Source organism: Nocardia sp. NPDC058705 (assembly GCF_042749305.1).
Taxonomy (GTDB): domain Bacteria; phylum Actinomycetota; class Actinomycetes; order Mycobacteriales; family Mycobacteriaceae; genus Nocardia.
The window spans coordinates 57,672-173,014 of record NZ_JBHYRN010000008.1 but is presented as its reverse complement, the minus strand read 5'-3'; the positions used below and the strand labels follow the sequence as shown (position 1 = coordinate 173,014).

Annotated in this window: 95 protein-coding genes and 4 tRNA genes (2 of these 99 cut by a window edge); 62 read left to right on the top strand and 37 right to left on the bottom strand. The window is 66.7% G+C overall.

The genetic code is table 11. The features are described from left to right. The 3 genes from ACFW6D_RS13060 to ACFW6D_RS13050 all read right to left on the bottom strand — a co-directional run. Window positions 1-588, bottom strand: partial view of a demethylmenaquinone methyltransferase gene (locus ACFW6D_RS13060; protein ID WP_378901924.1) — the 5' portion only. The gene continues 126 nt to the left of window position 1, outside the view; only the first 588 of its 714 coding nucleotides appear in the window; the start codon lies at window positions 586-588; the stop codon falls past the left edge of the window. Window positions 589-708: 120 nt separating this feature from the next. Continuing rightward, window positions 709-1,851, bottom strand: coding sequence for a glycosyltransferase family 4 protein (locus tag ACFW6D_RS13055; RefSeq protein WP_379327755.1), 1,143 nt, complete (start codon window positions 1,849-1,851; stop codon window positions 709-711). Between the two features lie 72 nt (window positions 1,852-1,923). Then, window positions 1,924-2,364 (bottom strand): DUF3592 domain-containing protein, encoded by a 441-nt coding sequence (locus ACFW6D_RS13050; RefSeq protein ID WP_379327753.1) that lies wholly within the window; start codon window positions 2,362-2,364, stop codon window positions 1,924-1,926. An 83-nt stretch (window positions 2,365-2,447) separates the two neighbouring features. Here ACFW6D_RS13050 and ACFW6D_RS13045 point away from each other — a divergent pair, with 83 nt between their 5' ends. Then, on the top strand, window positions 2,448-2,945 hold the full coding sequence (locus ACFW6D_RS13045; RefSeq protein ID WP_379327751.1) for a DUF2505 domain-containing protein: 498 nt from the start codon (window positions 2,448-2,450) through the stop codon (window positions 2,943-2,945). A 127-nt stretch (window positions 2,946-3,072) separates the two neighbouring features. Here the strand turns inward: ACFW6D_RS13045 and ACFW6D_RS13040 are convergent, their stop codons facing one another. Then, a complete protein-coding gene (locus tag ACFW6D_RS13040; RefSeq protein ID WP_379327749.1) occupies window positions 3,073-4,362 on the bottom strand; it encodes a geranylgeranyl reductase family protein in 1,290 nt (429 codons plus the stop codon). 145 nt (window positions 4,363-4,507) lie between these two features. Between ACFW6D_RS13040 and ACFW6D_RS13035 the strand changes: the two genes are divergently transcribed. Both ACFW6D_RS13035 and htpX read left to right on the top strand, forming a co-directional pair. After that, window positions 4,508-5,530, top strand: coding sequence for a polyprenyl synthetase family protein (locus ACFW6D_RS13035; RefSeq protein WP_379327747.1), 1,023 nt, complete (start codon window positions 4,508-4,510; stop codon window positions 5,528-5,530). A gap of 36 nt (window positions 5,531-5,566) precedes the next feature. Next, the gene (gene htpX / locus ACFW6D_RS13030; protein ID WP_379327745.1) at window positions 5,567-6,430 is read left to right on the top strand and encodes a zinc metalloprotease HtpX; all 864 of its coding nucleotides are present in this window, start codon (window positions 5,567-5,569) and stop codon (window positions 6,428-6,430) included. 109 nt (window positions 6,431-6,539) lie between these two features. Here the strand turns inward: htpX and ACFW6D_RS13025 are convergent, their stop codons facing one another. Beyond that, window positions 6,540-7,031 (bottom strand): YajQ family cyclic di-GMP-binding protein, encoded by a 492-nt coding sequence (locus ACFW6D_RS13025; protein ID WP_266293669.1) that lies wholly within the window; start codon window positions 7,029-7,031, stop codon window positions 6,540-6,542. Window positions 7,032-7,207: 176 nt separating this feature from the next. Here ACFW6D_RS13025 and ACFW6D_RS13020 point away from each other — a divergent pair. The 10 genes from ACFW6D_RS13020 (at window position 7,208) to rplA (ending at window position 12,234) form a co-directional block, all read left to right on the top strand. After that, window positions 7,208-7,290 (top strand) — tRNA-Tyr (locus ACFW6D_RS13020). A gap of 245 nt (window positions 7,291-7,535) precedes the next feature. Beyond that, window positions 7,536-7,608 (top strand) — tRNA-Thr (locus ACFW6D_RS13015). Between the two features lie 59 nt (window positions 7,609-7,667). Continuing rightward, a tRNA-Met gene (locus ACFW6D_RS13010) sits at window positions 7,668-7,743 on the top strand. Between the two features lie 36 nt (window positions 7,744-7,779). Next, window positions 7,780-7,950, top strand: coding sequence for a 50S ribosomal protein L33 (rpmG, locus tag ACFW6D_RS13005; RefSeq protein ID WP_056814348.1), 171 nt, complete (start codon window positions 7,780-7,782; stop codon window positions 7,948-7,950). A gap of 162 nt (window positions 7,951-8,112) precedes the next feature. After that, window positions 8,113-9,186 carry a fused (3R)-hydroxyacyl-ACP dehydratase subunits HadA/HadB gene (locus tag ACFW6D_RS13000; protein ID WP_379327828.1) on the top strand — a complete coding sequence of 358 codons (1,074 nt, stop codon included), beginning with the start codon at window positions 8,113-8,115 and terminating at the stop codon, window positions 9,184-9,186. A gap of 193 nt (window positions 9,187-9,379) precedes the next feature. Further along, window positions 9,380-9,452, top strand: a tRNA-Trp gene (locus tag ACFW6D_RS12995). Window positions 9,453-9,483: 31 nt separating this feature from the next. Continuing rightward, window positions 9,484-9,861, top strand: coding sequence for a preprotein translocase subunit SecE (secE, locus tag ACFW6D_RS12990; RefSeq protein ID WP_379327743.1), 378 nt, complete (start codon window positions 9,484-9,486; stop codon window positions 9,859-9,861). Between the two features lie 112 nt (window positions 9,862-9,973). Then, the gene (gene nusG, locus ACFW6D_RS12985; RefSeq protein ID WP_379327741.1) at window positions 9,974-10,792 is read left to right on the top strand and encodes a transcription termination/antitermination protein NusG; all 819 of its coding nucleotides are present in this window, start codon (window positions 9,974-9,976) and stop codon (window positions 10,790-10,792) included. Between the two features lie 216 nt (window positions 10,793-11,008). After that, the gene (gene rplK, locus ACFW6D_RS12980) at window positions 11,009-11,443 is read left to right on the top strand and encodes a 50S ribosomal protein L11 (protein ID WP_063004011.1); all 435 of its coding nucleotides are present in this window, start codon (window positions 11,009-11,011) and stop codon (window positions 11,441-11,443) included. Window positions 11,444-11,520: 77 nt separating this feature from the next. Continuing rightward, a complete protein-coding gene (gene rplA, locus ACFW6D_RS12975) occupies window positions 11,521-12,234 on the top strand; it encodes a 50S ribosomal protein L1 (RefSeq protein WP_379327739.1) in 714 nt (237 codons plus the stop codon). Between the two features lie 74 nt (window positions 12,235-12,308). Here the strand turns inward: rplA and ACFW6D_RS12970 are convergent, their stop codons facing one another. After that, window positions 12,309-12,629, bottom strand: coding sequence for a hypothetical protein (locus ACFW6D_RS12970; RefSeq protein WP_379327737.1), 321 nt, complete (start codon window positions 12,627-12,629; stop codon window positions 12,309-12,311). Between the two features lie 344 nt (window positions 12,630-12,973). On the opposite strand from ACFW6D_RS12970, the gene rplJ reads away from it, so the two are divergent. From rplJ to ACFW6D_RS12940, 6 genes are all read left to right on the top strand, one after another. Continuing rightward, the gene (gene rplJ, locus ACFW6D_RS12965; RefSeq protein WP_378901898.1) at window positions 12,974-13,507 is read left to right on the top strand and encodes a 50S ribosomal protein L10; all 534 of its coding nucleotides are present in this window, start codon (window positions 12,974-12,976) and stop codon (window positions 13,505-13,507) included. Between the two features lie 60 nt (window positions 13,508-13,567). Then, complete coding sequence (gene rplL, locus ACFW6D_RS12960; protein WP_379327735.1) at window positions 13,568-13,951, top strand: 50S ribosomal protein L7/L12; 384 nt, start codon at window positions 13,568-13,570, stop codon at window positions 13,949-13,951. A gap of 231 nt (window positions 13,952-14,182) precedes the next feature. Further along, window positions 14,183-15,265, top strand: a complete 1,083-nt coding sequence (locus ACFW6D_RS12955) for an ABC transporter ATP-binding protein (protein ID WP_379327733.1) — start codon at window positions 14,183-14,185, stop codon at window positions 15,263-15,265. A gap of 730 nt (window positions 15,266-15,995) precedes the next feature. After that, window positions 15,996-19,496: a DNA-directed RNA polymerase subunit beta gene (locus ACFW6D_RS12950; RefSeq protein ID WP_379233093.1), complete on the top strand. Its 3,501-nt coding sequence runs from the start codon at window positions 15,996-15,998 to the stop codon at window positions 19,494-19,496. Window positions 19,497-19,609: 113 nt separating this feature from the next. Continuing rightward, window positions 19,610-23,563: a DNA-directed RNA polymerase subunit beta' gene (locus ACFW6D_RS12945; protein WP_379233095.1), complete on the top strand. Its 3,954-nt coding sequence runs from the start codon at window positions 19,610-19,612 to the stop codon at window positions 23,561-23,563. A gap of 73 nt (window positions 23,564-23,636) precedes the next feature. Then, entirely contained in the window at window positions 23,637-23,996 is a 360-nt protein-coding gene (locus ACFW6D_RS12940; RefSeq protein WP_379327731.1) for a hypothetical protein, read from the top strand. A 46-nt stretch (window positions 23,997-24,042) separates the two neighbouring features. On the opposite strand, the gene ACFW6D_RS12935 is transcribed toward ACFW6D_RS12940, so the two are convergent. After that, entirely contained in the window at window positions 24,043-24,372 is a 330-nt protein-coding gene (locus ACFW6D_RS12935) for a helix-turn-helix transcriptional regulator (RefSeq protein ID WP_379233099.1), read from the bottom strand. Between the two features lie 59 nt (window positions 24,373-24,431). Further along, the gene (locus tag ACFW6D_RS12930; protein WP_379327729.1) at window positions 24,432-25,454 is read right to left on the bottom strand and encodes a DMT family transporter; all 1,023 of its coding nucleotides are present in this window, start codon (window positions 25,452-25,454) and stop codon (window positions 24,432-24,434) included. A 38-nt stretch (window positions 25,455-25,492) separates the two neighbouring features. On the opposite strand from ACFW6D_RS12930, the gene ACFW6D_RS12925 reads away from it, so the two are divergent. Beyond that, window positions 25,493-26,023, top strand: coding sequence for a CGNR zinc finger domain-containing protein (locus ACFW6D_RS12925; RefSeq protein WP_379327727.1), 531 nt, complete (start codon window positions 25,493-25,495; stop codon window positions 26,021-26,023). A 7-nt stretch (window positions 26,024-26,030) separates the two neighbouring features. Here ACFW6D_RS12925 and ACFW6D_RS12920 read toward each other — a convergent pair whose 3' ends face one another. The 3 genes from ACFW6D_RS12920 to ACFW6D_RS12910 form a co-directional block, all read right to left on the bottom strand. Then, a complete protein-coding gene (locus tag ACFW6D_RS12920; RefSeq protein ID WP_379327725.1) occupies window positions 26,031-26,720 on the bottom strand; it encodes a hypothetical protein in 690 nt (229 codons plus the stop codon). A gap of 85 nt (window positions 26,721-26,805) precedes the next feature. Continuing rightward, window positions 26,806-27,447 carry a hypothetical protein gene (locus ACFW6D_RS12915; protein ID WP_379327723.1) on the bottom strand — a complete coding sequence of 214 codons (642 nt, stop codon included), beginning with the start codon at window positions 27,445-27,447 and terminating at the stop codon, window positions 26,806-26,808. Between the two features lie 157 nt (window positions 27,448-27,604). Then, window positions 27,605-28,861: an FAD-dependent oxidoreductase gene (locus ACFW6D_RS12910; RefSeq protein WP_379327721.1), complete on the bottom strand. Its 1,257-nt coding sequence runs from the start codon at window positions 28,859-28,861 to the stop codon at window positions 27,605-27,607. Between the two features lie 128 nt (window positions 28,862-28,989). On the opposite strand from ACFW6D_RS12910, the gene ACFW6D_RS12905 reads away from it, so the two are divergent. Beyond that, complete coding sequence (locus tag ACFW6D_RS12905; protein WP_379327719.1) at window positions 28,990-29,322, top strand: ArsR/SmtB family transcription factor; 333 nt, start codon at window positions 28,990-28,992, stop codon at window positions 29,320-29,322. Beyond that, on the top strand, window positions 29,319-29,795 hold the full coding sequence (locus tag ACFW6D_RS12900; protein WP_379327717.1) for an SRPBCC family protein: 477 nt from the start codon (window positions 29,319-29,321) through the stop codon (window positions 29,793-29,795). The genes ACFW6D_RS12905 and ACFW6D_RS12900 overlap by 4 nt, the downstream gene beginning before the upstream one ends. Window positions 29,796-29,842: 47 nt before the next feature. Here ACFW6D_RS12900 and ACFW6D_RS12895 read toward each other — a convergent pair whose 3' ends face one another. The 5 genes from ACFW6D_RS12895 to ACFW6D_RS12875 all read right to left on the bottom strand — a co-directional run bounded on the left by ACFW6D_RS12895 (window position 29,843) and on the right by ACFW6D_RS12875 (window position 33,293). Beyond that, window positions 29,843-30,832, bottom strand: a complete 990-nt coding sequence (locus ACFW6D_RS12895; RefSeq protein ID WP_379327715.1) for a pirin family protein — start codon at window positions 30,830-30,832, stop codon at window positions 29,843-29,845. After that, the gene (locus tag ACFW6D_RS12890) at window positions 30,829-31,143 is read right to left on the bottom strand and encodes a GNAT family N-acetyltransferase (RefSeq protein WP_379327713.1); all 315 of its coding nucleotides are present in this window, start codon (window positions 31,141-31,143) and stop codon (window positions 30,829-30,831) included. The genes ACFW6D_RS12895 and ACFW6D_RS12890 overlap by 4 nt, the downstream gene beginning before the upstream one ends. A 219-nt stretch (window positions 31,144-31,362) precedes the next feature. Next, window positions 31,363-32,379 (bottom strand): aldo/keto reductase, encoded by a 1,017-nt coding sequence (locus tag ACFW6D_RS12885; RefSeq protein ID WP_379327711.1) that lies wholly within the window; start codon window positions 32,377-32,379, stop codon window positions 31,363-31,365. Then, window positions 32,376-32,837, bottom strand: coding sequence for a MerR family transcriptional regulator (locus ACFW6D_RS12880; RefSeq protein ID WP_379327709.1), 462 nt, complete (start codon window positions 32,835-32,837; stop codon window positions 32,376-32,378). The genes ACFW6D_RS12885 and ACFW6D_RS12880 overlap by 4 nt, the downstream gene beginning before the upstream one ends. Window positions 32,838-32,924: 87 nt before the next feature. Beyond that, complete coding sequence (locus tag ACFW6D_RS12875; protein WP_379233124.1) at window positions 32,925-33,293, bottom strand: VOC family protein; 369 nt, start codon at window positions 33,291-33,293, stop codon at window positions 32,925-32,927. Between the two features lie 48 nt (window positions 33,294-33,341). On the opposite strand from ACFW6D_RS12875, the gene ACFW6D_RS12870 reads away from it, so the two are divergent. Continuing rightward, window positions 33,342-33,545 carry a hypothetical protein gene (locus ACFW6D_RS12870; protein WP_379233126.1) on the top strand — a complete coding sequence of 68 codons (204 nt, stop codon included), beginning with the start codon at window positions 33,342-33,344 and terminating at the stop codon, window positions 33,543-33,545. A gap of 13 nt (window positions 33,546-33,558) precedes the next feature. Here ACFW6D_RS12870 and ACFW6D_RS12865 read toward each other — a convergent pair whose 3' ends face one another. Next, window positions 33,559-34,050: a SixA phosphatase family protein gene (locus ACFW6D_RS12865; protein ID WP_379327707.1), complete on the bottom strand. Its 492-nt coding sequence runs from the start codon at window positions 34,048-34,050 to the stop codon at window positions 33,559-33,561. Window positions 34,051-34,204: 154 nt separating this feature from the next. Between ACFW6D_RS12865 and ACFW6D_RS12860 the strand changes: the two genes are divergently transcribed. Continuing rightward, window positions 34,205-35,872, top strand: coding sequence for an FAD-dependent oxidoreductase (locus ACFW6D_RS12860; protein WP_379327705.1), 1,668 nt, complete (start codon window positions 34,205-34,207; stop codon window positions 35,870-35,872). Window positions 35,873-35,904: 32 nt separating this feature from the next. Here ACFW6D_RS12860 and ACFW6D_RS12855 read toward each other — a convergent pair whose 3' ends face one another. Next, the gene (locus ACFW6D_RS12855; RefSeq protein ID WP_379327703.1) at window positions 35,905-36,678 is read right to left on the bottom strand and encodes an acyl-[acyl-carrier-protein] thioesterase; all 774 of its coding nucleotides are present in this window, start codon (window positions 36,676-36,678) and stop codon (window positions 35,905-35,907) included. A 189-nt stretch (window positions 36,679-36,867) separates the two neighbouring features. Between ACFW6D_RS12855 and ACFW6D_RS12850 the strand changes: the two genes are divergently transcribed. From ACFW6D_RS12850 to ACFW6D_RS12810, 9 genes are all read left to right on the top strand, one after another. After that, the gene (locus tag ACFW6D_RS12850; protein WP_379327701.1) at window positions 36,868-39,222 is read left to right on the top strand and encodes a protein kinase; all 2,355 of its coding nucleotides are present in this window, start codon (window positions 36,868-36,870) and stop codon (window positions 39,220-39,222) included. A gap of 53 nt (window positions 39,223-39,275) precedes the next feature. Next, the gene (locus tag ACFW6D_RS12845) at window positions 39,276-40,250 is read left to right on the top strand and encodes an NADPH:quinone oxidoreductase family protein (RefSeq protein WP_379327699.1); all 975 of its coding nucleotides are present in this window, start codon (window positions 39,276-39,278) and stop codon (window positions 40,248-40,250) included. Window positions 40,251-40,404: 154 nt separating this feature from the next. After that, a complete protein-coding gene (locus tag ACFW6D_RS12840) occupies window positions 40,405-41,517 on the top strand; it encodes a winged helix DNA-binding domain-containing protein (RefSeq protein WP_379327697.1) in 1,113 nt (370 codons plus the stop codon). A gap of 127 nt (window positions 41,518-41,644) precedes the next feature. Further along, entirely contained in the window at window positions 41,645-42,958 is a 1,314-nt protein-coding gene (locus ACFW6D_RS12835) for an amidohydrolase family protein (protein WP_379327695.1), read from the top strand. Between the two features lie 113 nt (window positions 42,959-43,071). Then, the gene (locus ACFW6D_RS12830; RefSeq protein ID WP_379327693.1) at window positions 43,072-43,869 is read left to right on the top strand and encodes an ABC transporter ATP-binding protein; all 798 of its coding nucleotides are present in this window, start codon (window positions 43,072-43,074) and stop codon (window positions 43,867-43,869) included. After that, a complete protein-coding gene (locus ACFW6D_RS12825) occupies window positions 43,869-44,711 on the top strand; it encodes an ABC transporter permease (RefSeq protein ID WP_379327691.1) in 843 nt (280 codons plus the stop codon). Before ACFW6D_RS12830 ends, ACFW6D_RS12825 begins: the two co-directional genes overlap by 1 nt. Before the next feature lie 8 nt (window positions 44,712-44,719). Beyond that, window positions 44,720-45,889 carry a nitrate ABC transporter substrate-binding protein gene (locus ACFW6D_RS12820; protein WP_379327689.1) on the top strand — a complete coding sequence of 390 codons (1,170 nt, stop codon included), beginning with the start codon at window positions 44,720-44,722 and terminating at the stop codon, window positions 45,887-45,889. A 12-nt stretch (window positions 45,890-45,901) separates the two neighbouring features. After that, window positions 45,902-46,894 (top strand): isopenicillin N synthase family dioxygenase, encoded by a 993-nt coding sequence (locus tag ACFW6D_RS12815; protein ID WP_379327687.1) that lies wholly within the window; start codon window positions 45,902-45,904, stop codon window positions 46,892-46,894. Between the two features lie 29 nt (window positions 46,895-46,923). Then, window positions 46,924-47,562 (top strand): GntR family transcriptional regulator, encoded by a 639-nt coding sequence (locus ACFW6D_RS12810; protein ID WP_379327685.1) that lies wholly within the window; start codon window positions 46,924-46,926, stop codon window positions 47,560-47,562. A gap of 4 nt (window positions 47,563-47,566) precedes the next feature. Here ACFW6D_RS12810 and ACFW6D_RS12805 read toward each other — a convergent pair whose 3' ends face one another. Then, entirely contained in the window at window positions 47,567-48,082 is a 516-nt protein-coding gene (locus ACFW6D_RS12805; RefSeq protein ID WP_379327683.1) for an Lrp/AsnC family transcriptional regulator, read from the bottom strand. Between the two features lie 132 nt (window positions 48,083-48,214). Here ACFW6D_RS12805 and hppD point away from each other — a divergent pair, with 132 nt between their 5' ends. From hppD to ACFW6D_RS12765, 8 genes are all read left to right on the top strand, one after another. Beyond that, entirely contained in the window at window positions 48,215-49,357 is a 1,143-nt protein-coding gene (hppD, locus tag ACFW6D_RS12800) for a 4-hydroxyphenylpyruvate dioxygenase (protein WP_379327681.1), read from the top strand. Window positions 49,358-49,433: 76 nt separating this feature from the next. Further along, window positions 49,434-49,961: a DUF3558 domain-containing protein gene (locus tag ACFW6D_RS12795; protein ID WP_379233155.1), complete on the top strand. Its 528-nt coding sequence runs from the start codon at window positions 49,434-49,436 to the stop codon at window positions 49,959-49,961. Next, a complete protein-coding gene (locus ACFW6D_RS12790; protein ID WP_379233157.1) occupies window positions 49,958-50,545 on the top strand; it encodes a DUF3558 domain-containing protein in 588 nt (195 codons plus the stop codon). Before ACFW6D_RS12795 ends, ACFW6D_RS12790 begins: the two co-directional genes overlap by 4 nt. A gap of 271 nt (window positions 50,546-50,816) precedes the next feature. Next, window positions 50,817-51,191: a 30S ribosomal protein S12 gene (gene rpsL, locus ACFW6D_RS12785; protein WP_056814220.1), complete on the top strand. Its 375-nt coding sequence runs from the start codon at window positions 50,817-50,819 to the stop codon at window positions 51,189-51,191. 1 nt (window position 51,192) lies between these two features. Next, on the top strand, window positions 51,193-51,663 hold the full coding sequence (gene rpsG / locus ACFW6D_RS12780; RefSeq protein ID WP_056814216.1) for a 30S ribosomal protein S7: 471 nt from the start codon (window positions 51,193-51,195) through the stop codon (window positions 51,661-51,663). A 33-nt stretch (window positions 51,664-51,696) separates the two neighbouring features. Beyond that, a complete protein-coding gene (gene fusA / locus ACFW6D_RS12775; RefSeq protein WP_379327679.1) occupies window positions 51,697-53,799 on the top strand; it encodes an elongation factor G in 2,103 nt (700 codons plus the stop codon). A gap of 134 nt (window positions 53,800-53,933) precedes the next feature. Continuing rightward, the gene (tuf, locus tag ACFW6D_RS12770; RefSeq protein ID WP_379327677.1) at window positions 53,934-55,124 is read left to right on the top strand and encodes an elongation factor Tu; all 1,191 of its coding nucleotides are present in this window, start codon (window positions 53,934-53,936) and stop codon (window positions 55,122-55,124) included. 151 nt (window positions 55,125-55,275) lie between these two features. Continuing rightward, window positions 55,276-55,725: a VOC family protein gene (locus ACFW6D_RS12765; RefSeq protein WP_379327675.1), complete on the top strand. Its 450-nt coding sequence runs from the start codon at window positions 55,276-55,278 to the stop codon at window positions 55,723-55,725. Between the two features lie 112 nt (window positions 55,726-55,837). Here ACFW6D_RS12765 and ACFW6D_RS12760 read toward each other — a convergent pair whose 3' ends face one another. After that, the gene (locus ACFW6D_RS12760) at window positions 55,838-56,269 is read right to left on the bottom strand and encodes a PPOX class F420-dependent oxidoreductase (RefSeq protein WP_379327673.1); all 432 of its coding nucleotides are present in this window, start codon (window positions 56,267-56,269) and stop codon (window positions 55,838-55,840) included. Window positions 56,270-56,541: 272 nt separating this feature from the next. Between ACFW6D_RS12760 and fusA (ACFW6D_RS12755) the strand changes: the two genes are divergently transcribed. Beyond that, window positions 56,542-58,620 carry an elongation factor G gene (fusA, locus tag ACFW6D_RS12755; RefSeq protein ID WP_379327671.1) on the top strand — a complete coding sequence of 693 codons (2,079 nt, stop codon included), beginning with the start codon at window positions 56,542-56,544 and terminating at the stop codon, window positions 58,618-58,620. Window positions 58,621-58,665: 45 nt separating this feature from the next. Here the strand turns inward: fusA (ACFW6D_RS12755) and ACFW6D_RS12750 are convergent, their stop codons facing one another. Further along, window positions 58,666-59,568 (bottom strand): helix-turn-helix transcriptional regulator, encoded by a 903-nt coding sequence (locus ACFW6D_RS12750; protein WP_379327669.1) that lies wholly within the window; start codon window positions 59,566-59,568, stop codon window positions 58,666-58,668. A gap of 103 nt (window positions 59,569-59,671) precedes the next feature. On the opposite strand from ACFW6D_RS12750, the gene ACFW6D_RS12745 reads away from it, so the two are divergent. Both ACFW6D_RS12745 and ACFW6D_RS12740 read left to right on the top strand, forming a co-directional pair. Further along, window positions 59,672-61,246 carry an MFS transporter gene (locus ACFW6D_RS12745; RefSeq protein ID WP_379327667.1) on the top strand — a complete coding sequence of 525 codons (1,575 nt, stop codon included), beginning with the start codon at window positions 59,672-59,674 and terminating at the stop codon, window positions 61,244-61,246. Between the two features lie 128 nt (window positions 61,247-61,374). Continuing rightward, on the top strand, window positions 61,375-62,574 hold the full coding sequence (locus ACFW6D_RS12740) for an NAD(P)/FAD-dependent oxidoreductase (RefSeq protein WP_379327665.1): 1,200 nt from the start codon (window positions 61,375-61,377) through the stop codon (window positions 62,572-62,574). Between the two features lie 128 nt (window positions 62,575-62,702). Here ACFW6D_RS12740 and ACFW6D_RS12735 read toward each other — a convergent pair whose 3' ends face one another. Both ACFW6D_RS12735 and ACFW6D_RS12730 read right to left on the bottom strand, forming a co-directional pair. After that, window positions 62,703-63,221, bottom strand: a complete 519-nt coding sequence (locus tag ACFW6D_RS12735; RefSeq protein ID WP_379327663.1) for an SRPBCC family protein — start codon at window positions 63,219-63,221, stop codon at window positions 62,703-62,705. Window positions 63,222-63,445: 224 nt separating this feature from the next. Beyond that, window positions 63,446-63,718, bottom strand: a complete 273-nt coding sequence (locus tag ACFW6D_RS12730) for a hypothetical protein (protein WP_379327661.1) — start codon at window positions 63,716-63,718, stop codon at window positions 63,446-63,448. On the opposite strand from ACFW6D_RS12730, the gene ACFW6D_RS12725 reads away from it, so the two are divergent. Then, on the top strand, window positions 63,702-64,466 hold the full coding sequence (locus ACFW6D_RS12725; RefSeq protein ID WP_379327659.1) for a glutamate racemase: 765 nt from the start codon (window positions 63,702-63,704) through the stop codon (window positions 64,464-64,466). The two genes, ACFW6D_RS12730 and ACFW6D_RS12725, sit on opposite strands and share 17 nt — an antisense overlap. Before the next feature lie 102 nt (window positions 64,467-64,568). Further along, window positions 64,569-65,336, top strand: coding sequence for a DNA alkylation repair protein (locus ACFW6D_RS12720; RefSeq protein WP_379327657.1), 768 nt, complete (start codon window positions 64,569-64,571; stop codon window positions 65,334-65,336). Here ACFW6D_RS12720 and ACFW6D_RS12715 read toward each other — a convergent pair. Beyond that, a complete protein-coding gene (locus ACFW6D_RS12715; RefSeq protein ID WP_379327655.1) occupies window positions 65,333-66,388 on the bottom strand; it encodes a 2Fe-2S iron-sulfur cluster-binding protein in 1,056 nt (351 codons plus the stop codon). The two genes, ACFW6D_RS12720 and ACFW6D_RS12715, sit on opposite strands and share 4 nt — an antisense overlap. A 40-nt stretch (window positions 66,389-66,428) precedes the next feature. Then, window positions 66,429-67,061 carry a mycofactocin system transcriptional regulator MftR2 gene (gene mftR2, locus ACFW6D_RS12710; RefSeq protein ID WP_379327653.1) on the bottom strand — a complete coding sequence of 211 codons (633 nt, stop codon included), beginning with the start codon at window positions 67,059-67,061 and terminating at the stop codon, window positions 66,429-66,431. A gap of 184 nt (window positions 67,062-67,245) precedes the next feature. Between mftR2 and mftA the strand changes: the two genes are divergently transcribed. The 13 genes from mftA (at window position 67,246) to ACFW6D_RS12645 (ending at window position 99,922) form a co-directional block, all read left to right on the top strand. Beyond that, window positions 67,246-67,350, top strand: coding sequence for a mycofactocin precursor MftA (mftA, locus tag ACFW6D_RS12705; RefSeq protein ID WP_379327651.1), 105 nt, complete (start codon window positions 67,246-67,248; stop codon window positions 67,348-67,350). A 2-nt stretch (window positions 67,351-67,352) separates the two neighbouring features. Then, window positions 67,353-68,825, top strand: coding sequence for a mycofactocin radical SAM maturase (mftC, locus tag ACFW6D_RS12700; RefSeq protein ID WP_379327826.1), 1,473 nt, complete (start codon window positions 67,353-67,355; stop codon window positions 68,823-68,825). 130 nt (window positions 68,826-68,955) lie between these two features. After that, complete coding sequence (gene mftF, locus ACFW6D_RS12695) at window positions 68,956-70,353, top strand: mycofactocin biosynthesis glycosyltransferase MftF (protein WP_379327649.1); 1,398 nt, start codon at window positions 68,956-68,958, stop codon at window positions 70,351-70,353. A 10-nt stretch (window positions 70,354-70,363) separates the two neighbouring features. Next, on the top strand, window positions 70,364-71,737 hold the full coding sequence (gene mftG / locus ACFW6D_RS12690) for a mycofactocin system GMC family oxidoreductase MftG (protein ID WP_379327647.1): 1,374 nt from the start codon (window positions 70,364-70,366) through the stop codon (window positions 71,735-71,737). A 105-nt stretch (window positions 71,738-71,842) separates the two neighbouring features. After that, entirely contained in the window at window positions 71,843-73,201 is a 1,359-nt protein-coding gene (locus tag ACFW6D_RS12685; protein WP_379327645.1) for a GAF domain-containing protein, read from the top strand. Window positions 73,202-73,622: 421 nt separating this feature from the next. Then, the gene (locus ACFW6D_RS12680; RefSeq protein WP_379327643.1) at window positions 73,623-92,693 is read left to right on the top strand and encodes a non-ribosomal peptide synthase/polyketide synthase; all 19,071 of its coding nucleotides are present in this window, start codon (window positions 73,623-73,625) and stop codon (window positions 92,691-92,693) included. Beyond that, window positions 92,693-94,792: an AMP-binding protein gene (locus ACFW6D_RS12675; RefSeq protein ID WP_379327641.1), complete on the top strand. Its 2,100-nt coding sequence runs from the start codon at window positions 92,693-92,695 to the stop codon at window positions 94,790-94,792. Before ACFW6D_RS12680 ends, ACFW6D_RS12675 begins: the two co-directional genes overlap by 1 nt. Then, window positions 94,789-95,004, top strand: a complete 216-nt coding sequence (locus tag ACFW6D_RS12670) for an MbtH family protein (protein ID WP_266293539.1) — start codon at window positions 94,789-94,791, stop codon at window positions 95,002-95,004. The genes ACFW6D_RS12675 and ACFW6D_RS12670 overlap by 4 nt, the downstream gene beginning before the upstream one ends. Before the next feature lie 378 nt (window positions 95,005-95,382). Then, a complete protein-coding gene (locus ACFW6D_RS12665) occupies window positions 95,383-96,360 on the top strand; it encodes an AAA family ATPase (protein ID WP_379327639.1) in 978 nt (325 codons plus the stop codon). A gap of 220 nt (window positions 96,361-96,580) precedes the next feature. After that, on the top strand, window positions 96,581-98,944 hold the full coding sequence (locus ACFW6D_RS12660) for a S8 family peptidase (protein ID WP_379327637.1): 2,364 nt from the start codon (window positions 96,581-96,583) through the stop codon (window positions 98,942-98,944). A 43-nt stretch (window positions 98,945-98,987) separates the two neighbouring features. Continuing rightward, window positions 98,988-99,245, top strand: coding sequence for a type II toxin-antitoxin system prevent-host-death family antitoxin (locus tag ACFW6D_RS12655; protein ID WP_379327635.1), 258 nt, complete (start codon window positions 98,988-98,990; stop codon window positions 99,243-99,245). A gap of 60 nt (window positions 99,246-99,305) precedes the next feature. After that, window positions 99,306-99,524 (top strand): hypothetical protein, encoded by a 219-nt coding sequence (locus ACFW6D_RS12650; RefSeq protein WP_379327633.1) that lies wholly within the window; start codon window positions 99,306-99,308, stop codon window positions 99,522-99,524. A gap of 23 nt (window positions 99,525-99,547) precedes the next feature. After that, on the top strand, window positions 99,548-99,922 hold the full coding sequence (locus ACFW6D_RS12645; RefSeq protein WP_379327631.1) for a Uma2 family endonuclease: 375 nt from the start codon (window positions 99,548-99,550) through the stop codon (window positions 99,920-99,922). A 29-nt stretch (window positions 99,923-99,951) separates the two neighbouring features. Here the strand turns inward: ACFW6D_RS12645 and ACFW6D_RS12640 are convergent, their stop codons facing one another. From ACFW6D_RS12640 to ACFW6D_RS12600, 9 genes are all read right to left on the bottom strand, one after another. Next, entirely contained in the window at window positions 99,952-100,476 is a 525-nt protein-coding gene (locus ACFW6D_RS12640; RefSeq protein WP_379327629.1) for a hypothetical protein, read from the bottom strand. A 160-nt stretch (window positions 100,477-100,636) separates the two neighbouring features. Further along, the gene (locus tag ACFW6D_RS12635) at window positions 100,637-102,046 is read right to left on the bottom strand and encodes a DUF1254 domain-containing protein (RefSeq protein ID WP_379327627.1); all 1,410 of its coding nucleotides are present in this window, start codon (window positions 102,044-102,046) and stop codon (window positions 100,637-100,639) included. Between the two features lie 102 nt (window positions 102,047-102,148). Continuing rightward, window positions 102,149-103,363, bottom strand: coding sequence for a TetR/AcrR family transcriptional regulator (locus ACFW6D_RS12630; RefSeq protein ID WP_379327625.1), 1,215 nt, complete (start codon window positions 103,361-103,363; stop codon window positions 102,149-102,151). 12 nt (window positions 103,364-103,375) lie between these two features. After that, a complete protein-coding gene (locus ACFW6D_RS12625; protein WP_379327623.1) occupies window positions 103,376-105,316 on the bottom strand; it encodes an acetoacetate--CoA ligase in 1,941 nt (646 codons plus the stop codon). Between the two features lie 57 nt (window positions 105,317-105,373). Continuing rightward, window positions 105,374-106,189 (bottom strand): HpcH/HpaI aldolase/citrate lyase family protein, encoded by an 816-nt coding sequence (locus tag ACFW6D_RS12620; protein ID WP_379327621.1) that lies wholly within the window; start codon window positions 106,187-106,189, stop codon window positions 105,374-105,376. Between the two features lie 79 nt (window positions 106,190-106,268). Next, window positions 106,269-106,784 (bottom strand): MaoC family dehydratase, encoded by a 516-nt coding sequence (locus ACFW6D_RS12615; RefSeq protein ID WP_379327619.1) that lies wholly within the window; start codon window positions 106,782-106,784, stop codon window positions 106,269-106,271. Continuing rightward, entirely contained in the window at window positions 106,781-107,941 is a 1,161-nt protein-coding gene (locus ACFW6D_RS12610) for an acyl-CoA dehydrogenase family protein (RefSeq protein ID WP_379327617.1), read from the bottom strand. The genes ACFW6D_RS12615 and ACFW6D_RS12610 overlap by 4 nt, the downstream gene beginning before the upstream one ends. After that, complete coding sequence (locus tag ACFW6D_RS12605) at window positions 107,938-110,166, bottom strand: biotin carboxylase N-terminal domain-containing protein (protein ID WP_379327615.1); 2,229 nt, start codon at window positions 110,164-110,166, stop codon at window positions 107,938-107,940. Before ACFW6D_RS12605 ends, ACFW6D_RS12610 begins: the two co-directional genes overlap by 4 nt. A 5-nt stretch (window positions 110,167-110,171) precedes the next feature. Next, window positions 110,172-111,770 carry a carboxyl transferase domain-containing protein gene (locus ACFW6D_RS12600; RefSeq protein WP_379327613.1) on the bottom strand — a complete coding sequence of 533 codons (1,599 nt, stop codon included), beginning with the start codon at window positions 111,768-111,770 and terminating at the stop codon, window positions 110,172-110,174. 86 nt (window positions 111,771-111,856) lie between these two features. On the opposite strand from ACFW6D_RS12600, the gene ACFW6D_RS12595 reads away from it, so the two are divergent. The 3 genes from ACFW6D_RS12595 to ACFW6D_RS12585 all read left to right on the top strand — a co-directional run bounded on the left by ACFW6D_RS12595 (window position 111,857) and on the right by ACFW6D_RS12585 (window position 113,172). Next, on the top strand, window positions 111,857-112,456 hold the full coding sequence (locus ACFW6D_RS12595; protein ID WP_379327611.1) for a TetR/AcrR family transcriptional regulator: 600 nt from the start codon (window positions 111,857-111,859) through the stop codon (window positions 112,454-112,456). A gap of 90 nt (window positions 112,457-112,546) precedes the next feature. Further along, a complete protein-coding gene (locus ACFW6D_RS12590) occupies window positions 112,547-112,894 on the top strand; it encodes a type II toxin-antitoxin system RelE/ParE family toxin (RefSeq protein WP_379327609.1) in 348 nt (115 codons plus the stop codon). Next, on the top strand, window positions 112,894-113,172 hold the full coding sequence (locus tag ACFW6D_RS12585) for a helix-turn-helix domain-containing protein (RefSeq protein WP_379327607.1): 279 nt from the start codon (window positions 112,894-112,896) through the stop codon (window positions 113,170-113,172). The genes ACFW6D_RS12590 and ACFW6D_RS12585 overlap by 1 nt, the downstream gene beginning before the upstream one ends. A gap of 29 nt (window positions 113,173-113,201) precedes the next feature. On the opposite strand, the gene ACFW6D_RS12580 is transcribed toward ACFW6D_RS12585, so the two are convergent. From ACFW6D_RS12580 to ACFW6D_RS12570, 3 genes are all read right to left on the bottom strand, one after another. Next, window positions 113,202-113,594, bottom strand: coding sequence for an NYN domain-containing protein (locus ACFW6D_RS12580; RefSeq protein ID WP_379327605.1), 393 nt, complete (start codon window positions 113,592-113,594; stop codon window positions 113,202-113,204). Between the two features lie 76 nt (window positions 113,595-113,670). Beyond that, on the bottom strand, window positions 113,671-114,381 hold the full coding sequence (locus ACFW6D_RS12575; RefSeq protein ID WP_379327603.1) for an ABC transporter ATP-binding protein: 711 nt from the start codon (window positions 114,379-114,381) through the stop codon (window positions 113,671-113,673). Window positions 114,382-114,405: 24 nt separating this feature from the next. Then, a protein-coding gene (locus ACFW6D_RS12570; RefSeq protein ID WP_379327601.1) for an ABC transporter permease crosses the window boundary here: on the bottom strand, window positions 114,406-115,343 show its 3' portion. It continues 103 nt past the right edge of the window; only the last 938 of its 1,041 coding nucleotides appear in the window; its start codon lies beyond the right edge, outside the window; it ends in the stop codon at window positions 114,406-114,408.

Here is a 115,343-nt window from a genome sequence, read left to right as displayed (position 1 = left end):
CGACTCGGCCAGGTACACGTACGCATCCGGGTTGGAACTCACCGCGCGCGCCACCCGGGGCAGCGCCTTCATCAGGTACTCCATGTACACGGTGCGGAACGGCCCGAACACCGGTGTGGAGAACTCACACACCACCACCCGGCCACCCGGTTTGGTCACCCGCAGCATCTCGCGCAGCGCCAGATCGATATCGGCGACATTGCGCAGCCCGAACGAAATGGTCACCGCGTCGAACGAATCGTCGGCGAACGGCAGTGCCATCGCATCGCCCGCCACCATCGGCACCTGCCGGAACCGGCCCGCCCCCAACATCCCCTGCGAGAAGTCGGCCGCCACGCACCAGGCGCCGGACTTGCCGAGCTCGACGGTCGAGACGCCGGTACCCGCGGCCAGATCGAGGACCCGCTCGCCGGGGCGCAGCCCGAGAGCACGTCGTGTCGCCCACCGCCAGTACCGATCCTGGCCACCGGAGATGACCGTATTGGTGAGGTCGTAGCGCTTCGCCACACCGTCGAACATCGACGCGACCTCGTGGGGTTGCTTGTCCAGCGAAGCCCGAATCGGTTCTCGCTGCTCTGTTGTCGCCACGAACCGAGCTTAGAGTTTTTTCGCCGCGATAGCGCGAGTGGGTTTCACCACCCTGGTGAACACAGGCGCGCAGCGCTCGTCAGTCTTTCGCGCACGGCCGGAGCGAAGGCGGAGGTACGCTCAGGCTGTGCGGGGCAATCGCTGGTGCATCCCGGTGACGTCGGCGTAGTGGCCCATCAGTTCGGTGCAGACCGCGGGCCAGGTGCGGTGCAGCACCGACTTGCGCGCCGCCGCCGCGAACAACCCGCGCTGTCCCGCGTCACGCAGGGCCGACACCGCGCTCGGCAGCAGTTCCGCGAACCGGTCGACCGGCAGCAGATACCCGTTGCGGCAGTGCGAGATCAGATCCCGCGGCCCGCCCGCATCGGGCCCGATCACCGGCACCCCGGAGGACAGCGCTTCCTGCACGCCCTGGCAGAACGTCTCGTGCTCGCCGGGATGCACCATCACGTCCAGGCTGGCGTAGTGCGTGGCCAGTTCGCTGCCACCCAGCTCACCGGTGAACACCGCGTCCGGCATCAACCTGCGCAGCCGGGCCCGCTCCGGTCCGTCGCCCACCACGACGAGCTGGATCGACGGGTCACCGGCCAGCGCGGCCAGCCGCTCCACGTGCTTTTCCGGCGCGAGCCTGCCCACGAACCCCACGACCAGCCGATCACTCGACCCCAACCAGCTCGCCCGCAACTCGGCACTGCGCGCGGCCGGGTTGAACCGGGCGATATCCACCCCACGGCCCCAGCGGTGCACTCGCGGGATCCCGTGCTCGGCGAGGTCGTGCGCGGCCGCCGACGAGGGCGCCAGCGTGCGGGTGGCGCCCTCGTGGATCCGGCGCGTCCACGCCCACGCGGCCCGTGCGGCCAGCCCGAGCCCGTAGCTCTTGGCGAACCCGGCCACATCGGTCTGATACACCGCGACCGTCGGCAGATCCAACCGCGTCGCCGCCGCGAGCCCGCCCGCGCCGAGCAGAAACGGCGAGGCCAGGTGCACCACATCGGGATCGAAAGCGGCGATGGCGGCGGTGATTCCCGGCTGCGGCAGACCCACCGGCAGCGAACTCACCTTCGGCACCATCATCGCCGGCACCCGGTGCACCGGGAAGCGGCCGTGAAAACGAGGTGCAGGTGGGGCGCCGCGCAGGGAATCGGGCGCCACGATCATCGCGTCGTGACCGTGCTGCTCGAGGTGGTCCAACACCCGCAGCACGGAGTTGACGACGCCGTTCATGTTCGGCAGGAAAGACTCCGAGACGATGGCTACGCGCACACTCTCAGGGTGACCGCCACACCGCGCGCCACACCCACACCGACGTGAAGCCGGGACGAACAGCAAACGAAGTTACGACTCGTGCTGCTTGCGGCGCACGATCCACAGCACCGGCAGGGCAAGCGCCCAGGCCACGAAGATCACCGATGCCGCCGGAATGATCGCCACCCGCGCATCGCGGCCGGCCACCCGGACCAGGTCGGGATCGCGCGTGGAGTACTCCACATTGATCCGCTGACCAGCGGTCAGATTCGTCGGATACAGGATGCCGACCTTCGGATTGTGGGTCACGCTGTCGGGCGTCACGTAGATCACCGCCGAGCGCAACCGGCCTGCGGACAGCACCTCACCGGAGGTCACGCCGCGATTGTGCTCGATCTCGAAGTCGTTGCGCCAGGCCGCGAGCACCAGCAACACCATCAGCACGCTGACCACGGCCGCCGCCCCGATCACCCACGCCCGAACCCGCCGCAGGCGCTTGTTCCGCCGCTCCGACAGGCTGGTTTCCAACACCCCGAACACAGTACCGGTCACCCTCCGCACCGGAACTCCCCGCGCGGCCACGCCCCATCCGTCGCTCCCCTAACATTCCCGCTATGTCCCGCAAATTCAGCTTCACCGTGCCCTACACCGTCCCGGTCGAAGAGCTTCACCGGGCACTCGTCGACGATGCGGTCTGGCAGGCGCGTTTCGCCGCCGCCGAGACCGCGACCATCGAACTCACCCATCCCGACGGCCCCGACTCGATCACCATCAAGATGACCGAAACGCCAGGTAAAGACAAAGTTCCGGCTCTCGTGCGCAAGGTGCTCAAGAGCGACCTGGTCCTGGTGCGCACCGACAACTGGCAGCCGCTGCAGGGCGAGCTCGCCAAGGGCAGTTTCACCGGCAACACCAGCGGCATCACCACCGAGATGTCGGGCACCTACGAACTGCGCCCCACCGCCGAGGGCAGCGAAATCGAGGTCGTCGGCACCGTGAAGGTGAAGGTCCCGCTGGTCGGCGGCGCCATCGAACCCCTGGCCGAACAGCTGCACCAACGAGTCCTCAACAGCGAACGCAAATTCATCGAAAATTGGTTTGCGACGCTGTGACACGGGGGTACCGCCGCTTCGGCGGCACCATCTGATCAGGCAAGAACATGGGTAACTCCCCAGCCACAGCAGACTCCGCCCCTGCCAGCACCGGCAGCCGCCGACGCAAATCAGCCCCGGTCCTGAGTCAGGCTCGAATACGCGGGGAGGCGGAACTGAACGGTGGGAGGTCGTCTGCGCGCAGTGATGCTCGGCCCGCCGCGCGCCAGGCGCGGGCGGTGAGGTCGAGGTCCTCGTCGGTGACCAGGTTGCCCATCACACGAACTGCCGTGCGCTGCAGGTACTTCGAGCGCATCACCGGGGGGCCACCCAGCGGGACCATCTTCGGCTGGGTGGCCAGGCCCGCGAGCCTGCGGGCCACTGAGAATGTGCGGCCGTAGTGGTCGCGCAGCAGTTGCGGCCACACCTCGGTCAGGTCGGGCTCGTCGAGGAGGGCGGCGAGCATGTGCCCGCCTTCCAAGCCGTAGTCGATGCCTTCGCCGTTCAGCGGGTTCACACAGCCCGCGGCGTCACCGACCAGCACCCAGTTCCGGCCTGCCACGTTCGAGACCGCGCCGCCCATCGGCAGCAGCGCCGAGGCCACCGCGCGCAGTTCGCCTTCGAGTTCCCATTCCTCGCGGCGCAGCCGGGTGTAGTGCTCGAGCAGCGGTTTCAGCGCGACGTGCGAGGGTCGGGCCTCGGTGGCCAGCGAGCCGACGCCGATGTTCACCTCACCGTTGCCGAGCGGGAAGATCCAGCCGTAGCCGGGGACCAGTTCGTCGGCGGCATTGCGCAGTTCCAGGTGCGAGGAGATCCACTGGTCGTCGCTGCGGCCGGACTTGATGTAGGCGCGGGCGGCGGTGCCGTAGGCGTATCGGCGATGCCAGGTGCGGCCCAACTGTTTTCCGATGGGGGAGCGCACGCCGTCGGCCACCACCAGCACCCGGCAGCGCACCGTATGGGTGGTCTCGCCGATGCGCACCGTCACCCCGGTGACCCGTTCGCCCTCGCGCAGCACCTCGGTGACCTTCGCGCCGTCGACCATCCGCGCACCGGATTTGATCGCGGTTTCGCGCAGTTTGTCGTCGAGTTCGGTTCGGGGAACGGCACTTCCGTAGGTCGGGAACGACCCGCCCGGCCACGGCAGCAGCGCCTCCTTGCCGAAGCCGGCCATCCGCAGGCCATGGTTCACCGTGTGCGCGCGCAACCATTCGCCGAGACCCAGATGTTCCAGTTCGGCGGTGGCGCGCGGGGTCAGGCCGTCGCCGCAGGTCTTGTCGCGCGGGAAAACCGCCGAATCGAGCAGCAGCACATCACGTCCGGCGCGCGCGGCCCACGCCGCCGACGCGGAACCGGCAGGCCCTGCCCCGACTACCAGTACCTCGACGGTAGCGGGCAGCGGCGCGTGGTCGGCGGGGGTGAGATCCGGTGAACCCATGGCTCAATACTGGCACCCTCGGCCGCTGTGCGAGAGTGTCGGGTACACCGGGAATAGTCACTGTGTGACGGGGTTCATCGGCCATCGTGCCGGAACACGCTAGGTTGCTACCCGTCGGGGTCGGACGCATCGCTGGGAGAAGATAATGAGCACATCGGCTGTGAGCGACGAAAGCACCGTGGTTGCCGGGGTGGATCTCGTCGATCCCGAACTCGCCGTCACCGTGCGCGACGGGCTGGCAGCGGTCGAGAAACTGCTCGTCGACGAACTCTCCGACGGCGAGGATTTCCTCCAGGAGGCGGCCCTGCATCTGGCCAGGGCGGGCGGCAAGCGGTTCCGGCCGCTGTTCACCGTGCTCACCGGTCAGCTCGGCCCCAATCCGACCGACCCGGCGCTGGTCACCGCGGGCACGGTCGTGGAGCTGGTGCACCTGGCCACGCTCTATCACGACGACGTCATGGACGAGGCGACCCAGCGGCGCGGCGCGGAGAGCGTCAACTCGCGCTGGGGCAACAACATCGCGATCCTGGCGGGCGACTACCTGTTCGCGCACGCCTCGCGCCTGACCTCCACCCTCGGCCCCGACGCGGTCCGCATCATCGCCGAGACCTTCGCCGAACTGGTCACCGGCCAGATGCGGGAAACCATGGGCGCCAAGCAAACTCAGGATCCCGTCGAGCACTACCTGCGTGTGGTGTGGGAGAAGACCGGTTCGCTCATCGCCGCCGCGGGCCGCTTCGGTGGCACCTTCTCCGGCGCGAACGGGGAGCACGTCGAACGCCTGGCCCGCCTCGGCGACGCCGTCGGCACCGCCTTCCAGATCTCCGACGACATCATCGACATCTCGTCCTCGGCCGAGCAGTCGGGCAAGACGCCGGGCACCGACCTGCGCGAAGGTGTGCACACCCTGCCGGTCCTCTACGCCCTGCGCGAGACCGGCGCCGACGGCGACCGCCTGCGCACCCTGCTCGCCCGCCCGCTGGAAACCGACGCCGAGGTCGATGAGGCCCTGGAACTGCTGCGCCGCTCACCCGGCATGGCGCTGGCCAAGGAAAAGCTCGCCGAGTACGCCGACCTGGCCGACGCCGAACTCGCGGCGCTGCCCGCGGGCCCGGCCAACGACGCCCTCACTCGACTGGTCCGCTACACCATCGAACGCGTCGGCTAGCCGGAACTAAAGGTCTTCGATTCGCGTTGCTCATTCATGCCCAACGGGATGAAGACCTTCGCCCTGATGGTCGGCATGTCGGCGTTGATCGTCGCCATCGGGGCCATGTTCCGCAGCCCCACGATCCTCGTCATCTCGATCGTGCTCGCCGTCGGCATGAACGCCTACGCCTACTTCAACAGCGATAAGCTGGCCTTGAAGTCGATGCACGCGCAACCGGTGAGCGAACTCGAGGCGCCGGTGATGTACCGGATCGTGCGCGAGCTCGCGACCACGGCGCGACAGCCCATGCCGCGGCTCTACATCAGCCCCACCGCCGCCCCCAACGCGTTCGCGACCGGCCGTAATCCCCGGCATGCCGCGGTCTGCTGTACCAGCGGCATCTTGCAGTTGCTTGATGAACGCGAGCTGCGCGCCGTGCTCGGCCACGAGCTGTCGCACGTCTACAACCGCGACATCCTGATCTCGTCGGTGGCGGGCGCGATGGCCTCCGTCATCACCGGCCTGGCGAATATGGCGTTCTTCGCGAGCTCGTTCGGCAACAGAGACGGCAACGGCCCGAACATCATCGGCGTGCTGTTGGTCTCACTGCTCGGCCCGATCGCAGCGGGCCTGATCAAGATGGCGGTCTCACGATCACGGGAGTTCCAGGCCGACCAGTCCGGCGCCGAACTCACCGGCGACCCCCTCGCCCTGGCCTCGGCCCTGCGCAAGATCGAACGCGGCGTTCAGGTGGCCCCGCTCCCACCGGACCCCAAGATCACCAGCGAATCGCACCTGATGATCGCCAACCCGTTCCGCGCGGGCGACCGCGTGGCCCGCTGGTACTCCACCCACCCCCCGATGGACGAACGCATCAAGCGCTTGGAGGAAATGGCGGGCGGTACTCACCGACACTGACCGGGTTTTCGGCCGCCTCGGATCCGAGGGGCGAGACGTAACGCCGCAGGCGGAGTATCGCCCCTCGGATCCGAGGCACACGGGGCCGAAAACCCCGCGGCACCAGCCGCTATCTGTAATTGACGAACTGCAAGGCGATGCCGAAGTCCTCGCCCTTGAGCAGCGAGATCACTTCCTGCAGATCATCACGCTTCTTGCTGCTCACTCGCAGCTCCTCGCCCTGGATCTGCGCTTTCACGCCCTTGGGGCCCTCGTCGCGGATCTTCTTCGAGATCTTCTTCGCCTTCTCGGTGTCGATGCCCTGCACCAGGGTGCCGGTAATCTTGAACACCTTTCCCGACGGCTGCGCCTCGCCCGCCTCGAACGCCTTGAGCGAGATATCGCGGCGGATCAGCTTCTCCTTGAACACGTCGAGCGCCGCCTGCACCCGCTCCTCGGCGTTGGCGGTCAGCACGATGGCTTCCTCGCCCGACCAGGCGATCGAGGCGTCGGTGCCCTTGAAGTCGTAGCGCGAGTTCAGCTCCTTCTCCGCCTGGTGCAGAGCGTTGTCGACCTCCTGACGATCGACCTTGCTCACGACGTCGAATGACGAATCAGCCACACTGCGCTCCTGTCCTGTGAAGGTCCGGCGAACTCCGGGGCCGGGGTCTACCGGCCAACGAGACAGTTGTACCCGCATGGGGGCACTACCGGTGCTCGCAGGGGGTCTGTGCAGGCGTTTTGATAGTCCGGGTACCTACGTTGTAAGCTGCTCAGCGCACCGGAAACGGCGCACACGGCAGATTGCCCGAGCGGCCAATGGGAGCGGACTGTAAATCCGTCGGCTTATGCCTACGTAGGTTCGAATCCTACATCTGCCACCTCGAACCCCCGTCGATCATGAAGATCGGCGGGGGTTCTTTGGGTTTGCGGACCCGGCTCACTGCGCATCCGGGGTAGCCTCGATAAGAACTACCCGCCCAAGACCGGTTCCAGTGCCGTGAAAACGGCCCTTGAGCTGCCGATTTGGCGCTGTGGGTGCGGAGTGTGTAATCTCGTTCAGGACGCCGGAGCACGGGGTCACGCTGATCGGCTTGCCGATACAGACTCTGTGCCACGTAGTCATGCCCCCTTAGCTCAGTCGGTAGAGCGTTTCCATGGTAAGGAAAAGGTCAACGGTTCGATTCCGTTAGGGGGCTCGCCGGATTGCCGGTGGTGAGCGGCTAACCGCGGCATCATCGGGATATTAGTCCGCCGTGGCGGTGTAGCTCAGTTGGTAGAGCAAACGACTCATAATCGTTGTGTCGCCGGTTCAAGTCCGGCCATCGCTACCAATTTCAACTCAGCCCAGACCGGAAAGAAGGCAAATCGTGGCCGCGAAGTCCACCGATGTCCGGCCAAAGATCACCTTGGCCTGCGACGAGTGCAAGCACCGCAACTACATCACCAAGAAGAACCGGCGTAACGACCCGGATCGCCTCGAGCTCAAGAAGTTCTGCCCCAACTGCGGAACTCACCGGGCGCACCGCGAGTCGCGCTAGTTTCTGAATCATCTGCCGAAGGCCGGACGAGAGTCCGGCCTTTGTGCTTTTCCGGGGAAGTTCGCGCAGTGTTCGGAGCCGATACAGTACCCGGACGCGCCACGTTTTACACCGGTCGACGTCGGTGCTGTCACACAGGTGGGTAAGGTCCACGTTGTGACAGTGAACACCGGAACTCACGAAGCGGACGCCGCCGCAGCCGCCGAATCCTTCGATCCCGCCGCCCACGCGGCCTCGATGGTCGGCCACCACTACCGCGTCGACGACTACTACGAGGTCGGTCGCGAGAAGGTGCGCGAATACGCCCGTGCCGTGCAGGACTACCACCCGGTGCACTGGGAAGAGGACATCGCGCGCGAATACGGCCATCAGGGCCTGCTCGCCCCGCTCACATTCATCTCCCTGGTCGGCATTCTCGCCCAGCGCAAACTGTTCGAGCAGATCGTGACCGGGTACGACCTGAGCCAGATCATGCAGACCGATCAGATCCTGGAATTCCACCGCCCGATCCGGGTGGGCGACCAGTTGACCTGTGATGTGTATCTGCATTCGTTCCGCCAGGCCTTCGGCGGCGACATCATCGTGACGAAGAACATCGTCACCGCCCAGGACGACGAGTTGGTGCTCACCACCTACACCACCCTGATCGGCCGCAGCGGCGGTGACATCGATCCACGGATGTCGGACGCGGTGCGCAATGTGCTCATGCACGGACTCGGCGAGGAAGAGCCCGCCCACCACGCGCCGTCCGAGCTCGGAACCGAGATCACCCCCGACCCGATCACCAGGCAGCCCGCCCCGACGTTCAGCGAGCACGCCCTGTCCTTCGACAGCGTGTCGGTGGGCGACGAGCTGCCCGCGCGCCTGGTGCGGCTCACCCGCGGTGACCTGGTCAACTACGCGGGCGTGTCCGGCGACGCGAACCCGATCCATTGGAGCGACGAGGTCGTGAAGCTGGTCGGCCTGGACAACGTAGTCGCGCACGGCATGCTCACGATGGGTCTGGGTGGCGGTTTCGTCACCTCGTGGCTGGGCGATCCGGGCGCGGTGAAGGAATACAACGTCCGCTTCACCAGCCCGGTCTACGTCGGTTCCGACGTTCCGGCCGAGGTCGAATACACGGGCAAGGTGAAGTCTCTCGATCCGGAGACTCGCACCGCGGTCGTCGCCATCACGGCGAAGTCGGCGGGCAAAAAGATCTTCGGCCGCGCCACAGCAACCGTCCAGTTGTCCTGACCTGGTCGAGTGCCCCGGATTGGCGATAACCGCGCGCGGTGACGTATAGTCGGGACTCTGGGGTCACGAGATGCTGCGCGCTGATCTTCCCGAGGGTCTAATCCTCATGGAAGCGGCGCGCGTGTTGTGTGACACTGGAGACAACCGAATATCGAATGTGGTTGGGCACTACAGCTCAGGCTGGTCCAACCGAAGGGGCGTAGCTCAATTGGCAGAGCAGCGGTCTCCAAAACCGCAGGTTGCAGGTTCAAGTCCTGTCGCCCCTGCCCTGAATGCCAGCGACGAGAGAGGATCGACGTGAGCGACGAGCGGGATACTCGCGAAGACGGCGAGGAAACCGCCGCGGCCACTCGACCGAGTGGCAAGCGGTCTGCTCGTCGTGTGCGCGCGTCGGATGCTCCGGCAGACACCGGATCGGTGGCCACGCTCGATCGGCCATCGGCCTCGCGCAAGGCAGACAAGACGGCCGGTAAGGCCAAGTCGGGCAACCCGTTCAAGCGGGTGATCAGGTTCCTGCGAGAGGTCATCGCGGAACTGCGCAAGGTGATCTGGCCCAACCGGAAGCAGATGGCCACCTATACGGCCGTCGTTCTGGTGTTCGTGGTCTTCATGGTCGCGTTCATCGCCGGGATCGACGCAGCGTTCATCAAGGGCGTCGACTGGCTGTTCGGCTGATCGCCGACAACCACGCCGGTGGCCGATCACGGGTCGCCAGCGGCGGAGTGCGCCACCGCGCACCCGACCAGCCCAGAAGATGTACGTGACGACACAGGAAGCGAGTGCCTCAGTGAGCACCCCGGAGAACGACACCAACGACGAGTTCCCGGTTGACGACACTGTCGTGGCGGAAACCGCCACCGACGAGGTCGAGGCCGCCGAGCTCGCCGACGACGAAGCCGCTGCCGACGAGGTTGTCGTCGACGAAGCCGTGATCGACGAAGTCGCCACCGAGGAAGACCCCGAGGCCGACCCGATCGAGTCGATGAAGACCAAGCTGCGGCGCGTGCCCGGCGACTGGTACGTCGTGCACTCCTACGCCGGCTACGAGAACAAGGTCAAGACCAATCTCGAGACCCGCGTGCAGAACCTCGGCCTCGAGGACTACATCTTCCAGGTCGAGGTGCCGACCGAAGAGGTCACCGAGATCAAGAACGGCCAGAAGAAGAACGTCAACCGCAAGGTGCTGCCGGGCTACATCCTGGTCCGGATGGAACTGAACAACGAGTCGTGGGGCGCGGTGCGCAACACCCCCGGCGTCACCGGTTTCGTCGGCATGACCGGCGGTGGCCCCGGCGCCAAGCCGACCCCGCTGACCATCAACGAGGTCGTGAAGTTCCTGGTCCCGGCCGGTGCGCAGGCGCAGAAGAAGGCCGCATCGGCCGCTGCCGGTGGTTCGGATGCCGGTAGCTCGGCTTCGGGCAAGCCCACCATCGAGGTCGACTTCGAGGTCGGCGAGTCGGTCACCGTCATGGACGGCCCGTTCGCCACGCTGCCCGCGTCGATCTCCGAGGTCAACGCCGAGCAGCAGAAGCTCAAGGTGCTCGTCTCGATCTTCGGTCGCGAGACCCCGGTCGAGCTGAACTTCACCCAGGTCTCCAAGATCTAAAGTTTTCCCGCTTTCGCAAACGGCACCGCTCACCGGCGGTGCCGTTTCGCGTTTGTGCTGGTCACCACCCGATTGCCAGGTCACGGGTCATGTCAAGTAGAGTGTGATGGTTCGTGTTCTGACTTCCCCGCAATACCTGTCGGGGCCGAGTCGTGCGCGGATACGAGGCTTACGGCAACCGTAAGGAACCGAACCCCAGAAAGCCAAGGAAGAAAGATGCCCCCCAAGAAGAAGAAGCTCGCCGGGATCATCAAGCTGCAGATCCAGGCCGGCGCAGCCAACCCGGCACCGCCGGTCGGCCCCGCGCTCGGTCAGCACGGCGTCAACATCATGGAGTTCTGCAAGGCGTACAACGCCGCGACCGAGTCGCAGCGTGGCAACGTCATCCCGGTCGAGATCTCGGTGTACGAGGACCGGACGTTCGACTTCAAGCTGAAGACCCCGCCTGCCGCGCGTCTGCTGCTCAAGGCCGCCGGTGTGCAGAAGGGCTCCGCTGAGCCGCACAAGACCAAGGTCGCCAAGGTCACCATGGACCAGGTCCGTGAGATCGCGAAGACCAAGGCCGAGGATCTGAACGCCACTGACATCGATCAGGCCGCGAAGATCATCGCCGGTACCGCGCGTTCGATGGGTATCACCGTCGAAGGCTGAGCGAACTCGCTCCATGTGGGAGGGCCGGCCAGGCCCGACAACCACATCTGAACTCGAAACTCTAAGGACAGAAAATCATGGCAAAACGAAGCAAGGCGTACCTCGCCGCTGCTGAGAAGGTCGATCGCGACGCTCTGTACTCCCCGCTGGCCGCCACGCGCCTGGCAAAGGAGACCGCGACCACCAAGACCGACGCGACCGTCGAGGTCGCCGTCCGTCTCGGCGTGGATCCCCGCAAGGCCGACCAGATGGTCCGTGGCACCGTCAACCTGCCGCACGGCACCGGTAAGACTGCCCGCGTCATCGTGTTCGCCGCGGGCGAGAAGGCTTCCGAGGCCGAGGCCGCAGGCGCCGACGCCGTGGGCGCCGAGGACCTGATCGAGCGGATTCAGGGCGGCTGGCTCGACTTCGACGCCGCGATCGCCACCCCGGATCAGATGGCCAAGGTCGGCCGCATCGCGCGTGTCCTCGGCCCGCGTGGTCTGATGCCGAACCCGAAGACGGGCACCGTCACCAACGATGTGACCAAGGCCGTCAACGAGATCAAGGGCGGCAAGATCAACTTCCGCGTCGACAAGCAGGCCAACCTGCACTTCGTCATCGGCAAGGCGTCCTTCGACGATGCCAAGCTGGTGGAGAACTACGGCGCCGCGCTGGACGAGATCCTGCGTGTGAAGCCGTCGACCGCCAAGGGCCGCTACGTCAAGAAGATCACGGTTTCGACGAACACCGGACCGGGCATCCCGGTGGACCCGAACCGCACCCGCAACCTCCTCGACGAGGATGCGTGAGCTTCGGCTGACCGCTAGCTCCTAGAGCAACCACGAGGGTGGGAACGCACTGCGCGTTCCCACCCTCGCGGCGTTCAATGCTCGACCCGGCTCCAGAACTCTGCGGGGATTCCGTTGTCGCGCAGCCACTTTCCGGGATCCCGGATGTCGCTGTCGGCGAAGAACTCCTGCACGACGATCAGCAGGTCGCGCTGTGGATCGTGGTCGGCGAGTATAGCCCGGATATCCGCGAAGGTCTCCGGCGCGAAGGTCCATGACCACTCGTATTCGCTGAACGGGCCACCGAGGTCCTGGGCATAGAAGTGCAGGCCACCGCCGTGGCGGCTGATGCGGGCGTCGACGGACAACCCGTCGGCGGCGTGGAGCAGGACGGTGGGCTCGGGTTCGTACGTCACCCGCGTACTAGTAGCACTGATTCGGTCCCGCCGTCCGGTCGCGGGATACCTGTGCCGTTTTGGCAGATAGGGGTAGGTGGGGGTACAGTAAGCAACGGTCATGCGGGATGTGCATACATCCTCGAAGACCACACCCATTCGTTCTACCGAAGACCGTAGGTCGTTGATGCCGTTTCACGGTGTCGATCGAAGGTCCGGCGACATTGCCGGCGACCCACGCAGGGAGAGCTGAGGCCGAAATTATTTTGCGCCCCGGTACGCCTTGCGTCCGGGGCGTTCGTTTTGTCGCCGGCCCCTGATTCGGTAGTGCACCAACGAAACCGACATCAGAGAGGAGGCGAAGTATGGCGAAACCTGAAAAGGTCACCGCTGTCGCGGAGATCGCGGAGCAGTTCAAGAACTCCACGGCCACTGTTGTCACGGAATACCGTGGCCTGTCGGTCGGCAAGCTCACCGAGCTGCGTCGTGCGCTCGGCGCCGACGCCACGTACTCCGTCGCCAAGAACACCCTGGTCAAGATCGCGGCCGCGGAAGCGGGCGTCGAGGGCCTGGACGACTTGTTCGTCGGACCGACCGCCATCACCTTCATTTCGGGTGAGCCCGTCCTGGCTGCGAAGGCCCTCAAGACCTTCGCCAAGGACAACAAGGCACTCGTCATCAAGGGCGGGTACATGGACGGCGCTGCGCTGTCCGTGGCCGAGGTCGAGAAGATCGCCGACCTGGAGACCCGCGAGGTCCTGCTGGCCAAGCTGGCAGGCGCGATGAAGGGCAACCTGTCCAAGGCTGCCGGTCTGTTCAACGCTCCCGCAGGTCAGGTGGCCCGTCTGGCCGCCGCGCTGCAGGAGAAGAAGCAGGCTGCCGAAGGCGCTGCCGAGTAATACCCCCGCTCGGGTATTACGCCCGCGCGCACAGACATTCACCACCGAAAGGAACAAATCATGGCCAAGCTGTCCACTGAAGAGCTGCTCGACGTTTTCTCCGAGATGACCCTGCTGGAGCTCTCCTCCTTCGTCAAGGCGTTCGAGGACAAGTTCGAGGTCACCGCTGCTGCCCCCGTCGCCGTCGCGCAGCAGGGTGGCGCTGCCCCGGCCGAGGCCGCTGAGGAGCAGGACGAGTTCGACGTCATCCTCGAGGGTGCCGGCGACAAGAAGATCCAGGTCATCAAGGTGGTCCGTGAGATCGTCTCGGGCCTGGGCCTGAAGGAAGCCAAGGACCTGGTCGAGGGCGCCCCGAAGCCGATCCTGGAGAAGGTCGCCAAGGACGCCGCCGAGGCTGCCAAGGCCAAGCTCGAAGAGGCCGGCGCCAAGGTTTCCGTCAAGTAATTCGGAATCCTGTGCTTTGTGAACGGGCGGTCCTTCAGGGCCGCCCGTTTGCTATTTATCCCGGACATGCGAAAGTGTTCCGGGTTGTGGGAACCGCCGCAGGTTACTCTTCAGTCATGTAGGGGTGTGCCCCGTCTCACTGATGGGTTACAGTGACCGGACCCACAGAGTCGTAGCGCACCGCCGTGATGTGAGCGCGCGGGAACGCGGGTGGGGTGCTCGCAGGGATCAATGGAGGTAGCAGTGGGCGTCGAGGTCAGGACCGAGGGAGTAACAAAATCCTTCGGTTCACAGCGAATTTGGCAGGACGTGTCGATCACGCTCCCTTCGGGTGAGGTCAGTGCGTTGCTCGGCCCATCGGGTACGGGTAAGTCGGTGTTCCTGAAGTCGCTCATCGGTCTGCTGCGGCCTGAGCGCGGGTCCATCTTCATCGATGGCACCGATATCACCACTTGCTCCAACAAGGAGCTCTACGAGATCCGCAAACTGTTCGGCGTCCTTTTCCAGGACGGCGCACTGTTCGGCTCGATGAATTTGTACGACAACATCGCCTTCCCGCTTCGTGAGCACACGAAGAAGACGGAATCGCAGATCCGCCAGGTCGTCATGGAGAAGCTCGAGCTGACCGGTCTGCTCGGCGCCGAGGGCAAGCTGCCCGGCGAGATCTCCGGCGGTATGCGCAAGCGCGCCGGTCTGGCCCGCGCGCTGGTCCTCGACCCGCAGATCATCCTCGTCGACGAGCCCGACTCGGGCCTGGACCCGGTGCGTACCTCGTACCTGGCGCAGCTGCTGCTCAACATCAACGCGCAGATCGACGCCACGATCCTGATCGTGACGCACAACATCAACCTGGCCCGTACCGTGCCGGACAACATCGGCATGCTCTTCCGCCGCAACCTGGTGATGTTCGGCCCCCGTGAGGTGCTGCTCACCAGCGAGGAGCCGGTGGTCAAGCAGTTCCTCAACGGCCGCATGATCGGCCCGATCGGAATGTCGGAGGAGAAGGACGAGGCGCAGATGGCGCGCGAGCAGGCGCTCGTCGACGCCGGTCACCACCACGGTGGCGCCGAGGAGATCGACGGCATCATCCCGCAGATGAAGGCCGAGCCGGGCATGCCGGCTCGCCAGGCGGTGTTCCGTCGCCAGGCGCGCGTGCGCGAGATCATCCACACGCTGCCGCACGCGGCGCAGGTGGCGATCCGCGAGTCGCTGGATTCCACGGACAACGACACCCAGGTGATGGCGAACTACGGTGGCAGCGATCAGCCCACCGAAACGTTCAAGACCGTTCCGCACGGCCAGATCAACGGCTGAGCGACTTTTACGCCTCGGATGAGCCTCGGCCTACGGCCGGGGCTCTTCTGCGTGACAGGGCGGAAAACAGTCGGTGACCGGCCGTCGGTCCGGCTGGCGCACACGGCGTGTCGCGAGTAAAATGACCGCGGCGCCGGGTGGGGGATGCCCAGCGCGCCAGGCGATCTCGCATCGGCAACAGACCTGCCCGCGCCACTTGACGAGGGGCCCGCGAACCGTCACCCTTGTCTCAACAGCGTGAGCTGTTGAGGGGCACAGCGCCAGTGAGATCAAGGCCCAGCGTCGGCAGAAATTAGAGCCGGTGCCCGCTGAAGGTGGACTCAGCGCCAGTTGAATAGAGGGCTCAGCGCCGGCTGAGGGTGGACCCCAGCTCGAGCTGGAGGTGGACCCAGCCTGAAGGTGGACGCAGCACCGACTGAACGGTCCGCTCGGGGGAGCGGCATGCGGGGCGCGCAGCGGTGAGGAATCCCGACGCGGCCAGCGTTCAGGGTTCGGCGCGTTATCCCGTGCGAGCGGTCACACGGATGGTATGTTGACACTCCCTTGTCTAGGGGTGTAAGTTTGGACGTTGCGCTGGCTGCCTCCTGTCCACACCTTGATTCGCACACGAAAGTTCCACCCTTCCGGTGTTACTTCCGCTGCTGCTTGTTCTGGTTTCGATCGGGTGCGTAACCAGCGGAACTCGTAGCAGACAAGCGACGGTCGCGGACCACCACGCGACGCGCGTGAGGTGCTGGAAGGACGCATCTTGGCAGTCTCCACCCAGACCAAGGCTGGTATCCCCGGAGCCCCGTTGAGGGTTTCATTCGCGAAGATCCGTGAGCCCCTCGAGGTGCCCGGACTTCTCGACCTACAAACGGACTCGTTCGCCTGGCTGGTCGGTACACCCGACTGGCGTGAGAAGGCAGCCGCTCGCGGCGACGTCGGTCTCGCAGGCGGCCTCGAGGAGGTGCTCGAAGAGCTCTCGCCGATCGAGGACTTCTCCGGTTCCATGTCCCTGTCGTTCTCTGATCCGCGCTTCGAAGAGGTCAAGGCCTCCATCGATGAGTGCAAAGAGAAGGACATGACCTACGCGGCGCCGTTGTTCGTCACCGCGGAGTTCATCAACAACAACACCGGCGAGATCAAGAGCCAGACGGTGTTCATGGGCGATTTCCCCATGATGACCGACAAGGGCACCTTCATCATCAACGGCACCGAGCGTGTCGTCGTCTCGCAGCTGGTCCGTTCCCCGGGCGTCTACTTCGATCACAACATCGACAAGACCACCGAGAAGGACCTGCACAGCGTCCGGGTCATCCCGTCGCGTGGTGCGTGGCTCGAGTTCGACGTCGACAAGCGCGACACCGTGGGTGTCCGTATCGACCGCAAGCGTCGGCAGCCGGTCACCGTGCTGCTCAAGGCGCTGGGTTGGACGACCGAGGAGATCGTCGAGCGTTTCGGCTTCTCCGAGATCATGATGTCCACCCTGGAGAAGGACAGCACGCCCGGCCAGGACGAGGCGCTGCTCGACATCTACCGCAAGCTGCGTCCGGGCGAGCCGCCGACCAAAGAGTCCGCGCAGACTCTGCTGGAGAACCTGTTCTTCAAGGAGAAGCGCTACGACCTGGCCCGCGTCGGTCGTTACAAGATCAACAAGAAGCTCGGCATCCACGTGCACGAGCCGGTGACCTCCTCGGTTCTCACCAAGGAAGACATCGTCGACACCATCGAGTACCTGGTGCGTCTGCACGCCGGTGACCGCACGATGACCGCCCCCGGCGGTGAAGAGGTCCCCGTCGAGATCGACGACATCGACCACTTCGGTAACCGTCGTCTGCGCACCGTCGGTGAGCTCATCCAGAACCAGATCCGCGTGGGCCTGTCCCGCATGGAGCGTGTCGTTCGTGAGCGGATGACGACCCAGGACGTCGAGGCGATCACGCCGCAGACCCTGATCAACATCCGCCCGGTCGTCGCGGCGATCAAGGAGTTCTTCGGAACTTCGCAGCTGTCGCAGTTCATGGACCAGAACAACCCGCTGTCGGGTCTGACCCACAAGCGCCGCCTGTCGGCGCTGGGCCCGGGTGGTCTGTCCCGTGAGCGTGCCGGTCTGGAAGTTCGTGACGTCCACCCGTCGCACTACGGCCGCATGTGCCCGATCGAGACCCCGGAAGGCCCGAACATCGGCCTGATCGGTTCGCTGTCGGTGTACGCGCGGGTCAACCCGTTCGGCTTCATCGAGACGCCGTACCAGAAGGTTGTCGACGGCAAGGTCACCGACGTGGTCAAGTACCTGACCGCCGACGAGGAAGACCGCTACGTTCGCGCGCAGGCCAACTCCCCGGTCGACGCCGAAGGTCGCTTCCTCGAGGAGAAGGTGCTCGTTCGCCGGCAGGGCGAAGAGGTCGAGTTCGTGTCGCCGGCGCAGGTCGACTTCATGGACATCTCGCCGCGCCAGATGGTGTCGGTCGCGACGGCCATGATCCCGTTCCTCGAGCACGACGATGCCAACCGTGCCCTCATGGGTGCGAACATGCAGCGCCAGGCCGTGCCGCTGATCCGTTCCGAGTCCCCGATCGTGGGCACCGGCATGGAGCTGCGCGCAGCCGTCGACGCGGGCGACGTCGTGATCAACGAGAAGCCCGGTGTCGTCGAAGAGGTCTCGGCCGATTACGTCACCGTGATGGCCGACGACGGCAGCCGCAAGTCCTACCGGATGCGCAAGTTCAACCGGTCGAACCAGGGCACCTGCTCGAACCAGCGTCCGATCGTGGACGAGGGCGATCGGGTGGAGAAGGGGCAGGTCCTCGCGGACGGCCCCTGCACCGAGAACGGTGAGATGGCGCTGGGCAAGAACTTGCTCGTCGCGATCATGCCGTGGGAAGGCCACAACTACGAGGACGCGATCATCCTGTCGCAGCGCCTCGTGGAAGAGGACGTTCTCACCTCGATCCACATCGAAGAGCACGAGATCGATGCCCGCGACACCAAGCTCGGTGCCGAGGAGATCACTCGCGATATCCCGAACGTCTCCGATGAGGTCCTCGCCGACCTCGACGAGCGCGGCATCATCCGCATCGGTGCCGAGGTTCGCGACGGCGACATCCTGGTCGGCAAGGTCACGCCCAAGGGCGAGACCGAGCTCACCCCGGAAGAGCGTCTGCTGCGTGCCATCTTCGGTGAGAAGGCTCGCGAAGTGCGCGACACCTCGCTGAAGGTGCCCCACGGTGAGTCCGGCAAGGTCATCGGCATTCGCGTGTTCTCGCGTGAAGACGACGACGATCTGCCTCCTGGTGTGAACGAGCTGGTCCGCGTCTACGTGGCCCAGAAGCGCAAGATCCAGGACGGTGACAAGCTCGCTGGTCGCCACGGCAACAAGGGCGTCATCGGCAAGATCCTCCCCATCGAGGACATGCCGTTCATGCCCGACGGCACGCCGGTCGACATCATCCTGAACACCCACGGTGTGCCCCGTCGTATGAACATCGGCCAGATCCTGGAGACCCACTTGGGTTGGATCGGTAAGGCCGGCTGGAACATCGACGTGGCCGCGGACGGCACTCGCCCGGAATGGGCGGCGACGCTGCCCGAGGAGATGCTGGCGGCTCCGGCCGATTCCAACATCGCCACCCCGGTGTTCGACGGTGCCAAGGACGACGAGCTGACCGGTCTGCTCGGCTCGACCCTGCCCAACCGTGACGGTGAGCGGATGGTCAACGCCGACGGCAAGTCCACGCTGTTCGACGGTCGTTCGGGTGAGCCGTTCCCGTACCCGGTCGCGGTCGGTTACATGTACATCCTGAAGCTGCACCACCTGGTCGACGACAAGATCCACGCCCGTTCGACCGGTCCGTACTCGATGATCACCCAGCAGCCGCTGGGTGGTAAGGCGCAGTTCGGTGGTCAGCGTTTCGGTGAGATGGAGTGCTGGGCCATGCAGGCCTACGGCGCGGCGTACACGCTGCAGGAACTCCTGACCATCAAGTCCGACGACGTGGTCGGCCGCGTGAAGGTCTACGAGGCCATCGTCAAGGGCGAGAACATTCCGGAGCCGGGCATTCCGGAGTCGTTCAAGGTGCTCCTCAAGGAACTCCAGTCGCTGTGCCTCAACGTCGAGGTGCTGTCTTCGGACGGCGCCGCGATCGAGATGGGCGGCGGCGAAGACGAGGATCTGGAGCGCGCGGCCGCGAACCTGGGCATCAACCTGTCCAGGAACGAAGCCGCAACCATCGACGATCTGGCGAACTAGGTGGTAAGCGCGGTGCGGCTGTCCCTTGGAAAAGGGCAGCCGCCCCGCGCCCCGCGCTCGACTACTAGTGAACTTTTGCTCGAATTCGACCCGAATAGGGGAAAGGAAGTTACGTGCTAGACGTCAACTTCTTCGATGAACTCCGGATCGGCCTTGCCTCCGCCGACGACATCCGCCAGTGGTCCTACGGCGAGGTCAAGAAGCCGGAGACCATCAACTACCGCACGCTCAAGCCGGAGAAGGACGGGCTCTTCTGCGAGAAGATCTTCGGCCCCACCCGGGACTGGGAGTGCTACTGCGGCAAGTACAAGCGTGTCCGCTTCAAGGGCATCATCTGTGAGCGCTGTGGTGTCGAGGTAACTCGCGCCAAGGTGCGTCGTGAGCGGATGGGCCACATCGAGCTGGCCGCTCCCGTTACCCACATCTGGTACTTCAAGGGCGTTCCGTCGCGCTTGGGTTACCTGCTCGACCTGGCGCCGAAGGATCTCGAGAAGATCATCTACTTCGCCGCCTACGTCATCGTCGGTGTCGACGAGGAGCTGCGTCACAACGAGCTCTCCACGCTCGAAGCCGAGATGGAGGTCGAGAAGAAGGCTGTCGCCGATCAGCGCGACGCCGACCTCGAAGCCCGCGCGCAGAAGCTCGAGGCCGATCTGGCCGAGCTGGAAGCCGAGGGCGCCAAGTCCGACGTGCGTCGCAAGGTCAAGGACGGCGGCGAGCGCGAAATGCGTCAGCTGCGCGACCGCTCGCAGCGTGAGCTGGACCGTCTCGACGAGATCTGGACCACCTTCACCAAGCTGTCGGTTCAGCAGCTCATCGTCGACGAGGTGCTCTACCGCGAGCTCGTCGACCGTTACGGCGAGTACTTCACCGGCGCCATGGGTGCGGAGTCCATCCAGAAGCTGATGGAGAACTTCGACATCAACGCCGAGGCCGAGAAGCTGCGCGAGACCATTCGCAGCGGCAAGGGCCAGAAGAAGCTGCGCGCGCTGAAGCGTCTGAAGGTCGTCGCGGCCTTCCAGACCAACGGCAACTCGCCCATGGGCATGGTGCTCGACGCTGTTCCGGTGATCCCGCCGGAGCTGCGTCCGATGGTTCAGCTCGACGGTGGCCGTTTCGCCACCTCCGACCTGAACGACCTGTACCGCCGCGTGATCAACCGCAACAACCGCCTCAAGCGACTGATCGATCTCGGCGCCCCCGAGATCATCGTCAACAACGAGAAGCGGATGCTGCAGGAGTCGGTCGACGCCCTGTTCGACAACGGCCGTCGTGGCCGTCCGGTCACTGGACCGGGTAACCGCCCGCTGAAGTCGCTGAGCGATCTGCTCAAGGGCAAGCAGGGTCGTTTCCGTCAGAACCTGCTCGGCAAGCGCGTCGACTACTCGGGCCGTTCGGTCATCGTCGTCGGTCCGCAGCTCAAGCTGCACCAGTGTGGTCTGCCGAAGCTGATGGCGCTCGAGCTGTTCAAGCCGTTCGTCATGAAGCGTCTGGTGGATCTCAACCACGCGCAGAACATCAAGTCCGCCAAGCGGATGGTCGAGCGTCAGCGTGCCCAGGTGTGGGATGTCCTCGAAGAGGTCATCGCCGAGCACCCGGTGATGCTGAACCGCGCGCCCACCCTGCACCGCCTTGGTATCCAGGCCTTCGAGCCCCAGCTGGTCGAAGGCAAGGCCATCCAGCTGCACCCGCTCGTGTGTGAGGCGTTCAACGCCGACTTCGACGGTGACCAGATGGCCGTGCACCTTCCGCTGTCCGCGGAGGCGCAGGCCGAGGCACGCATCCTGATGCTGTCGTCGAACAACATCCTGTCCCCGGCGTCGGGTCGCCCCCTGGCGATGCCGCGTCTGGACATGGTGACGGGCCTGTTCTACCTGACTCGTCTCGACGAGAACGGTGCGGGCACGTACAAGGCAGGCGCCAAGGACGTGCCGGAGTACGGCGTGTACTCCTCGCCCGCCGAGGCGCAGATGGCCGTCGATCGTGGCGAGCTGACCGTGCGGTCCACCATCAAGGTGCGACTGACCGAGCAGCGCCCGCCGCGTGACATCGAGAACGAGCTGTTCCCGGACGGCTGGAAGCGCGGCGAGGCCTGGCTGGCCGAGACCACGCTTGGTCGCGTGATCTTCAACGAGCTGCTCCCGGCGGACTACGCGTTCATCAACGAGCCGATGCCGAAGAAGCGTCAGGCCACGATCATCAACGATCTCGCTGAGCGTTACCCGATGATCGTCGTCGCGCAGACCGTCGACAAGCTCAAGGACGCCGGCTTCTACTGGGCCACGCGTTCGGGTGTCACCGTCTCCATGTCGGACGTGCTCGTTCCGCCGGAGAAGCCCGAGATCATGGAACGCTATGAGGCCATGGCGGACCTGATCGAGAAGAAGTACCAGCGTGGTGCGCTCGATCACGCCGAGCGCAACAACGCGCTCGTCAAGATCTGGCAGGAAGCCACCGAGGAAGTGGGCGCCGCGCTGCGCACCCACTACCCGCCGGACAACCCGATCATCACGATCGTCGACTCCGGCGCCACGGGTAACTTCACCCAGACCCGTACCCTCGCGGGTATGAAGGGCCTGGTGACGAACCCGAAGGGTGAGTTCATCCCGCGCCCGATCAAGTCCTCGTTCCGTGAGGGCCTGACCGTGCTCGAGTACTTCATCAACACCCACGGTGCTCGTAAGGGTCTGGCCGACACCGCGCTTCGTACCGCTGACTCGGGTTACCTGACCCGTCGTCTGGTGGACGTGTCGCAGGACGTCATCGTCCGCGAAGAGGACTGTGGCACCGAGCGCGGCATCGTGGTGCCGATCGCGGAGAAGCTGGCCGACGGCACGATCATTCGTGACGCGCACGTCGAGACCTCGACCTTCGCCCGTACGTTGGCGCAGGACGCGGTCGACGCCAAGGGCAACGTCATCGTGGCGAAGGGCGCCGACCTCGGCGACCCCGCGCTGGAGGCGCTGCTCGAGGCCGGTATCACCGAGGTGAAGGTCCGCTCCGTGCTGACCTGCACCACCGGCACCGGCGTCTGCGCCACCTGCTACGGCCGTTCGATGGCCACCGGCAAGCTGGTCGATATCGGCGAGGCCGTCGGCATCGTCGCGGCCCAGTCCATCGGTGAGCCCGGTACCCAGCTGACCATGCGTACCTTCCACCAGGGTGGCGTCGCGGGCGACGACATCACCGGTGGTCTGCCGCGTGTTCAGGAGCTCTTCGAGGCCCGTGTCCCCAAGGGCAAGGCGCCGATCGCGGAGGTCTCGGGTCGGGTGCGGCTCGAGGACGACGACCGCTTCTACAAGATCACGATCATCCCTGATGACGGGTCCGAGGAAGTTGTCTACGACAAGCTCTCGAAGCGTCAGCGTCTGCGGGTGTTCAAGCACGACGACGGCTCCGAGCGTCTGCTGGCCGACGGTGACCACGTTGAGGTGGGTCAGCAGCTGCTCGAGGGCGCTGCCGATCCGCACGAGGTGCTGCGCGTGATGGGTCCCCGTCAGGTGCAGGTCCACCTGGTCCACGAGGTCCAGGAGGTCTACCGCTCGCAGGGTGTGTCGATCCACGACAAGCACATCGAGGTCATCGTTCGCCAGATGCTGCGTCGTGTGACGATCATCGATTCGGGTGCGACCGAGTTCCTGCCCGGCTCGCTCACCGAGCGTGCCGAGTTCGAGAACTCGAACCGTCGCGTGGTGGCCGAAGGCCGCGAGCCGGCCTCGGGCCGTCCCGTGCTGATGGGTATCACCAAGGCGTCGCTGGCCACTGATTCGTGGCTGTCGGCGGCTTCCTTCCAGGAGACCACCCGAGTGCTGACCGACGCGGCCATCAACTGCCGCTCCGACAAGCTGATCGGCCTGAAGGAAAATGTCATCATCGGTAAGCTCATCCCGGCCGGTACCGGTATCAACCGTTACCGCAACATCACGGTGCAGCCGACCGAAGAAGCCCGTGCCGCGGCGTACGCGGTGCCGTCCTACGACGACACCTACTACTCCCCGGACAGCTTCGGCTCCTCCACCGGCGCAGCAGTGCCGCTGGATGACTACGGCTTCAGCGACTACCGCTAAGCAGTAGGCAGCCAACAGATTTCGGCCCCCGCTCTTTCGAGAGCGGGGGCCGTTTTCTGTGTACGGTCGCGGTATGAAGTCTCAGATAGTCGTTGTCGCGCTCGCGGTGATCGGGGTACTGGCGATCGCGTTCACTGGCTATCAGACTGCCGCCCACGCGATTTCGGACCAGGTGGTCGTGAGTTGCCGCTCGGAACACGCTCAACCGAAACAGGGTCGGTCGTACTGCGTGTACCACCGCACCACGCCAGGGTTGTTGTCCACCGAGTACGTCCTCCACGTCGGAATCGCACCCAATCGTGGTTTGTTCTACGACATTCCCTACCCGGCAGGTGATGTCGCCGCCACCTGGGACTCCGAGACCGAACTCCTCACGATCACGATGCCCGGCACGACCCTGACCATTACCGAAGCGGAGTACTCCGACCGGTAGTTCGGATCGAATTCATGGAGCCTCTGGAATGGCACGCCGTGGTGAGTCAAGCGACCTTGACCGTGTGTGGCCCGACGCTGACGCTGATGTCTACTCGCCCGCCGAGGGCTCGGGCGTAGGCGCGGAGGGTGTCGAGTTCCATGGCCGCCAGGTCGCCGTTCTCGATTTGGGAAATACGCGCCTGGCTTACGCCGAGGGCGGCCGCGAGTTCGGCCTGGGTCTTTCCGACCGCCTGTCGGAGTTCCTTGAGGTGGTGTCCGGCGATGCGGCCCGCTAGCTGTTCTGCCGCAGCTGCCTGGACTTTGGGGTCAGCCAGCTCAGGGTGCAGCCGGTGAGCTTCTTCTTTCACTTCGCGCCAGCTTCGTGCGCCAGTCATCGGATCTCCTTCTCGCTATCAGCGCGATAGTCGGCGTACGTCCGAGTATAAGTCAGAACTTATATTGATGGGTGTGTTCCGATCCTCGGGGGTCCGGGTTGGGTAGGAGTTCTTAGCTCTTCAATGGTGTCTGCTGGCGTCTCGGGGTCGCCGAGGGCGGTTGTGGGTTCGCCGAGGCGGACGGTGATTACGCCGATGAGGATCAAGGCGCCGCCGAGCAATTGGATCGGGCGGGGGGCTTCGGCTAGGAGGATCCAGGCGAAGATAAGGGCGGCCAGGACTTCGGTAAGGGCTACGAAGGAGGCCAGGCGGGAGCCGAGGCGGCGGGTGGCGGCGATGCCGGTGACGTAGGCGATGGCGGCGGTGACGATGCCGATGAGCAGGATTGGGATCCACCACGGGGTGGTGAAATCGGCGAAGACGGCGGGGTTTGTGGTGGCGTGTAGGGGGACGATGCCGAGGGTGCCCGCGAGGAGCAAGGTCAGGCCGCCGATGAGCAGGCCGCCGGCGGCGAGGACGGTGCCCGGGAGTTCGCCGCCTTCGGCCGAGAGCAGGAAGTAGGCGGCGGCGCCGACCATTGAACCCAGTGCCCACACGATACCGATCGGGTCGAGCGACACCCCGGACAGCACGTCGAGGACCAGCATCAGGCCGGTGATGCCGAGGGCGGCCCCCGCGATGGTGGCCGCGCCGGGCCGTTGCCGGTGTCGCGCCCACAGCCAGCCGACGATGGCGATCGGTGCGGCGAACTCGATCAGCAGCGCGGTGCCGACCTCCATGCGCGCGACTGCGTTGAAGAAGGCGAGCTGGGTGCCCGCCACGGCGACCAGACCGTAGACGGCGATGAGGCGCGCGTTGGTGCGCACCAGTTGCCAATTGCCCCGCAGCTGGTGAATTGCCAAGGGCAGCAAGACGACTCCGGCGAGCAGCACGCGCGCGGCGACCACCGCGGCCGCACTCCAGCCCGCGTCCATGAGCCCGCGCGCGAGCGGCCCCGACATGCCGAACGAGGTCGCGGAGGCGAGCGCGAAGAACAGTCCGGTTCGAATCCGGGCCGCGCCGTCATGAGTCAAGGTCTCCATGACTAATGACGGTAAGGAGCCTGAGGTAATATGTCAACGTGGTTTTTGCTCATGACACCGAAGCGGCGCTCTTGGCGGCGGTCGAGCTGGTCAACTCAGCGGAAGACCCCGACACGCTCACCGAGACCGCTCAGCTCGCCGAGTTCCTGCACCGGCACGTCTACACCGGCGCCCACACCGGCGACGCGGCCGAACTGGCCGCTGTCCGGGCATTGCGCGTGCCACTACGCGCGATGCTCACCAGCGACCGCGATGCCGCCGTCGTGCTCGTGAACGAGACCCTCGCCGAGCACCGAGCCGTGCCGCAGCTGGTCCGCCACGGCGACGTCGACTACCACGTGCACGCCGTCCCGCCCCAAGCCCCGCTCCCGGTCCGCATCGCCGTCGAAACCGCCATGGCGATGATCGACCTGATCCGCGCCGACGACCTGAGTCGCCTATCGATCTGCGCCGACGCGGACTGCGCGGGACTCGTACTCGACCTGTCCCGCAACCGCTCTCGCCGCTATTGCAGCACCACCTGCGGAAACCGCAACGCCGTCGCCGCCTATCGCGCACGTCAACGCTGAGGACGTCTCACCCGAGCGAGCGCACTTTCGGACACTTCTTGCCCGCCAGATGGCACTTGTCCTCGAACCCGGCGGGTAGCCAGGTGCCGGTTTTCAACAGCGGGTGATGCGGAAAGTGCCGCAGCGCGGCAGTGACGAAAAGCAATGCGGCCCACGGGGTCTGGACCTGGATCTGCTGCAGTTTGCCGTCTCGGTCGGGGAACCGGCAGCCGACGCGATCCGGTGCGGTGAGGTCGATGGACTCGAGCGCCGACCAGTACAGCGAGAACGACCGATCCGGGTTGGTGAGGTGCAGCCGCCGGTCCGAGATCATCGCCGACCCGGCGCGTTCGGCCACCCAGCGCGGTTGCGCGGCGGCCACGGCCCGGGTGCGCCGGGTCCGGTTCACGACGGCGTTGCCCAACTGCGCTGCGGCCGCGATCGGAGTCGGCCCGGCGACGGCGGCCTGGCTCGGCGTCCAATTCCCGTTGCCGGTGGGCCGCCACGTGTACCAGTTGACCGCCCCTTCGGCCAACGCGACTTCACCCGGCTCGGTCCGCACCCGCGTGGCCGTGTGCGGGATCAGCGCCACCTCGCCGCGCGCCAGCAGATCGGCCACCCCGCACGTGTACAGCAGGTAGTCGTCGAACCACGTCCACCCGGCCTGCTCGGCCAGGGCGCGTTCGATATCGGCCAGCGGGTCGAACTCCACTCTCATCACCACCCACCCGTGCGGACTCCTGGTGTCAACGGTAGCGGAAACCGCTGACAACCAGCGGCGCGTGGCCGCGTGCGGCGAACCGTCAGGGTGCCCCGGTGACGTAGGCGAGCGCGGTGTCGATCGCGGGCTGACCGCCGGCCATCGCGTATCCGGCCATCGCGCCGATCGCCGCGCCCGCGACGGTGGCGACCGGGACGGTGATGAAATCGAGGACGAACAGCCCCAGCGGGAAGCCGAGCACGAAACCGATGGCCGCGCCGATGGCGGCGCCCTCGATGATCTGCGGCTGCAGGCGCTGGGTTTCGGCGAAGAAGCGTTCCTGGGCGCTGATATCGCGCACCGGTGCGGTGGATTCGGTGACCGGGGTCAGGGTCAGGCTGGTGCCCTTCTCGTCGATCGACGGGATGAGCGGCACCGAGTGCTCGCCGACGCGCACGACCATCGGCAGTGCCGCGAGCACCGCACCCGATTCATCGGTCATCGCAACGACTTTCGTGTCGTGGACGAATTGGAACCGGCCCGTGTCGATGGTGGTGACCACCGCGCGCCGATCATCGGTGGCGCTCACCTGGTAGTTCACGCCCTTGTCGGCCCCGCGCAGGGACGGCGCCGCGGCCTGCTGTTCGACGACCGCCGGGTTGGGCTCGGCGTGCCCGTTTCCGCCCGCCGCCACGATGACTCCCACCGCGAGCAGCGCCGCCCCGACCCCAGTGCCGATCCTCATCCCGCAAGCCTCCTGCTGCTTCACCCGGGCCCGATATGTCCCGTTCGTCGCGGCAAACATAGCCGTTGCGGCGCCATTCGGGAAGCCCGTTGACGCGCAGGGTCAACGCCCGCCACGGGACGTAACCGATGGTTCGGCGCAAGCCTGTACGTGCGGGTCAGCGGCGCGCGTTCGACGGTTGGGCGCCGGTTCCCGGGCGGCGCGCGAACTCCGGTGCGTGCTCGGGGCGCAGGCCGATACCGCCGAGATAGGCGGTGAGGCCGGCGAGTGCCGGCACGGAATCGACGATGCGTAGTGGCAGGGGCGCGGTGTGCAGGGTTCCGCGCAGCGCGGGCGCGATGAGCATGTCGTGCTCACCGCGCTGCGATCGCTGGGTGAAGCTCGCGGGCAGCCGCCGCCTGCGTTGTACCTTTTCGAGGTCGGCGGACTGCACGGTGCCGTCGAGCAGTGGCTGCGCCAGGATGCGCGCGGCGGCCACGGCGTCCTGCACCGCGAGGTTCACGCCGACGCCACCGACCGGTGACATCGTGTGCGCGGCATCGCCGATGCACAGCAGTCCGGGTGTGTGCCACTGGTCGAGCATGCCCACCGTGACCTCGAGCAGTTCGACGTCGTCCCAGGTCTGGATCGCCGCTGTCGACTCGGCGGGCCAGCCGAAGAGTTCGGTGATGCGATCGCGCAGCCATGCCACGTCATGGGCGGCGCGAAGCTTTGCGTCGCAGCCCTTTTCGATGATGTAGCCGGTTTGGTAGTAGTCGCCGCGGTCGATGGCCACCGCGGAATTGCCGTTGGTGAAGCGGGCTTGCACAGCGCCGCTGTCGATGTCGTCTACCGCTTTCGGGATACGGAAGAACCACATGTCCATCGGTACGTCCTCCATCCGCTGACGCAGACCCGCTGCTTCGCGGACCACGGAATCGCGTCCGTCGCACGCGATCACGAGGTCGGCGCGCAGTGCGTGTTCGATGCCGTCGGCGTCGAGGTAGCGCACTCCTGTCACCCGGCCCGCCTCGTCGATCACGCCGGTCGCGGTCGAGCGCATGCGCAAGGTGAAGGTCGGTTCTTCGGCCGCGGCGCTGGTCAGCAGGTCGAGAAAGTCCCACTGCGGCACCATGGCGATGTGCCGGTAGCGGCCGGGAACCCGCGTGAAATCGGCGGCGACCACCATGCGGTCGCCCGCGTACATGTGCATCCGGTTCAGCTCCGAGCACGGCAATTCGGCGAACTCGTCGCCGAGCCCCAGTTCGTCGATCAGTCGCACCGTGGACGGGTGCACTGTGTCGCCACGGAAATCTCGAAGGAAGTCGGAATGCTTTTCCAGCACAGTGACTTCGACACCGGCTCTGGCCAGGAGCAGGCCCGTCATCGTGCCCGCGGGCCCACCCCCGACGATGCAGCACGTGGTCTTGTCCATGCGAATTCCCCCTCGTTCCGTCCCGCCAGCAGGTCTACGACAAAGCGTAGTAGTCATGGTCGACGCACGTCCAGGGTTTCGCCGAATGGGTCTTGACCGGTAGGGCTCGCCGCGCAATACTGAACTAGATGGTTCAGTATGACTTCCTGGACGCCTCGTTCGGGGCGCTCGCGGACCCCACACGGCGGGGCATTCTCGAGCAACTCGGGCGTGGGCCCGCGAGTATCAGCGAGTTGGCCGAGCGGTTCGAGATGACGTTGACCGGCATCTCCAAACACATCGGGTTGCTCGAAGAGGCGGGCATGGTGGTCACCGAGAAGCGTGGGCGGGTGCGGTACTGCCGGATCTCCGATCGCGTCTTCGATCGGGAGGTGGCCTGGATGCAGGGTTATCGGCAGATGCTCGAGGCCCGGATGGACCGTCTCGGTGAATTCCTGCAACGAACGGAGCCAGAGCGATGAGTACAACCACCAAGTCCACGATCCTCACTTCGTCGGACCGCGAACTCCACATCGAACGCGATTTCGACGCACCGCTGGACCGCGTCTGGGACGCCTACAGCCGCATCGAGCAGCTCTCGCGCTGGTGGGGTCGCGGCCACGTGGTCGATGTCGAGCGCTGGGAGTTTCGCAAGGGCGGCCACTGGCGCTTCGTCGAACACGACGGCGACGACTCCAACGGTTTCGAAGGCCGCTTCCGCGAGATCACCCCGAAGCAACGCATCGTCCAATCCTTCGAATGGGACGGCATGCCCGCCCATATCAGCATCGACACCACCACCTTCGTCGACCTCGGCGACGGCCGCACCAGGGTGCTCAGCGACAGCATCTTCCACACTGCCGAGGAATGCGCGGGCATGGTCGCCTCGGGTTGCGAGGCAGGCATCAACGACAGCTACCGCGCCCTCGACGCGCTGCTGGCCGCCGAGCGCTGACACTGCGTAACCCGATGCGGTGCAAGGACTTCGCATCGGGTTACCGCTCAGAGGTGAATGCCGCCGGTCGCTCGTTTGCGTGGTTTCAAGCGCAACGGCGGTAACGGTGGGGCCGGTATTCGTTCGTCGGGGTTGTGGTCGACCACCAACCGAAAGCGGCTGGTGTCGCGGGCTTCCCACGCTTCGCGGGCCTCGACGATCTCGTCGTGACTGCGGGCGACGAAGTTCCACCACATCACCAGCTCCTCGGCGAAGGGTTCGCCACCGATCAGCGCGAAATGCGCGCCCTCGGTGCTGCTCACACGCAGCTCGGCCCGGTCGGTGCCCAGGTAGAGCAGCGGGCCCGACCCGAGTTCGGTGCCGTCGACCGTCACCCTGCCCGCGATCACCAGCACCGCGTGCTCGAACCCGCGCTCCACCGGCAGCCGAACCTCGGCGCCCGGGTCGATCACGATGTCGGCCCCGACGATCGGCGTGTAAGCCTTCGCCGGTGACCTGACATCACCCAAAGCGCCGATCAGCACCGTGGCGCGCAGCCCCGGTGCCGTGTGGATCGGCAGTTCGCGATGCTGCTCGAAATGTGGATCGACGCCGGTCGCGGTGCCGGGCAACGCGATCCACAGTTGGAGTCCGTGACCGGATTCGGCGCCGGGCACCCCGAACTCCGAGTGCGCGATGCCGCGACCGGAAGTCATCAGATTCAGCTGACCCGGTTCGATCTCGACGTCGGAGCCCACCGAATCGCGATGCCGGATGCGGCCGTCGAGCGGCCAGGTCACCGTCTGCAAGCCGATGTGCGGGTGCGGCAGGATGTCGGGGGAGGCGCCCGCCTCGGTCGCGGCGGCCGAGCCGAAGCGGTCGAGGAAACACCACGCGCCGACGGTCGGCAGATCCCGTTGCGGCAGTGTGCGTTCCACGTACACGCCACGCACACCGCCGAGTGGCACCTCCCTGGCCGGGTACAGCTCGGTGATCGGACCCGGCCGCGGCGACGGCTCACACAGCGCCGCGTCCGGGTCGACCTCCCGGTCACTCATCGCGCGATGCCCTTGCCCGTCACGTGCGCGTCGTACTCGGGATGCTTGTCCAGCCAGCCGCGGATGAACGGGCAGTGCGCGGTGATGGTGCGTTCGCGCGCGATCACGTCCTCGATGGCCTGGCGGGCGAGCACGCCGCCGAGTCCTTTGCCCGCGAACGCGTCGTCGATTTCGGTGTGGATGAAATCGGTGTCGTTGTCGCGCTCGATGTACTCGGTGAAGCCGGCGAGCTCGTCGTCGAAGAACACGTCGTAGCGGCTCTTCTCGACATTGTGGACGACGCGGCGCTGGGCCTCGGTGGTCTCGGTCATCTGCGTGTGCTCCTTCCGCACCGGTTCCGGTGCACTGCGGATCGGTCCATGAACGCAGTGACCTGGTTGATCACCGACCTGTGTTCGTCGAGAAGAACTGTTCGCAACCAGCCGCTATTCCATACGGTCCGCGACCTCTCCGACGGCTGCACAGTCGAGGTCGCCCTGACCCCGATCCTGGTCAGCGGCCCGGCGGCGGCCATCGTCGCCCGGCCGGAGTTATTCGCGCCCGGCGGAAGTGAACGACATGTCTGCGTACCGGCTGCCCGCCACCTGCCCGGCAATCGGTTCCAGCGTCGCGAGTTCGTCAGCCGACAGCTGCACCGATGCCGCGGCGACGTTGTCGGCCAGGCGGCTCCGCTTGCGGGTGCCGGGGATCGGCACGACGGACAAGTTGTGCACACCCGCCCGCGCATGGACCCAGGCGAGCGCGGCTTGGGCCTGGGTGATCTCGTGCGCTGCGGCGATCGCGGCCAAAGGAGCGAGCAACTCGGTGTTGTGCTGGGCGTTGTCGCCGGTGAAGCGCGGCTGGAACTGACGGAAGTCCTTGTCACCCAGTTCTTTCGCCGATTTGAACGCGCCGGTGAGGAACCCGCGCCCCAGCGGCGAGTACGGAACGAACGTCACACCCAGTTCAGCCGCGGCGGGCACCGCGGTGCGCTCCACGTCGCGGGAGAACAGCGACCACTCCGACTGCAGCGCCGCGATCGGATGTACCGCGTGCGCGGCGCGCAATTCGTCACCGGTCACCTCGGACAACCCGAGCGCGCGCACCTTGCCCGCCGCGACGAGTTCGGCCATCGCGGCGACGGTCTCCTCGATCGGCACGCGAGGGTCGCGCCGGTGCATGTAGTACAGATCGATCGTGTCGACGCCGAGCCTGCGCAGGCTGGCCTCGACGGAGGCGCGGATGTAGCCGGGGGAGTTGTCGAAGCCGCGGAACGCCGGGTCGTCGGCCTTGCGCACGATGCCGAATTTCGTGGCGATCTGCAGGTTGTCGCGGTTGGCGCGGACGAAATCGGCCAGAAATTCCTCGTTGTGGCCCGAGCCGTACACGTCGGCGGTGTCGAACAGGGTGACGCCGAGTTCGAGCGCGTGGTCGAGGGTGGCCCGCGATTCGCTCGCATCGGTATCGCCGTAGAACTCGCTGATGCCCATGCAGCCGAGCCCCTGGGTACCGACGATCGGTCCGTCGGTGCCGAGAGTGGTGGTCGGCAGTGTCGCGGTGGTGCTCATGTATCGCTTCCTTCGCTCGGTGGCACGGTGATCGTGGTCGGTCGCGACACGTCGGATCGCCCTTCGTAGACGGCGATCTTGTAGTCGAGAACGGCCACGGTCTGCTGGAGTTCCGCGATCTTGTCGAGCACGTCGGATCTGGTCTGCCGGAACATCTCCAGCCGATCCGGGTAGGTCTGCTCACCTGCCCGCACCAGTTCGGCGTAGCGGATCATGTCGGCCACCGGCATGCCGGTCAGGCGCAGCCGCCCGATCAGCGCCAGCCACTCGAGGTCGCGGTCGCTGAATCGGCGGTTGCCGGTGTGATCGCGGCCGATGTAGCCCATCAGCCCGATCCGCTCGTACCAGCGCAGGGTGTCGCGACTGAGGCCCGAACGCTCGGCTACCTGGCCGATCGAGTACTTCGGGCGCTCGTGTTCGTCGTCGCTGTCGGCGCGCAGGGCGGCGTCGTGATCCATCGTGCTCGTCCCTTCCCGTGGAACTGCCTCGAAGCTATCCACCTGGAGTGCACTCCAAGCAAGAATTGTTCTCACGGGCGAGCGAATTCAGCTGTAGTTCGGCAGCTCCTGGATGGCCCACTTGTTGCCGTCGGGATCGGCGAAGAAGGTGAACCGGCCCCAGCCCATGTCCTCGACGGGGGTGGCCTCCACGCCGGCGGCGATCAGCTGTTCATAGGCCTTGTCGGCGCTGGCAACGACCATCTGCATGCCCTCGACGCTGCCCGGCGCCGCCTTCGTGAGTCCGCGCCCGATGCAGATCGAACACCCCGAACCCGGCGGGGTGAGCTGTACGAACCGGATATCCGGGCTCGGGGTGTGGTCGTGGTCGGCGTTGAAGCCGATACTGACGTAGAAGTCTTTGGCCCGGTCGACATCGGTGACCGGGATGGCAACGAGTTCGATTTTCCAATCCATGTGGTCAAGCATGACACCGGGCACCGACAGAAACGTAGTGTGGATCACATGGCTGGTAAGGACATCGACCGCGTCAGGGCCCGTTCGGCTTGGGAAACGGTCAAGGAGAGTCCGGTGATCACCGCGATCGCGGTGGCGCCGGTGGTACTCGTGCTCGGCGTGGTCTGGGCGTTGACGAACGGATTCGTCGCGCTCCTGCTGCTCGTGCTGCTCGGCGTTGGCGTCGTCGTCGGCGGCAAGTTACTGAAGTGAGCCCGAGATGAACTCAGCGCGGCACGTGGAATGACGTGAGCTCGCCGGTGCCGGGGCCCAGTTGTGCCCACGGCCCATCGAATTCGAGCACCGCTAGCGCCGAGGTAGGGAATTTGCGGCTGAGTTCGGTCGCCTGATCGGATTCGCGGTTGCTCGCCAGTTCCCATGCGGTCCAGGGGATTCCGGGCACATGGCCGACGACGAGCAGGGTGGAGATCGAGTCGTCGGTGAGGCCGATCAGTTCCATCAGGGTGTGCGGGTTCGCGTCGTAGATGTCGTCGGTGAACTCGACCGGTGCGGTGATGCCGGTGGCGGCCAGGGTCTGTCGAGTGCGTTCGGCCGTCGAGCAGCGCACGGCGTCGATCGGCGGTTGGGTGGCGCGCAGCCAATCACCGGCCAGCGCCGCTTCGCGTTCGCCACGCGGTGCCAGCGGGCGGGCGTGGTCGTCCACCCCGTCGGGGTAGGCCGATTTTCCGTGCCGCATCAGGATCAGGGTCGCCACCATGAGACCACCGTAATCGCGGGCAGCGGTGAGGCGACAGTCACACTCGAGGCACACTGAAAGCTGCGTCACCATCGATGCGTTCGCGGCTCACCCGCTGCGGGCCGTCGAGGGGGCGTCTCGAGCCACCGACCACACATTTCGAGGATCTGCACCTATGGCCTACGTCATCACGCAGCGTTGTTGCAACGACGCCAGCTGCGTCACCGAATGCCCGGTCGACTGCATCCGCCCGACTCCGGATCAACCGGAGTTCGCGACAGCGGAGATGCTGTACATCGACCCCGACACCTGCATCGACTGCGGTGCCTGCGTCGACGCGTGCCCGGTGGACGCGATCTTCTCCGAGGATGACCTGCTGGCCTCGCTGTCCAGATACCGCGAGATCAACGCCGCCTATTTCCAGCGCCACCCGCTCGAGTCGAACTTCGACCCGCTGGCCACCCCGACCCGCCCGCCCAAGAGCCTCGGCACGCTGCGCGTCGCCATCGTCGGCGCGGGCCCGGCGGCCTGCTACGCCGCCGACGAACTGCTGCGGCGCAGCGATGTCGAGATCGAGATGTTCGACCGGCTGCCGACCCCGTGGGGTCTGGTGCGCGCGGGCGTGGCCCCCGATCACGCGGGCACCAAGGGCGTCGCCGAGATGTTCGAGGCGGCGTTCCGGCGCGACACGCTGCAGTACTACCTCAATGTCGAGGTCGGCGAGCACATCGAGCTCGCCGAACTCCTCGACCATCACCACGCGGTGATCTACGCCGTCGGCGCCTCGAGCGACCGCTCGCTCGACATCCCCGGCGAGGACCTGCCCGGCAGCCACTCGGCCACCGAGTTCGTGGCCTGGTACAACGGCCATCCCGACTTCGCCGAGCGCGAGTTCGACCTGTCCGGCGAGCGCGCGGTGATCGTCGGCAACGGCAATGTCGCCCTCGATGTGGCGCGGGTGCTCACCGCCGACCCGGACGAGCTCGCCAAGACCGACATCGCCGATCACGCACTGGACGCTCTGCGCCGCAGCAACATTCGCGAGGTCGTGATCCTGGGCAGGCGTGGCCCGCTGCAGGCGGCATACAGCTCACCGGAGTTCCTGGCGCTCACCCATCGCAAGGGCGTCGACGTGATCATCGATCCCGCCGAGATCGAACTCGACCCGCACAGCCGCGCGGTCCTCGACGATCCGAACATCGAGCCGTCACTGCGCCTGAAGTACGAACTCGCGCAGGAGTATTCGACGGCGCAGCCGGACCTGTCGAACAAGCGGATCGTCTTCCGTTACCTCGCCGCGCCGACCGCAGTGCACGGCACCGACAAGGTCACCTCGATCGAGTTCGCGCACAACGAATTGTCCGAGGAGAACGGGCGATTGGTGGCCACCCCCACCGACCGCACCGAAACCCTCGACACCGGACTGGTCCTGCGCTCGATCGGCTACCGTGGCGAACCCGTCGCGGGCCTGCCCTTCGACGAGCGTCGCGGCACCGTGCCGAGCGAACACGGCCGCGTCATCGACGCCACCGAGCCCGTCCCCGGTGTCTACGTCTCGGGCTGGATCAAGCGCGGCCCGCGCGGGGTGATCGGCTCCAACCGGGCCGACGCCGAGGAAACCGTCGAAGCGGTGATCGCCGACTTCATCGCGGGCAAACTCACCGCGCCGACCGCCGACCGGGCCGCTCTGCGCGCCCTGCTCGCCGAACGCCAGCCCGACTTGGTCGACCGCAAGGCCTGGAAGACCATCGACCAGGCCGAAAAGACCGCAGGCAAAGCCGCAGGCAGACCCCGAGTCAAGTTCACCACCCGCGCCGACCTGCTCAAAGCCGCCAAGAGCTAGCCGATGGCCCCGGTCCCCACGCGGGTCCGGGGCTATTGGGGCAGGGGCATTATTCGGACGACGGTGGTGGTCACGCCGCCGACTACGAACCACAGTCGCAGCACCATCTGGCCGGTGTGATCGCCCGGTTCGTGGCGGGCGCGCACGGTGATGTGCTCGCGGGCCAGCACCGGCGCCACGTACTCGATCACGGCCCGGTGCGGGCCCGCGACCAGCTTCGGGTAGTCGACCAGGAACTGTTCCACGGCCTGCCAGTAGCAGGCGTTGTTGACGTGGTTGTACTGGTCGATATCGGTCGCCCGCACCGGGAACGGCAGGTCGGAATCGGACTCGCGCGGTGCCGGGTCGGTGAGGTATGGCCGCCAGCGCAGGCGGTGCTCGTCGGTGGATCGGGCCAGGTAGGCGAGACCGTCGTCGCTGATCCGGGCGGGCAGATTGCTCGACTCGCTGAGGTTGATCCAGAAGCCTTCGGTCTCGATCAGCCCGCCGCGTTCGCTGGTGATCCGCGTGCGCATGTTCGTCCAGCGCGTCGACATCGCCGAACACCAGCGCTCTAGGTGCACATTGTCGGGCCACTGGACCGGGCGGATCACGTCGATGACGGTGCGCCGCACGATCCAGGTGGGGTCGGTGAGGTGCAGGGCGGTCTGGTTCAGCTCGTCCCAGGCGATATCGGACAGGTAGCGCGCTACCGCGTCCAGGCGCAGTCGTTGATAAGGATCCACGTCGCCGACCCGGACGGGCCACGCCGTGGCGAAACCCGTGCCCTCCTGGGGAAGCGGGGCCAGTGGCTGATCGAGTGACACGTGTGCTCCTTGCACGGCCCACCAGGTGCGCCGCGACTTCTTGCGTAGTTCTGTACACGACTTTACGGGTCGGGAGATCACCCCTTCGAGCCGAGCCGGGACTAGCGGTACCAGGTGCCGATCACGATGGCGGTGCCGGCGCGATTGTCTTACATGACAGAGGTGTCCGCACCCAGGTAGCCTGCAGTAATGGCCGGCGGAGCGATGGCGGGCTCGATGTTCGGGCGCTATGAAATTCGCAGACTTCTCGGAGTCGGCGGTATGGGGGAGGTCTACGAGGCCTACGACACCTCCAAGAATCGTGTTGTCGCCCTCAAGATGCTCAACCGGGAACTGGCCGGTGACCCCACTTTCGTGCAGCGTTTCCGCCGCGAATCGCAGGCGATGGCGAGCGTGCAGGAACCGCACGTCATCCCGGTGCACGACTGGGGCGAGGTCGACGGTGTTCTCTACATCGATATGCGCCTGGTCAAAGGTGTCGATCTCAAGGAGCGGCTGCAGCAGTACGGCAGGCTCACGCCCGTCGAGGCGGTGCAGGTGGTCGAGCAGATCGCGTTCGCGCTCGACGCCGCGCACGAGGTGGGCCTGGTCCACCGCGACGTGAAACCGGGCAACATCCTGCTCACCGGCAACCTGTTCGCCTACCTGGTCGACTTCGGCATCGCCCACACCGCCACCGACCCGCAGCTCACCAGCGCGGGCAGTGCGGTCGGTTCGATGGCGTACATGGCGCCGGAGCGTTTCGAGAGCGTGCCGATGTCGCCTGCCGTGGACACCTACGCGCTCACCTGTGTGCTCTACGAATGCCTGGTCGGTCGGGTGCCGTTCCCGGTGAACAGCCTCGCGGGCGCGATCGGCTCGCACCAGATGGCGCCAGCGCCCCGCCCCAGCGCCGCCGACTCGAGCCTGGCCACCTTCGACCCGGTGATCGAGCGCGGCATGGCCAAGCGTCCCGCCGACCGCTACGCGAGCCCCGTCGACCTGGCCCGCGCTGCCCGCAACGCGGTCCTGCTGGCCGACCGCTCCACTCCGCCAACGGTATCCGGCCCACGAATTCCGATCACCGGCCCGCAGCCGACGTCGTCGCCCGCATCCGACCCGAACTCTCCGCCGACGACTCGGGGTTCGGCGGTCGTACCTGCCGACCCGAACTCTCCGCCGACCACTAGGGGTTCGGCAGTCGTGTCGTCGGACTCGAGCTCCCCGTCGGCGGCTCGGGGTTCGGCGGTCGTGTCGTCGGACTCGAGCTCCCCGCCGGCGACTCGAGGCTCTGCGGGCGTACCGTCGGGCCCGCCGACGGTTATGCGTCCGGCGATCGTCCCATCGGACCTGAGCTCTCCGCCGACGACTCCAGGTCCCGCGGTCGTCCCCTCGGGCCCGCCGACGGTTATGCGTCCGGCGGTCGCCCCTTCCGACCTGAGCTCTCCGCCGACAACCAGAGGTCTCGCGGTCGCACCCTCGGGACCGCCGACGGTAATGGGTCCGGCGGTCGTACGTGCCGACCCGCCCGAGACTCGGGATTCGGCGGCGGTCTCCGTGGATCCGAACTCCCCACCGGAGACTCGCGGCTCCACAGCGGCCGCCGACCCGCTGTCGAAGCATCTGGCCGGGAGTGCGGCGGCCGACTCGGCATCACCGGACCACACCGGAGCCGGACCCGTCAGCCCGCAGTCGACGCGTCGAGTGACCGGCCCCCACTCCGCTGGTTCGCACGCGACCCGCCGGGTAACCGGCCCACAGCCCGCCGGTTCGCAGGCGGCTGGACGGGTGACGGGCCCCGAGTCCGCCGGTTCGCAGGCGGCTGGTCGGGTGATCGGCCCCGAGCCCGCCGGTTCGCACTCGACCCGTCGGGTAACCGGCCCCAAGTCGCAGTCGTACTCAGCGACCGGCTCGTCGCCCGACCACCGAGTGGTCGCCCCCGATCCCGCCCGCTTCCAGGTGACGCAGCAGGCGCCCACCGGCTACACCCACCCGTCGGCCCCGCTACCCCTTCCCTCACAACGCAATTCGTCGACCCCGGTCCTGGCCGGCGCCCTCGGCGCGCTGATCGTGATCGCCGCGGTCGGGGCGGCGGTGTGGATCATGTTGAGCGTCAACGACAATCAGCAGGTCGCCGATCGCCCGCCGGTCACCTCCGGAATCGCGCTTCCGCCACCGGATGTCGTGACCGTCAGCCAGACCGTCCCCACCAAAACCACCGTCCCCCCACTGCAGTCGAGCGTTTACGGTGCCGACGGCCAGGGCTTCGTCTCGTCGGGCCCCCGCTGCAACGACAACGACGCGGCGATGACCATCGCCCGCACCACCAAATCGCGAGTCGTCATCTGCCACACCGGCGATCAGCGCTACTACTACAAGGGCCTGCGGGTCAGCGACGGTGCCGACCTCGAACTCGACGACCCGGTGCCCAACGGCGGTGGATCCTTCACCGCGACGAACCCGGTCGACGGCACCCAGTACTACCTCAGCGCGTCCGGGTTCACGATCACCAAAGCCGGTGTGCTGCTGGCCAGCGAGCCGGTGACCGAATTCGCCCATCGCTGACCCACCGCCGGGTTATCTTCGCGGGTGAATGTCATTCCAGAGAGGTGTCGGAAATGCGCGCAGCCCAGGTAGGCAAGTTGGACGGACCGTCGGCGATCGAGATCGTCGACCTGCCCGAGCCGGTGGCCTACCCGGGCGGTGTCCTGATCGACGTGCACGCGGCGGGCATCGCCTTCCCCGACGTCCTCATGACGCGCGGCCTCTACCAGATGAAGCCGGGCCTGCCCTTCGTCGTCGGCGGCGAGGTGGCCGGTATCGTGCGCGAGGCGCCGGAGGGTTCGTCGCTGCGCCCCGGTGACCGCGTCGCCGCACTGACCATGCTGGGCAACGGCGTCGCCGAGGTGGCGGTGTCGCCCGAGCACGCGGTGTTCCCGCTACCCGACAACATCTCCCTCGAAGCAGGCGCGGGCGTCCTGTTCAACGACCTCACCGTGCACTTCTGCCTGACCAAGCGCGGCAGGCTGGCCGAGGGCGAGACGGTCCTTGTGCACGGCGCGGCGGGCGGCGTCGGCACCTCCACGTTGCGCATGGCCAAGGCGCTGGGCGCGGGCCGGGTGATCGCGGTGGTGAGCACCGACGCGAAAGCCCAGGTGGCCAAGGCCAATGGCGCCACCGACGTGGTGCTGACCGACGGCTGGCTCGCCGCGGTGAAGGACCTGACCGACGGTCGCGGCGTCGACATCGTGCTCGACCCCGTCGGCGGCGACCGCTTCACCGACAGCGTCCGCTCGCTGGCAGGCGGCGGCCGACTGCTCGTCGTCGGCTTCACGGCAGGGGAGATCCCCACGGTGAAGGTGAACCGTCTGCTGCTCAAGAACGTCGAGGTGGTCGGCGCGGCCTGGGGCGAATGGGTGATGAGCCACCCCACCTACCTCGCCGAGCAGTGGGCCGAGATCGAACCGCTGCTCGCCTCCGGCGCGATCACCGCCCCCGACCCGGTGCTGTACCCCCTCGACCGCACCGCGGAAGCCGTTGCGGCCCTGGACGAGCGGACCGCAGCGGGCAAGGTCGTCGTCCAGCTGCGATGAGACCGGCGTAATCACGCAATCGGGCCTTCGATAGTCAGAAAACTGACTGGAACGAGGCGAATTGCGTGATTACGCCAGTCTGTTCCGATCGTCGGCGAGCCCAGGGCGGGACCGGCCTGTCGGTATCGTTCGCGCAGGAGCCGAAGGAGTACGCATGCTGGTGTCGAATCGAGTGTTGAACCGGACGTTGCTCGCACGTCAACACCTGCTCGAGCGGTCGTCTCTGACGACACCGCAGATGTGCGACCACCTCGTCGGCCTGCAAGCCCAGGATGTGCCGCCGCCCTTCATCGGATTGTGGAGCCGGATAGCCGATTTCGATCCGGCGACGGTGTCGAACGGTCTCGACGACCGTTCGCTGGTGCGGATCACCTTGATGCGCGGCACGATTCACCTCGTCACCCCGCTGGACGCATTGCGGATCGCCCCGCACATTCAGCCCGAGCTCGAGAAAGCCCCGTTCCGGCAGGGTTTCAACTACGGCGCGATGGTCGGCCTCGACCCCGACGAGGTGCGCGCGCACGGGGAAGCCGCCCTCGGTGACGAGCCGATGTCGGCGGCGGACCTGCGCGCCGAGGCCACCCGGCGCTACCCCGACCGCGACGCCGGTGCGGTCGTGCAGACCTGGCTGTACCAACTTCCCGTCCTGCAGACACCGCCGCGCGGCCGCTGGCGCGACAACAGCCGCCCGGTCTGGTCGCGGGTCGAGCCCTGGCTCGGCGCACCGCTCGATCCGACCTACCCGGTCAGCGAACTGATCCTGCGCTACCTGTGCGCCTTCGGTCCCGCGAGCACCATGGACATGCAGGCCTGGTCACGCCTACCCGCCATGAAGAAGGCCGTCACCGACCTCGGCGACCGGCTCCGCACTTACACCGACGACCGCGGCCGCACCCTCTACGACGCCGCCGACCTCGAGCTCGCCGACCCCGACTTGCCCGCCCCGGTCCGGCTGCTCGGCTGGTACGACAACGCGCTGCTCTCGCACAAGGACCGCGCCAGGATCACCGGCGACGACAACCCGCCGACGTTGCGCGCCCACGCCGCCAATGTCTCGCCGGTCCTGATCGACGGCTTCACGGCGGGCGTCTACAAGATCTTCGTCAAGTCCGGAACCGCGCGCTTGCGGATCAGTCCGGCGCGGGCGTGGACGAAAACCGAAGCGGTGCAAGTGGAGTCGGAAGCAGCGGCCTTGCTCGCTTTCCTCGAGCCCGAATCGGTGCCGTCGGTCGAGATCCTCGAACCCGGCGCGGACGTCCGCCCGTGACACGGCTTTAACCCGGCGGCAACAACCGCTTCCTAGGGTCGGTCCCACGTCGTTCATGGCTGCAACGGACGGCGCGCTCCGCTGAAAACGGCGAGCTAACCAGCCGCATCCCGAAAGAGGTGCGCGCATGGATTCTGCCGCTTCCGTCGTCATCACCGATGTCACCGCCTACACCGAAAAAGGCTGGCTACCAGCTGAGATCGTGGTGCGCGACGGCATCGTTGTCGCCCTGCAGGCCGGTCCCGAGCACACCGATCTGCCCCGTTCCGACGGTGGCGGTGGTTACCTGCTCCCCGGTTTCGTCAATACCCACACCCACCTGCAGCAGGCCGTCCTGCGCGGGGTCGGCGAGGGCCTGCCGCTGCTGGAATGGCTGCGCTGCGTCGGCGAACACACCGTGGCCGCCACCCCCGAACAGACCTACCTGTCGGCGCTGGCCGGTGGTCTGGAACTGCTGCGCAGCGGCGTCACCACGGTCGTCGAACACCTGTGGCCCAACCCGTCCGACGAGGTTCACCAGGCCATGATCCGAGCCTTGCGGGAGTTGGGCATCCGCGTGGTCTTCGGTCGCGGCATCGCCGACCGCGCCGACATCACCCGCAAATGGGGCCTCGACCCGCGCCTGCTGCAACCCCTCGACGAGGCACTCGCCCACGTCGACGAACTCGACAAGCAGCTGCTCGGCACCCGCATCACCACCGCGCTCGCCGTCCCCAACCCGCGCTGCCTGACCCCCGACGGCATGGCGGCCGCCCGCGAGTACGCGCAGTCGACCGGCAAAACGGTGTCGATACATGTCCTCGAGACCGCCACCGACGACGACATGTGCCGATTGCATGCAGGCGCAGGCGCCGTCGACTACCTCGATGCGAGTGGCTTCCTTTGGGACCGCACTCTGGCCGTGCACTGCGTCAACCTCGACGACCACGGCCGCAAGGTCTTCGCCGAGCGCGGCGTCGCCGTCTCCTATAACCCGGTCTCGAACATGCGCCTCGGCAGCGGCGTCGCCCCGATTCCGGAGATGCTCGAAGCGGGCATCGACGTCACCCTCGGCGTCGACGGTGCCGCCAGCAACGACACCCAGGACATGCTCCTGGCCCTGCGCATCGGCGCATACCTGCAGCGTGCGGCCCACAAGAAGGCCGACCTGCTCGGCTTCGAACAGATGCTGCACATGGCAACCGGAGCGGCGGGCCGCGTACTCGGCCGCCCGTCACACACCGGCATCGCGATCGGCGACCGCGCCGACCTCACCCTCGTGCGCTTCGACCGCGACTTCGCCTGCCTGCCGGTCCTCGACCCCGGCGCCACCCTGCTCACCGCCGCCTCGCCCCGCGTGATCGACACCGTGTGGGTCGACGGCGAGGCCGTCATCCGCGACGGCGTCAGCACCCGAGTCGACCACCAGGAACTCGCACAGCGCCTGATTCGCATGCGCTGACTTGTTAATACGCCAGAAACGAACGACACATTGCATGTAATTCAGCTGGGAAATACTGAAGTCATCCAAAAGTTGCACGCAACACCGATATACCGCAGGAGAAGGTGATCACGGTGACGCTCTACGACACGGTGAACGACGCCGACGCGAGGACGCTCATGTCCGGCATGGAGGTTTCCTTCGCCGGCGTGAGCAAGCGCTTCGGCGGCTCAGGGAAAGGCGACGACGGCACGCTCGCCCTGACCGATGTCGACCTCGACATCCGCGAAGGCGAATTCGTCGCGGTGGTCGGCCCGTCCGGCTGCGGCAAGTCCACGCTGCTGCGCCTGGCCGCCGGGCTCGAACCGGTGACCTCGGGAGCCGTTGCGGTACGCACGAATTCGATCGGCTTCATCTTCCAGGAAGCCACGCTGCTGCCGTGGCGCAAGGTGCGCCGCAATGTCGAACTCTCCGCCGAACTGGCGGGCGTCGACCGCAAGTTGCGCCGCGAACGCGTCGAGCGGGCGATCGAAGCCGTCGGTCTGGCCGACTTCGCGACCAAACTGCCCAGCCAGCTCTCCGGTGGCATGCGCATGCGCGTCTCCCTGGCCAGGGCACTCTCGCTGGAACCGCGCCTGATGCTGCTCGACGAACCGTTCGGCGCGCTCGACGAGATGACCAGGCTGAACATGCAGGAAGAACTGCTTCGCCTCTACCGCGACAACGCCTTCACCGCCCTGTTCATCACCCACTCGGTTTCCGAAGCGGTGTTCCTCGCCTCGCGCGTGGTGGTGATGTCGGCCAGGCCGGGCCGCATCCACGAGGTGATCGACGTCGACCTGCCCTACCCGCGGGACCGCGAACTGCGTTTCGAACCCGCCTTCACCGAACTCGTTTCGCGCATCTCGCGCTCGTTGAAAGAGGCTGCCTGATGGTGAGTGTCGCGGCCCGTATTCCCGCCGCAGCGAAGGTGCAACTCCCGACGGCGCAGCTGCGCAAAGTCGGCAGTGCCCTGGTAGCGCCGCTCGTTTCGATCGCGTTGGCGCTGGCCGCCTGGTACGCGGTGTCGATGCTGGTCCTCAGTGAGGGCCGCCGATTCCTGCTGCCGCCACCGCATGTGGTGTTCAGTGAATCCCTCGCCGACCCGAAGAAGCTCGAGGTGATGCTCGAAGCGCTGGCGGTGACCGCCAAGGTCGCGATCTCCGGTCTGCTGATCTCGGCGGTGCTCGGGGTGGCGATCGCGGTGCTGATGAGCCAGGCCAAACCGATCGAGAACGTGGTCTATCCGTATGCGGTTGTCCTGCAGGCGATCCCGGTGCTCGCCGTGGTTCCGCTGATCGGCTTGTGGCTGGGTTACGGCTTCGCCGCCCGCACCACCGTGTGCGTGCTGATCGCGATCCACCCGATCATCGCGATGACCCTGTTCGGCATCAAATCCGTCGACGGCAATCTCCAGGAACTGTTCACCCTCGGCCGCGCGGGCCGCCTGCGCCGCCTCTGGTCCCTGCAACTGCCCGCCGCGCTGCCCTCGACCCTGACCGGATTACGCACCGCCGCCGGACTTTCCGTGACCGGCGCCATCATCGGCGACATGTTCTTCGCGCAGGGCAAACCCGGCATCGGCACTCTGCTCGACACCTACCGCGCCCGCCTGCAATCGGAGGACCTGATCGGTGCGCTGCTGCTGGCGGCCCTGTTCGGCGTGCTCGTGTTCACGGTGTTCACCGTCATCCAGAAGGTCAGCGTCGGCCGCTGGCACAACTCCGCCAACTGAGGATCACCATGAAGACACTTCCCTTGCGTCGCATCGGTATTGCCGCGCTGGCCGTGCTGCTGGCAGGCACCGCGTCCGCCTGTTCCGACGACACCACCAACGCTCCCGCCGTCGCGCTCGAACCGGCCCCGCCGGAACAGCAGCTCGCCGGCGCCTGCCCCGCCACCGTGGTCGTCCAGCTCCAATGGGCTCCCGAAACCGACTCCGGCCCGATCTTCGGCCTACTCGGCCCCGGCTACACCGTCGACGCCGACAACAACAAGATCACCGGCCCGCTCGTGGCGGACGGCAAGGACACCGGCGTGCAGCTGGAGATCCGCGCGGGCGGCCCGGCCATCGGTTTCCAGACCGTGCCGTCGCAGATGTATGTCGACCAGAGCATCACCCTCGGCCTCGCGCACTCCGAGCACGCCATCGCCGCCGCGGGTCAGCAGCCGATCGTCGCGGTCACCACCCTGCTGCGCAACAGCCCGCAGATGCTGATGTGGGACCCGAAGACCAATCCTGACTGGAAGGGCATCGCCGATATCGGCAAGTCCGGCAAGCCGGTGGTGGTGTCCAAGGGCCAGCTGTACCCGGACTGGCTGGTCGCGCGCGGGCTGGTGAAGAAGGAGCAGATCGACGCCTCCTACGACAACTCGCCTTCGCGCTTCGTCACCGATCCGTCCTTCGCGCAGCAGGGCTTCGCCAACGCCGAACCCTTCACCTACGAGCACGAAGTGCGGGCCTGGAACAAGCCGGTCGGCTACCAACTTCTCAAGGACGTCGGCTACGAAGGCTATGCCCGCACGGTCAACGTGCGCGCCGACAAACTCGCCGAACTGCGCCCGTGCCTGCAGAAGCTGGTGCCGATGATTCAGCAGGCCACCGCCTCCTTCAGAGCCGACCCGAGCCACGTCAACGACGTCGTCGTCGACGTGGTCGAGCAGAACCCCAAGCTCAACCCCTACAGCGCCGAACTGGCCTCGTTCGGCTCAAAGGCCCTGATCGACGGCGGCCTGATCGGCAATGACACCGACGGCGTCCTCGGCAGTTTCGACGAGGCTCGCGTCCAGCGCATCATCGACGAATTCGGACCGATTCTGCGGGCCGGCGGCGCGAACGTGCCGAACGGGCTGACCGCCAAGGACCTGGTCACCAAGGAATTCCTCGACCCCGCCATTTCCGTCACCGGATAAGGAGACACCATCATGACCGCTAGTTACGACCTGTCCGAGGTCTCGCGCGAGAAGCAGATGGGCGGCCTCGGTAAGGAAACCGACGACCGCGAGATCCGCGTCATCGACCTCACCGACTTCGAGGCTCGCCGCGCCGAGATCACCGAGGAACTGTGGGCCGCCGCCACCGAGATCGGTTTCTTCCAGCTCTCCGGCCACGGCATCCCGCAGGACCTGATCGACGAAATGTTCGGCACCACAGCCGATTTCTTCGCACTCCCCGAAGAGGTCAAGGGCCAGTACCCCCTGGTCAAGAAGAACAACGCGGGCTGGGAATCGCTGAGTCAGGTGCGTCCGTCGATCGGCGTGCCGGATCAGAAGGAGTCCTACCAGATCACCCGGCCGCACATGAGCGAGCTGTGGCCGACCGAAACCGAACTGGCCGGATTCCGTTCCCGCGTCCTCGATTTCGAGCATCGCGCGTGGGAGGTCGCGATGCGGGTGCTGTCCTGCTTCGCCGACCGTCTCGGCCTCGAACGTGAACACTTCACCGCCGCACACGATCCCGGCTCCGAGAACTACCAGAGCGCCCTGCGGCTGCTGCACTACTTCGCCGTCCCCGAGGAACTGCGCGGCGTCCCCGGCCGCTGGCGGGCCGGTGCGCACACCGACTTCGACTGCCTCACACTGCTTTTCCAGCGTGATGGGCAGGGCGGCCTGCAGGTGTGCCCCGGCAAGGAGATGGAAGAACAGGAATGGACCTCCATCACCCCGTCGTCGAGCCTGATCACCTGCAATATCGGTGACATGCTCACCCGCTGGAGCGACGACCTGCTGCCGTCGAACTTCCACCGCGTCCGCAGCCCCGGCGAAGGCGAATACCAGGGCGAGCGCTACAGCATCGCCTACTTCGCCCAGGCCGACCGCGACGCGATCATCCAGGGCCCCGCGGGCAAGTACCCGCCGGTCACCGCCGCCGACTTCCTGACTCAGCGGGTGCAGGCCAACTACCGGCCACAGGGATAATCACCACAACCAACGGAAAGGACACTGCGATGACCGAAGCCTCGCTGCTCGGCCAGTCTGTCCATCGGCAGATCAGGCAGATGGTCCTCTCCGGCGAACTGGCCCCGGGCCAATCGCTCAGCGTGCCGGCGCTGGCGACCAAGCTCGGGGTCAGCCGCAGCCCTGTCCGTGAAGCGGTGCAGCAGCTGATCTACGAGGGTCTGGCCGTGAGCGCACCACACGCCGGGGCGAAGGTGGCCGCCGTCGACGACGACCGCATCCGCGATGTCCTAGCGGTCCGCGCCGTCCTCGACGGCCTCGCCGCGTCCGCGGCAGCTACCCGCCTCACCGACGCCGACCTCGACAAGCTCACCGGCATTGTCACCGCCCAGGAAACCCACCTCGACGACCCGGCCGACCCCGCCCGCGACGCCCAGCTCGACCTGGAATTCCACACCTTCATCCGCGACGCCTCCGGCAACGCCTGCGTCGTCGACGAACTGGCCCGTCTCGAGGCCCAAGCCCACCTGCACCGCGGCGACCTGTGGTGCTCGGCCCGCAACCGCCGCGTCGCCCTGCGCGAACACCGCCGCATCCTCGAAGCCCTCGAATCCGGCCACCCCGACTCCGCCCGCGCGGCAGCGGAGGCTCACGTGCAGGGCCTGCTGACCCGTCTCACCCGGCAATGAACCCTCAGCGCTGGTGGCGGTAAGCGGGCGCTTTCGCCGTACCGGCCGGGGCCAACGTGTGCAGCAACGGCATCGTCCGATGCGCCACCACCGTCGACAACACGATCACGCTGTGCGACCGCACCACCGACCCCGTCCGATCGATGCTCAACAACACCGCCTGTAACCCCGCATGCGAATCGGCCCCGATCCGGCACAGCACATCACCGGACCCCGTCGTCGCATACGCCTCGATCACCCCCGGAATCGCCGCGAGCTCCGCGCTCACCTGATCCAACGCCCCCTGCGCAATTTCCAGGGTCACGAACGCCTGCACATCGAAACCCGCTGCGGTGACATCGATCTGCGGATCGTAGGAGCCGATCACCCCGGCTTCCTCCATCCGGTTGATCCGCGCCTGCACCGTCGCCCGCGCCACCTTCGTCCGCCGTGACAGCTCGAGAATCCCGGCCTTCTGGAACTCGTGCATCGCGGTGAGGATCGCCAGGTCGAGTTCGTCCAATTTCGCGGGCGTGCGCATGCGATGACCTCCATGTCCGGTTGCTATTCAAATTGTCCACCATCTCGCCGTTTCAGGTGGCTTCTTATGCCAGCCTGTTCAGGCGCGAATGAAGTAGTTGCCCAGCTGTACCGCGACGCGATTTCCTTGGTCATGACCATTGAGCAGCAGCTCGTCGGGCTGATCGAGCACGACGACAGTGTCGATCCGTTTCCCGTGATCGGATGGGACGCCCTCGTCTGGGTCGTCGGCAACGCGACCCAGAGCGCCCACTTTCTGCAATCGGCGTTCGGCATGCGGCTGGAGGCGTACTCGGGCCCCGAAACCGGCAATCGTGACCACAAGGCGTTCGTGCTGCGCAGTGGGGGAGCACGGTTCGTGATCACCGGTGCCGTCGACCCCGACAGTCCGCTCGTCGCCCACCACGACCGTCACGGCGACGGCATCGTCGACATCGCCCTCGAAGTCCCCGACGTGGACCGCTGCATCGCCTGGGCGCGCGAGCACGGCGCCACCATCCTGGTCGAACCCCACGACGAGACAGACGAATTCGGCACCGTCCGCTCCGCCGCCCTGGCCACCTACGGCGAGACCAGGCACACCCTGATCGACCGCTCCGGTTACGTCGGCCCCTATCTCCCTGGCTATATCGCCCGCACCTCCACCCGCGAGCCGAGCAAGCGCGTCTTCCAGGCCATCGACCATGTGGTCGGCAATGTCGAACTCGGCATGATGGACCGCTGGGTCGACTTCTACCGCGGCGTCATGGGATTCACGAACATGGCCGAATTCGTCGGCGACGACATCGCCACCGAGTACTCCGCCCTGATGAGCAAGGTCGTCGCCAACGGCAACCACCGCGTGAAGTTCCCCCTCAACGAACCGGCCGTGGGCCGCAAGCGTTCTCAGATCGACGAGTACCTCGAGTTCTACCGCGGCCCCGGCGTCCAGCACATCGCCCTTGCCACCGGCGACATCCTCGAAACCGTCGACGCCCTGCGCGCCGAGGGCGTCGAATTCCTGCAAACCCCCGACACCTATTACGAGGACCCGGAATTGCGCGCCCGCATCGGCGCCGTGCGGGTCCCCGTCGGCGAACTCCAGCGCCGCGGCATCCTGGTCGACCGCGACGAAGACGGCTACCTCCTGCAGATCTTCACCCGCCCCCTCACCGACCGCCCCACCGTCTTCTTCGAACTCATCGAGCGACACGGCTCACTCGGTTTCGGAAAAGGCAACTTCAAGGCCCTTTTTCAGGCCATCGAACGCGAGCAGGAGGCCCGCGGCAACCTGTGATCCCCGCCGGAGGCGATGAGGTGATGTGCGCGCTCGAATGCCGCTCGCGCTGTGTCCACTGGGTAGAGTCGGGCCCATGCGGTTCAAACCTGCGGTGGCGATAGGGCTGGCGTGTGCGGTGCTATCGGCGGCGTGCGGATCGAGCGACGATGGCGAGTCCACTGGTTCGGCGCGCACTCCACCCAAGGTGTCCGAACTCGGGCCGTTCGTCGGTGAGTGCGGACATGTCACCGACGACGAGGTCCGGTCCATCGCCGCGCTGCCCGGTCTGTCGGCGGTGTTCCGTAATGCGGTCGGCTGCAACTGGCAATCCGCCGGAGCCGATTCGGCCGTGGTCACTTTCGCTTCGTATCGAGGCAGCCCGATCGACCGCGAACGGGCGTGGGTCGAGTCGAAGGATCGCACCGTCGAGACGATAACGCTGCAGGGGCGCACGGGTTTTCAGTCGTACGGGACGAGTCTCGGCGGCACTACCTGCGACTTCGCGATCGGACTCGGTGACGACTTCTTCGAGTGGTCCACGTTCGGATACACCGTGGCAGGCCGTGAACCGTGCGGCTCGGCGCGGCAACTGGCTGAACTGACGTTGGGGCGGATGCAGTGATCGACACGCGGACAACACACTCGGAGAAGAAGCGCTTCGCTGCGGCAGCCCTCGCGGTGGTCTCGGCGGCAGTGCTCGTCGGCTGTGGCCAGACTGTCCCCGGCACGCCGGTGGAGGTCGGCGAAGGTGGAGGTGGCGGCGGTCGGGGCACGGTCAACGTCGACGAATTCGACAAGCTGCTGCGTGAGTGCGAGGTGCTCACCGAGGAGCAGATGGGCAAGGCGGTGGGGGAGGAAGCGATGTTCAACGCCTCCTTCGTCGGTGCGGTCTGCATGTGGGACGTCATGGGTGCCCCCGGGGGCGGTGCGAAGCTGACCCTGAACTGGTACGAGAACGGATCGCTCAATGTCGAGCGGCAGACCTACCAGAAGCTCGGCTACACCTCGGCGATCACTACTATCCAGGGAGCGTCGGCTGTCGAGATCCGACGTCCTGGCGATCCCGACTCCTGCGGGGTGAGCGCGAAGGCCGCCGACGCGGGTGTGGTCGGTTGGTGGATCAACTACCGCGCCGGGTCCGGGCACCCCGATCCGTGCCCGGTGGCGGCGAAGCTGGTCGAACTCACCTTGAATCGGGCCCGATAGAACCCTTGACCAGGCACCCCACTTTGCCCCCAGGATTGCGCGCGGGTATCGTGGATCCCTGTGCCCGGATTACTACGGGCAAGTTCGTGTGTGAACGTAGGCCAGCGAAAGCGGCCGATACGTTCCAGCGTGCCTTGAAAAGGGCACTGAGCGCCTGCGCGACACGCCCGACCACGGGTTAACGGAAACGTGGTCTGACGTGCGGGTGAAAGCTCGATGAACTGCAAGACACTGCACACCAAGCGCAATTACCAATAAGGAAAGCCGGTCTATGCCAACCATCAACCAGCTGGTCCGCAAGGGTCGCCGCGACAAGGTCACCAAGACCAAGACTGCGGCCCTGAAGGGGAGCCCGCAGCGTCGTGGCGTGTGCACTCGCGTGTACACCACCACCCCCAAGAAGCCGAACTCCGCGCTCCGTAAGGTCGCGCGTGTTCGCCTGACCAGCGCGATCGAGGTCACGGCGTACATCCCCGGTGAAGGCCACAACCTGCAGGAGCACTCGATGGTGCTCGTTCGCGGCGGTCGTGTGAAGGACCTCCCTGGTGTCCGTTACAAGATCATCCGTGGATCGCTCGACACCCAGGGCGTGAAGAACCGCAAGCAGGCGCGCAGCCGCTACGGCGCCAAGAAGGAGAAGAGCTGATATGCCACGCAAGGGCCCCGCACCCAAGCGTCCGCTGATCAACGACCCGGTCTACGGGTCCCCGCTGGTCACTCAGCTGGTCAACAAGATCCTGATGGACGGCAAGAAGTCCACCGCCGAGCGCATCGTCTACGGTGCCCTCGAGCAGGCGCGTGAGAAGACCGGCACCGATCCGGTCGTCACCCTCAAGCGCGCGCTGGACAACGTCAAGCCCGCCCTCGAGGTGAAGCCCCGTCGTGTCGGTGGCGCCACCTACCAGGTGCCGGTCGAGGTCCGTCCGGGCCGCGCCAACACCCTGGCGCTGCGCTGGCTGGTCAGCTACTCCCGCGCCCGTCGCGAGAAGACCATGGTCGAGCGTCTCGCCAACGAGCTCCTCGATGCCAGCAACGGCCTCGGTGCCGCTGTGAAGCGTCGCGAAGACACCCACAAGATGGCCGAGTCGAACCGGGCCTTCGCGCACTACCGCTGGTGATAGTCCGGCCCGTCACTTAAAAGGGAGAATTTCGTGGCACAGGACGTGCTCACCGACCTGAACAAGGTCCGCAACATCGGCATCATGGCCCACATCGATGCGGGCAAGACCACCACGACCGAACGCATCCTGTTCTACACCGGTATCACGTACAAGATCGGTGAAGTTCACGACGGCGCGGCCACGATGGACTGGATGGAGCAGGAGCAGGAGCGTGGTATCACCATCACCTCCGCGGCTACCACTTGCTTCTGGAAAGACAACCAGATCAACATCATCGACACCCCCGGGCACGTCGACTTCACCGTCGAGGTCGAGCGCTCGCTGCGCGTCCTCGACGGCGCGGTCGCGGTGTTCGACGGCAAAGAGGGTGTCGAGCCCCAGTCCGAGCAGGTGTGGCGTCAGGCCGACAAGTACGACGTGCCGCGTATCTGCTTCGTGAACAAGATGGACAAGCTCGGTGCGGATTTCTACTTCACCGTGCAGACCATCAAGGACCGTCTCGGCGCTCGTCCGCTCGTGATCCAGCTGCCCATCGGCGCTGAGAACGACTTCGAGGGCATCGTCGACCTGGTCGAGAACAATGCCAAGGTCTGGAAGGGCGAGACCAAGCTCGGCGAAGAGTACGAAGTCGTCGAGATTCCGGCCGACCTCAAGGAGAAGGCCGAGCAGTACCGTCAGGAACTGCTCGAGACCGTCGCCGAGTCCGACGAGGCACTGCTCGAGAAGTTCTTCGGTGGCGAGGATCTCACCATCGAGGAGATCAAGGGCGCCATCCGCAAGATGACGGTCAACTCCGAGCTGTACCCGGTGCTGTGCGGTTCCGCGTTCAAGAACAAGGGCGTTCAGCCCATGCTCGACGCGGTCATCGACTACCTTCCTTCCCCGCTGGACGTTGAGGCCACCACCGGCCACATCCCCAACAAGGAAGAAGAGCTGGTCACCCGCAAGCCCAACGTCGACGAGCCGTTCGCGGCCCTGGCGTTCAAGATCGCGGTGCACCCGTTCTTCGGTGAACTCACCTACGTGCGTGTGTACTCGGGTCAGGTTGCCTCCGGCGCCCAGGTCGTGAACTCGACCAAGGGCAAGAAGGAGCGTCTGGGCAAGCTGTTCCAGATGCACTCCAACAAGGAGATGCCGGTCGCGACGGCTTCGGCCGGCCACATCTACGCGGTCATCGGCCTGAAGGACACCACCACCGGTGACACCCTGTCCGACGCGCAGAACCAGGTCGTCCTCGAGTCGATGACCTTCCCGGATCCGGTCATCGAGGTCTCGATCGAGCCCAAGACCAAGTCCGACCAGGAAAAGCTCGGCACCGCGATCCAGAAGCTGGCCCGCGAAGACCCGACGTTCTCGGTCAAGCTCGACCAGGAGACCGGCCAGACCGTCATCGGCGGCATGGGCGAGCTCCACCTCGACATCCTCGTGGATCGTATGAAGCGCGAGTTCAAGGTCGAGGCCAACGTCGGCAAGCCGCAGGTGGCCTACCGCGAGACCATCACCAAGAAGGTCGAAAAGCACGAGTTCACCCACAAGAAGCAGACGGGTGGCTCCGGCCAGTTCGCGAAGGTCATCATCGCCCTCGAGCCGTTCGTCGGCGAAGACGGCGCGGCCTACGAGTTCGAGAACAAGGTCTCCGGTGGTCGCGTGCCCCGTGAGTACATCCCGTCGGTCGACGCGGGCGCCCAGGATGCCATGCAGTACGGCGTGCTCGCCGGCTACCCGCTGGTGAACCTGAAGGTCAGCCTGCTCGACGGCGCGTACCACGACGTCGACTCTTCGGAAATGGCGTTCAAGATCGCGGGTTCGCAGGCCCTCAAGGAAGCGGCCCGTAAGGCCGGTCCGGTGATCCTCGAGCCGCTCATGGCGGTCGAGGTCATCACGCCCGAGGAATACATGGGCGATGTGATCGGCGACCTCAACTCCCGCCGTGGCCAGATCCAGGCCATGGAGGAACGCAGTGGTGCCCGTGTCGTCAAGGCGCTGGTTCCGCTCTCGGAGATGTTCGGTTACATCGGTGACCTGCGGTCCAAGACCCAGGGTCGCGCGAACTACTCCATGGTGTTCGCCCAGTACGCAGAGGTTCCGGCCAATGTGTCCAAGGAGATCATCGCCAAGGCGACCGGCGAATAAAACCCTCTTGCGGTCCAGTGGCACACTGGACCGCAAGTGCCGGGCGTCAAGTAATACCCCGATCCCCGCGGCCAGTGGGGATGACACACGCACTGCTGCAAATGCACGCACAACAAGTCCAGGAGGACCCAAAAGTGGCGAAGGCGAAGTTCGAGCGGACGAAGCCGCACGTCAACATCGGCACCATCGGTCACGTCGACCATGGCAAGACCACGCTGACTGCAGCGATCACCAAGGTGCTGGCTGACAAGTTCCCGGATCTGAACGACGCGTTCGCGTTCGATCAGATCGACAAGGCGCCGGAGGAGAAGGCTCGTGGTATCACGATCAACATCTCCCACGTCGAGTACCAGACCGATAAGCGCCACTACGCGCACGTCGACGCCCCGGGCCACGCGGACTACATCAAGAACATGATCACCGGTGCGGCCCAGATGGACGGCGCCATCCTGGTCGTCGCGGCCACCGATGGCCCGATGCCGCAGACTCGCGAGCACGTGCTGCTCGCCCGTCAGGTCGGCGTGCCCTACATCCTGGTCGCGCTGAACAAGTCGGACATGGTCGACGATGAGGAAATCCTCGAGCTCGTCGAGATGGAGGTCCGCGAACTGCTGGCCTCGCAGGAATTCGACGAGGACGCGCCGGTCGTGCGCGTTTCCGGTCTGAAGGCCCTCGAGGGCGACGCGAAGTGGGCCGAGGCCATCGTCGAGCTCATGCAGGCCGTCGACGACTCGATCCCGGACCCGGTCCGCGAGACCGAGCTCCCGTTCCTGATGCCCGTTGAGGACGTCTTCACGATCACCGGTCGTGGCACCGTCGTCACCGGTCGTGTCGAGCGCGGCATCGTCAATGTGAACGAGGAGGTGGAAATCGTCGGCATCAAGGAGAAGTCGACCAAGACCACCGTTACCGGTATCGAGATGTTCCGCAAGCTGCTCGACCAGGGCCAGGCGGGCGACAACGTCGGCCTGCTGGTTCGTGGCATCAAGCGCGAAGATGTCGAGCGTGGCCAGGTTGTCGTCAAGCCGGGCACCACGACTCCCCACACGGAGTTCGAGGGCCAGGCGTACATCCTGTCGAAGGACGAGGGCGGCCGCCACACCCCGTTCTTCAACAACTACCGCCCGCAGTTCTACTTCCGTACCACGGACGTGACCGGCGTCGTTACCCTCCCCGAGGGCACCGAGATGGTCATGCCCGGCGACAACACCGAGATGCTGGTCAAGCTGATCCAGCCGGTCGCCATGGACGAAGGCCTGCGCTTCGCGATCCGCGAAGGTGGCCGCACCGTCGGTGCCGGTCGCGTCACGAAGATCATCAAGTGAGTCTGTAAGACCCACTGCACAACCTGAACGGCGTCGCTCCCCCGGGAGCGACGCCGTTCGGCGTTCGGTGGGCAGGACCGGCGAGGCCATCGTGGTTGTCGGTGGGGGTCGGTAGCGTTTGGCGTATAAACCAATCGAAGGAAACCCACAGATGACCATCAAGCTGGAGAACATCGGCATCGCCGTCCGCGACATCGAGGCCACGATCAGGTTTTTCTCCGACCTCGGTCTCACGGTTCTCGGCCGCGACACGGTCAGCGGCGAGTGGGCCGACACCGCTGTCGGTCTCGACGGCAATCATGCCAAGATCGCAGTACTCCGAACTCCGGACGGCTCCGGGCAAATCGAACTGTTCGAGTACATCCATCCCGAGGCAATCGACACTTCACCTACGCTGCCGAACGAGATCGGCATGCACCGCATCGCCTTCTCCGTCGACGACATCGACGACGCCCTCGCGATCGCAGCCAGGCACGGTCACCACCCGCTCCGCGGCGTGGCCAACTATGAAGGCGTCTACAAGCTCACCTACCTGCGCGGGCCGAGTGGAATCCTCATCATGTTCGCCCAAGCACTCACATCAACGGCATCTGACGAGTAGCGACTGCGCCGGGCAAGTACTACGTCTTCGGGGTCAAGCCAGCGAAGCGGCGCGTTGGAGCAGACGCGGTGCGCGCCGGATATCACCGAATTCCTTTCGGAGAACGCCTGACTCAGCGAATCTTGGCGCCGTAGACGTGCTCGACGGACAGCGCCATGAGTACTCGGCGGTCCGAGACCATGACCTCGCGGTACTCGTTCCAGTCGGGGTGCTCGCCTGCGGCTGCGCGGTAGTAGTCGACCAGCGCCTCGACCTCCCGACCGTTCGGGTCGGTGCCGGGGCCGGTCAGGGTGGCGGTGCCTTCGGCGGTGGCCCATGACCAGCCGTCGGCACTGGTGACCTCGAGGGCGGCTCGTGGGTCGCGGCGAAGGTTGACCGTCTTGGCGCGGCCCTCGGTCATCGAGACATAGATGATGCCCGCCTCGCGGTCGTAGTACGGGGTGACGGGGGACAGTTGCGGGCGGCCGTCGGATTTGATGGTGGCGAGGATGCCGATGCGGGAGTCGGCGATGAGGGCGTGCAGGTCGAGTGCGGTTTCGGGCATCCGTGGGCTCCTAGAGGTGGCGGGGGCTGCTCGTTGGGACGAACCGTGGTGTGCGCGCGTTTATGCCCGGAGCGCGAAAATCCTGTCGACAGCGAGCAATCGGTCGCGTAGAACTTGACCCATGGTTACAGCACTTCCGCAGTCGCGGTTCTAGTTCGCATCGGGTCATGAGGCGCCGGTGCGGCGCCGCGTGATCCGACGCCCGTGCCGTTCCCGGAACGCCCAACAGGCGAGCGTCGATCCATCGACAAGAACCAGCCTGGGGGATTCCCATGACCAGAATCGATCTCGCCCGAATACGCAATATCGGCATCGCCGCCCACATCGACGCGGGCAAGACCACCACCACCGAACGGGTGCTGTTCTACACCGGCGTCACCCGCACCCTCGGTGAGGTGCACGACGGCACCGCGGTGATGGATCGGATGATCCAGGAGCGCGAACACGGCATCACCATCGCGGCCGCGGCGACCACCTGCTGGTGGAACGAACACCAGATCACCATCCTCGATACCCCTGGCCACGTCGACTTCACCGTCGAGGTGGAGCGTTCGCTGCGGGTGCTCGACGGTGCGGTCGCGGTGTTCGACGCCAAGGAAGGCGTTGAGCCGCAATCGGAGCAGGTGTGGCGCCAAGCCGACAAGTACGGCGTCCCGCGCGTCTGTTTCGTGAACAAGATGGACAAGCTCGGTGCCGATTTCGCGTTCACCGTGCGGACCATCGCGGAGCGACTCCGGGTGCGCCCGTTGGTGATTCAGCTGCCGATCGGTGCCGAACGCGAGTTCGAGGGAATCATCGACCTGGTCGAGATGACCGCGAAGGTGTGGCGTGGCGACACCGACCGTGGCACCCACTTCGAGACCATCGAGATCCCGGACGACCTGCGTGCCAAGGCCTTCCAGCATCGCGAGGCGCTGGAGGCGGCGGTCGCCGAAGCCGACGAGGAAGTGCTGGAACGCTACCTCGCAGGCAAGCCGATCGCCGTCGACATGCTGAAGGCCGCCATCCGGCGGATGACGATCGACGCGCAGGCCTACCCGGTCCTGTGCGGCTCGGCACTGGCCAACATCGGCGTACAACCGCTGCTGGACGCCGTCGTCGACTACCTACCGTCGCCGCTGGATGTCGTTGCTGTGCACGGATTCTCGCCGGAAGGTGAGCACATCCACCGCGCGCCCGATATCGCCGAGCCGTTCGCGGCCCTGGCGTTCAAGGTTGCGCTGCACCCGTTCTTCGGCAAGCTCGTGTACCTGCGGGTGTACTCGGGAACTGCCGAACCCGGTGCGACCGTAATGAATTCGACCAATGGACGAAAGGAGCGTTTGGGCAAACTGTTCCAGATGCATTCGAGCACCGAGATCGCCGTCGAGCGGGTGCAGGCCGGGCAGATCTGTGCCGTGATCGGACTGAAGGCGACGGGAACCGGCGACACCCTGTGCGATCGGGAAGCCCCCGTCGTGCTGGAGTCGATGACGTTCCCCGACCCCGTACTCGCCGTCTCGATCGAACCGAGGACCCGCGCCGACCAGGACAAACTGGGCACCGCCCTGGCTCGCCTGGCCGACGAGGACCCGACGTTCACCGTGCACGTCGACGCCGAAACCGGCCAGACGGTCATCGGCGGCATGGGCGAGTTGCACCTGGAAATCCTGGTCGACCGGATGAAACGCGAGTTCCGGGTCGACGCCGACATCGGCGCCCCACGCGTGGCCTACCGCGAAACCATCACCGCCGCAGTCGATCTGTTCGAGTACACCCACCGCAAGCAACAGGGTGGGCACGGGCAGTTCGCCAAGGTGGTGATCGCGCTGGCGCCACACGTGGCCGATGACGACGCGATCTACGAATTCGAGAGCCGGGTCACCGGCGGACGTGTGCCACGGGAGTACATCCCCGCGGTGGACGCGGGCGCGCAAGACGCGCTGCGCGTCGGCACGCTCGCCGGCTTCCCCCTGGTGAACGTGAAGGTGACGCTGCTCGACGGCGCCGCTCACGTGCAGGATTCGTCGGAACTGGCGTTCCGTCTCGCGGGCGCGGCGGCGGTGCGCGCGGCGATCGCGAAGGCGAAACCGGTACTGCTCGAACCGGTGATGGCCGTCGAGGTCGTCACGCCGGAGGAGTACGTCGGTGAGGTGATCGGTGACCTCAACGCCCGCCGTGGCCGGGTCACCGAGCTCACCGAACGTGGCGGCGCGCATGTCATCCGCGCGCTGACCCCGCTCCAGGAGATGTTCGGCTACATCGGGGATCTGCGCTCGAAAACCCGTGGCCGAGCGAACTATTCGATGGTGTTCGACTCCTACGCCCCGGTGCCACCGGGTGCGGCAGGGGCGATCATCGCGGGTAGCTGATCGAAACCGGTGGCGTCGTATACGCGGCGTCACCGGTTCGTCGGTCTAGGTGTGGGTTCCGTCCGATGCCTCGGAGTCGACCATCGCCGGAAGCTGTTGTGCCCTGGCGGATCCGGCAGTCAGCAGGCGCAGCGCATCGGCCGAACTCTCATCGCGCGCGGTGTAGATCTCGAGCCGGTGGTCGGGACTGTCGGGCTGCAACCACACCTGATAGTCGACATCGACCCGCCCGACCGTCGGATGACGCAGATCCATGGGTCCGACAGTGCAATCGGCGACCTCCGCAGCGGCCCACAATGTCGCGAAAGTCGCACTGCGCATGGAGAGTTCGCCGATCAGCTCGGCCAGATGCCCGTCGGTGGGGTACCTTCCCGCGGTGAGTCGCAGGTAGCCGACGTGGATGCGGGCGAGCTCGTCCCAATTCCGGTACAGGTCCCTGGCGTGCGGATCGAGGAAGAACAGTCGCGGAATCGACGGGCGTTGCGCGGGATCGTCGGGCGCGGTGAAATCGAGGTGCTCGGCGACGAGCGCGTGCCCCGCACGATTCCAGGCGAGCACATCGCCGCGGCGGCCGAGGACCACGGCGGGCATCGTGTCACCGAGTGAGGTGAGCAGCGTGAGGACCCGAGGGTGTGGCTGCTCCGGTTCGTCTCTGACCAGCCGGGGGACCGACGGTTGGCCCGCGAGATTGTGCAGGTGGGTCGTCTCGGCGGGGTCGAGCTGCAGTACCCGGGCGAGGGCGTCGATCACCTGCGCGGAGACGGTGCCTGCCTGGTCCTGTTCGAGGCGGGTGTAGTACCCGGCGCTGACGCCGGCGAGCTGAGCCAGCTCCTCGCGACGCAGACCCGGCACCCGGCGGGTGACGCCGAAGGTGCGTAGGCCGATCCGTTCCGGGGTGGTGCGGTCGCGGCGGGACTTGAGGAACGTTCCGAGGCTTTCCAACTCCATCCTTCCCATCGTAGGCACCAGGGGTGGGTCCTGCGTACCTCGCCCAGGTGTACCCACGTCAGGGGTCTGGTTGCCGCCGCCGTCCGATCGCAGGGTGAGTGGCATGAATCGAACCCGAAACACCGAGCTGCGCTCCTGGCTCGGCCTGCTGGTGGTCCTCGGCCCCGTGCTGCTCGTCGCGATGGACGGCTCGGTGCTGTTCCTGGCGATGCCCGCCATCACCGACGCCCTGTCACCCTCGGCCGACCAATCCTTGTGGATCCTGGACAGCTACGGCTTCGCGGTCGGCTCCCTGCTGATCGCGTTCGGCACCATCGGCGACCGCTACGGCCGCAAACGCCTACTGATGATCGGCGCGGCGATCTTCGGCCTCGGTTCGGTGGGAGCGGCCTTCGCCACCAGCCCCGAACTGCTGATCGCCTTCCGCGTCCTGATGGGTGTGGCCGGTGCGACGCTGTTGCCGTCGGCGCTCGCCGTGCTCGGCACCCTGTTCACCGACCCACGCAAGCGTGCCCAAGCCATCGGCATCTTCGCCGCCACCTTCGCCGCGGGTTTCGCGATCGGCCCGATCGTCGCCGGTCAGCTGTTGACTCATTTCTGGTGGGGGTCGGTGCTGCTGATCAATGTGCCCGTGGTGCTGGTGTTCCTGGTGCTGGCGCCGATCCTGCTCGGTGAGGTGCGAGGGAGCGGCGGTGTCGGCGTCGATATAGTCAGCGTGCTCACCTCGGCCTCCGGTCTGCTGCTGAGCATGTATGCGGTGAAGCATGTTGCCGCGGAGGCCTTCTCGGCCGGGCCGATGGTTCTCGGCATGGCGGGTGTGGCGCTGCTCGCGGTGTTCGGTCGCAGGCAACGACGCATCGACAACCCACTGATCGACTTCACCCTCTTCCGCAACCCCGTCTTCACCATCGCGATCATCACCGGGTTCCTGCCCCTGGCAGCCTGGTCGGCAACCGCCTACCTGACGGCCACCTACCTGCAATCCGTCCTGGGCCTGTCCATCGCCGACGCCGCACTCCTCGCGGTCCCCGGCGCCCTCGTCCTCACCGTGACCGCCGTCGTCACCCCCGCCGTCGTGACCCGCATCGGCCACTCGACAGCCCTGATCACCGCCCATTTCACGATCGCGGCCGGCCTACTACTGCTGTTGCCGACCGGCACCGGCACCGGTATCGGCTGGTACATCGCCGCAACCGCCGTCGCGGGCATCGGTTACGGCATCTCGTTCAGCGTCGTCGCCGACATCGCCGTCCCCACCGTCCCCACCGAACGCGCAGGCTCCGCAGCAGCCCTGGCCGAAACCGCCAACGAACTAGGCAACGCCCTGGGCATTGCCCTGCTCGGCTCCCTAGCCGCCGCCCTCTTCCGCCTCAACGGCCCCGACCTCGCCCCGACCCTCCCCGAAACTCTCCACCTCGCCCTCACCCCCACCACCCTGGAGGACGCCCGCGCCGCCTTCACCACCGGACTACACGTCGTCGCCGCCACAGCCGCTACCCTGCACGCCGCCCTCGGTCTGACAGCCATCCGCATCCTGCGCGGCCGGGCGGCGGGTCACAGCGACGAGGTGTTCGCCGACCCCGCGCTCGCGCTCGTCACCCGAGAGCCGGAACTGCCGACTGTCACGCTCGGGAAGGTTGTCACCGCCGGGGATGTGGCGTCGTTGGAGAAGGGGTGACTCCGCTCGGCTGAGTGTCGTTGTTGCGGATAGGGCGTTCCGTATCGACTTGGGGCCCGATGGCGCCGTGCGCACTGGTAGAAACAGGGGAGGACCGGAGTGGTCTGTGGCACAGCAGAAGGACACATATGAGTGCGCCCATCGTGATCGTCGGAGCGGGGCTGGCAGGCCTGCGGACGGCTGAGGAACTGCGTCGGGCGGGGTATGAGGGTGGGGTGTTGTTGCTCGGGGACGAGACGCGGCCGCCTTATGATCGTCCGCCGTTGTCGAAGCAGTTCGTGCGTGGGGAGACCGACGACACCACGCTTCGCCCGCCGGAGTTCTTCGCGGACAAGAACATCGAGCTGCGCCTCGGGACGGCGGTAACCGGCGTCGACACCGCCGCGCGCACCGTCAGCCTGGCCGACGGCAGCACGCTCGCCTACGACCAATTGATCATCGCGACCGGTCTGCGTCCGCGCAGGCTCCCCGGTCTACCCGAGGTCGGGGGTGTGCACGTGCTGCGCGCGCACGAGGACGCGCAAACCCTGCGCACCGAACTCGACGGCGCGGATCGCGCGCTGATCATCGGTGCCGGTTTCATCGGCTGCGAACTCGCCGCCAGCTTCCGCGCCGCCGGTGTCGAGGTGACCCTGATCGAACCCCAGCCGACCCCGCTGGCCTCGGTCCTCGGCGAACAGGTCGGCGCTCTGGTGGCGCGGCTGCATCGCGACGAAGGTGTCGACCTGCGTTGCGGCGTCGGCGTCGACACTCTCCGTGCCGATGATTCCGGTCGGGTGCGCGGCGCGGTCTGCACCGACGGCACCGAAATCGATGCCGACCTGGTCGTGGTGGGTGTGGGTTCGGTTCCTGTCACCGACTGGCTGGCTGACTCCGGCATCGAACTGGCCGAGCGGTCGGCGGGCGGCGGCGTGCTCGCCGACGAGGTGGGCCGGACGAACGCCGACGCCGTCTGGGCAGTCGGTGACGTCGCCGCCTGGCAACACAGCGGTGGCGTCCGCAAGCGCGTAGAACACTGGACCAGCGCGGGCGAACAGGCGAAACTGCTGGTCACCGCCCTTCTCGGTGGTGCGCCTCCGACTATGGCCCGCGTTCCGTACTTCTGGAGCGACCAGTACGACCTCAAGATCCAGGCCCTCGGCACCCCGTCACCCGACGACGACGTCACCGTCGTCTCCGATGACGGCCGCAAGTTCCTCGCCTACTACTCCCGCGACGGCATCCTCACCGCCGTTCTCGGCGCGGGCATGACGCCCCAGGTGATGAAACTGCGCGCGAAGCTGGCCAATCCCACCCCGGTGGCCGACCTCCTCGCCACAACAACGTAATGGTCAAGTGATCACCAGGCAACCATGGCGAGCCTGGTGATCGCCTGACCAAGTCCGCTGCACGGTGGTCGCCTCGCGGCCTTGTAAGGACAGTGGACGCCGTGATCGTCGCGCTCATCGGTCTCGGCTCAGTGCGAGCTTCTGCTCTCCGCCAGTTCGACGAATTCGTCGACGGCGGTGGGCACTTCCTCCCCGAAGATGTTCTTCAGTACGGGTAGTGAGATCAGGGACAGTGGGCCCTTGGTTTCCAAGCGCCAGGTGACGTCGTAGCGTCCGTCGGCTCGGCGTTCGATGGTGTGGTGCCAGTCGGTATGGGTCCAGAGCAGGCTCTCGAATCGGTCGGTGAAGTTCACTTTCGGGGTTACGTCGACGATTTGGTACCGCACCGGGTCCTGACCCTCGACCTTGACGGTGCCGGTGGTGCCCGCTTCGAACGGTCCGTCGACATTGATGTACTCCAGACCGCGGTCCCACTCGGTGCGCGCGGGGACATTACTCCACAGTTCCCACATGACGTCGGGATTCGCATCGGTCGTGCGGGTCACGGTTATGACGTGGGTATCACGCAGCGAGCCGACTGTGACGAGCATCGCTGCGACTGTGGTGAGGAAGGCGAGTGCGCCCAGTGTGAGTTTGCGGCGAGTCATTGTGCGCCCTTTCGCGCCCACCAGAGAGAGGTGGTAGGACAAACGTATTAGACATATGTATCACACAGATGTTCAAGCCGCTAGGGTGCTGCCCACGGCGGTCAGGCTGACCAGCATTCGTCACAGACGCTGCCCTCGCGGATGAGTGCAGCGCCTGAATCCTGCGCGGATCCCGGTCGTCCGCCGCGGTCGCGATTATCGTGACCCGTGTGCGGTGTAGCGAACTATCGGCCGGTGAGGTCGTGTATTTCCCAGAGGGTCCGTTCGTCGGTCTCAGCGGGGTTGTCCTTGATGTCGACGTCGAGCTCGCGATGCTCCGGGTGGAGTTCGCCGAAGGGCTCGACCACCCGGAAGGCGGCGTTCGCCAGCAGCGGCGTCGCACGGTGACCGTCGGTTTCGACGAGCTCGAGCTTGCGGTCTGAACCGGTCGCGACTGTGGTCGCGAGGGGCCGATTTCCGGCCCTGTAATACGGTGTAGCAGTGATCGTCGCGCTCATCGATTCCGGCCTCGGCCTCTTGCCGACGGCTGCGTGGTTGCGCAAGCTGCGGCCCGATGTCGACCTTTTGCTGCTGCTCGACCCCGACAACGCACCGTGGGGTCCGAAGCCAGAGGAGTGGGTCGTCGAGCGAGTTGTCGGCACCGCGCGCCAGGCGGTCGAACTCGGCGCCGAGGTGGTCGTGTTGCCGTGCAACACCGCCAGCGTCACCGCCCTCGACCACGTTCGTGCGGCCGTCGGCGACAAGATCCCGGTGATCGGCACCGTGCCCGCGATCAAACCCGCAGCGGCACAATGTAAATCGGTCGCGGTCTGGGCGACGGCGGCGACCACTGCCAGCCGTTATCAAGCCGACCTGATCACCCGGTTCGGCGGTGACGCGAAGGTCGTCGGGGTCGCCTGTCACGGACTGGCCGACGCGATCGACCGCGGCGATGTCACCGCGATCCGCGCCTCGATCGCCGACTCCGCCGCCCGCACCCCGGCCGACGTCGAGGGCGTGGTCCTCGGCTGCACCCACTATCCGCTGGTCATCGACGCCATCGTCGCGGCCCTGCCCGACGGCGTGCGCCTGTTCGACAGCGCTCCGGCCGTCGCCGCGCAAACCGTCCGCAAGATGGACGAACTCGGCCGCCCCACCACCGGCACAGGCACCGTCACCGTCCGCACCAGCGGACGACCGGGCGAATTGCCCACCGGCGCGGCGACTTTCGAATCCGGCCGACTATTGGGTGCGCTGCCCGCCTGATCGCCCGAGTCGGCGCCGACCACCTCCGTCTGAGCCCGAGTAGGTGGGCAAGCAGGACAGTCGACGGGGTCGTCGCGAAGATGTCACCGCACCCCGTGTTGAATGAACCCCGACCCGGAGGTGCGTGTGTCCGAGATTCCCACCGCTGCACAGGTGCGCAAGACCCTCGCCGACCTGGCGAACCCCACTGACGCGCATCACCTGCAACGTTTCTTCAAAACCGGCCCCGGCGAATACGGCGAGGGCGACATCTTCCTCGGCATCCGAGTGCCCGCCACCAGACGTGTGGCGAAACAGTTCCCCACACTGCCCCTCGCGCAGATCGACGAACTCCTCGACAGCCCTATGCACGAGGAACGCCTGGCCGCCCTGTTCATCCTCAACGCCCGCTTCGCCGACGCCTCGAAACCGCGCGCCCGCGACGACAAGGCCCGCGAGGAAATGGTCGACCTCTACCTGGCGGCTGTCCGCAGAGGCCGAGTCAACAACTGGGATCTGGTCGACGCCTCCGCCGAGAACATCATCGGACCCTGGCTGCTCGACAAGGACGATCGCGCCCTGCTTTTCGACCTGGCCCAACAGGATTCACTGTGGGAACGACGGGTCGCGCTGCTATCCACCTTCGCCTTCATCAAGGCGGGTGACCCCAGCACCACCCTCGAACTCGCCGCGATCCTCAAAGAAGACCACCGAGACCTCATACAGAAAGCACTCGGCTGGATGCTCAGAGAAGTGGGCAAGCGCGTCGACCCGGCGGCCCTCACCGACTTCCTCAACGCCAATGCCCCCGAATTGGGCCGCACCGCTTTGAGTTACGCGACCGAACACCTCGACCCCGAGCAGCGTGCCGCCTACCGGGCCATGCGTTAGAACTGGATCCGCAACCGATCGGTCACCGGTCGCGCCTGGCAGCCGAGGATGTAGCCGTTCTCGATGTCCTCGGGATCCAGGATCTCCGAATTGGCCATCTCCACTTTGCCTTCCAGGACGGTGCAGGCACACGACCCGCACTCGCCCTCCTGGCAGGAGTAGGGCACGTCGAGACCCTTGTCGAGCATGATGTCGACCAGCGTCTGCTTGCGCGGCCACGACATCTCGTGCACCTGCCCGTCGAGCTCCACCTCGACCGTGGCCGCGTCGGCCGCCTCGGCCTCGGACACCGCGACCGGCGCGTGGTCTTCGAACGGATCACCGGCGAGGGAATTGAACACCTCGGCGTGGGTCCGGGTGCGCGGCACATTCAGCGAAGCGAGCGCGTCGTGCACCAGATCCATGAACGGCTTCGGCCCGCACATGAACGCCTCGTAGGCGACATACGGCGAGACCAGGCCCGCCAGCATGTCGGCGGTGGGCAGACCGAGCAGCGGCTCGAGCCAGTGCACAACGGTCAACCGCTGCGGATACTTGCCCACGAGTTCGCGCAGCTCATCGGCGAAAATCACCGAATCGGCATCGCGGTTGGCGTAGATCAGCACCACTTTGCCGCCACCCTGTGACAGCGCCGACTTCAGGATCGACATCACCGGCGTGATCCCGCTACCGGCGCCGAACAGCAGCAGATCCTCGTCGAGGTTCTTGGGGGTGAACACACCCGACGGCGGCAGCACCTCGAGCTGGTCACCGGCGGAGATGTTGTCGCACAACCAGTTCGAGCCGTAACCGCCCTCGGTGCGCTTGACAGTCACCTTCGGTAGGTCGTCGGTGAACGGCGAGCTGGCCAGCGAATAGCAGCGCGCGACCGACCCGGTCTGGTCGCTCGGGATGCGCAGCGTGAGAAACTGCCCGGGGGAGTAGGTGAAGCGCTCGCGCAGGTCGGCGGGCACCTCGAAGACCACGGAGTGGGTGTCGGCCGTTTCGGCGATCACCGCGGCTACTCGCAGCACCACTGAACGCGAGCCGTGCGGAACCTCGACTGTGGTCATGTCGTCCTCTCGGGCAAAACTAGAACGTGTTTCAGTTATTTTATGCTAGGCCGGGACGTGTCTGCAGAGCAAGCTGCGCCTCGAGTCCGGCGACCAGCACCTCCATCCCGAAGTCGTAGGAGTACTTGCCGCGCAGGTCGGACATGTACTTCGTGGCTCGGGCCACCGCCTCGGGCAGCAGCACGTCCGCGGGCGCGGAACGATCGCGCGGATTCACTCTGCTGCGGCCGAACAGGTAGGTGTGGATGGTCGCGTAGGCGGCCAGCACGTTGCGGTCGGAAAAGCCCGCGTCGAACAGGATCTCCATCACGGCGTCGATCAGGTCGAGCTGCTTACCGAGCATCTGCTCGAGCAAGATGTCGCCCAAGCCTGGATGCGTGCGCAGTTTATCGTCTATCTGATCGATCAGATCGCGCAGGCGCTGCTGCCACGGACCGGACTCGCGCGGCGGCTTGCGCACCCCGACCAGCGCGGCGCTGGCGACGAGATCGAGCAGCTCGCGCTTGTCGGCCACGTAGTAGTACGGCGCCATCGGCGACACCCCGAGCTCGCGCGAGAGCCGTCGCATCGAGAGCTTCTCGACACCGTCCTCGCGCACCACCTTGAGTGCCGCGTCAACGATCTCGCCCTCTGAGAGTGTCGAACTAGCGCCCGCCCCACCATGGTTACGCAAGCCTCTGCCTCACCTCTACTGCCGCCGGGCCATCAGCCCTTTTCCCATCCTGCCCCCGGAAGTCTAGAGGGGTTCGCACGTGATGGGGGCGGCGTGTGCTCAGAGAAAGATTTTCCGATTCCACTCTTTATGGCAGTCACTGACGTTAAGGTCCGGGGTGACCGGCAACACACTGGAGGTAGTCATGTCCGAGAACACCACCCCTGCGACCGTCGAATCCGACGAAGACCTGGTCACCGAGACGCTGATCGAAGAGGTCAGCATCGACGGCATGTGCGGCGTGTACTGACCATGCTCGATCTCGACACCCGTTGGACGCTGCACCCGCGGGTCTCGTTGCGCCCGGAGTCCTTCGGCGCCCTGCTGTATCACTTCGGCACCCGCAAGCTCTCGTTCCTCAAGAGCCGCGATCTCGTCGACGTGGTCCGGTCGCTGCCCGCGCACTCCTCGGTGCGCGACGCACTGCGTGCCAAGGGCATCGACGCCTCCGAGACCCACGTCGCCGCGCTGAAGCAGCTGGCCGACACCGACATGATCGTGGCATCGCCCGGCCCGGTCGCTCCCGCCCCGAAAGCCTTGGAAGTCACCGAGGCCAGCGAAGGCGGCAGACTGATCGACCGTTTCGAATCCGGTCTCGCCGCCCCGATCTGCCTCACCTGGGAACTCACCTACGCCTGCAACCTGTCGTGCGTGCACTGCCTTTCCTCCTCGGGCCGCCGCGACCCGAACGAACTGAGCACCGAACAGTGCAAGGCGCTGATCGACGAGTTCGAGCGCATGCAGATCTTCTACGTCAACATCGGCGGCGGTGAACCGACCGTGCGCCCTGACTTCTGGGAACTGGTCGACTACGCCACCGCGCACAATGTGGGGGTCAAGTTCTCCACCAACGGCGTTCGCATCAACGAAGAGGTCGCCGCGCGCTTGGCGGCAAGCGACTACGTCGACGTGCAGATCTCCCTCGACGGCGCCGACGCCGCGGTCAACGACGCCGTGCGTGGTCCCGGCTCCTACGACACCGCGATCAAGGCGCTGTCGAATCTGTACGACGCGGGTTTCGAGGACGCGAAACTCTCGGTCGTCGCCACCCGTCACAACATCTCCCAGCTCGACGAATTCAAGGCCATCGCCGACAAATACGGCGCCACCCTGCGACTGACCCGCCTTCGCCCGTCGGGTCGCGGCGCCGACGTGTGGGACGAACTGCACCCACTGCCCGAACAGCAGCGCGAGCTCTACGACTGGCTCGTGGCCAACGGCGAGGGTGTCCTCACCGGCGACTCGTTCTTCCACCTGTCCGCATTCGGCTCGGCCCTACCGGGTTTGAACATGTGCGGTGCGGGTCGCGTGGTCTGCCTGGTCGACCCGGTCGGCGACGTCTACGCCTGCCCCTTCGCCATCCATGACCGCTTCAAGGCCGGAAACATCGTCGCTGACGGCGGTTTCGACGCGGTCTGGACCGACTCGCAGCTCTTCGCTGAACTGCGCGAACCGGTCGACGGTGGCGCCTGCACCAAGTGCTCGCACTACGACTCCTGCCGCGGTGGCTGCATGGCCGCGAAATTCTTCACCGGCCTGCCCGCCAACGGGCCGGACCCGGAGTGCGTGCAGGGCTACGGCGAAGCGGCACTGACGGCACCGGGACGCACCATTCCGCGCCCGGCCGTCGACCACTCGCGTCCGGTGCGCAGCCGTACCAGGGTGTCGCTGCCGCTGACCGTGAAGCGGCCACCGGCCAAGGCGTGCAACGAGAGTCCGCTCTAGTTGCCGGAAGTGCGCTGCCGATCTTGTTGACGCGTCCGGCAACCGGTCACAGCCGTATTTCAGGCAGACTTTAGTCCTTTTTTGTGGGGTGATGATGTCTGCGGGGCCAACTGCGAATAGCATGCGAGGAATGCGCCATGATCGTCTGCCCGACGGCTTCGGGGTACGGATCGATCCACGGGTGCGCGCATTTTCCGGGGGTCGGATCCTGATCGGAGGATCGCCCGCACGGATGCTGCGCTTGGCCCCGGAGGCCGCCGAGTTGATCGGCGACGGATACCTGGAGGTGACCGACACCAGGTCGGCGATCGTCGCGCGCCGACTGCTCGATTCCGGCGTGGCCAACCCGCGCCCACGGCTGGAGCCGTCCCTCGACGACGTCACCGTCGTCATCCCGCTCTACAACAATGCCGACGGGCTCTTACGTCTGCTCGCGGTGCTGCGTGGACACAATGTGATCGTCGTCGACGACGGTTCCGACGAGCCGGTCCGCATCCCACCGCGATCCGGTCGTGGTCAGGTAACGGTGATCCGTCACGAGAGCCCGCTAGGCCCCGCGGCCGCGCGCAATGCCGGATTGAAGGCGGCGACAACGGGCTTCGTCGCATTCCTGGACTCCGATGTGGTGCCGCGCAGTGGGTGGCTCGAGGTCATGCTCGGACATTTCAGCGATCCGCAGGTCGCGCTGGTCGCGCCGCGCATCGTGGCGCTCGACAAGGAATCCAACGCGCTCGCCCGCTACGAACACACCCGCTCCTCCCTCGACCTCGGCCGTCGCGAGTCGGCGGTGCACGCGCGCGGCATCGTGTCGTATGTGCCGAGCGCGGCACTGCTTGCCCGGCGCGCGGCGCTGCTCGGCGAGGGCGGATTCGACGAATCGATGCAGGTGGCCGAGGATGTCGACCTGTGCTGGCGACTCGAACGCGCGGGCTGGCGGTTGCGCTACGAGCCCGCCGCGCACGTCGCCCACGATCACCGCGTGGCCTTCCGCGCCTGGTTCGGGCGAAAACTGTTCTACGGCACCGGTGCCGCGCCGCTCGGCAAACGGCATTCGGGCCTGGTCTCGCCGCTGTCGGTCCCGTCCTGGACCGTCCTGGCCAGTCTGCTGTTCGCGACCCTGTCGAAATGGGGGCTGCTCGGCGGACTCGTCACCCTCGCCACGGCCCTGGTCCGCCTGCGCCGGGTCTTCACCGAACTCGACAACCCGACCAGAATCGCGGCGGTCTACCTGGCCCGCGGCTATTTCGCCGGCATGTGGCGCCTGGCCTCGGCGATGTGTCGCGACTATTGGCCGGTGACACTGCTCGCGGTCATCGCGTCGAGCCGAATCCGCAAGATCGCCATCACGATGGCACTGGCCGACGGCTTGGCCGACTGGTTCACCCACCGCGATTCGGGCGGCCTCGACCCCCTGCGCTACGTCGCCTACAAACGCCTCGACGACGTGGCCTACGGAACGGGCCTGTGGCTCGGCGTCATCCGCGCCCGCAGCTTCGAAGCCCTCAAACCGAGCGTCCCACCCCGCTGAATCCGTCTGCGTGACGAACACTCTCATCGTCGGAGCCGGTTCGGCGGGTTGCGTCCTCGCCAACCGGCTCAGCGCGGATCCGGCGCGTTCGGTGCGAGTGTTCGAAGCCGGACCGACGTATCGGACGCTGCCGTCCGAATTACTCGACCCCGGTCACCTGCCGGTCGGCCCCGAATCCCGAGTCGTGTGGCGATACCGGGGAAACCTGGTGCGCGGCAAGCTGATCGGAGGTTCCGGTGCGATCAACGGCAGCTACTTCATTCGCCCACCAGCCGCCGACTTCGCAGCGTGGAGCGCGGTAGCGGGCCCACGCTGGTCGTTCGAATCAGTGCTCCCCGTGTTCTGCGACCTCGAAGCCGACGAGGACTTCGCCACGGCCCCCGGCCACGGCGGCCCCGTTCCGATCTCGCGCACCCGCGAGTTCACCGAGTTCAGTGCCGAGTTCGCGCAACAGTGCGCGGCAGCGGGATTCACCGAAATCCCTGACCTCAACGCACCGACCGCTGAATTCGGATTCGGGCCGGTGCCGTTGGCGATATCGCGAGGTCGCCGCGCGGGCCCAGCGATCACCCATCTCCTCCCAGCCCTCGATCGACCCAACCTCACGGTCACCGGCGAAACCATGGTGACTCGACTACTGCTGCGCGGAACCCGGGTGCTCGGTGTGGAGTGGGCGCGCGGTCGCGAGAGGGGGCGAACCTACGCCGATCGGACGGTGTTGTGCGCGGGCGCGATCGAGTCGGCCGCCCTGTTGATCCGATCCGGGATCGGTCCCGAACCGCTGCTGCGCGCACTCGGTGTGCCGATCGTGCGGCCCGCTCCGGTCGGCGCGTGGTGCACCGATCATCCCGAGATCGGCGTCGAATTCCCCGATGACAAGCCCGACGAGCCCGCTGTCCCGCTCGAATACGTCCTCGAAATGGGCGAGCTGGAACTACGCCCGTACACCCAGAAATTCACGCCGGGTCGTCGCCGAATCGGGGTCGCGCTGATGCATCCCGAGTCGTCCGGCGAGCTGACGCTGGTCTCGGCCGATCCGACCGTCCCCGCCCACATCGACCAGCGCTACCTCCGCAGCCACCGAGACCGAGCCCGTCTGCGCGACGGAGTAGCGCTGACCGCAGACCTCCTCGGCCGACGAATCGGTCCCATCGACGACCCCTGGCTACAGGCAAACCTCGGTACCTCCCAACATCTTTCCGGCACCTGTCGCATGGGTCGAGCCAGTGACCCGCGAGCGGTGGTCGACGAGCACGGCAACGTGCACGGCATCGACACCTTGACAGTCGCCGATCTGTCGATCGTCCCGGTCCCGCTGCGCCGCGGCCCACAGGCCACCACAGTGATGGTGGCCGCACACATAGCCGACTACATGGTCATGTGACGAAGTGACATTCGATACCACGATGTGACCTGCGGGACAAACCCCGACTTCTGGCGTTTTGCCCGATAAGTGCCCGGTACAGTTTGTAGCGGGAAAGAAAGGCAAATGGTCAGCAATCTTGCAGGTGGGAGGCCCCCACGGCAGGCATCGGAGTCGGGCGCACAGCTCGGTGCTCTGGAAGCCTATGCCGCACAGGCCCATGGATTTCTCAGTGCCGGTGGTGAACAGCTGACCCAGCTGGCCGGCCTACTACGTCCGCTCGTCCTCGAATCATGGCTGCGCAGTGTGCGCGGCGGTGTCGATCCGACGGACGTCATCGACGGTCGCGGGTTGCGTGGCGCCGATCTGGAGCGTTATCGCGATGCCCATCCGATCGCCGCGCTCATGCCGCTGATCGACAAACTGCTGGTCCAGGACGCGTCGCAGGCCGGGTTGATTGTGACCGTGGCCGACCAGTTCGGTCGCGTGCTCTCCGTACACGGCCATCCCGAACAGGTCGAGGCCGCCGCCGAGATCGGCCTGCGCGAGGGCGACGATCTCAGCGAACGCCGCATCGGCACCAATGCCGTCGGCCTTGTCGTGCGCACCGGCCGTGCCACCTGGATCCACGGACCCGAACATTTCCTGCATCGCATGCATCAGATCACCGGTGCCGCGGCCCCCGTGCACGAGCCCGACGGCAGGCTGATCGGCGTTTTGATGATTGCCGGCGGGATGCGGGTGGCCAAGCCGGAAATCCTCGCCTTGGTCAAAGCGGCCGCCACCGCCGCCGAAATGGACCTCGTGCTGCGGGCGATGCGCGCCGGCCACGGCACTCCGGTTCCGGCGAACCGGGACGACGACGAACAGGCCAGGCTGGGCCTCGACGTCCTCGGTCTCGGGCAACCGCAGTTGAGTATCGCGGGGGAGCGGGTGTCGATTTCGCAGCGTCATGCCGAGATCCTGCTGTTGCTCACCGAGCATCCCGAGGGTCTCGGCGCCGATCATCTGGCGCTGCTGCTCGACGACACCGATCTCGACAACGGCACGATCCGCGCCGCGATGTCACGGCTGCGGTCGGTGATCGGCGCCTCGGTGGTCGGTTCGCGCCCTTACCGTCTGCGCGTGCATGTCGCAACCGATGTGGAAGAGCTCAGGGCTGCGCTCGACTCCGGTGATACCGCATCCGCATTGCGCATGTACACCGGGCCCGTGCTGCCGCGCTCGTCGGCTCCCGGCATCTGCGATATCCGCGACGAGCTGCGGACTCGCTTGCGCAGCGCCGTGCTCGCTGTCCCCGATGCCGCCGTGCTGCGCCGCTGGACCTCCTGCGCCGAAGGGCGCGACGACGCCGCCGCGTGGGCCGCGTACCGGGCCACCGTCGATCGTGATTCCCCACTGTATGCGCAGATAGAAGCCAAGATCCGGGTGCTCGACCGGCGCATCGGCGCCGATGCAACGCAGATGCAACGTTTCGGCTCATAGTCTCCGCATCTGAAGGTGTGGTGGCTCACATAGGAATCACCAATGTGTTGGAGCCCACACTCACGCCCAGGTCATGCCTACTGGCGGGTACCTGCTGGACAACCGCCCGATTTTTTTAGCGGAAAAAGTTTCTTTTTATTAACTGAGCGCCTACTGTCGGCACAGCATGGACAGGCACCTATGTGATGTAACTGACACAGTCGTTGGAGGAATGATCAACAGCTAGGCACCCGCGACGGACGCATCGTCCGTCTGCTTCGGCGACTCGGGTCGCCGATCTCGTCCACATGATCTGTCGGGGATCTTGCGCGAGTGTGGCGTCACGCCCACCGCGTTCACATCGAATCTTTCGGTTCACGAGGTCTGTTCGTGCTGCCCGAAAAAGGTTCGAGCTGTTCTTTCGCGATACGAGGAGGCTCTGGTGCACGGTACGGAGTTGGGTGGGTACAGCGCGCGACCACAGGAAGCGCAGGTCGATGGTCCGCCGTTTCCGCTGACCCCGGCCCAACTGGGTGTCTGGTACGCACAGTTGCTCGACCCCGACGTCCCGATCACCATCGCCCAGTACGTCGACATCGACGGCGAGCTCGATGTGGATGTGCTGCAAGAGGTTTCGGCCGAGGCCGCCCACGCCTACGGTTCACCGCTGGTGCGGATCGGCGAGTCCGACGGCATCCCGCACCAGTATGTCGACCACTCGATCCCGGTCGAGGACGAACTGCCGCTGATCGATCTGCGCCACCACGACGACCCCGTCGCCGCCGCCGAGGAATGGATGCGCGCGGAATTCGGCGCCCCCATCGACCTGCTCACCGACCGGCTGGTGGCGGGCGCGGTGCTGCGCGTCGGCGAAAAGCGCTGGTTCTGGTACCTGCGCGGCCACCACATCGTGCTCGACGGCTACGGCGCGTTCACCAATTCCCAGCGCATCGCCGAGCTCTACACCGCGCGGATGCTCGGCACCCCGGCGCGTGAGGTGGTGCCGGGCGAGCTGTCCGCGCTGGTCGAGGGCGAACAGCGGTATCGCGAGAGCACCCGTTTCATCGGCGATCGCGACCACTGGGCCCAGCGCGTCGCGGGCGTTGACAGTCCCACCGCGCTCGACGCCCGCACCGCGCCGCGTTCGGCGATCAACCTGGTGACCGGCGGACGCTTGTCGGAAAAGCTGGTCGACCGTCTGGAAACCATTGCCGCCAGCGATGATTCGGCGATCTCCGCCGTCCTCCTTGCCGCTTTCGCCGCCTACCTCGGCCGCCTCACCGACCGTCCGGACGCAGTGCTGAGCCTGCCTGTCACCGCTCGCACCACCGCAGTGATGCGCCGCTCGGCGGGCATGCTGTCCAATATCGTGCCGCTGCGGCTGCCCACGGGCGCGGCGGGTTCGACCGCCACCTGGGGTGAGCTGCTGCGGGCGGCGCGGGTCGAGGTGGCCGGCGCGCTGCGTCATCAGCGCTACCGCGCCGAGGACATCCGCCGCGATGCCTCCGACGACGGCCGCCCCGCCCGGCGCGCACTGTTCGGCCCGCTCGCCAACTTCATGCTCTTCCGCAGCGACCTCACCCTCGGCACCACGACCGGTCGCTACCGGGTGCTGTCCACCGGCCCGATCGAGGACCTCAGCCTCAACGTCTACTACGGCGACCGCGACCGCGTGCACGTCGACTTCGAAGCCAATCCGCACCTCTACGACGCTGACACCCTGGCCCGCCATCACGCGCGCTTCCTCGGTTTTCTCGAGCGCCTCGCCGCCGCCGACCTGGCCACCGCGCTGAGCACGATCGAGGTGGCGACCGAGCTGGAACTGCAGGTCAGCACGCGAATCTGGAATTCCACCCGGTTCGATGTGGATGCCGCGCTGACCGAGCGCTCGGTGCCGGTGGCGACCCTGCCCGCCATGTTCGAAGCTCAGGTCGCCCGCACCCCCGACGACGTGGCCGTGCGCATGGCGACATCTTGGCGCGCCGAGGGTGCGGCGGCCGCGTATCCCGGTGACGCCGCGACGCGGACATCCCGTACGAACGCAGCTGATGCCACGCGCCCCGGTGACGCTATCGGCCGGGCCGACGCAGCCCGTGCGGCCGACTCCGCGAACTTCGATGGCGCGACGCTGACCTATCGCGAGCTGGCTCAGCGGGTGAACCGACTGGCCCGGCGCCTACGCGCGGACGGTATCGGCCCGGAATCGCTGGTGGCACTGAGCATTCGGCGTTCACCAGAGCTGGTGGTCGCGATGTACGCCGTGCTCACCGCGGGTGCCGCGTACGTGCCGATCGATCCCGATCACCCCGCCGACCGCATCGCGCACATCCTCGCCACCGCCGCTCCGGCCGTCGTGCTCACCACCACCCGCGACGGCGCGCCGATCGACGGTCTGCCGGTGCTGACCGTGGACGACCTCGACCTGAGCGACTACGACGATGCCCCGCTGACCGACGCCGACCGCACCGCCCCGCTGCGCCCCGGTCACCCCGCCTACGTCATCTTCACCTCCGGCTCCACCGGCCTGCCCAAGGGCGTCGCGATCGAGCACGCCGCGATCGTGAACCGTCTCGTCTGGATGCAGCAGACCTACCGACTGCACGGCGTCGACGTGGTGCTGCAGAAGACCCCGATGACCTTCGACGTCTCGGTGTGGGAGTTCTTCTGGCCCTTGCAGATCGGCGCCACCCTGCTGCTCGCGGAGCCGGACGGCCACCGCGACCCCGCCTACCTGCGCCGGGTGATCGCCGAATACGGCGTCACCGTCGCACATTTCGTGCCATCGATGCTCGAAGTCTTTCTGGCACAGCAGGAAATCGCCGAGCGCACCTCGCTGCGCCTGGTCTTCGCATCCGGCGAGGCACTACCGGCCGCACCGGCTCAACGGCTGCGGCTGCTCACGGGTGCGCGGCTGCACAATCTCTACGGCCCGACCGAGGCCGCCGTCGACGTCACCTTCCACGAGGTGATCGACGCCGACCGGGTCACGGTGCCGATCGGCGCGCCGGTGTTCAACACCCGGCTCCATGTTCTCGACTCGCGGCTACGGCCTGTACCGGTCGGGGCTCCGGGTGAGCTGTATCTGTCGGGGGTACAGCTCGCCCGGGGTTACGTGGGCCGCGCCGAACTCACCGCGGGCCGTTTCGTCGCCGCACCCGTGCCCGCCGACGCCGACCGGCCTGCCTGCGACAGTCGGGTCGTCTCCGGTCGTGCCGTTTCCGGTAGCAGTGCGAGCCCGGCGCCCGGCGAGCGCATGTACCGCACCGGTGACCTGGTCCGCTGGACCACCAACGGTGAACTGGAATACTTGGGGCGCACCGACTTCCAGGTGAAGCTGCGCGGTCTGCGGATCGAGCTCGGCGAGATCGAGGCGGTCCTCGACAGCGTCGACTCGGTGGCTCGTGCGGTGGTCATGGTCCGCGACGACGCGGGTGTCGGCGAGCAGTTGGTCGCCTATGTGGTGGAAGCCGAGCCGGGCGCGGTCGCGGTCGACGATCTGCGCGAGACCGCCCTGCGCGCCCTGCCCGCCTACATGGTGCCCGCCGCTTTCGTGCTGCTCGACGCCCTACCGGTGAACGCGTCGGGCAAGCTGGATCGCAAGGCCCTGCCCGCCCCCGCCCGCACCGTCGTCACCTACGCCGAGCCCATCGGCCCGGTGGAGCAGACGGTGGCAAAGGTGTTCGGCGAGGTGCTCGGCCGCGACCGCGTCGGCCGCGACGACGACTTCTTCGCCCTCGGCGGCAACAGCCTGGTCGCCACTCAGGTGTCGGCCCGCCTCGGTGCCGACCTCGACTGCCGCCTGACCGTGCGCGACCTGTTCGGCGCGACCACCGTCGCCCGCCTCGCCGCCGCGATCACCGAGCGCGACGACACCGGCGTCTCGGACCGTCTCCCCGTGCTCGCCGCTCGCCCCCGGCCCGACCTGATCCCGCTTTCCCCTGCGCAGCAACGGATCTGGTTCCTCAACCGGTTCGACCCCTCGGCCCCCGGCTACAACATGCCGTTCGTCATCCGCCTGCGCGACACCGACCTCCCTGCCCTGGTCGCAGCCCTCCACGCGGTGGTCGACCGCCACGAAGCCCTGCGCACCGTGTTCCCCGCCGTCGACGCCCCCGGTGGCGAAGTCGCCGAGCAGGTCATTCGCGACGCAGGCCTGTTCCGCATCGACGACCCGACCACCGTGTCGGCCGCCGACCTAGACGCCGAACTCACCCGGTTCGCCTGCGCGGGTTTCGATCTAGAACACGAAGCCCCGTTCCGCGCCCGCATCCTCCTCGTCGAGTCCGAACCGGCCGCGTTCGCGCCGGGCAACCGCGTGCGTCCACAGTTGGACGCGACTCCCGCAATCGCGGCGACAGCCGACCGTGATGGCGCAGTGGCGTCAACGGACTTCGGGTCCGCGCCTGCCGAGTTCGTGGGTATCTCCGCTGCCGCCGCGACTTCCGCCACTGTTGACGGCGGGGACGGGCGTAGCCGCGCAGCGACCCCGCCGGAGCCGGCGGGGGAGTGTGTACTCGCTGTCGTGCTGCATCACATTGCGGCAGACGGTGTTTCGCTGCAGGTGCTGGTACGTGATGTCCTCACGGCCTACCGTGCCGCAACCGATGGCATCGAGCCCGAATGGTCGCCGCTGAGCGTGCACTACGCCGACTACGCCCTGTGGCAGCGTGAACTCCTCGGCGCCGAAGCCGACCCGCAGTCGCTGGCTTCGCGCGAAATCGCTTTCTGGAAGCGCACTCTCGCCGATCTCCCGGACCAGCTCGAACTGCCCTCGGCCCGGCAGCGTCCGATCGAACCGAGCATGCGCGGCGCCCGCACCACCTTCACCATCGACGCCGACCTGCACCGCCGACTCGCCGACCTGGCCCAGCAGGCAGGCGCCTCGCTGTTCATGGTTGTGCACACCGCGCTCGCCGTGCTCCTCGCCCGCCTGTCCGGCACCACCGACATCGCCATCGGCACCGGTGTCGCGGGTCGCGGCGACCGCGCCATCGACGACCTGATCGGCATGTTCGTCAACACCCTTGTCCTGCGCACCGAGGTCGACCCCGCCGCCACCTTCACCGCTGCCCTCGAACACACCCGCGAAACCGACCTGGCCGCCTTCGCGCACGCCACTATCCCGTTCGATCGCCTGGTCGACGTCGTGAACCCGGCCCGCTCGCAGTCGCGTCACCCGCTGTTCCAGGTGGCGCTGAACTTCCAGGCCGTCCTCGGCACCACCTTCGACCTGGCCGGTTCGCCGGTGACCGTGCACGAGGTCGAACTCGACATCACCAAGTTCGACCTGCAGCTCACCCTCGCCGAACGACGCAGCGCCGCAGGCGAACCCGCGGGCATCGAAGCCGTCACCCTGTACGCCACCGACCTGTTCGACGAGCCCGAGATGCACACTCTCGGTGCCCGTTTCGTGCGACTGCTGTCCGCGGCGGTCGCCACCCCCGACACCGCCGTCGGCGACCTACCGCTGCTGTCGGCACCCGAACTCTCCCACCTCACCAACATGCGCGGAGTCCCGGTCACCGCCACCGGTCTGCTCCCCGACCTCCTGGCCGACGCTGTTGCCGCCGACCCTGAGCGCGATGCCGTCACCGACGGCCACCGCACCCTCACCTACCGCGAACTCGATCGCGCGTCGTCACGCCTGGCCAGGGTCCTCATCGACAACGGTGTCGGCCCCGACGACGTGATCGCCGTCGGCATGCCCCGCTCGATCGAGTCGGTCCTCGCGGTGTGGGCGATCGCCAAGTCCGGTGCCGCGTGGCTGCCGGTCGACCCGAGCTACCCACTCGATCGGATCACCCATATGGTGACCGATTCCGGTGCGCGACTCGGCCTTACGGTGTCCGAGTCGCAGGATTCGCTGCCGGGCCCGATCGACTGGCTGGTCCTCGACGAGCTGAAGCTGATGGCCGAATGTGCCTGGCGTTCCAGCGATCCCGTCACCGACCTCGACCGCCGCCGACCCCTGCGTACCCAGCACCTGGCCTATGTCATCTACACCTCCGGCTCCACCGGCCTGCCCAAGGGCGTGCTGGTCACCCAGGCGGGCATCGCGGGTTTCGCTGCCGAGGAAACCGCGCGCATGTTCGGCACCGCCGACGCCCGTGTGCTGCAGGTCGGCTCGCCGTCGTTCGACATCTCGGTGATGGAATTCCTGCTCGCCGTGAACTCCGCCGCGACCCTGGTGATCGCCCCGCCCGGCCGTCACGTGGGAGACGAACTGACGCAGCTGCTTTCGGAGCAGCGCGTCACGCACGCTCTGATGACCCCCTCCGGCCTGGCCGTGCTCGACCCCGCCCCACTCGACACCCTGCGCATGGTGATGGTCGGCGGCGAAGCCTGCCCGCCCGACCTCATCGCCCGCTGGACCGAGGGCCCGGTCCCGCGCGCGTTCGTGAACGCCTACGGTCCGTCGGAAACCACCGTCGCCACCAATATCAGCGCCCCGCTCATCGCCGACTCCCCGCTGACCCTCGGCACCCCGCTGCGCGGCATCACCCAGTGGGTCCTCGACGCGCGCTTGCAGCCGGTCCCCGTCGGCGTCGCAGGCGAGCTGTACGTCGCCGGTGCCCAGGTTGCTCGCGGCTACCGCTCCCGCGCAGCCCTCACCGCCGCCCGTTTCGTCGCCTGCCCCTGGACCCCCTCCGAGCGCATGTACCGCACCGGCGACCTGGTCCGCTGGACCACCGAAGGCACCCTCGAATACCTCGGCCGCAACGACGACCAGGTCAAACTCCGTGGCTTCCGCATCGAACTCGGCGAAATCGAATCCGCCCTCCTCGCCGAGCCCTCGGTCCGCCAGGCCGTCGTCCTGGTCCGCGCCGACGCCCGCCGCGGCGACCAACTCGTCGCCTACCTTGTCCCACAGATGCAGGTGACCGCCGCCCAGCAGACAGATCGCGCGGTCGCCGATGCCGACATGTCCCCCGCAGAGCGCTGCGCGGGTGAATCCGGCACCGTTGCCGGCGGCATCGAAGCGCCCGCCGGTCCGGCTGTCATGGCTGCCGACAGTGCTTGCGCAGATCGGTGCGTGTCGACAGGCGAGATCGACGTCGATCTACTCGCCGCGGCGCTGCGTGGCACCCTCGCAGCGCACATGGTGCCGTCCGCGTTCGTGGTGATCGACGAACTGCCGCTCACCCCCAACGGCAAACTCGACCGCAGGGCGCTGCCGGACCCGGTGTTCGCCGCGCGTTCCTTCCGCGCGCCAGCTGAAGGCTCCGAGGCGATCGTGGCCCAGGTGTTCGGCGAGGTCCTCGGTGTCGAGCAGGTCGGCGCCGACGACGACTTCTTCGCACTCGGCGGCAACTCCCTCGTCGCGACCCAGGTGGTGTCGCGCCTCGGCACCGCGCTCGGTCGCACGGTCTCGCTGAAGACTCTGTTCGAAGCGCCGACCGTCACCGCCCTTGCTGCCCTGCTCGGCGCCGAGGCCGAAGTCGCTCCGCGTCCGCCGCTGGTGGCAGGCGAACGTCCGCAACGGATTCCGCTCTCCTACGCCCAGCAGCGCATGTGGTTCCTGAACCAGTTCGACGCCGAATCGGTCGCCGACAATATCGCCGCCGCCATCCGCCTGACCGGCACCATCGACTACGCCGCCATGACTGCGGCTGTGGCAGCGGTCTTCACCAGGCACGAGGCCCTGCGCACCCGCTATCCCGCCGTCGACGGCATCCCGTTCCAGCAGGTACTCGCCGCCGACCAGCTGACGATCACCCTCGAACCGCACGCGATCGCCCCGGTCGACCTCGACAATCGGATCCGGGCGCTGGCCGCCGTCCCGTTCGCGGTGGACGCCGAACCCCCGGTCCGCCTGCACCTGCTGCACACCGCCGCCGACGAGCACGTCCTCGTCCTCGTGCTGCACCACATCGCCGCCGACGGGTGGTCGGTCGCCCCGCTGACCCGTGACGTGATGGTGGCCTACGCCGCCCACTCGGCCGGAACCGCACCCCAGTGGACGCCACTGCCGGTGCAGTACGCCGACTTCGCCCTCTGGCAGCGCGAAGCCCTCGGTGCCGAAGACGATGCCGATTCCGCGCTCGGCCGCCAGATCGAGTTCTGGACAACGGAACTGGCGGATCTGCCCGACCTGCTTTCCCTGCCGAGCGACCGCCCCCGCCCGGCTGTCGCGTCGGGTCATGGTGCGCGCCAAGCCTTCACCGTTCCCACCGCGATCACCGACCGACTGCGCGGCATCGGCACCGAAGCCAACGCCTCGCTGTTCATGGTGTTGCACACCGCATTCGCCGCCACGCTCACCAAACTGTCCGGCCAGCACGATATCTCGATCGGCACCCCGGTCGCCGGTCGCGGCGACCAGGCGCTCGACAACCTGGTCGGCATGTTCGTCAACACCCTCGTCCTGCGCACCCGAATCCGCCCAGACGCCACCTTCCGCGAACTCCTCGGCACGGTCCGCGACAGTGACCTGCGCGCCCTCGCCAACACCGAGGTCACCTTCGACCGCCTCGTCGAGGTGCTCAACCCCGACCGTTCGACCGCTCGGCACCCGCTGTTCCAGGTGATGCTCGACTTCCAGAACAACTCCCGCACCGAACTCGAACTCGCGGGCCTGACCGCCTCGGAAATCGAGATCGATACCCACACAGCCAAATTCGACCTGCACCTCACCCTGCGCGAAACCGCCGACGGCCTGCTCGCCCGCTTCGAGTACGCGACCGACCTCTTCGACGCGCAGACCATCACAGATTTCGGCACCCGCTTCCTGCGGATGCTGGATACGGTGACCGCCGATCCCAGCGTCGTGATCGGCGACATCGACCTGCTCGACACCGCGGAGCGCAACCGCCTGCTCGATACCTGGAACGCCACTGCGTACCCCGTGGACGAGCACCTGACGCTGCCCTCGCTGTTCGCAGCACAGGCGCAGCGCACCCCGGACGCGATCGCCCTGTCCTTCGACGCCGAATCCACGGCGCACCTGTCGAGTCATGCTGCGCGATCGGCCCGCATGGCGTCCGGCGACCTCTCGTCAAGTCACGCTGCGGCATCGGCCCGCCTGGTGGCCGGCCACCCCTCGCCGAGTCACGCTGTGGTGTCGAACCGTCAGTCATCCGGCCACGTCGCCTCGCATCATGCTGTGACGCTGTCGTATTCCGCGATGGCTGCCGAGGTCAATCGTCTTGCCCGCCTGCTGATCTCGATCGGCGTCGGCCCCGACCGCACCGTCGCCCTCGGCATGCGCCGTTCGACCGACCTCGTCATCGCCATGTACGCGGTCCTCGCAGCCGGTGGCGCCTACGTCCCCCTCGACCCCGACCACCCGGCCGAGCGCACCGCCCAGGTGATCGCCGCCGCCGACCCCGTCTGCGTCTTGACCCGCGCGATCGACGACATCGACCTCTCCGCGGTGGACGCGGCCGCCGACACGCACCGCCCCGCGATTCTCGACCTCGAGCAGCTCGACACCACCGACTACTCGCCCGAGCCGATCGCCGACGCCGACCGCCTCGCCACCCTGACCTCCGGCAACGCCGCCTACCTGATCTTCACCTCGGGCTCCACCGGCACACCCAAGGGTGTCGTCGTCTCCCACGCCGCCATCGTCAACCGCCTGGTGTGGATGCAGGACGCCTACCGTCTCACCCCCGACGACACCGTCCTGCAGAAGACCCCCGCCACCTTCGATGTGTCGGTGTGGGAGTTCTTCTGGCCCTTGCAGATCGGTGCGCGCCTCGTGCTGGCCCACCCCGAGGGCCACCGCGACCCCGCCTACCTCACCCAGGTCATCGACACCGAGCAGATCACCGTCGCTCACTTCGTCCCGTCGATGCTCGCGGTCTTCGTCGCCGCTCTCGAGGAGTCCCGCGACCAGGGGACGCGCATCAGCGCAGATGGGGTCGGCGAGGGGGTGATCCCCGCAACCGCAGCGCCCGTGCCCGACACCGCGATGATCTCGGCCGCGACGACCGGATCCACTGCCGGCAACTGCTCATCGCTGCGCATGGTGTTCGCCTCGGGCGAGGCACTGCCGCCCGCCCCGGCCCATCTGCTGCGCCGGCTCACCGGTACGGCTGTGCACAACTTGTACGGCCCCACCGAGGCCGCGGTCGACGTGACCTTCCACGAGGTCACCGCCGCCGACACGATCTCGGTCCCCATCGGCGCACCTGTGCACAACACCCAGGTGTACGTCCTCGACGGCCGACTCTGCCCGGTCCCCGTCGGTGTTCCCGGCGAGCTGTACCTGGCGGGCGATCAACTCGCGCGCGGCTACGCGGGTCGCGTCGATCTCACAGCCGACCGCTTCGTCGCCAACCCCTTTACTCCCAGCGCGCGGATGTACCGCACCGGCGACCTCGTCACCTGGACGAAGACGGGCGAACTGGAGTACCTGGGCCGCACCGACTTCCAGGTCAAGCTGCGCGGTCTGCGGATCGAACTCGGCGAGATCGAAGCCGTGCTGTCCGCGCTGCCCGAGATCACCCAGGCCGCGGTCATCGTCCGCGACGACGTCCTGGTCGCGTATCTCGTCGCGGCACAGTATGTCGACGTAGCCGCGGTGAAGTCAGCGCTCTCGAGCACGTTGCCCGCCTACATGGCCCCCGCGGCCTTCGTGGTCCTCGACGAGTTCCCGCTCAACACCTCCGGAAAGCTCGACCGAAAGGCCCTTCCCGCACCGAGTTTCGAGGCCGCGGTCTTCCGCGCGCCGTCGACCGAGGTGGAGCGCATCGTCGCAGCCACCGTCGCCACGGTCCTCGGCTTCCCCGCCGATCGCGAAGTCGGCCTCGACGACGACTTCTTCGCCCTCGGCGGCAACTCCCTCAACGCCACCCAGGTCGCGGCCCGCCTCGGTGCCGCCCTCGACACCCAGATCCCGGTCCGCCTGCTGTTCGACGCACCGTCGGTAGCGATGCTGGCCGACCGGTGCACCGCCCTGCGCGGCAACGGCGGCCGCCTCGAACTCACCACTCGCGAACGCCCGCAACAGATTCCGCTCTCTGCTGCTCAGCGCCGGATGTGGTTCCTCAACCGCTACCTCGCCGACGTCGAAGGCGTAGGCGATGCCGTCGACAACATCCCCGTCGCACTGCGCCTCACCGGCGAGCTCGATGTCAGCGCGCTGGCAGCGGCGCTCGCCGACGTGATCGGCAGGCACGAGACGCTGCGAACGAGTTATCCGGAGGTTGCGGAGCACCACGCCGAGCGTCCACTGATCCACGCAACGGTCGAGAACTCGACCGGTGCGGAAAAGGATGTCCGCTCAGCGTGGGCGACCCCGGTCCAACTGATCAGCGACGCCGTCGACATCACCCTGCGCGCCGAAAACATCGCCGCAGCCGACCTCCCCACGCGCCTGTTGGAGTGCGCCGCGGTCCGATTCGACCTGACAGCCGAAATCCCGGTCCGCGCGAACCTGTTCGCGGTCGGTAGCGACCACGTGCTCGTCCTGGTGATCCATCACATCGCCGCCGACGGCTTCTCCCTCGGCCCACTGGCCGCCGACCTGATGGCCGCCTACGCCGCCCGCCGCACCGGCTCGGCTCCCGCCTGGGCGCCGCTGCCGATCCAGTACGCCGACTACGCCCTGTGGCAGCACGAAATCCTGGGCGACATCACCGATCACACCTCGGTTGCCCACGTCCAGCAGTCCTTCTGGCGCCAGGCTCTCGCCGGCGTTCCCGAGCAACTCGAACTCCCCACCGACCGCCCCCGTCCGGCCGAGTCCACCTACCGCGGCGCAACCCATCACTTCCAGATCGATTCCGATCTGCACAGTGAGCTGCGCGAACTGGCCCGCAAGCACGAGGCCACCCTGTTCAGCACCGTGCACGCGGCACTCGCCGTGCTGCTGGCTCGCCTGTCCGGCGGTAGCGATATCGCCATCGGCACCCCGGTCGCGGGCCGCGGCGAGGCCGCCCTCGACGGCGTGATCGGCATGTTCGTCAACACTCTGGTCCTGCGCACCCAGATCGACCCGCGCGCCGAGTTCGAAACCACCCTCGACGCCGTGCGAGCAAGCGACCTCGATGCTCTCTCGCATGCCGATATTCCGTTCGAGCAGGTCGTCGACGTCGTCGACCCGGCGCGAGCCCGCAACCGCCACCCCCTGTTCCAGGTGGCCCTGGTGCTGCAGAACTTCACCGTGCCCCCGCTGGAGGCCGCCGGCCTGCGCGTCGAGCCCATCGATGTCGACGCGGCCGTGGCGAAGTTCGATCTGCAGTTCACCGTCGGGGAGTCCGACGACATCGACGGACGCGCGAACGGCATGTCCATCGAAATCGCCTATGCCACCGACCTGTTCGATGCAGGCAGCGTCGCGGTGCTGGCGCGCCGGTTCACCCAGGTGCTGGCCGCCGTCGTCGCCGACCCGACCGTCGTGGTCGGCGACATCCAGCTGCTCAGCGCCGAAGAGCAGCAGCGCACCCTGCACGAGTGGTCGTCGACCGGCGCCTCGGTGGCCGCCGCCGACACCATGGTGGACCGGTTCGCCCGCGCCGCCGCACTCGACCCGAACGCCATCGCGGTGAAGGCGGGCGACGCGACCCTGACCTACGGCGAGCTCGACACCTGGTCCAACCGCCTCGCCCGACGTCTCGTCGCCGCGGGCGTCGGCCCGGAAATGCTGGTAGCAGTGGCACTTCCGCGCACAGTGGAGCTGCCGGTCGCCTTGCTCGCCGTGTTGAAGGCGGGCGGCGGCTACCTGCCGATCGACCCGAACTACCCCGCCGATCGCATCGAATACGTCCTCGACGACGCTCGCCCGCTCTGCGCGATCACCAACGACGACACCGGCTTGGCACACGACTGGTTCGGCGGCCCCGTCATCGACCCCGCCGCGGCCAACCTGGCCGACTTCGCCACCGAACCCCTGACCGATGCGGACCGCCGTACGCCCCTGATCCTCGCCAGCCCCGCCTACGTCATCTACACCTCCGGCTCGACCGGCCGCCCCAAGGGTGTCGTGGTGCCGCATTCGAATGTCATTGCCCTGCTGGACAACACCGCACAGCGCTTCGACTTCGGGCCCACCGATGTGTGGACGATGTTCCACTCCTACGCCTTCGACTTCTCGGTGTGGGAACTGTGGGGCGCCCTGCTCCACGGCGGCTCGGTGGTCCTGGTCGACTACTTCACCTCCCGCTCGCCCGAACAGTTCCGCGAACTCCTTCGCGCCGAACACGTCACCGTCCTCAACCAGACACCGTCAGCGTTCTACCAGCTCATCGCAGCGGACCTCGCCGCACCCGCGCCGACCGAATACGCCTTGCGCACAGTGATCTTCGGTGGCGAAGCCCTCGAACCCCAGCGCCTCGCCGACTGGTTCGACCGTTACCCGGACTCGCCACACATGGTGAACATGTACGGCATCACCGAGACTACCGTCCACGTCTCCTACCGTGAGATCACGCCGAACACCGGCTCCGCCAGCGTGATCGGCGGCGCCATCGCGGGACTCACAGTGCGCGTACTGGATTCGCGCCTGCGCCCCGTCCCGGTCGGCGTCCCCGGCGAGATCTACGTCTCCGGACCACAGCTGGCACGCGGCTACCTGGGTCGTCCCGACCTCACCGCGAGCCGCTTCGTCGCCGACCCCTACGGCCCGCCCGGATCGCTCGCCTATCGTTCGGGCGACCTGGCTCGCTGGGTGGCGCCCCGTGCTGTCGAGGTGCCCGCATCGGCACACGTCGACTCGGAACTCGCCGATCGTTTGATCCTCGAACTCGGTGCGGCCGAGGCCGCTCTGTCGTCAGCCCTCGCTTCCGATGTCGATGTCCCGATTGCCGACGCTCGGACCGCTGGCGTCGATCTCGAATACCTCGGTCGCGCCGACCAGCAGGTCAACCTCCGTGGCTTCCGCGTGGAACTGGGCGAGATCGAGGCTGCCCTGCTGCGCAGTTCGGTCGCCCCGCGCGAGGTCGCGGTCCTGGTCCGCACCGACCTCGTCGACGAGCCGCGCATCGTCGCCTACCTGGTCGCCGAGTCCGCCGAGTTCGATACCGCCGACCTGCGCAAGGAACTGGCACGCACCCTGCCCGAGCACATGCTCCCGGCAGCCACTGTGCTGGTCGACCGCATCCCGCTGACGGTCAACGGCAAGCTCGACCGCGCCGCCTTGCCCGCACCCGTCTTCGAGACCACCGCCTACCGCAAGCCCGCCACCATCACCGAGCAGATCATCGCCGATGTCTACACCGAGGTCCTCGGTCGCGCGGACGACCAGCCGATCGGTGCCGACGACGACTTCTTCGCCCTCGGGGGCAGCTCCCTGCTGGCAGCCAAGGCCGTGGCGCGCATCGGTGCCGCCCTGGATCGGCGCGTGGGCGTGCGGACCCTGTTCGAGGCGCCGCGCGTCGCCGAGTTGGCTTCCGCTGTCGACGCCCAGTCCCAGGTCGACCGGCCCGCACTCGTCGGCCGGGCTCGGCCCGAGCTCCTTCCGCTGTCCCCGGCGCAGCAGCGCATGTGGTTCCTCAACCGCTTCGACCGCGCGTCGGTGGCCTACAACATCCCGTTCGCGCTGCGCCTGACCGGTGCGCTCGATGTCGACGCGCTACGGGCCGCGATGGCCGATGTGATCGCGCGTCACGAGTCGCTGCGCACGGTGTACCCGGCGGTCGACGGCACACCCGTACAGGTGATCCGCGACGCCGCCGAGGCGATGTCGTCGGTGGCCCTGTCGCCGGGCGTCGAAGCGGTGTCGACCGTGCCCCCGTTGACCGGCGTCGAAGCGATGTCGGCAGCGGCAACGCCGACAGACTCCGAAGCGATGGTGTCCGTGGCCCCGTCGACGGGCATCGAAGCGGCACGTTCCGAGGCGACACCGGCACTCGCGGAGGCCATGTCGCCGCTCACGCCGGTGGTGATCAGCGAAGCCGCGCTCCCCGTCGCGATTCGCGCACTGGCCGAAACCACCTTCGACGTGACCGCTGAAATTCCGGTGCGGATGCGTCTGTTCCAGGTGACCGACACCGAATTCGTGCTCGCCGCCGTCCTGCACCACATCGCGGCCGACGGTTCCTCCATCGCTCCCTTCGTCGCCGACCTGATGCGGGCCTACACCGCCCGGCTCACCGACACCGCACCCGGCTGGGCACCCCCCGCCGTGCAGTTCGCCGACTACGCCCTGTGGCAGCACGACCTGCTCGGCGACGAAGCCGAGCCGGAATCCGTTGCCGCCGAGCAGCTCACCTACTGGCGGTCGCAGCTGGCCGGACTGCCCGATCAGCTGGCCCTGCCGACCGACCGTCCGCGACCGGCCCGCCAAAGCCTGCGCGGCGACAAGGTGAGCTTCACTCTCGACCCCGAACTGCACGCCGCACTCTCGGCCCTCGGCCGCAGCAACGGCGCCACCCTGTTCATGGTGGTGCACGCGGCCTTCGCGGCCCTGCTGGCCAGGCTCTCCGGCACCGCCGACATTGCCGTCGGCACCCCGAACGCGGGGCGCGGCGAAGCCGAACTCGACGAGGTCATCGGCATGTTCGTCAACACCCTCGTTCTGCGCACCCCGGTGGCCGGTGACGCCCCGTTCACCGACCTGCTCGCCACCGCCCGCACCGCCGACATCGCCGCGTTCTCCCACGCCGACGTACCGTTCGAGCGGCTCGTAGAAGTGCTCAACCCGGCCCGCTCCACCGCAAGGCACCCGCTGTTCCAGGTCGGCTATTCGTTCCAGAACCACGATCGTGGTCAGCTGGAACTACCCGGCCTGACCGTCTCGAACATCGAATTCGATTCCGGCGTAGCCCAATTCGACCTGCACCTGTTCGCCCTCGACAACTACAGCGCCGACGGCACCCCCGCGGGCATCGAGATGGCCCTCGGTTTCGCCACCGATCTCTTCGACACCGAAACCGCCGAACGCTTCGCTGCCGCACTGCACCGGATTCTCGAATCCGTCACCGCCGCACCGGATACCGTCGTCGGCGATCTCGACCTACTCGGCAGCGACCGCACCCTGCTGCTCGAGACCTGGAACAACACCACCCACCCGGTCCAGCCGACCACTCTCGCCGAACTGGTTGCCCACCAGGCGAACCGAACACCCGACGCACTCGCGCTGGTGGACGACGCGACCGGCGAGACCCTGGACTACGCCACCTTCGACGCCCAGGTCGACCATGTCGCCCGCCTGCTGATCGCCGAGGGTGTCGGCCCGGAGCGCACGGTGGTGCTGGCCATGCGGCGGGGGATCGACCTCGTCATCGCCATGCACGCCGTGGTCCGCGCGGGTGGCGCCTACGTACCGATCGACCCCGATCACCCGGCCGACCGCATCGCCTACATCGTCACCACCGCCGCACCGCTGTGTGTACTCACCACCGCCGCCGACGGCCTGCCGATCCCCGTGGACGTGCCCGTCTTCGAACTGGATCATCTTGCGCTGCAGCCACTCTCGACCGCACCGGTGACCGATGCCGACCGGATCAGCCCGCTGCGCCCCGAGCATCCCGCCTACATCATCTTCACCTCCGGCTCCACCGGCCGCCCCAAGGGCGTCAGCGTCCCGCACGCCGCGATCGTCAACCAGCTCGCCTGGCTCCACGACCGCTTCACCATGACCACCAGTGACCGCGTCCTGCTGAAGACCCCAGCCACCTTCGACCTGTCGGTCTGGGAGTTCTGGTCACCCCTCACCTCCGGCGGCGCGCTGATCATCACCCGCCCCGGCGACGAGCGTGACCCGGATCGACTGCGCACCACCATGACGCGGCACGGTGTCAGCGTCCTCCATGCGGTGCCGTCCCTGGTCGGCATGCTCCTGGCCGGCGACACCGAGCTCCCGGCATCGCTGCGGGCAGTCCTGGCAATCGGCGAAGCACTGCCCGCCACCACCGCCACCCAGTTCCGCGCCAGCGGCACCGAAGCCGTCCTGCACAACCTGTACGGACCGACCGAGGCCGCCGTCTCGATCACCGAATACGAAGTGGCAGAGGACCCGTCGCACGTGGTTCCGATCGGTACGCCCGCCTGGAACAGCGCGCTCTACGTTCTCGACGCCCGACTCCGCCCGGTCCCGATCGGCGTCGCCGGTGAGCTCTACCTGGCCGGAACGCAACTCGCCCGCGGCTACCACGGCCGCCGAGCCCTCACCGCCGACCGCTTCGTCGCCAACCCTTTCGCCGGATCTGATGGCGGCGCTGCCGAGGGCCCTGCGTGGTCACGCTCCGCTGGCGTGTCCCCGCCCGCCGACAGCCCCGCGAGCGGCGAGCGGATGTACCGCACCGGCGACATCGTGCGCTGGCGAGCCGACGGCACCCTCGAATACCTGGAACGCGCCGACTTCCAAGTCAAGATCGGCGGTTTCCGCATCGAACTGGGCGAGGTCGAAACAGCCCTGCTGCGCTGCCCCGAGGTGCGCGCCGCTGTCGCCGTAGCCAAGACCGACGACCGCGCGGGCACCCGATTGATCGCCTACGCGGCGGTCGCCGACCTGATGCCTGGCGACGAACAAGCCGTCGCGGCCCGACTGCGCGGCGAACTCGCCGCCGACCTGCCCGCCTACATGGTGCCCGCCGCCCTGGTGGTGCTCGACGCGCTACCTCTCAACGCGAACGGCAAGGTCGACCGTGTGAACCTGCCCGACCCGGAGTTCGCCGAAGCTGCCTTCCGTGCCCCCACCACCGCAGCTGAACGTCTTGTGGCACAGACCTTTACCGAGGTCATCGGCTGCTCGACGGTAGGACTCGACGACGACTTCTTCGCACTCGGCGGCAACTCCCTGATGGCGACCCGCCTGGCCGCCCGCCTCGGCGCCGCCCTCGGCACCCAGGTCCCGGTGGCCGCGGTCTTCGACGCCCCGACGGTCGCCGCACTGGCCGAGCACCTCGCCACCGCCGATCTCACCACCGCCCGACCCCCGCTGGCGAAGCGCACCAGCGAGGGCCCTGCGGCCCTCTCGCCCGCTCAGCAGCGCATGTGGGTCCTGCACCAGCTGGCGCAGGAGTCCTCGGCCTACCACATCCCGGCCGCCATCCGCCTCACCGGCGATCTGGACCTGCCCGCCCTGCAGGCGGCCGTCGCCGACCTCCTGGCCCGCCACGACACCTTGCGCACCCGCTACCCGGACACTGCGGGCGGACCGATCCAGCAGGTGATGCCCGCCTGGTCGGCCGCGGTCGACCTCACCCCCATTCCGGTCGCCCCCGCCGATGTGGAAACCCGCATCACGGCCCTGGTCGCGCAGCCCTTCGATATCACCGCCGCGCCCCCGATCCGTGTCGCCCTCTACCGCCTCGGCGACAACGACCATGTTCTCGTCGTCGTGGTGCACCACATCAGTGCCGACGGTTACTCGATCGACCCGCTCACCCGAGACCTGGTGCGCGCCTACGTAGATCGCACACAGGGTCGCGAACCCGATTGGGCCCCACTGGAAATCCAGTACGGCGATTTCAGCACCTGGCAACGCGACCTGCTCGGTTCCGAGACCGACCCCGACAGCGTGCTCGCCCAGCAACTCGCCTACTGGACCCGCGAACTCGCCGGAGCACCCGAACTGCTCGCGCTGCCGACGGACCGTCCCCGCACCGCCCGGCGTGTAATGCAGGGCGCGACTGTCGAATTCGCAATCGACACCACGCTCACCCACCGCCTGGACGACATCGCCCGAACCAACGGCACCACCCTGTTCACGGTGGTCCACAGCGCCCTGGTGGTCTTGCTGGCCAAGCAATCCGGCAGCGCCGACATCACCATCGGTGCCCCGGTATCCGGGCGCGGTGCCCGCGAACTCGACGACCTCGTCGGCATGTTCGTCAACACCGTCGCGCTGCGCACCGAGGTCGACTCGCGCGCCCCCTTCATCGACCTGCTCACCCAGGCGAAGCGGCGCGATCTCGCCGCCCTCTCGCACGCCGACGTCCCGTTCGAGCAGGTCGTCGACGCCATGGGCCGCACCCGCACCGGCGCCTACACCCCGCTGTTCCAGGTGATGCTGACCTTCCAGAACATGCCACCGGCCGGCATCGAACTACCCGGCCTCCAAGTGCAGGCCCTCGACCCAGGCCTGGCCGAAGCCAAGTTCGATCTGCATCTCACCGCGTTGCAGCGTTACCGCGACGACGGCACCCTCGACGGCCTTGACATCCATTTCGGCTATGCCACAGATCTTTTCGACGAGTCGACGGTGCGATCCCTGGCCGAACGCTTCCGCAAGGTTCTCACCGCAGTAGCCGCCGATCCCACTGTCGCGGTGCGCGCGATCGATATGCGCACCGACGCCGAAGAGACCACCTACACCATCGCCGACCTCCCGAACCTCGTAAGTTCGGCAGCTCGGATCGCGCCGGCGACCGTGGCATTCACCCACGGCGAGCACGCCATTTCCTACGGAGCCCTCGACGCCAAACTCACCGCGGTGAGCAGGGCGATGGGCGCGAAGATGAAACCCGAAGCGCTGGTGAACGTCGCGCTGGCCGGGCTCGTGCCCGGCGTGCTCGCCGCACTCGGCGCGGCTGGTCTCACTTCCACTCTGCACACACTGGTGACCGAAGCAGCCGCGGTAATCGCCGGGTCTGCCTCGGTTGACGACTCGGAAGGACAACTCTGATGTCGCACACGGATTCGATCACGACCGCCGCCACCCTCGCCGCGCTCCTGCGTGACCTGGACGGCGAACGACCCCGTGACCCGGCGACCCTGCTCGCCGCGTTCGCCACCCACGCCGACCGCGAACCGGAAAGCCTCGCGATCCGCGACGGCGAAATCGGTTTCTCCTATGGGGAATTGGCCGAGCGGGTCGATACTTTGGCCGCGGCTCTCGTCGAGCACGGCGTCGGTCCCGAGACGACCGTCGCGGTATTGCTACCGCGCTCGGCCGAACTCGTTGTCGCCGCGCACGCGGTGCTCGCCGCAGGGGGCGCGTTCGTCCTGCTCGACCCTGCTGCCCCTGATGACCTGCAACGACGCACCGTTGCCATGGCCGCGCCGACACTGATCCTCACGGCAGGCACAACACCGCACCCCGCCGGGTTCCCGGTTCTGTACACCGATGCCGTCGCCGAAATCACCCCTGACGAGCTACCGGGGCCTGGTGCCGACAACCCCGCCTACCTGGTTGTCGATGTCGGTTCCTCGACCGCGGTCGTCGTTGGACACCGTGCAGCACAGGCGAATTCGAACTGGCGCCAACGTATCTGCGGCATCGGCACGGGCGATTCGGTCCTCTGGCACGCACCGCTGACCGGTCAGGCCGCCGTGGGGGAGATGCTGCTCGCGCTGCAGACCGGCGCGACCCTTGTTGTCTCGCCGTCGGCGGTACTTGCCGACGCCATCTACGAAACCGGCGTAACAGCAGCATGTTTCGACCACGAGGAACTGGCCGAACTGGCTGCGCTGCCCGATGCCGAAGAGCGTTTGGACTCGCTGCGCGTAGTACTCGGTTCGGGTGGATCACTCCTCGCGAAAACCGCTGCCGCCCTGCGCGAGGTGAGCGGCGCCACCCTGTGGCACGTCTACGGCAGACCGGAGACCGCGGGTGAGTTCGTCGCGCACGAGGTGACCGGCGCCGACCTCGACGTGGTCCCGTTCGGCTCGGCGGCCGACGATGTCGAACTGCTGATCCTCGACGAGCACCTGTGCCCGGTCGCCGACGGTGAAATCGGTGAACTCTATGTCTCCGGTGTGCAATTGGCGCGCGGCTACGTCGCCAGGCAGGCCACCGCCGCGACCTTCCTCGCCAATCCCATCGGTCCGGTGGACGACCGCATGTTCGCCACCGGCGACCTGGTGCGTCGCAGGCCCCCGGGCGACGCCTGGACCGCCGAGATCGAGTTCGTCGGCCGCGTCGACGACGGGCCCGTTGTTCATTCCGCCGGTCTGCCCGGCGAGCTGCTGCTCGACGAGTTCGAAGCCCAAGCTGCCGCAACCCCTTTCGACCCGGCCGTCGTCCATGCGCCGAACGGCGGCCCGACCTCGATCATCACCTACGGTGACCTCGACCGGCGCGCCAATCAACTCGCCAGGCACCTGATCGCCCTCGGGGTAGGGCCGGAATCGGCTGTGCTGGTCGATGTTCCACGCTCTGTCGAGTTCGTGGTCGCCACCTACGCGGTGCTCAAAGCCGGTGGTGCGGTGGTGCCCGTCGACACCGCCCTGCTGCCACCGGTCGTCAATCCAGCGCTGGCACTGACCATCGCCGCCCGCGAACACCTCGGGTCCTACGACATCCCGACGGTCGCGATCGACCGGGTCGCCCTGTCGACCTACTCCAGCGAACCGATCGCCCGCACCGAACACCACGCCCCGATCCTGCCGCAACACCCCGCCATCGTGCTGTTTCCCCCCGGCGCCACCAACAGCGTCACCATCAGCCACGCTGCCGCCGTCCACCGGGTGACCGCCATGCAGGCCCGCCACAACCTCACCGCCCGCGACGTCTACCTGCATCAATCCCATACCGCCTGGCACGGCTACCTGCTCCCGCTGCGCGTCGGCGCCACGGTGATCCTCACCGAACCACCGGACCCCACCCGGTTAGCCACCCTCATCACCACCTACGGCGTCACCACCACCGACTTCCCCCCGTTCCACGCACTCCCCACCGGCGAGGGCCTCTACCGAACCAGCGCCCTCGCCCATACCGAAATCGAAGGCACCCCCCAAACTTTGGCCCACCTGGGCACCGTGATCAGAAAGGCCACCCCGTGACCAACCCCTTCGACGACGACAACGCCCAGTTCTACGTCCTGGTCAACACCGAAGGCGAACACTCCCTCTGGCCCACCTTCGCCGCCGTCCCCGGCGGCTGGACAGTAGCCTTCGGCGCCGCCCCCCGAACCTCGTGCCTGCACTACGTAGAATCCCACTGGCTCGACATGCGCCCCAACTCCCTCATCGCCGCCATGTCCAACAAACCCTGACCTGGCCGTCGGATTCGAGCTCGCACGATCACGGTCCGAGGAGTGCGAGGGGGACTACCGCGACGCCGTCGGGGCGGCGATAGGCATGCTGGCCTGTGTAGATGACTACCGAGTCGATCAGGTCGGTCCCGATGCGCTCGCGGAGCCAAGTCGGATGTCTGACGTCGACGTCGCCGACACGGTCAGCGAGTTTGACCTCGAGCGCGAGGACACGACCGTCGGGGTTTATGGGACGTACGGCCGACCACCAGCGTGTGCCAGGGAATGTTGCCTGGTCGTCCTGGCTGCAGACATACGCAGATGCCGTATTTTATGACATTCTGAAAGTGTCTGGCGACCGGCGCCGGGCTCAGGCGAGGGGAAGGGTGTCCGAGGCTGATGGCTGCGTCTGCTGAACATGTCAGGGCCCTTGTAGAGGCCCACGCTACTGGCGATGACCGCGCGTTTTACTCCGTGGCTCTACAGGTGGCCGCCGGGGAAGCGCGCAAGGGGCATACCAAGGCCGCTGCCCAGCTCAGAGACTACGTTGACGGCGCGCGTAGGACTCGTGTGCGTCGGCTCGAGGCAGTTGGGCCGCCACCGACGGACGGTGAGCTCGCGGGGATGCTCAATCACGGCGAGCCCGAGTTCGGACTCGACCAGATGACTCTCGCTCCGGATGTGCGAGCGAATCTCGACAGGGTTCTTGTCGAACAACGTCAGCGAGGAAGACTCGCTCAATTCGGTTTCTCACCGGTCCACCGACTGCTCCTCACCGGGCCGCCCGGTACCGGAAAGAGCCTGACCGCGTCGGCGCTCGCCTATGAGCTCGACCTACCGCTGTACACGATTCGGCTGGATGGTCTGATCAGCCGATTCATGGGCGAAACAGCGTCGAAACTCCGCTTGGTCTTCGATGCGGTCGAACGCACCCGTGCGGTGTATCTCTTCGACGAATTCGACGCTCTCGGCGCGGAGCGCATCGCGGGCAACGACGTGGGGGAAGCTCGGCGGATTCTGAACTCGTTTCTGCTGTTCCTCGATGAGGTGCAACCGCACAGCCTCGTCATCGCCGCGACCAACCATGCGAGCATCCTGGATCGGGCGCTGTTCCGACGATTCGATCTTGTTGTGCGCTACGACCGGCCGAGCGCGGGTGAGGCATTGGAGATTCTGCGTCGCCGCCTGAAAGTGATGGATACCGCAGGCGTAGTCTGGTCGCACTTTGATTGCGCAACGGACGGGTTGAGCCATGCGGAACTCGTCGCCGCGGCGGAATCGGCTGCGAAGCAAGCGATTCTAGGGGGTAAGAACGTGATCGATCCCGCTGTCTTGGATAAGGCGCTGATCCAGCGTAGTACTGCCCGCGGTGCCTGAGGGGGCGAACGGGAGGCGCTCCCGTCACCTTGAACTTCCACCGCCAGTTGAGCATTCGTTTCGTGCACTGGGGCGTGGTGGGTCGAAGACCCGACTGGTCGCCGATCACCGCGCACACGCGCGCGGTCTTCGAGTCGCTCTTGACGTTGCGCTGGAAGAGGATTCGCGCCGTAGGGCGCGGTTCGATCCTGCGGATGCCGCTCAGGAAACGCTCCTCGCGGTGAAATCGGCGCCTGGGTACGTGCTCGATGTCGCCCGGTTGGATGCGTCGGGTCGGCGATTGGTGGCGATGTCGGCTACTCCGGGCACCGGCGGCGCCGAACTTGCGGTGGTCGCGCTGAACGACTCGGCGGTGAGCCAGCTCGGCGAAGCCATCAGCACTTTCGCGAGTTCCGGAGGCCGAACCGGCCGTGGCCGAGGTCAGATCACCAAGTCGGAAGCGGGATTCATAGCGAACACCGATGACATCGCGCTGGCGACTCTGCGGGAGATCTGGCGGGGGCACGGTGCGCTGCCGACGGATTCACGGTGGTGGCAGGTGTGGTTGGAACGTTCTGTTCTCCACGATGAAGAACCCTTGGCAGTCCTTCGTAGGCTCGGTCCTGAATTGGGGTTGGTTGTCCCCCCGACCACGCTCACCTTCACACGGCGGGCTGTTGTCCATGTAAAAGGTACTGCTGCACAGCTTTCCGGCCTTGTCGGCAGCAACGCGATGCCTGTCGAGATACGACCGACACCTTCCCCGGAACCGTTCGTGGAAGCGCCGTTCACCTTGCAAGAAGAGTTGGTCGAAGACTTCATGAACCGGGTCGTCCCCTCTGCGGCGAGCGACGTGCCAGTGGTGACTGTTCTCGATGCAGGCGTGTTGGCCGGGCACCCGCTCCTTGCCCATTCGCTGTCGCAGAGCCTCACGCTCCATTCGGATGGGGCGGCGACAAGCGATTTCAATGGTCATGGGACCTCGATGGCAGGCCTCGCGCTGTATGGGAACCTGACCGGGCCTTTGAACGCTGATCTGACTGTCGACCTGCGTCATCGGATCGAATCGGTGCGCATCCTCGGCCTTGACGGTGACCGTAATTCTGCTGGTGAGTATGGAACGGTGATGGCAGAAGCGGTCGCGCGCGTGGAGATCGAGGCACCGACAACGCGACGCGTGTTCTCGATGTCAGTGACCGATCACACCGAGGAGCCAGCAGTCTGGGCAGGTGAACCGACAGCATGGTCGACGACAGTGGACGCCCTGGCGTTCGGTCACGATGTGTCGGTCACTGCGGATGGCAACGTCGAGTTGCTTACTGTGGCTCAGCCCGGGCCGAGTCGCCTGTTCCTGATCTCGGCAGGCAACGTACGCAAAGACCACGGTCATGATCATCTGACTCGTAGTGACCTGATGCCGGTGGAAGACCCGGCGCAGAGTTGGAATGCGATCACGGTCGGCGCATACACCGATCTTGCTCACCATCCGGAGAACGGGTCGGCGCACTCCGGATGGCGGCCGCTTGCGGTAGGTGGTGAGCTGTCACCGTTCAGCCGCACCGGAGTGCCGTTGGATGCCCGCTGGCCGAACAAGCCCGACATCGTGATGGAGGGTGGGAACCTCTTGGCGCAGGCAGGGCCGGACGGCGAACTCGATACGGAATGCCGACCGAGCCACGGCGTCCTGACGACCTCACGTGGACCGTTTCCGCTGGTCCACGCCGTCCACGCGACAAGTCCGGCGACCGCGGCCGCCGCGCGGCTTGCCGCGCTTGTCATGGATCGCTACCCGAACTTGGGCGCAGAAGCTGTGCGCGGCCTGCTAGTGCACTGCTCGGAATGGACTCCGGCTATGTGGCAGCGGTTCGAGGCTGCCGATGCATTCAAGACGAAAGGGGTCAAAACCGACGTTGGTGCTCTGCTGCGCAGATACGGCTGGGGTGTGCCTGCAGAGGATCGCCTTCTGAACAGCAGTGCGCATGACCTGACGTTGATCGCAGACGAGGAGTTCTTGCCACTGCAGAAAGACAAGGGCAAGAAGCTGTCGCTCGCTCACATGCGGGTTCACGAGCTGCCGTGGCCGATCGACGTACTCCGCAGCATGGGAAAGGAGCGGGTGCGACTGCGCGTAACCCTGTCGTACTTCGTCGAGCCGTGGGTCGGTGGCCAGGGCTGGCGTGACCGCTTTGTGTACCCGTCACACGAGTTGCGATTCGACCTCCCACGGACCGGCGAAGCAGTTGACGACTTCCAGCTGCGTGTATCTCACGATGCGGCAGCTGACGGTGCGCACACCGCGCGAGCAGGCAGGAAAGGTAAACCAAAAGCTGACTCCGGATGGCTTCTCGGCCCGAAGCAGCGCCAGCGCGGCAGTCTGTGCTCTGACATGTGGGAAGGCTCGGCGAGCGATCTCGCTGATCGTGGGTGCGTTGCTGTGTATCCAGCGGGTGGGTGGTGGACACGGCAGGATATGGCTGCCAGGGCAGATCGGCCGGTTCGTTACGCGTTGCTGATCACTGTGCGCTCCTCCGAAGTCGAAACGGATCTGCTCACTCCGATCATCAGCGAGATCCGCACGCGGACGGCCGTCGCGGTATCTGTGTGAGCGTGGGCTCCCTTACCGATCGCAGGAGACCTACGCTGGAAGTATGCGGCCACAACACATCACCGACAGCGATCTACGTGATCGGTCGGAGGAGATCATGGATGCCGTCCAGAAAGGGCAGGCATTCGTAGTCACCCGTGATGGACATCGGATCGGTAAACTGATTCCCCTGCACAACTGTAGGCGTTTCGTATCTCGGGCGGAGTTCGCGGCGATGTCGCGCGCCGCGCCCGCCATTTCTGTCGAGGCTTTCCGTACAGACCAGACCCAGATTTCCGGCCAGCACCAGGGTGGCTCGTAGCGCTGTGCGGATCCGGATAGCCTCAGGTCGGCATGAGGTGCGCGCTACTAGCCTCGTCGTATGTCGATTCCGTGGCGCGGCCGGTTCCAGGACTCCTCGATCACCTGGGAACAGTACCTCGACATCGATGAGGCAGATCAGCGCAACCTGGAGATTGTCGATGGCTACGTCGTTCCTCGAGAGCAACGTGACAGTTGTCACCAGCAGGTGGCCAGCTGTCTGTCCAACGCCGTCGAGGTATCGGCGGTGGAGGAGATGCGACGTAGCGGCGATACCTGATCGAGACCAACACCGAAACCAGTGTGCTGCTGTGGGAGGGGCCGCCCACAGCGCGCATCCCCGATGTCGTCGTCAACCGCTGCCCGCAGGACTTCGACCGGCTCATCGCAAGAGGAGTCTTCATCGTGGTCGAGGTGGTCTCGCCCTGCTCGGCGCGTCGAGATCGAATCCACAAGATGGCTGACTACGCCGACGCGGGCATCCCGCACTACTGGATTGTCGAGTTCGACAAGATCGGCGCGGTGAGCGTCGAACGCTACGTTTTCGAGGCCCGAAAGCAGGCCTACGCGCACGTGGAAACCACCCACAGAGATGGACACGGACTAGCGGTCGATGTCACCAGCCCATTCCGGATAGTCATCGAGTGGGACCAATTGACAGTCGATTCACGGGTCTGACCGGCACCGATGGCGGGACCTGTGCTCAATCAGTTAGGCAATGCCCATCTGCCGAGCACGTTCCCAGAAAAGTCGCCACGCAGGATCAGTTCCCCCGAACCTTGCGAAACACCCGATATATCAAATGTTGCGAAGCCGCCCTTTCGGTCACCATCGTAGAGCACGCCGATATCAGGAACCGTCGTTGCGGCAATGTTTTCGGTGCCTGGAAAAGAAAGTCTATAATTGATTGTCGATGTATCCGCGGCATCTGAGCCATTGTGCGAGAAAAATACCGATACTGTACAGATTGGACCAATTACAGAGTTCCCGCATTCCCAATTGGATGCGGTAATCGAAGTGGTTGTCGAAGTTGGCGTGCCGTGCTCCGTTACCACCGGCACCACCACCGTTTCGCCCATATTGTTGACAGTGTCGGGCGCCGCCGACGCGGCCGGTATATATGTCGCCGCAGCGCATAAGCCCAACCCAATTGCGGCCGTCATCAACTTTCCCATTGATTTCTCCCGTCGAAGTTCGGCGTGAATCCGATAGCAAAAGGCTAATTCTTCCACGGATCGACTGCGGTCGAGGAATCCATCGGGCCTCTATGAAGGTCTGCATCGGAAACTATCAGGGGCGCACTTAACGCTCGGGCGTTGCTCGACTGTGAGGCTGCACAGGTGTATCCGTTACAGCTACTTAATCCTCAATGATGGGACTGTCCGGACAGCTTCAGTCGACTCGGGTCATCGGTGGCGGCTCCCACTTCCCCTCGAGTGCTGCCTCGCGGGGCGCGTAGAGGCGAAGGGTAAGGATGACATCGCCGGTTTCGGGAATGGGGAGCCAGTTGGCTTGGGGGATGGTTGGGCTCGGGTCTTCTTGTTGGACAGCGAATTCCACGGATCCGTCGGGGGCGGGGACGGCGGCGGGGAAGTGGCCTACGGAATAGATCTGGGCGGGGTTGGGGACGAGGAAACCCTGGGTGTCGTAGGCGGTGATCGAGGTGAAGGCGTCGACGGGTGGCCATTGGCCGGGGGCGAAGCGGATTCGGTAGCGGTGCGGGCGGCCCTGGTCGTCGGTGGTGGGGGCCTGCTGGTTGGCGTAGAGGATGTCGCGGATGGGGGCCAGGCCGGGGGTGTAGAGGGTGTTGGCGGCGCGGCGGAGGTAGTCGGTGCCGAAACTCGCCAGGTCGATGGGGATTTCCCAGCCGTTGACGCGGCGGGCGGTGGGGTCGGTCCAGTCGATGATGCGGCGCTGGGCCTGGCGGACCGCCTCGTCGAGCACCTCGGTCAGTTGGTCGTCGACAGTGCCGCCGGGGAGCACGCCGATCGCGGCGATCTTGTCCATCAGGGGTGCGTCGGCGTCGGCGGGCGGATCGGCGAGCATGACCCGGCACAGGCGATCGAGGTAGGTGCGACCGTCCATCGCGGCGATGCGTTTCACCGGCGGTTCTGGTCCGCGGTCGATCGGGTGGACGCGGCTGACCGTGCGGTCGAGTTCGCCACGCATCCAGGCGCTCAACGGGATCAGCTTCACCTGCTGCTGCCACTGGTTCACCTTCGGTGCGTCCGCGGTGCCGTTGATCTGGATCCGGCCGACGGCCGTGCACAACGCCGAGGGCATGTGCAGGCGGGTCATCACCGAGGGCACGTCGCCGGTCCATTGCGGGCCGGTGACGACATAGGTGAACGGCGGTCCCTCGACTGTGGTCCGCGGGGTCTTGCTGGACAGGTCGTGCACCGTGTCGGCCCAGCCGTCGATCAGCTGGAACAGCCAGTACCGATCCGGCTCCATCCCCGGAATCTGCAGCACCATCGGCTCGTCGGTGAGATCGAGCCAGGCTTGCGAATACACCATGTCGTGGCTGAGTCTGGCCACTCCGCGGTCGTGCGGATCGGGCAGCACGCTGTGCTCGATGGTGTTGGACGGCCCGCTGGCCGCGCGCATCATGTCGAGCATGATCATCGGGTAACCGAAGATGTAGGCCTCGATCGCCAGGGCGAGGACATCCGGGCGACCGGTCGTGCGCGCAGGCCCGGACCACGGTTCGCCACCGCACCCGGGCAGCAACGCCCCCGCGGCGACCGCGGCGCCGAGCCCGAGCAATGATCGCCTGGTCAGCGCACTCGCGCGTGGATCCATTCACGCTCCGTTCGACGGCCTGATCGCCGAGCGTATGCCGGTCAGGGAACGGCCCACCTCATCCGCAACGGGTGAACTGCCTCATCCGGCGGATGCTCGGCCTCAGCCGAGCAGTACCCGCCGCATCAGGAAACCCACCCTGGCCCGGCCCGCGATCGGGTCGTCGCCGAACGCCTGACCGAGGTCGATCACCATCGCGAATGCCGCGTGCACCAGGAAGCGAGCCTCGGCCGCGGACAGTTCCGGGCGCACATCGCGCACCAGCCGCGCCCATTCCTGCACGCTCAACCGCTGGATATTGCGCAGGACCGCGCGTTCCTCGGCGGGCACGTGCCCGAACTCCGCGTAGTAGACGACGGCGAGCGCCCGCTCGTCGAAGGTGTCCGCGACGAACTGATCGACCAGCACACCCAGCGCGGCGCCACTGTCGGGCGTGCTCGCGACCGCGGGCCCGATCGCCCCGGACACGCGATCCGCCGCCCGACGGAACGCCGCAGCGAGAATGTCGCTCTTGCCGCGATAGAACCGGTACACCGCCGACGCCGCCGACAGCCCGGCCGCCGAGGCGATGTCCTCCACGCTCACGTTCGGGTACCCGCGTTCGTGGAACAGCTCCACCGCTTTGCGCAGCAGCAGTTCGTGTTTGAACGAAGCCGGGATCTCGGCACGGGCGCCCTGCTCGGAAATGATTGCGGCAGGTGGCAATTCGGTGTCGGTCAGTGCCATGCACGCCGCGCTGAGCAGCTTGTTCAGCGTGCGAACGGGCAGCGCGGCGTGGTGATCGGCGATGCTGGTGACCACGCCGAGAATCGCCGTGGCGACCATTCGCTGCTCAGCCGTGGTCAATTCGGGTCGCAGAGCTGCCAACTGTTCGTCGAGCGCGACCAGCACCGAGCTCTTCTGTTCGTCGAGCACCACCCGATCCGCCGGCTCGAGGTAGCGACCCTCCCACCGCACCAGTCGCACGGTCGCGCGATTCTCGACCGTCGCGCCGATCAGCCCGGTCAACATGTGCCGCAACCGTTGTGCCGCGGGCAGTGTGTCCTGCGCCGACACCACCACCGACGCGGTGAACGCCTGCCCGACCCGAAGTAACTCCTCCCGGAACAACGCGTACTTGCTGGGGTAGTGCCGATACAGCGCGGCCGAACTGATCCCCAGCCCGGATGCGATGTCCTCCATGCTCACTCCGTGATACCCGGCGGCCCCGAACGCCACCGCCGACGACGCGGCGATCTGCGCCCGGCGATTCTTCGGCCGCCGCTTCACTTCAGTCCCAGCTACCCCACGCGCCCCACGAGTATCGCTGACATTCATAGTTCAAGTGTATTAGCCCTTGTCGGGCGGGGTGATCCGGGCATACCAGTCGAGCAGTGCCGGGTCGTCGACGGCGCTGCGTTCGACCACGCGGGCGGGGTCGGCACCCTGGAAGAGCTTCTTGATGGGGACTTCGAGTTTCTTTCCGGTGCGGGTGTGCGGGATGCCGGGGGCTTCGCGGATCTCGTCGGGGACGTGGCGGGGGGAGACCTCGGTGCGGATCGCGGTGGCCAGGCGGGTTTTCAGGTCTTCGGACAGTTCCGCGCCGGGGGCGAGCACGACGAACAGGGGCATCCAGTAGCCGCCGTCGGGTTGTTCGGCGCCGATCACCAAGGCCTCGGCGATCTCGGGGAACTGTTCGACGACCTGGTAGATGTCGGCGCTGCCCATCCGGATGCCGTGGCGGTTGAGGGTGGAATCGGAGCGGCCGTGCACGACGATGCTGCCGTGTTCGGTGAGGGTGATCCAGTCGCCGTGGCGCCACACACCGGGATAGGTATCGAAATATGCAGCGTGGTAGCGCTTTCCGTCGTCATCGCGCCAGAAGCTGACCGGCATCGACGGCATGGGCGCGGTGACCACCAGCTCGCCGACCTCACCGCGCACGGGCTGGCCCTGCTCGTCGAAGGCATCGAGGGCGACACCGAGATACGGCGCCGAGAGCTCACCCGGCCACACCGGCACGGTCGGCGCACCGCCGACGAACGCCGACACCACATCGGTGCCGCCGCTGATCGAATTCACCTGAACATGTTCGCCCGCATTCTCGTTCAGCCACAGCGCACTCGACACCGGCAGTGACGACCCGGTGATGCCGACTGAGCGCAGGGCGGACAGGTCGTGATCGACACGGGGCACGGAGCCCGCCTTGATGCAGCCGAGAACATAGCCGGGGCTGGTACCGAAAACGGTGGCACCCACCTGGGCGGCGAGGCGCCACAGGGCATCCGGCCCGCCCGCGACGGGGCTGCCGTCGTAGGTGACGACGGTGGTGCCGGTCAGCAGGCCCGCCACCTGGAAGTTCCACATCATCCAGCTCGGGCTGGTGTACCAGAAGAACGTGTCGTCAGGACCCATGTTCGACTGCAGGGCAACGGCTTTCAGGTGCTCGAGGAGAACGCCGCCGTGGCCGTGGACGATGCCCTTCGGCAGCCCGGTGGTGCCGGAGGAGAACACGATCCACAGCGGATGGTCGAAATCGACAGGGACAGTTTCGATTACCCCGAGCCCGGCGTCGGCTACAGCGTCCGTCCATGACATCGCATCGGGCACGTCCAGCCCGAGCTGCGAAACCGCCACTGTCGCACTCAGATCCAGTCCGTCCTGGAGTGCGGCGATATCGGAACGCTTGTCGTGTTCCTTGCCGCCGAAGCGGTAGCCGTCAGCGGTGACCAGCACCTTCGGGTCGAGTTGGCCGAGCCGGTCCAGTGCCGCCTTGGCGGTGTAGTCCTGACCGCACGCACTCCACACCGCGCCGATGCTGGCGGTCGCGAGGAAGGCGACGATCGCCTCGGGGATGTTCGGCAGATAGCCGACCACCCGGTCACCGGCTTCGACGCCCTGCTCACGCAGTGTCCGCGCGAAAACGGTGACCTGCTCGATCAGATCCGACCACAGGATCTCCCTGGGCTCGGCGTCCTCGTGCAGGGCGATGATCGCGGGGTGGCCGAACTGCGCCATGCGGATGACCTGGTCGACATAGTTCAGCCGGGTGCCGGGAAACCACTGCGCGCCGGGCATCTCCCGCGAGGCCAGCACGTCGCCCGCGGTCTCACCGAGCTCGAAGTAGTCCCACACCGCCTGCCAGAAGCCCTCGACGTCAGCTACCGACCACTGCCACAGGGCCTGGTAGTCGGGGTATTCGATGCCGGTTCGCGCCGTGACGAAAGTGGCGAAGTCGGTGATGCGGGCTGACGCGATGTCGTGTGCGTTCGGTACCCATTGCGGTTGCACCGGATGTCCTCCTCGAACTGGACTACTTCGGATATCGGCAGCTGGTTACCCCGATACTCAGCCCGGCACGCCCGCTCGCCGAACGATCTGCTCGGCATGCCGGAGTACCGGTGCGTCGACCATACGGCCCTCGAACGCGAAGACGCCCCGGTGGTTGGGCACCTCCGCCAGCACCCGGTGCGCCCAGTCGAGCTCGGCCGGGTCGGGGGCGTAGCCGTCGCGGATCACGGCGACCTGGTTCGGGTGGATGGCGACCTTGGCGTCGAATCCGACGGCGACAGCGTCGGCGGTCTCCGCGGCGAGACCGTCGAGATCCTTGATGTTCAGATACACCGAGTCCAAGACGAAGCGGCCGAATGCCTTGGCCGCCAAGAGGCTTGACGACCGGACGTGGCGTGCGACATCCCGGTAGCCACCGTCGGCCTTCCGGCTCGAATTGCCGCCGAGGCCCGCGACCAGGTCCTCGGCGCCCCACATCACGCCGATGGCATTGTCGGCCTGCATCGATTCGGCGACCCGCACTGCGCCCAGCGGCGATTCGACCAGCACGATCACCTCGTAATCCGCGAGGCTGCGAACCTGTTCTGCCGATTCACATTTGGGCAGCATGACCCGGCGGTAGGCGGTCTGCGCGAGCACCGCCAGGTCGGCCGCGCACTCGTCGGTGTCGGCGGCGTTGACGCGAATCACGGTGTGCTGCGGGTCGAGTGGAGTGTCGAGGAGTGCCTGTCTGGCTGCGGCCTTGTCGCCCGCCGCGACACCGTCTTCGAGGTCGAGGATCACCACATCGGCCACCGCTGCGGCTTTCGCGAAGCGCTCGGGGCGGTCCGCCGGGCAGAACAGCCACGCCGGACCACTCGGCTGCCAGCTCATACTGCGTCCTTTCGACGGGTGCCGGTGCAGTGCCACTGACCGTGCGGGTAGTCGGGCGCGACCGTGGTTACCCGGCCGCTCATGCTGTGGGTGCCTTGCGGACCAATGTCTTGCGCACCGCGGTCGCCACGATCACGCCGTTCTGATTGCGTGCGGTGTGCGCCAAGCTGACGATGCCCTCGCCGGTACGGCTTTTCGATTCGCGCTTGTCGGTGACCAGCGTCTCGGCGTACATCGTGTCGCCGTGGAACAGCGGTGCGGGCGTGGTCATTTCGGAAAACCCGAGGTTGCCGACCAAAGTGCCCTGGGTGAGCTGGGCGACGGAGAGCCCGACCAGCGTCGACAGCGTGAACATCGAGTTCACCAGGCGCTGGTTGAACGGCGGCTGGGCGTCGGCGAAGGCCGCGTCCAGGTGCAGTGCCTGGGTGTTCATGGTGAGCGTGGTGAACAGGACATTGTCGGCCTCGGTGATGGTGCGGCCGGGCCGGTGCTCGTAGATCGTGCCGATCTCGAACTCCTCGAACCACAATCCGCGCTGCACGACGCGACGAGCCGTACCCACAGCGTCCGCGTCGCGGTGATCAGGCGCGTTCACAGACCCAGCTCCCGTGCGATCAGCATCAGCTGTACCTCCGTGGTCCCCTCGCCGATTTCCAGGATCTTGCTGTCACGGTAGTGCCTGGCGACGGGGTACTCGTTCATGAATCCGTTGCCGCCGAAGATCTGGGTGGCGTCGCGGGCGTTGTCCATCGCGGCCTCGCTGGCGACCATCTTCGCGATGGAGGCCTGCTTCTTGAACGGTTTGCCCGCCAGCATCAGCGCGGCCGCGTCGTAATAGGCGGTGCGCGCGGTGTGGGCGCGCGCCTCCATCCTGGCGATCTTGAACGCGATGGCCTGGTTGCGGCCGATGGCCTGGCCGAACGCCTGCCGTTCCTTCGCGTACCGCACGCTCTCGTCCACACAACCCTGCGCGGCACCGACGGCCAGGGCGGCGATCGCGATGCGGCCCTCGTCGAGGATGCGTAGGAAGTTGGCGTAGCCGCGACCGCGCTCGCCGAGCAGGTTCTCCTGCGGCACCCGCACGTCGGTGAAGCTCAGCGGGTGGGTGTCGGAGGCGTTCCAGCCGACCTTGTTGTAGGCGGGCTCGGCGACGAAACCGGGGGTGTCGGTCGGCACCAGGATGGTGGAGATCTCCTTCTTGCCGCCGGTCTGCCCGGTGACCGCGGTGACGGTGACCAGGCGGGTGATGTCGGTGCCGGAGTTGGTGATGAACTGCTTGGCGCCGTTGATCACCCAGCTCTCGCCGTCCTGGACAGCGGTGGTGCGGGTCCCGCCCGCGTCGCTGCCTGCGTCGGGTTCGGTGAGGCCGAAGCCCGCCAGCGCGCGACCGCTGGTGAGCTGGGGCAGCCATTCGTTGCGCTGCTTGTCGTTGCCGAAGCGGTAGATCGGCATGGCGCCGAGCGAGACGCCGCCCTCGAGGGTGATGGCCACGCTCTGGTCGACCTTGCCGAGTTCCTCGAGCGCCAGGCACAGGGCGAAGTAGTCGCCACCCATGCCGCCGAACTCCTCGGGGAACGGCAGGCCGAACAGTCCCATCTCGGCCATACCGGCCACGACTTCGTACGGAAAGCTGTGCTCGGCATCGTGTTTGGCCGACACCGGCGCGACGACCTGGTTGGCGAAGTCGCGCACGGTGAGTGCGAGCTGGCGGTATTCCTCGGGGAGGGAGCCGGTGGAGAGGTAGTCGGTCATGCGGGGGTTCCTTCGTGCTCGGTTTTCGCGCCGACGGGCTCGGACGCACCGGCAGCCGTGTCGGGGTCGGTGGCGCCGTTCGTCGTGGCTTTGTCGGCGTCGGTGGTGTCCGTGGGAGCGGCGATGACGCGCACCAGCACCTGGTCCAGCTTCACCTGGGCGCCCGGGGCGGCGAGCAGCTCCACCGTGCCCGCGACCGGTGCGGTGAGCGCGTGCTCCATCTTCATGGCCTCGATCACGATCACCGGATCGCCCACTGCCACGATCGCGCCGTTCTCGACTGGCGTCGCGATGACCGAACCTGGCATGGGGCTGCGGATTTCGGCATCGCCGACGTGCGCGGCGTCGCCACGGACGGCCGCCTCGGCGACCTCGCGCAGTACGGCCACGCGACCGTCGCCACGCACCCACAGTTGATCGTCGGCCTCGATGATGCGCACCTTGCGGCGCAGTCCGTCCAGGGTGAGGGTCAGTCCGTCATCGGCCATGGTGGCCGACATCGACCTCGCCGCAGGGTCGAGCGACGGTAGGCCGGACCTTTCCGCACGGCCAGGGCGCCCGCCCACACCCGCCGCGTCGGCGGGCAGAGCGGTGAATTTCTCCGGCGCGGATGTCGGGGTCGCGGAAGTGCCGTCGTGTTCGAGCCACACGCAGGCGGAATCCGGTGTCCCCGTGATGAAGACGTGGCGGACAAGATCACCTGCTGCGAGTCGGACAGTGGTCGGCGCCGGTGTGCCCAGGCGCCATCCTGACGGCGTCGACCACAGGTCAGCACCTTCGGCGGGCCAACGGTTGAGCCAGCGATACGTTGCTGCGGCGATGAATTCGTCGTCGGTGGCCTCGGCGGGCACGAAGTCGGCGACGCGGCGGTCCAGCAGGGCGGTGTCGAGACGGCCCGCCTGCACATCGTCGTCAGCGAGTAGGAACCGCAGGAATTCGATGTTGCTCGTAACACCCAGCAGCACAGTCTGTTCCAGTGCACGATCCAACGCGGCGAGGGCGTCGGCGCGAGTATTGCCCCGCGCGATCACCTTCGACAGCATCGGGTCGTAATCGCTGCCGACCACAGTGCCCACCGAGATCCCCGAATCCACCCGCACGCCAGCACCTTCCGGCTCCGACAGCGCGAGCACAGTGCCACCGGTAGGTAGGAACCCGCGACCCGGGTCCTCGGCGTAGACACGCGCCTCGATGGCATGGCCGACCAGATGGATCTCATCCTGGGTCCGCGCCAACTTCTGACCGGCGGCCACCCGCACCTGACACTCCACCAGGTCCACCCCGGTCACCATCTCGGTCACCGGATGTTCCACCTGCAGACGGGTATTCATCTCCATGAAGAAGAATTCGTCGGGCTGGTCGGCCGAGACGATGAACTCCACCGTGCCCGCACCCACGTAGTCCACACTGCGCGCGGTATTGCACGCCGCGGCGCCGATCCGCGCCCTGGTCTGCGCGTCCAGCAGCGGTGACGGCGCTTCCTCGATCACCTTCTGGTGCCTGCGCTGCAAGCTGCATTCGCGCTCGCCGAGATGCACCACATTGCCGAACTTGTCGGCCAGGACCTGCACCTCGATGTGGCGGGGCCGGTTGACGAACCGTTCCAGGAACAGGGTGTCGTCGCCGAACGCCGCACCGGCCTCACGCCGGGCACTGACCAGCGCGGCAGGAAGATCGGCGGGATCGGCGACCCGGCGCATGCCCTTACCGCCACCACCGGCAGACGGCTTCACGAGCACCGGATAGCCGATTTCCATTGCGGCGGCGATCAATTGCTCATCGGTGAGCCCCGGTTCGGCGATGCCGGGAACCACGGGGACCCCGAACGCGGTCACCGTCTTCTTCGCGGTGATCTTGTCGCCCATCACCTCGATGGCCTTCGCGGGCGGCCCGAGGAACACGATGCCCGCGTCAGCGAGAGCGGCCGCGAAAGCCGAATTCTCCGACAGGAAGCCATAACCCGGATGCACGGCCTGTGCACCGGACCGCACGGCAGCGTCGACGACCTTCTCGATCGACAGGTAACTCTCGCGAGCGGGCGCGGGCCCGAGCCGCACCGCGACATCGGCCTCACGCACGTGGCGCGCATCGACGTCGGCATCGCTGTACACCGCGACCGAGCGAATACCCATGGCGCGCAAGGTCTTGATCACTCGCACCGCGATCTCGCCGCGATTGGCGACCAGGACGGTATCGAATTCGACGGGTTGGTTCTTGTTCAGCATGTGGCTCACATCCGGAAGACGCCGTAGGAAACGGGTTCGAGCGGCGCTTGCGCGCACACCGAAAGGGCAAGGCCGAGCACGGTTCTGGTGTCGGCAGGGGCGATCACGCCGTCGTCCCAGATGCGCGCGGTCGCGTAGTAGGGGTTGCCCTGGGTCTCGTACTGCTCGCGGATCGGCGCCTTGAACGCCTCTTGGTCCTCGGCCGACCAAGGCTTGCCCGCGCTGTCGAGCTGATCGCCGCGCACCGTCGCCAGCACCGACGCGGCCTGTTCGCCACCCATCACCGAGATGCGCGCATTCGGCCACATCCACAGGAAGCGGGGCGAATACGCGCGCCCGCACATGGAGTAGTTGCCCGCGCCGTAGGAGCCGCCGATCACCACCGTGAGCTTCGGCACCCGCGCGCACGCGACAGCGGTGACCATCTTCGCGCCGTGCTTGGCGATGCCGCCCGCCTCGTAATCGCGGCCGACCATGAAGCCGGTGATGTTCTGCAGGAACAGCAGCGGGATCTTGCGCTTGTCGCACAGTTCGATGAAATGCGCGCCCTTCATGGCGGATTCGCTGAACAGCACACCGTTGTTGGCGACGATGCCGACGGGATGGCCGTGGATGCGGGCGAAACCGGTGACCAGGGTTTTGCCGTATTCGGCCTTGAATTCCTGGAAGCCGCTCTCGCCGTCGATGATTCGATCGATCACCTCGTGCACGTCGTACGGTGTGCGCGGGTCGACGGGGACGACGTCGTAGAGCTCGTCGGTGGGCTTGGCGGGTGGTGTGCTCGGCAGCACCTCCCACGGCGATTCCGGGCGGGGACCAAGCGTCGCAACGATATTGCGGACGATGCGCAGTGCGTCGCGGTCGTCCTCGGCGAGGTGATCGGTGACGCCGGAGGTGCGCGAGTGCAGCAGACCGCCGCCGAGATCCTCGGCGGTGACGATCTCGCCGGTCGCCGCCTTCACCAGCGGCGGGCCGCCGAGGAAGATGGTGCCCTGGTCGCGCACGATCACCGCTTCGTCGGCCATCGCGGGCACGTACGCGCCACCGGCGGTGCACGAACCCATGACCGCCGCGATCTGCGCGATGCCCTTGGCGCTCATGTTGGCCTGGTTGAAGAAGATCCGGCCGAAGTGCTCGCGGTCGGGGAAGACCTCGTCCTGGCGCGGCAGGAACCCGCCGCCGGACTCGACCAGATACACGCACGGCAGGTTGTTCTGGGCGGCCACCTCCTGCGCGCGCAGGTGCTTCTTCACCGAGATCGGGTAGTACGTGCCGCCCTTGACCGTGGGGTCGTTGGCCAGGATCAGACACTCACGTCCCGAGATACGGCCGATGCCCGCGATCATGCCCGCACCGGGGCACTCGTCGTCGTACATGCCGTTGCCCGCCAGCGGGGCCAGCTCGAGGAACGGGCTACCCGGGTCGAGGAGTTGGTCGACGCGCTCGCGGGGGAGCAGCTTGCCCCTGGCCACATGCCGGTCGCGCGACTTCTGCGGACCACCCAGCGCGGCCGTGGCCAACCGCTGCTGTAGGTCCGCGACCAGCGCGGCGTGCGCGTCGCGATTGCTCACCGCGGTGCCTTCGGTCTCTTGCGTAACCGTCATCGCGCCATTCTCTCATTCGGTTAATCGCTAATAACTGAAATTCAGGTTAATCTTGACTAACCAAGTTGTCCAGAGGGGGCGCCGGAATGTCGACCACCGAACCTGTTCAGGTGACCCGCCGCGAACAGCTCAAGGCCCAGCGTCGCGAACAGTTGCTGGCCGCGGGCGCGCGCCTCATCGCCGACCGCGGCTTCTTCGGCGTTCGCCTCGACGACCTCGGCGCCGCCGTCGGCATCAGCGGCCCCGCCGTCTACCGCCACTTCGCGAACAAAGAGGCACTGCTGGTCGAACTCCTCGTCGGCGTCAGTGAGCGACTGCTGTCAGGTGGACGCGCGGTAGTCGACGAATCCCCCTCGGCGGCAACAGCACTCACCGCCCTGGTCGACTTCCACCTCGACTTCGCCTTCGGCAACCCCGAACTCATCCGCATCCAGGACCGCGACCTCGACAACGTCCCCACCCCCGACCGCCGCACCCTGCGCCGCACCCAACGCCAATACGTCGAAATCTGGGTAGGCGTCCTCCGCGAACTGACCCCCACCCTCCCCGAGGAAACCGCCCGAATCCAAGCCCACGCCGCCTTCGGCCTGATCAACTCCACCCCCCACAGCGCCTCCGCCGCCAGCGCCTCCCGAGCCCGCCCTGTCCTACGCCAAATGGCCTTGGCCGCACTGTCGGCCGCGTAGCACTCCCCGGCCGGGACTGCGAGAAGGCGCGATTCACCAGCTCGGCTGCGCCACCTTGCTCAGTATACAAATATTTGTATACTGAGTCTGGTGAAGCGACTGGAGTTCGTTGGCACAGCACTTGATGACTTGCGCGAGTTCCCTCTCGGTGCCCGCCGGGAGTGTGGCTATCAACTCGATCGCGTTCAACGTGGCCTCGAGCCAACGGACTGGCGGCCGATGCGATCCGTAGGGCTCGGGGTGTGCGAGATTCGAGTTCGTGAGGACTCGGGCGCGTTCCGCGTCATATATGTCGCGAAACTCGCTGACCGCATCCTTGTGCTGCACTGCTTTCAGAAGAAGACTCAGAAGACTCAGAAGACATCGGATTCTGATCTGGCGCTGGCGACGAAGCGATACGCACGGGCCGGTGTTGCAAGCGGGAAGGGAGAGCGCTGATGGCGGACGAGACGTTCGACAGCGTGTGGGATGCCATCGAGGACACCCCACAGGAAGCGGAGAACATGCGGCTGCGGTCGCGGTTGATGATCGCGCTGACCGAGCACATCGAGAGTTCCGGTTGGACGCAGGTGTCGGCCGCCGAGAGACTCGGCGTGACGCAACCTCGCGTGTCGGATCTGATGCGGGGGAAGGTCGGCCTGTTCAGCTTGGACGCGCTGGTCAATATGGTTGTTGCCGCGGGTATGCACGTCGAGATGAGCGTTCGTGCGGCGTGAGCAAGGCAGCGCGAACGGCGATAGTGCGGTCAGGCGAGCTGGCTCCAGAACCAGCCGGGGCCGACGGTTTCGGCGCCGTGGGCTTCTACTCGCGTGCGGAGTTCGCGGTCGGCGGTGACGACGGTGATCTGCTCGTGGGAGTTCGCTTCGGCGACCACGTCGACGATCTTGTCGTCGCCCGAGCGTTCGGCGAGGACCACCCGCATTCGCGGTGCGGAGGGTTCGGCGCCGTCGGCGGCGGCCTTGGCCGCGCCTTCGAGGACAACCGTGACCTCGGTGGTTTCCGGGAGGCTGGTCGTCAGTGTCGCCACGTCGGAGAGCAGCCTGCGCGCGGCACCCGCCCGGTCCTTCCACCAGCCGTTGGCGCGCGAGCCGATGACATTGGCCGCATCCACCACGATGAGATGCCTCGGATCGCTCATGGGCCCAGTCTGCCCGCCGGCGTGGGTTGCGCCGAGCGGACGCGCCGGACTCGTCGCCCGTGCGGTGACAGAACGGTCAGGCGGGCGCGGGGACGGTGACACCGGTGAGGTGGCCGTCGGTCATGCGGTAGACGGCGTCCATGCGGTGCAGGTGGGTCGGGTCGTGGGTGACCAGGATGGTGGCGGCGCGGTGTTCGCGGGCGATGCTGGTGATCAGGGCGATGATCGCGGCGCCCCGTTCGGAGTCCAGGGCGCTGGTGGGTTCGTCGACCACGAGCAGGGCGGGGTCGTTCATCAGGGCGCGGGCGATGTTGACGCGCTGGCGTTGGCCGCCGGAGAGCTGGGCGGGCCGTTTGTGCGCATGCTCACCCAGGCCTACCGCGTCGAGTAGTTCCTTTGCGCGGGTGGTGGTTTCACGGCGTGATGCCCGCTTCGGACCGCCGAGGTGGGCGGTCACTTCCAGCTGCTCGACGGCGGTGAGCGACGGGATGAGATTCGGTTGCTGGAAGACGATGCCCATGGAATTCCGACGAGCCGCGGCGGCCGCACGGCGGCTCAACGTGGCGAGATCCGTAGTAGCCGAAGAGGTTTCGAGCACAACCGTGCCCGAATCGGGCCGGATCAGCGTCGCGGCGACGGCGAGCAGGCTCGACTTTCCCGAACCGGACGCGCCGGTCACCGCGGCGATGGTGCCGCCGGGGACGTGCAGATTCACCCGATCGAGGGCGGTGAGACGGTCGGTGCCGTCGGGGTAGGTGAGGGTCACGTCGGTGAGAGTGATTGCCACGGTGGATCCTTCGGTGTGCTGTCGTCAGCGGGTCGCGCCGAGCGCGGTCAGCGGGTCGGTGGTGAACAGGAAGCGCAGGGCGACAGCGGCACCGGCGAGCCCGAGGACGATCAGGGCCAGGGCGGGGACCAGGGTCGTCGCCGGGCTGAGCACGAAAGGCATCGCGTCACCCAAGAACAGTGAGGCGAGGGCAGTGATCGCGAGGCCCGCCGTGACACCGGCGGTCAGCACGATCGCGGCCTGGGCGAGAGCATCGCGAACCAGCGAGCCGGTGGTCGCGCCGAGGGCCTTCAAGGTGGCGATATCGGGTTGGCGCTGCACGGTCCAGACCGTGAAGAAGGCACCGATCACCAGCGCCGAGATAGCGAACAGCAGCACAGTCATCAGGGTGAGTGAGCTGTTCTCGGCCTGGTAGGAGCCGATCGCCTGGACGGCGTCCCGCGCGGGCAGCGAGTGTGTACCGGATTCGGCGTCGAGGCCGCCGGGCACCTCGCCGGTCACCGCGAGCACGGTCGCGGCACCGGCGCGCGGGCTGGCCGCCTGCCAGTCCGGCAAGCTCGTCCAGATCACGGGGGTGTGGCTGTACCACTCGTCGCCGGCTACGTCGGCGACGGTGAACTCGTGGCCGGCCAGCACGACGACGTCACCGGCACCCGCGGACAGTTCACGCGCCGCCGCCGAACTCAGCACCACCGCACCGGGCCCGGTAGCAGGGCGATTGCTGAATGCCGACGGATCGCCGCCGAACAACGCGACCTGGGTCGGACTGGCACCGGCGTGCTCGGCTCTGGTTCGCGAGATACCGATGGGGGTCGCGTCCGCCGATTCCCACTGCGCGATCTGCTGCTCGGTGAGCACCGACGAGTCGAAGGACGGATCGGCGCCGGTCTCGGCGAAAACGACCCGGTCGGCATCGATCCCCTGGACAGCGGAGATGTTCTGGTGCGCGAGCCCGGCGGTGA

What these genes read in the sequence shown, in the direction of transcription:
- ACFW6D_RS13040 (WP_379327749.1), bottom strand. Translation starts at nt 4,362, where the DNA reads ATGGGTTCACCGGATCTCACCCCCGCCGACCACGCGCCGCTGCCCGCT.
- ACFW6D_RS12715 (WP_379327655.1), bottom strand. Translation starts at nt 66,388, where the DNA reads ATGACCACAGTCGAGGTTCCGCACGGCTCGCGTTCAGTGGTGCTGCGA.
- ACFW6D_RS12665 (WP_379327639.1), top strand. Translation starts at nt 95,383, where the DNA reads ATGGCTGCGTCTGCTGAACATGTCAGGGCCCTTGTAGAGGCCCACGCT.
- ACFW6D_RS12730 (WP_379327661.1), bottom strand. Translation starts at nt 63,718, where the DNA reads ATGAGCGCGACGATCACTGCTACACCGTATTACAGGGCCGGAAATCGG.
- ACFW6D_RS12630 (WP_379327625.1), bottom strand. Translation starts at nt 103,363, where the DNA reads ATGAATGTCAGCGATACTCGTGGGGCGCGTGGGGTAGCTGGGACTGAA.
- ACFW6D_RS12860 (WP_379327705.1), top strand. Translation starts at nt 34,205, where the DNA reads ATGGCCTACGTCATCACGCAGCGTTGTTGCAACGACGCCAGCTGCGTC.
- ACFW6D_RS12920 (WP_379327725.1), bottom strand. Translation starts at nt 26,720, where the DNA reads ATGAGAGTGGAGTTCGACCCGCTGGCCGATATCGAACGCGCCCTGGCC.
- ACFW6D_RS12750 (WP_379327669.1), bottom strand. Translation starts at nt 59,568, where the DNA reads ATGGAGTTGGAAAGCCTCGGAACGTTCCTCAAGTCCCGCCGCGACCGC.
- ACFW6D_RS12815 (WP_379327687.1), top strand. Translation starts at nt 45,902, where the DNA reads ATGACCGCTAGTTACGACCTGTCCGAGGTCTCGCGCGAGAAGCAGATG.
- ACFW6D_RS12610 (WP_379327617.1), bottom strand. Translation starts at nt 107,941, where the DNA reads ATGACCGACTACCTCTCCACCGGCTCCCTCCCCGAGGAATACCGCCAG.
- ACFW6D_RS12595 (WP_379327611.1), top strand. Translation starts at nt 111,857, where the DNA reads ATGTCGACCACCGAACCTGTTCAGGTGACCCGCCGCGAACAGCTCAAG.
- ACFW6D_RS12585 (WP_379327607.1), top strand. Translation starts at nt 112,894, where the DNA reads ATGGCGGACGAGACGTTCGACAGCGTGTGGGATGCCATCGAGGACACC.
- ACFW6D_RS12870 (WP_379233126.1), top strand. Translation starts at nt 33,342, where the DNA reads ATGGCTGGTAAGGACATCGACCGCGTCAGGGCCCGTTCGGCTTGGGAA.
- rpsG (WP_056814216.1), top strand. Translation starts at nt 51,193, where the DNA reads ATGCCACGCAAGGGCCCCGCACCCAAGCGTCCGCTGATCAACGACCCG.
- htpX (WP_379327745.1), top strand. Translation starts at nt 5,567, where the DNA reads ATGCCCAACGGGATGAAGACCTTCGCCCTGATGGTCGGCATGTCGGCG.
- ACFW6D_RS12650 (WP_379327633.1), top strand. Translation starts at nt 99,306, where the DNA reads ATGTCGATTCCGTGGCGCGGCCGGTTCCAGGACTCCTCGATCACCTGG.
- ACFW6D_RS12655 (WP_379327635.1), top strand. Translation starts at nt 98,988, where the DNA reads ATGCGGCCACAACACATCACCGACAGCGATCTACGTGATCGGTCGGAG.
- ACFW6D_RS12885 (WP_379327711.1), bottom strand. Translation starts at nt 32,379, where the DNA reads ATGAGCACCACCGCGACACTGCCGACCACCACTCTCGGCACCGACGGA.
- ACFW6D_RS12600 (WP_379327613.1), bottom strand. Translation starts at nt 111,770, where the DNA reads ATGACGGTTACGCAAGAGACCGAAGGCACCGCGGTGAGCAATCGCGAC.
- ACFW6D_RS12735 (WP_379327663.1), bottom strand. Translation starts at nt 63,221, where the DNA reads ATGACTCGCCGCAAACTCACACTGGGCGCACTCGCCTTCCTCACCACA.
- ACFW6D_RS12930 (WP_379327729.1), bottom strand. Translation starts at nt 25,454, where the DNA reads ATGGAGACCTTGACTCATGACGGCGCGGCCCGGATTCGAACCGGACTG.
- ACFW6D_RS12940 (WP_379327731.1), top strand. Translation starts at nt 23,637, where the DNA reads ATGAAGTCTCAGATAGTCGTTGTCGCGCTCGCGGTGATCGGGGTACTG.
- ACFW6D_RS12835 (WP_379327695.1), top strand. Translation starts at nt 41,645, where the DNA reads ATGGATTCTGCCGCTTCCGTCGTCATCACCGATGTCACCGCCTACACC.
- ACFW6D_RS12720 (WP_379327657.1), top strand. Translation starts at nt 64,569, where the DNA reads ATGAACCCCGACCCGGAGGTGCGTGTGTCCGAGATTCCCACCGCTGCA.
- ACFW6D_RS12905 (WP_379327719.1), top strand. Translation starts at nt 28,990, where the DNA reads ATGGTTCAGTATGACTTCCTGGACGCCTCGTTCGGGGCGCTCGCGGAC.
- mftC (WP_379327826.1), top strand. Translation starts at nt 67,353, where the DNA reads ATGCTCGATCTCGACACCCGTTGGACGCTGCACCCGCGGGTCTCGTTG.
- fusA (WP_379327671.1), top strand. Translation starts at nt 56,542, where the DNA reads ATGACCAGAATCGATCTCGCCCGAATACGCAATATCGGCATCGCCGCC.
- ACFW6D_RS12620 (WP_379327621.1), bottom strand. Translation starts at nt 106,189, where the DNA reads ATGAGCTGGCAGCCGAGTGGTCCGGCGTGGCTGTTCTGCCCGGCGGAC.
- ACFW6D_RS12740 (WP_379327665.1), top strand. Translation starts at nt 61,375, where the DNA reads ATGAGTGCGCCCATCGTGATCGTCGGAGCGGGGCTGGCAGGCCTGCGG.
- ACFW6D_RS12880 (WP_379327709.1), bottom strand. Translation starts at nt 32,837, where the DNA reads ATGGATCACGACGCCGCCCTGCGCGCCGACAGCGACGACGAACACGAG.
- ACFW6D_RS12840 (WP_379327697.1), top strand. Translation starts at nt 40,405, where the DNA reads ATGCTGGTGTCGAATCGAGTGTTGAACCGGACGTTGCTCGCACGTCAA.
- mftA (WP_379327651.1), top strand. Translation starts at nt 67,246, where the DNA reads ATGTCCGAGAACACCACCCCTGCGACCGTCGAATCCGACGAAGACCTG.
- ACFW6D_RS12955 (WP_379327733.1), top strand. Translation starts at nt 14,183, where the DNA reads ATGGAGGTAGCAGTGGGCGTCGAGGTCAGGACCGAGGGAGTAACAAAA.
- ACFW6D_RS12580 (WP_379327605.1), bottom strand. Translation starts at nt 113,594, where the DNA reads ATGAGCGATCCGAGGCATCTCATCGTGGTGGATGCGGCCAATGTCATC.
- ACFW6D_RS12865 (WP_379327707.1), bottom strand. Translation starts at nt 34,050, where the DNA reads ATGGTGGCGACCCTGATCCTGATGCGGCACGGAAAATCGGCCTACCCC.
- ACFW6D_RS12910 (WP_379327721.1), bottom strand. Translation starts at nt 28,861, where the DNA reads ATGGACAAGACCACGTGCTGCATCGTCGGGGGTGGGCCCGCGGGCACG.
- mftF (WP_379327649.1), top strand. Translation starts at nt 68,956, where the DNA reads ATGCGCCATGATCGTCTGCCCGACGGCTTCGGGGTACGGATCGATCCA.
- ACFW6D_RS12675 (WP_379327641.1), top strand. Translation starts at nt 92,693, where the DNA reads ATGTCGCACACGGATTCGATCACGACCGCCGCCACCCTCGCCGCGCTC.
- ACFW6D_RS12915 (WP_379327723.1), bottom strand. Translation starts at nt 27,447, where the DNA reads ATGAGGATCGGCACTGGGGTCGGGGCGGCGCTGCTCGCGGTGGGAGTC.
- ACFW6D_RS12635 (WP_379327627.1), bottom strand. Translation starts at nt 102,046, where the DNA reads ATGGATCCACGCGCGAGTGCGCTGACCAGGCGATCATTGCTCGGGCTC.
- ACFW6D_RS12935 (WP_379233099.1), bottom strand. Translation starts at nt 24,372, where the DNA reads ATGACTGGCGCACGAAGCTGGCGCGAAGTGAAAGAAGAAGCTCACCGG.
- ACFW6D_RS12745 (WP_379327667.1), top strand. Translation starts at nt 59,672, where the DNA reads ATGAATCGAACCCGAAACACCGAGCTGCGCTCCTGGCTCGGCCTGCTG.
- ACFW6D_RS12900 (WP_379327717.1), top strand. Translation starts at nt 29,319, where the DNA reads ATGAGTACAACCACCAAGTCCACGATCCTCACTTCGTCGGACCGCGAA.
- ACFW6D_RS12890 (WP_379327713.1), bottom strand. Translation starts at nt 31,143, where the DNA reads ATGACCGAGACCACCGAGGCCCAGCGCCGCGTCGTCCACAATGTCGAG.
- ACFW6D_RS12795 (WP_379233155.1), top strand. Translation starts at nt 49,434, where the DNA reads ATGCGGTTCAAACCTGCGGTGGCGATAGGGCTGGCGTGTGCGGTGCTA.
- ACFW6D_RS13035 (WP_379327747.1), top strand. Translation starts at nt 4,508, where the DNA reads ATGAGCACATCGGCTGTGAGCGACGAAAGCACCGTGGTTGCCGGGGTG.
- ACFW6D_RS12845 (WP_379327699.1), top strand. Translation starts at nt 39,276, where the DNA reads ATGCGCGCAGCCCAGGTAGGCAAGTTGGACGGACCGTCGGCGATCGAG.
- rpsL (WP_056814220.1), top strand. Translation starts at nt 50,817, where the DNA reads ATGCCAACCATCAACCAGCTGGTCCGCAAGGGTCGCCGCGACAAGGTC.
- ACFW6D_RS12850 (WP_379327701.1), top strand. Translation starts at nt 36,868, where the DNA reads ATGGCCGGCGGAGCGATGGCGGGCTCGATGTTCGGGCGCTATGAAATT.
- ACFW6D_RS12895 (WP_379327715.1), bottom strand. Translation starts at nt 30,832, where the DNA reads ATGAGTGACCGGGAGGTCGACCCGGACGCGGCGCTGTGTGAGCCGTCG.
- ACFW6D_RS12810 (WP_379327685.1), top strand. Translation starts at nt 46,924, where the DNA reads ATGACCGAAGCCTCGCTGCTCGGCCAGTCTGTCCATCGGCAGATCAGG.
- rplL (WP_379327735.1), top strand. Translation starts at nt 13,568, where the DNA reads ATGGCCAAGCTGTCCACTGAAGAGCTGCTCGACGTTTTCTCCGAGATG.
- ACFW6D_RS12805 (WP_379327683.1), bottom strand. Translation starts at nt 48,082, where the DNA reads ATGCGCACGCCCGCGAAATTGGACGAACTCGACCTGGCGATCCTCACC.
- rplA (WP_379327739.1), top strand. Translation starts at nt 11,521, where the DNA reads ATGGCAAAACGAAGCAAGGCGTACCTCGCCGCTGCTGAGAAGGTCGAT.
- ACFW6D_RS12875 (WP_379233124.1), bottom strand. Translation starts at nt 33,293, where the DNA reads ATGGATTGGAAAATCGAACTCGTTGCCATCCCGGTCACCGATGTCGAC.
- ACFW6D_RS12605 (WP_379327615.1), bottom strand. Translation starts at nt 110,166, where the DNA reads ATGCTGAACAAGAACCAACCCGTCGAATTCGATACCGTCCTGGTCGCC.
- ACFW6D_RS12760 (WP_379327673.1), bottom strand. Translation starts at nt 56,269, where the DNA reads ATGCCCGAAACCGCACTCGACCTGCACGCCCTCATCGCCGACTCCCGC.
- rplK (WP_063004011.1), top strand. Translation starts at nt 11,009, where the DNA reads ATGCCCCCCAAGAAGAAGAAGCTCGCCGGGATCATCAAGCTGCAGATC.
- ACFW6D_RS12820 (WP_379327689.1), top strand. Translation starts at nt 44,720, where the DNA reads ATGAAGACACTTCCCTTGCGTCGCATCGGTATTGCCGCGCTGGCCGTG.
- ACFW6D_RS13045 (WP_379327751.1), top strand. Translation starts at nt 2,448, where the DNA reads ATGTCCCGCAAATTCAGCTTCACCGTGCCCTACACCGTCCCGGTCGAA.
- rplJ (WP_378901898.1), top strand. Translation starts at nt 12,974, where the DNA reads ATGGCGAAACCTGAAAAGGTCACCGCTGTCGCGGAGATCGCGGAGCAG.
- ACFW6D_RS12825 (WP_379327691.1), top strand. Translation starts at nt 43,869, where the DNA reads ATGGTGAGTGTCGCGGCCCGTATTCCCGCCGCAGCGAAGGTGCAACTC.
- hppD (WP_379327681.1), top strand. Translation starts at nt 48,215, where the DNA reads ATGACCATTGAGCAGCAGCTCGTCGGGCTGATCGAGCACGACGACAGT.
- ACFW6D_RS12765 (WP_379327675.1), top strand. Translation starts at nt 55,276, where the DNA reads ATGACCATCAAGCTGGAGAACATCGGCATCGCCGTCCGCGACATCGAG.
- ACFW6D_RS12685 (WP_379327645.1), top strand. Translation starts at nt 71,843, where the DNA reads ATGGTCAGCAATCTTGCAGGTGGGAGGCCCCCACGGCAGGCATCGGAG.